Source organism: Streptococcus australis (assembly GCF_901543175.1).
Classification (GTDB): Bacteria; Bacillota; Bacilli; order Lactobacillales; family Streptococcaceae; genus Streptococcus; species Streptococcus australis_A.
This window is the reverse complement of sequence record NZ_LR594040.1, coordinates 1378318-1493660: the sequence shown is the minus strand read 5'-3', so window position 1 is coordinate 1493660 and position 115343 is coordinate 1378318. Positions and strand designations below refer to the sequence as shown.

The window sequence follows — 115343 nt, the reverse complement described above, 5'->3', positions numbered from 1 at the left end:
ATTTCCTCGGTATAGACGGTGATGCTGGAGAGGGGAGGATAGACTTGCTTGGTCAGGCTAGTGTCGTTAAAGGAAATGAGGCTGACGCGGTCTGGCAGGCTAATTCCAGCTTCTTGAAGGGCACGGAGGACACCGATGGCTAAACTATCACTGGCTGCGAAAAATGCTGGAGGGAGTTGATCCCCCAACTTGTGAATAGCCTCCTTCATCAAGTCATATCCAGACTGGGCAGTAAAGCTTCCTTGAAAGACCAGTTCTTCACGATAGATTCCCTTTTCTTGACTGTAGTTCTTAAAATTTTCTAGACGTTTATCCTGGATGATTTCTTCTTGGTCGGTTGTTTCTTCAAGGCCAGTGAGAATCCCGATACGATCAAGCCCTTGGCTGAGGAAGTGATCGACAACTTGCTTTACAGCAGTGTAAAAATCCGTGATAATACAGGTATGTCCCAATGAAAGTGTATCGCTGTCTAAAAAGACCAGGGGTTTTTGGTATTCTTCAAAGGCAGTGATCTGTGATCGGCTGAACTTTCCAATACAGAGTATCCCGATTACTTCTTCGCTCAGAGTAAAAGGATGGTCGTTAAAATAGCGCAAGATATCATAGTCCAACTCTTGGGCTCTTTTTTCTATGCCTAGGCGAATCTGGTAGTAGTAGAGATCGTCTAGCTCCCCTTGTTCGCTGACCCATTGGATAATGGCAATCTTTTGCTTGGGTTTGTGGGACTCGCCTGTCTTGAGGTGCTTGGTATAGCCCAGCTCTTCAGCGACAGTTAAAATACGGTGTCTGGTTTCTTCTGTAACAGATAGACTCTGGTCGCGATTGAGGACACGGGATACGGTCGCGATAGAGACAGAGGCTAGCTGTGCAATGTCTTTTAATGTAGCCATAAATCCTCCTTCTTTTAGGTTAGTATATCATATTTTTCTGCTTTTTACTGATAGTTTAGTAAAATTTTAGTAAAAAGGATTGACCTTGGAAAATCCCTTGGATACAATAGAAGAAAACGATTACACGTTAATACTCTTCGAAAATCAAATTCAAACCACGTCAACGTCGCCTTGCCGTACTCAAGTACAGCCTGCGGCTAGTTTCCTAGTTTGCTCTTTGATTTTCATTGAGTATAAGGTGGATTAACGAACAGTCAAAGGAGAATTCATATGACACAACATCTTACTGCTGAAGTCCTTCGCAAAGACTTTCTTGCCGTTTTTGGTCAAGAAGCAGACCAAACCTTCTTTTCACCAGGCCGTATCAATTTGATTGGTGAACACACAGACTACAACGGTGGGCACGTTTTTCCTGTTGCTATTTCCTTGGGGACCTATGGGGCGGCTCGCAAGCGTGACGACCAAGTTTTGCGTTTCTACTCAGCCAACTTTGAGGACAAGGGCATTATCGAAGTGCCTCTTGCTGACCTCAAGTTTGAAAAAGAGCACAGCTGGACCAACTATCCAAAAGGGGTTCTCCATTTCTTGCAAGAAGCTGGTCATGTCATTGACAAAGGTTTTGATTTCTATGTCTTTGGGAATATCCCAAATGGTGCTGGCTTGTCTTCTTCTGCATCCTTGGAACTCTTGACAGGGGTCGTGGCAGAGCATCTCTTTGATTTAAAACTAGACCGTTTGGATTTGGTTAAAATCGGAAAACAAACTGAGAATAACTTTATCGGAGTAAACTCTGGTATCATGGACCAGTTTGCCATCGGTATGGGTGCTGACCAACGCGCTATTTACCTAGATACCAACACTTTAGAGTACGAGTTGGTGCCACTTGATTTGAAGGACAATGTCGTTGTTATTATGAATACCAATAAACGCCGTGAACTAGCGGACTCTAAATACAACGAACGTCGTGCCGAGTGTGAAAAAGCCGTGGAAGAATTGCAAGTTGCCTTGGACATTCAGACCTTGGGTGAATTGGATGAGTGGGCCTTTGACCAATACAGCTATCTGATTAAAGACGAAAATCGTTTGAAACGTGTTCGCCATGCTGTGCTTGAAAACCAACGCACCCTTAAAGCTCAAGCAGCTCTTCAAGCAGGAGATTTGGAAACATTTGGTCGCTTGATGAATGCTTCTCACGTTTCCCTAGAACATGACTATGAAGTAACTGGCTTGGAATTGGATACTCTTGTTCACACAGCTTGGGCTCAAGAAGGTGTTCTCGGTGCTCGTATGACAGGAGCAGGTTTTGGTGGCTGTGCCATTGCCTTGGTGCCAAAAGATGCTGTTGAGGCCTTTAAAGTAGCTGTTGGCAAGCACTATGAGGAAGTAGTTGGATACGCTCCAAGCTTCTATATCGCTGAAGTTGCAGGTGGCACTCGCGTCCTTGACTAGTCAAAAGGAGGCTCTATAGTGACCTTAGTAGATAAATTTGTAACACATGTCATTTCTGAAAGTTCATTTGAGGAAATGGATCGAATCTACCTGACCAATCGTGTCTTAGCACGAGTGGGAGACGGTGTTTTGGAAGTTAAGACCAATCTAGATACATTGATTGACCTCAAGGACCAGCTGATTGAGGAAGCGGTTCGATTAGAGACGATTGAGGATAGTCAGACTGCGCGTGAAATCCTCGGTGCTGAACTGATGGATTTGGTGACCCCTTGTCCAAGTCAGGTCAATCGGGACTTTTGGACAACCTATGCCCACTCTCCTGAGCAGGCAATTGCGGACTTCTACCAACTTAGCCAGAAAAATGACTACATCAAACTCAAGGCCATTGCTAAAAATATTGCTTATCGTGTATCATCTGATTACGGAGAACTTGAGATCACCATCAACCTCTCTAAGCCGGAAAAGGATCCTAAGGAGATTGCGGCAGCCAAGTTGGTGCAAGCTAGCAATTATCCTCAGTGTCAGCTTTGTCTAGAGAATGAGGGCTATCATGGTCGGATCAATCATCCAGCCCGTAGCAATCACCGCATTATCCGTTTTGAAATGGCGGGTCAGGAGTGGGGATTCCAGTATTCTCCCTATGCTTACTTTAATGAGCACTGTATTTTCTTAGATGGTCAGCATCGTCCCATGGCCATTGGTCGGCAGAGCTTTGAGCGGCTGTTAGCTATCGTAGAGCAGTTTCCAGGTTATTTTGCGGGCTCAAATGCCGACCTACCGATTGTGGGAGGCTCTATTTTAACTCATGATCACTATCAGGGAGGCCGTCACGTATTTCCTATGGAATTGGCTCCCTTGCAAAAGACCTTCCGTTTTACTGGTTTTGAGCAGGTCAAGGCTGGGATTGTCAAGTGGCCCATGTCTGTCCTACGTTTGACTTCGAATTCCAAGGAGAATTTGATCAACTTGGCTGACAAGATTTTGCAGGAATGGCGCCAGTATTCAGATCCTAGTGTGCAGATTTTAGCGGAGACAGACGGGACACCGCACCATACTATCACACCGATTGCGCGTAAGCGTGATGGACAGTTTGAGTTGGACTTGGTCTTGCGGGACAATCAGACATCGCCAGAACATCCTGATGGCATTTATCATCCCCACAAGGATGTTCAACATATCAAGAAGGAAAATATCGGCTTGATTGAGGTCATGGGCTTGGCAATCTTGCCACCACGTTTGAAAGCAGAAGTGGAGCAAGTAGCCGCCTACCTTGTTGGAGAAGCTGATACAGTTGCCGACTATCATCAGGAATGGGCAGACCAACTTAAAGACCAATATCCAGACCTAGCGGATAAAGAAAAAGCCCTTGAAATCGTCAAGGACTCTGTGGGTGCTATCTTTGCGCGTGTACTTGAGGATGCAGGGGTTTACAAGCAGACGGAGCATGGACAGGTAGCCTTTATGCGCTTTGTAGAACAGGTCGGTATTTTGCCAGACTAGGAGCTTTCTCCTTGCACAGTCCTATAAAAAGTAGTATGATAGTGTCGTTTGAAATATCAGGAGGAAACGATGAAAGATTTTCATTTTGACGCTATATCTGCCTTTGAAAATTACGAAATTGAACAAATGAGAGATGGTCACGTTGTGGTGACGACCAAAGTAGTGGACTCGTCGCTCAACTACTATGGCAATGCCCATGGTGGCTATCTCTTTACCCTTTGCGACCAGATTAGTGGTTTGGTGGTCATATCTCTGGGGCTAGATGGAGTGACACTCCAGTCCTCTATCAACTACCTCAAGGCAGGAAAACTTGACGATGTGCTGACCATTAAAGGAGAATGTGTCCATCAAGGTCGCACAACCTGTGTAGTGGATGTCGATATCACCAATCAAGAGGGTAGAAATGTCTGCAAAGCAACCTTTACTATGTTTGTCACAGGCCAGAGGTCAGATGAGAGACAGGTGAGGATATAGAAAAAAGAGGCTCGCACCTCTTTTTCTTATTTCTTTTTTCGATTTAATACGACATTGAGGACAATGGCAAGTAGGCTGGCTACGACGATTCCGTTTGAGAAGAACATTTGGAAGGCTGTTGGCATGCTGACAAAGAGATTGCTATTGTTGAGTCCAACACCTGCAGCGATTGAAACAGCTGCGATAAGGAAGTTGTGTTCATTGTTAGCAAAGTCAGCGCGGGCGAGGATTTGCATACCTTGAAGGGAAACAAAGCCAAACATCACCAGCATGGCACCTCCAAGAACAGGGCTCGGAATGATTTGGGCGAGGGCACCAAACTTAGGAAGGAGTCCAAGGAGGACTAGGAAACCAGCTGCGTAGTAGATTGGCAGACGGGTTTTGATACCTGACAATTTAACCAAACCAACGTTTTGTGAAAATCCTGTGTAAGGGAAGGTGTTAAAGATTCCTCCGAGAAGTACGGCCAGACCTTCTGCTCGGTAACCGTTGCGAAGGCGCTTGCTGTCGATTGGATCTTTTGTGATATCAGACAAGGCTAGGTAAACACCTGTGGACTCAACCATAGAAACCGTTGCGATGATACACATCATGACAATAGAGGAGATTTCAAAGGTTGGCATCCCAAAGTAGAGGGGAGTTGGGACATGGACTAGTGGTGCTGCCGCAACAGGGGAGAAATCAACCAAGCCCATGGTAGCAGCAATGGCGGTTCCGACAACCAGACCAATCAAAATGGAGATAGACTTGATAAATCCTTTAGTAAAGATGTTAATCAAGAGGATGATCAGAACAGTGATGGCTGCAAGCAAGAGACTTTGACCAGTTGGCTCTGGAACATTATTTCCCATATTTCCAATAGCGACAGGAATCAGGGTTAATCCAATCGTGGTAATAACAGATCCGGTTACGATAGATGGGAAGAGATTGGCCACTTTTGAGAAAATACCTGAAATCAGAACTACATAAATCCCTGAAACGATAAGGGCGCCAAACATAGCTCCGCTACCGTGACTCTGACCAATCATAATCAAGGGAGCGACTGACTGGAAAGCAACTCCGAGTACAACAGGGAGGCCAACACCAAAATGTTTATTCAACTGGAGTTGAAGGAAGGTAGCTACCCCACACATGAAGATATCTGTGGAGATTAGGTAGGTCAACTGTTCAGCTGAATAACCAAGAGCTGTAGCAATCATAATAGGAACTAGGATAGAGCCTGAGTACATTGCGAGAAGGTGCTGAAGCCCTAGAACCGCGGCTTGCGAGTGTTTTTCTTGTTGTTGCATTAGAGATCTGCCTCCTTAAATACGACCTGATCGTTTTCGAAACGATCCAAGCGAGCGAGCGATAGTACAGGGTAGCCTGCTTTTTCAAGTAAATCACGACCATCTTGGAAGGATTTTTCAATTACGATACCAATCGCTTCGACTGTTGCTCCGGCCTGTTCGATGATTTGAATCAAGCCTTTGGCAGCTTGTCCATTTGCTAGGAAATCATCGATAATCAAGACCTTGTCCTCTGGTGAGAGGAATTTCCCAGCGATGGAAACCGTGCTGATCACCTGCTTGGTAAAGGAGTAAACCTCAGCAGTTAAGATGCCTTCGTTCATAGTGATGTTTTTAGCTTTCTTTGCGAAAATCATAGGAACATCTAAGGCTTCAGCTGTAAAAACGGCTGGGGCAATCCCTGAAGCTTCAATCGTTACAACCTTGGTAATGCCAGCAGTTGCGAATTTTTCTGCAAAAACTTTACCAATTTCCCGCATCAAACGATAGTCAACTTGATGGGTTAAAAAGGAATCTACCTTAAGGATGTTGTCACCCAAGATATGCCCATCCTGAAGGATGCGCTCTTCTAATAATTTCATAAGACCTCCTAAAGTCTAAAAGATGCTTCATTTGCTTGTCTAGAATTTCTAGTATGTAATAGAAAAAGGACCTACTTAATCCCCTAAGTAAGTCCCCAAAATAGGCATGGCCAACACCATACCTTCAGCTGACATACTCATTGTTAGGTGTTCCGGCACCTTGTAGAAACGTCGTGCCAATTCACGACATAAACAAGTAAAATGGTACTATAATAGAACGTCAAAGCGTTAATGTCATTATTTTACACTAAATAGCTTTAGAAATCAAATATTTTGTTGGTGTTTAGATAAAAAAAGCGAACAAACAGAAACCTACAACACGACACAGTATTGTAGGGTTCTATTATTCTATTCACTAAATCTTAAAAAATAACCATCAGGATCCAAGACTGCAAACTCATGAGGATAAATAAAGCTATTTCCTACGCGAAATTCTCTTTTTGTCAGGGGACGATGGATAGGATAGTCAGCTTCCAGCAGTTTTTGGTGGAGCTGAGGAACATCCGCAATGCCAAAGGAAATATTGACACCGCGCCCGAAAGGATAGGTTAGTTGGGCTAATTCTTCTGTGCTGCCTTCTTCTAGCATAAGTTGGCAGTCTTCAAGCGAGAGGAAGAGAAATTTCTCCTCTGGACGCTCGTATTCGACAGAAAATCCCAGCAAGTCGCAGTAGAAGTGGCGTGATTTTTCGATGTCAGATACTACAAATTCAGGAATGACAGCTTGATAGTCCATTCGTTTTCTCCTTAGAGTTCAATCTCCATGACAATGGGTGTGTGGTCTTGGCGCGTACCGGAGTCAATCATATCAGACTTGGTCACCTTGTCAGCCACGCGGTTGCTTGTCAGCCAGTAGTCGATTCTCCAGCCTGTATTGTTGATTTTAGAAGTCTTGCTGCGTTGCGCCCACCAAGTGTAACGTTCTGGGACATCGCCGTGAATGTGGCGGAAGGTGTCGGTAAATCCAGTTGCCAAGAGGTTGGTAAATCCAGCACGTTCTTCGTCTGTAAATCCAGGTGAACGGCGGTTGCTGGCAGGATTTGCAAGGTCGATTTCCTTGTGGGCCACGTTGTAGTCACCAGTCGCAAGGACTGGTTTTTCTTTGTCTAACTCAGCTAGATACTCAGCATATTTGGCATCCCAGACTTGGCGTTCTTCCAAGCGTTTGAGACCATCTCCAGCGTTTGGTGTGTAAACTTGGGTCACGAAAAATGCATCAAATTCTAGGGTGATGATACGGCCTTCCAAGTCCATAGTAGAAGGGGCGCCAATCTCTGGAAAACTAACAGTGGGCGTGAGTTCTTTCTTATAGAGGAACATGGTTCCAGCATAACCTTTGCGAGCAGGTTCTTGGGAAGACCGCCAAGTATTTTCATATCCTGGAAAGAGTTCTTCGAGAACTTCCAGATGTTTTTTTGTAGGGCCCTTGGCAGAAAGTTTGGTTTCTTGGATAGCGATAATATCGGCATTTTCAGCTACCAAGGTTTGTAGGACTTCTTGGGACAATTTGGCACGAGCTGAATCACTAGTTAGGGCAGCATTGAGGGAATCAATATTCCATGAGATGAGTTTCATAAAGTTACCTTTTTCATTGAGATTATAGATTTTATTATACCAAAAAAAGGTCTATTTCCCCAACGTATGGTTTGAAAAATCACTCTCTTTCGTTTATAATGAAGAATGATTTTATGAAAGGGAGTGAAAATAGATGAAATTCTACTCTTATGACTATGTGCTTAGCCAAATCAGTCAGCAAAATGGAATCATGATTGGCTTTGGGATTGTTCTCCTAGCCATCACAGGATTTTTTGCTTTTAAGGCTTACCATGATAAAAAGGGGACCAAATTTCGTGAGTTGGTCATGATTTCAGCTTTGACCTTATTAGCTCTCCTTTTGGTGACAATTTCAAAATATCAGACCAATCAAGCTTCTAACAATCAATTTCAAACTTCCCTTCATTTCATAGAGGTCATTTCCAAAGACTTGGGAGTGGATAAATCAGAAGTTTACGTTAATACTTCTGCAGCAACAGATGGAGCGCTAATTAAGGTGGGTCCAAATTTCTACCGTGCCCTGAACGGCAGTGAGCCAGACAAGCACCTGCTAGAGAAAGTGGAATTGTATAAAACAGATGCAATTGAACTTGTGGAGGAGAACAAATGACACTCAATTATATCGAAATTTTAATCAAACTAGCCTTGGGTCTCTTTTCTCTGGTTTTTGTAATCAATGTGACAGGAAAGGGCAACCTAGCGCCTAACTCAGCAATAGATCAAATTCAGAACTATGTACTCGGGGGTATCATCGGTGGGGTGATTTACAATAGCGCTATCAGTATCCTTCAGTATGCAGTCATCCTGATTATGTGGACCATTCTGGTCTTGACTCTCAAATGGCTTAACAACAATGTTCACTTTGTGAAACGTTTGATTGATGGGAAGCCAACCCTGCTCATCAAAAATGGGAAGATTGATCCAGAAGCCTGTCGTTCTGTTGGATTATCTGCAGCGGATGTAGCACTTAAGCTCCGTAGCCAGGGAATTTTCCAAATGAAACAAGTCAAACGCGCTATGCAGGAGCAGAACGGTCAACTCATCGTAGTCCAAATGGGAGATGAGAATCCCAAGTATCCTGTTGTCACAGACGGTGTTATCCAAGTCGAAATTTTGGAGACTATTGGTCGGAGCGAAGAATGGCTGCTTGATAACCTCAGCAAACAAGGGTATGATAATGTAGCCAATATCTTTATCGCTGAGTATGACAAGGGTGTCGTCTCAGTCGTAACCTATGAATAAGAAAAACCTGAGGTCTCTGCCTCAGGTTTCCATTTGCAATCAGAAAGGGAGTTTATGTCCATTATTCAAAAACTCTGGTGGTTTTTCAAACTCGAAAAGCGCCGTTATCTCGTAGGAATCTTAGCGCTGATTTTAGTCGCTATTCTTAACCTCATTCCCCCCATGGTCATGGGACGGGTGATTGATGCCATAACTGGAGGACAATTAACCCAGCAGGACCTCCTTCTTAATCTATTTTATTTACTGCTGGCAGCCTTTGGGATGTACTATCTGCGCTATGTTTGGCGCATGTATATCCTCGGAACTTCCTATCGTCTGGGGCAGATCATGCGGTCTCGCTTGTTTGAACATTTTACTAAGATGTCGCCAGCCTTTTATCAGACCTATCGGACGGGGGACCTGATGGCACACGCCACCAATGATATCAACGCCTTAACTCGTTTAGCAGGTGGCGGTGTTATGTCTGCGGTGGATGCCTCTATCACGGCTCTGGTGACTCTGCTGACCATGCTTTTTAGCATTTCATGGCAAATGACCTTGGTTGCCATTCTTCCCTTGCCTTTCATGGCTTATGCGACTAGTCGTCTAGGGAGAAAGACCCATAAGGCTTTCGGGGAATCCCAAGCTGCCTTTTCTGAACTCAATAACAAGGTACAGGAGTCTGTATCGGGTATCAAAGTGACCAAATCTTTCGGTTATCAGGCTGATGAGCTTGAGTCTTTTCAGGCAGTCAATGAATTAACCTTCCAAAAGAATCTCCAAACCATGAAATACGATAGTCTCTTTGACCCCATGGTTCTCTTGTTTGTTGGTTCGTCCTATGTTTTGACCCTTTTGGTCGGTTCCTTGATGATTCAGGAGGGGCAGATCACGGTTGGAAATCTAGTCACTTTTATCAGTTATTTGGATATGTTGGTCTGGCCTCTTATGGCCATTGGCTTCCTCTTTAATATTACCCAGCGAGGGAAGGTTTCTTACCAACGGATTGAGGAGCTTTTATCTCAGGAATCACCTGTTCAAGACCCTGAGTTTCCTTTAGATGGTATAGAAAATGGACGTTTGGAATATGCCATTGACAGCTTTGCCTTTGAAAATGAGGAGACACTGACGGATGTTCACTTTAGTCTGGAAAAAGGACAAACCCTAGGCTTGGTCGGGCAGACAGGCTCTGGAAAAACGTCCTTGATCAAGCTCCTCTTGCGTGAATATGATGTGGATAAGGGTGATATTTACCTAAATGGTCATGATATTCGGAATTATCGTCTGACAGATCTTCGTAGCCTTATGGGCTATGTTCCGCAGGACCAGTTCCTCTTTGCGGCTTCAATCTTAGACAATATCCGCTTTGGCAATCCTAACTTGCCCCTTTCGGCGGTCGAGGAAGCGACTAAACTAGCGCAAGTTTACCAAGATATTGTGGACATGCCTCAGGGATTTGATACGCTAATCGGTGAAAAAGGAGTCAGTCTTTCTGGTGGTCAAAAGCAGCGTCTGGCCATGAGTCGGGCTATGATTTTAGACCCTGATATCTTGATTTTGGATGATTCCTTGTCAGCCGTGGATGCCAAGACGGAGTATGCGATTATCGACAACCTCAAGGAGACGCGGAAGAATAAGACAACTATCATCACAGCACATCGTCTCAGTGCAGTCGTCCATGCAGATTTGATTTTAGTCCTGCAAAATGGCCAAATCATCGAACGCGGTACACACGAAGACCTGCTAGCTTTAGATGGCTGGTATGCCCAAACTTACCAGTCTCAGCAGCTGGAAATGAAAGGAGAAGAAGATGCAGAATAAGAAAGAACAATGGGCTGTATTGAAGCGCTTGATGTCTTATCTCAAGCCCTATGGCCTCCTGCCCTTTTTGGCACTCAGTTTTCTCCTCGCGACGACGGTCATTAAAAGTGTCATTCCCCTTGTAGCTTCCCACTTTATCGACCAGTACCTCAGCAACCTAAACCATCTTGCTATTACAGTTTTATTAGCCTACTATGGCCTCTATATCCTGCAAACTCTGGTCCAGTATGTCGGCAATCTTCTCTTTGCGCGGGTGTCCTACAGTATTGTTAGGGATATTCGTCACGATGCCTTTGCCAATATGGAAAAACTGGGCATGTCTTATTTTGACAAGACGCCAGCAGGTTCCATCGTCTCTCGTTTGACAAATGATACCGAGACCATCAGTGATATGTTTTCAGGGATTTTGTCCAGTTTTATCTCAGCAGTATTTATCTTTCTGACAACCCTTTATACCATGTTGGTTTTAGACTATCGTTTGACAGCTTTGGTCTTGCTCTTTCTTCCTTTGATTGTCCTTTTGGTCAATCTCTATCGGAAAAAGTCAGTCAAGATTATTGAGAAAACCAGAAGTCTCTTATCGGATATTAACAGCAAGCTAGCAGAAAGTATCGAAGGAATCAGGATTATCCAAGCCTTTAATCAGGAGAAGCGCCTGCAGGCAGAATTTGATGAAATCAACCAAGAACACTTGGTCTACGCCAACCGATCTGTAGCCTTGGATGCCCTCTTTTTGAGACCTGCCATGAGTTTGCTGAAACTCTTAGGCTATGCAGTTTTAATGGCCTATTTTGGCTATCGTGGACTTTATCTGGGAATAACAGCAGGAACCATGTACGCCTTTATCCAGTATATCAATCGCCTCTTTGACCCCTTGATTGAGGTGACGCAAAACTTTTCAACCCTTCAAACTTCTCTGGTTTCTGCAGGCCGTGTTTTTGCCTTGATTGATGAGAGGACCTATGAGCCTCTTCAAGAAGACGGGCAGGCTAAAGTCAAAGAAGGCAATATTCGTTTTGAACATGTGTGCTTTTCTTATGATGGCAAACATCCGATTCTGGATGATATTTCCTTTTCGGTTAAGAAGGGTGAAACCATTGCCTTTGTGGGTCATACAGGTTCGGGGAAATCATCTATTATCAATGTCCTCATGCGCTTTTATGAATTTCAGTCAGGGCGAGTACTCTTGGATGATGTAGATATCAGGAACTACAGTCAGCAAGAGTTGAGAAAAACTATCGGTCTAGTCTTGCAGGATCCCTTCCTCTATCATGGGACCATTAAGTCCAACATCGCCATGTACCAAGAGATCAGTGATGAGCAAGTAAAGGACGCAGCTAGCTTTGTCGATGCGGATTCCTTTATTCAGAACCTTCCGCTGGGCTATGATGCTCCTGTTTCCGAGCGTGGTTCGAGCTTTTCTACTGGACAGCGCCAACTTCTTGCTTTTGCCAGAACAGTCGCCAGTCAACCTAAAATCCTGATTTTGGATGAAGCGACAGCCAATATTGACTCGGAGACAGAAAGTCTGGTTCAAGCTTCTCTGGCTAAAATGAGACAGGGACGGACAACCATTGCCATCGCTCATCGCCTTTCAACTATCCAAGATGCCAACTGTATCTACGTCTTGGACAAGGGGCGCATCATCGAGAGTGGAACTCATGAGGAACTCTTGGCCCTGGGAGGAACCTATCACAAGATGTATAGCTTGCAGGCTGGAGCCATGTCCTAATACTCTTTGAAAATCTCTTCAAACCACGTCAGCTTTATCTGCAACCTCAAAGTCGTACTTTGAGCAGCCTGCGGCTAGCCTCCTAGTTTGATCTTCGATTTTCATTGAGTATAAGAAGGAAATTCTTCAAATCACAGCTTTCTTGCACCGCCTTTTCCATTTTGTGGTATAATGAAAAATGTTGACAAATAGTATAATGAAAACAAAGGAGAAACAGCATGCTGAAATGGGAAGACTTGCCCGTGGAAATGCAATCAAGCGAGGTTGAGTCTTATTACCAGCTTGTCTCTAAAAGGAAGGGTTCGCTGATTTTCAAGCGTTGCCTGGATTGGGTTCTGGCCCTGTTTTTGCTACTTTTGACTTCTCCCGTCTTTCTTATCTTGAGCATTTGGATCAAGTTGGATAGCAAGGGACCTGTTATTTACAAGCAAGAGCGCGTGACTCAGTACAACCGTCTGTTCAAGATTTGGAAGTTCCGTACCATGGTAACGGATGCGGATAAAAAAGGAAGTCTGGTAACTTCAGCTAACGATAGTCGCATTACCAAAGTGGGAAATTTCATTCGTCGTGTGCGCTTGGACGAACTACCTCAGCTGGTCAATGTCCTTAAAGGCGAGATGTCCTTTGTAGGCACAAGACCTGAGGTGCCACGTTACACCGAGCAGTATAGCCCTGAAATGATGGCGACCTTGCTCTTGCCAGCAGGGATTACCTCTCCAGCTAGTATCAACTACAAGGATGAGGATACGATCATCAGTCAAATGACGGAGAAAGGTCTATCAGTTGACCAGGCCTATGTCGAACATGTCCTTCCTGAGAAGATGCGCTATAACCTCGCCTATCTCCGAGAGTTTAGTTTCCTTGGAGACATCAAAATCATGTTTCAAACCGTGTTTGAGGTACTAAAATAAAGTAGTCATGAGAAAATGAGTACAGATAAAAGGAGCAAATCAATGCCAAATTACAATATTCCATTTTCACCACCCGATATTACAGAAGCTGAAATTGCTGAAGTAGCGGATACCCTACGTTCTGGTTGGATCACAACGGGTCCTAAGACAAAAGAACTGGAGCGTCGCTTGTCCCAATACACACAGACACCTAAGACTGTCTGCCTCAACTCTGCGACTGCCGCTCTTGAGTTGATTTTGCGTGTTCTTGAAGTGGGGCCTGGTGATGAAGTCATCGTTCCAGCTATGACTTATACGGCTTCATGTAGCGTCATCACTCACGTAGGAGCAACACCTGTCATGGTGGATATCCAAGCAGATACTTTTGAGATGGACTATGACTTGCTTGAGAAAGCCATTACTGAAAAGACTAAGGTCATCATCCCAGTAGAGCTTGCCGGGATTGTTTGTGACTATGACCGTTTGTTCCAAGTTGTTGAGAAAAAACGTAATCTCTTTACAGCTGCTAGCAAGTGGCAAAAGGCCCTTAACCGTATTGTGATTGTCTCTGATAGTGCCCATGCTTTGGGATCTACTTATAAAGGGCAACCAGCTGGTTCTATTGCTGACTTTACTTCCTTCTCATTCCATGCTGTTAAGAACTTTACAACAGCTGAGGGTGGAAGTGCTACTTGGAAAGCCAATCCAGCGATTGACGACGAAGAAATGTACAAGGAATTCCAAATCCTTTCCCTTCACGGGCAAACTAAAGATGCCCTTGCCAAGATGCAACTAGGCTCATGGGAATACGATATCGTAACGCCGGCCTACAAGTGCAACATGACGGATATCATGGCTTCGATTGGTTTGGTACAATTGGATCGTTACCCTAACTTACTTCAACGTCGTAAGGATATCGTGGACCGCTATGATCGTGGGTTTGCGGGTACTCGTATTCACCCATTGGCACACAAGACTGATACTGTCGAATCTTCACGCCACCTCTACATCACTCATGTAGAAGGAGCAAGTTTAGAAGAACGTAATCTTATCATCCAAGAATTGGCCAAAGCAGGAATTGCAAGTAATGTACACTACAAACCGCTTCCTCTTTTGACAGCCTATAAGAATCTTGGTTTTGATATGGCAGATTATCCAAGAGCCTATGCCTTCTTTGAAAATGAAATTACGCTTCCTCTTCATACAAAATTAACTGATGAAGAAGTAGACTATATCGTTCATACTTTGGTGAGAATTTCCGAAGAAATCCTTGGTTCTGGAAAAAAATCATAAAAAAATCTTGACAAAGATAGAACAATAACTTATAATATTCTCAATAAATCAGAAAAGTAACTATTTTTGATCTTCAGGGAGCCTGTGGTGATTGTGAACAGGTGGTTGGAAGTAGTGAAAGTGGGCTGATTTAAAAAATGAATTTGAAACAATGAAAATTCGGTGCGCACACCTTACAGTGCAACTTGTTGTTAGACAAGGCAGAGATGTAAAGGGGAATAGTCCCTTTACAATTGAGGTGGCACCGCGTTACCAACGCCCTCACACGGAAGTGAATTCCGTGTGTGGGCTTTTTTCTTTCGGTCATTTTGTTTATCTTTTATTAGGGCCTTAAGTCGCTTTGATGAACTTATACTCAATGAAAATCAAAGAGCAAACTAGGAAACTAGCCGCAGGCTGTACTTGAGTACGGCAAGGCGACGTTGACGTGGTTTGAATTTGATTTTCGAAGAGTATTGAGTTCTATCTGCAGCTCCTTGCCTACTACTAAAAGCAAACAAAAAGCCGAATTCATACAGAAAGAGGAAAATTTTATGACAACTAAAGGTTATTTTGGACAATTTGGTGGTAGTTTTGTACCGGAGCCGATTCAGGCTTTGTTGGATGAGTTGGAAGTGACTTTTGATAAGTACAAGGATGATCCAGAGTTTTTGGCAGAATTTCGCCATTACTTGAAGGATTATTCAGGTCGCGAAACACCGCTTTATTTTGCGGAAAGTTTAACAGACCATCTAGGTGGCGCTAAGATTTATCTCAAGCGCGAAGACCTTAACCACCTTGGTTCTCATAAGCTCAACAACGTTTTAGGACAAATTCTTCTTGCCAAACGTATGGGCAAAAAACGAGTGATCGCAGAAACAGGGGCTGGTCAGCACGGTGTTGCGACTGCAGCTGCTGCAGCTAAGTTTGGTATGGCCTGTGATGTCTACATGGGAGCAGAAGATGTGGAACGTCAACGTCTCAATGTTTTCCGTATGGAGATGATGGGAGCAACTGTGCACGCAGTTGAAACGGGGACACGAACTCTCAAGGATGCAGTTGATGCAGCCTTTGGAGCATGGATGAATGACCTTGAAGCCTTCTACGTTTTGGGATCTGCTGTAGGTCCTCATCCTTATCCTACCATTGTTCATGAATTCCAAAAGGTCATCAGTGAAGAATCTCGTCGTCAAATCTTAGAAAAAGAAGGTCGTTTACCAGACTACGTTATTGCCTGTGTAGGTGGTGGTTCCAATGCCATCGGTGCTTTTTCACAGTATGTAGCTGATGAAGAAGTCAAATTGGTTGGGGTAGAAGCTGCTGGGCATGGACTTGATACAGACAAGCACGCAGCCACTATGACAAAAGGTAGTGTCGGAATTGTTGACGGAATGAAGACCTATGCAGTCTTTAAGGAAGATGGAGAGCTGGCGCCAGTTTACTCTATCTCAGCTGGTTTGGACTATCCAGGCGTTGGCCCAGAACACGCCTACTTCAAAGACTCAGGTCGCGTGGAATATGTAGCAGCGACAGATGAAGAAGCTGTTCAAGCCTTGCTCCTCCTCAGCAAGACAGAAGGGATTATCCCAGCGATTGAAAGTTCGCACGCTATCGCAGAAGCAGTTAAACGTGCACCGAAACTAAGTAAAGATGAGATTATCATCATCAATGTTTCAGGTCGTGGAGACAAGGATGTAGCTGCGATTGCAGACTACCTAGATGCTAAAAACTAACAGATGGGAAAATTACAGTCATTTCTCTCACAGAGAGCTTGTGGTTGCTGGAAACAAGCAGAGAAAGCTGTAAGGTTGGGTCCATCTGAAATGAGAGAAGAAAACATAATTCTCAAGGGAGTGCCCTTTATCGCACAGCCTGTTACAGGAGGTATCTGATACTCTTCGAAAATCAAATTCAAACCACGTCAGCTTCGCCTTGCCGTACTCAAGTAAAGCCTGCGGCTAGCTTCCTAGTTTGCTCTTTGATTTTCATTGAGTATGAGACAGGAATGAGAGATAGGAACAATCCTATAATTGAGGTGGCACCGCGAATTTCGTCCTCACGCAAGTTATTTTGCGTGGGGATTTTTTATACAGTCGCCACGAACTAGAATTAGAATCGAAAGGGAAATTACAATGGAACGAATCATTCATGGAGATGTTTTATCGCCAATCTTGGCTTATATGCGCCTAAAGGGGCAACACAAGGTTATTTTAGAAAGTATTCCGAGAGACAAGGAAACAGCTCGTTTTTCTATCCTAGCCTATAATCCTGTTTTTGAGATTCAGTTTGAAAATGGAGTTCTTTATCAAAATGGGCAAGTGATTGATCGTGATCCCTTGGATTTCCTTTATGAAGTGACTCATAAGAGCCAGCACCATTCAGACCTACCTTTTGGTGGAGGAGCTATTGGTTTTGTTGGTTACGATATGATTTCGCTTTATGAAGAAATTGGTCAAATCCCTGAGGATGCAATTGGGACTCCAGACATGCATTTCTTCGTCTATGAGAGCTACATGGTCTTTGACCACAAGAAGGAAAAAATCCATGTCATCGAGGATGCTCTCTATAGTGAGCGCGGTCAAGAAGACTTGGAAAAAGCCTTGAATCAAGTGCTTGAGGAATTACGCATCCCTGCTCCAAATGAATTTGAAGATTTGGATTTATCTCCGCTGGACTTCAAACCGCACATTGCTCCTCAGAAGTTTGAGGAAATGGTGGAAACCGCTCGTGACTTGATTCGTAATGGTGATATGTTCCAATGCGTGCTCAGTCAACGTTTCTCAGCAGAGATTACTGGAAATCCATTTGACTTCTACAGAAATCTCCGCGTGACCAATCCATCTAATTACCTCTATTTCTATGATTTTGGGGATTATCAAATCATCGGTGCCAGTCCAGAAAGTTTGGTTTCTGTCAAAAATGGCATCGTGACAACCAATCCGATTGCAGGGACGCGACCAAGAGGGGCCACGGATGAAGAAGACAAGGTTATGGCGACAGACCTCCTCTCAGATGAGAAGGAAACGGCAGAACATCGGATGTTGGTAGACTTGGGACGTAACGATATTGGCCGCATCTCTGAAACGGCAAGTGTCCAAGTCACCAAGTATATGGAAGTGGAGTTCTTCCGCTATGTCATGCATTTGACCAGCGTGGTCAAAGGGCGTTTGCTTCCAGAACTTACTGCCATGGATGCCTTGAAATCAACACTTCCTGCTGGAACCGTTTCTGGAGCACCAAAGATTCGGGCTATGAGACGCATCTATGAACTGGAAACGGAAAAACGGGGCGTGTACGCAGGAGCAATCGGCTACTTGTCTGCGACGGGTGATATGGATTTGGCTATTGCCATCCGAACCATGATTCTTAAAAATCAAAGAGCCTATGTACAGGCTGGGGCAGGGATTGTCTACGACTCCATCGCCCAAAACGAATACCAAGAAACCATTAACAAAGCAAAATCTATGACTAGAATTGGAGAACTAAGACCATGATTTTATTGATTGACAACTATGATTCTTTTACCTATAACTTGGCCCAATACATTGGGAATTTCGCAGAAGTTCAGGTCTTGAGAAATGACGATCCCAAGTTGTATGAAGAAGCTGAAAAAGCAGATGGTCTGGTCTTTTCTCCTGGTCCCGGTTGGCCAGTTGATGCTGGTAAGATGGAGGACATGATTCGTGACTTTGCTGGCAAGAAGCCAATTCTTGGGATTTGTTTGGGTCATCAAGCTATCGCAGAAGTTTTTGGCGGTAAACTAGGTTTGGCTCCCAAAGTCATGCATGGGAAACAGAGCCATATCAACTTTGAAGCGCCATCTGTTCTGTATCAAGGAATCGAGGATGGTCATCCGGTCATGCGTTACCACAGTATCTTGATTGAAGAAATGCCTGAAGACTTTGAAGTGACAGCTCGTTCGACTGATGACCAAGCCATCATGGGTATTCAACACAAAAACCTACCAATTTATGGTTTCCAGTACCATCCAGAGAGTATAGGAACGCCAGATGGCTTGTCTTCTATTCGGAATTTTATCGATAGGGTTGTAAAGTGAGGTTGTCTATATGAAAGAGATTATTGAAAAATTAGCAAAATTTGAAAATTTATCAGGTGTGGAAATGACGGATGTCATCGAACGTATCGTAACTGGACGTGTAACAGAAGCGCAGATTGCTTCTCTCCTCTTGGCCCTTAAGATGAAGGGAGAAACACCTGAAGAACGTACAGCTATTGCCCAAGTCATGAGAGGACATGCCCAACACATTCCAACTGAAATTCATGATGCTATGGACAACTGTGGTACAGGTGGAGATAAGTCTTTCAGTTTTAACATTTCCACAACTGCAGCCTTTGTCTTGGCTGGTGGTGGTATTCACATGGCCAAACACGGTAACCGCTCGATATCTTCTAAATCTGGTTCGGCAGACGTCCTTCAAACCTTGGGAATCAACCTAGACCTCAAACCAGCTGAACTAGGTAAGGTCTTTGATAAAACTGGAATCGTCTTTCTCTTTGCCAAAAATATGCACCCAGCCATGAAATACATCATGCCAGCTCGTTTGGAATTAGGAATTCCAACTATCATGAACTTGACTGGTCCCCTGATTCATCCAATGGCCTTGGAAACACAGCTTCTTGGGATTAGTCGTCCAGAACTTCTAGAAAGTACAGCTCAGGTTTTGAAAAATATGGGTCGCAAACGTGCCATTGTGGTTGCTGGACCAGAAGGACTGGATGAAGCTGGTTTGAATGGAACAACCAATATTGCTCTTCTTGAAAATGGCGAAATCACCTTGTCAAGCTTCACTCCAGAGGATTTGGGAATGGAACGCATTGCAATTGAGGACATTCGAGGAGGAAACGCTCAGGAAAATGCAGAAATTTTGCTCAGCGTTCTGAAAAACGAACCAAGCCCATTCTTGGAAACTACAGTTTTAAATGCTGGTCTTGGTTTCTATGCTAATGGTAAGGTAGCTAGTATCAAGGAAGGAGTTGCCTTGGCCCGTCAAGTGATTGTCAGTGGCAAGGCCCTTGAAAAACTTAGACTGTTACAGGAGTACCAAAAATGAGTCAGGAATTTTTAGCACGAATCTTGGAGCAGAAGGCGCGTGAGGTCGAGCAGATGGAGCTGGAGCAAATCCAACCCTTGCGCCAGACCTATCGATTAGCAACATTTTTGAAGAATCATCAGGAACGCTTGCAGGTGATTGCAGAAGTCAAGAAAGCTAGCCCTAGTCTGGGAGATATCAATCTCGATGTAGATATTGTGCAACAGGCCCAGACTTATGAAGCAAACGGCGCAGTGATGATTTCGATTTTGACAGATGAGGTTTTCTTTAAAGGGCATTTGGATTATCTGCGGGAGATTTCCAGTCAGGTAAACATTCCGACGCTCAACAAGGACTTTATCATCGATGAAAAGCAAATCGTCCGTGCTCGCAATGCTGGTGCGACAGTTATCTTGCTCATCGTGGCTGCCTTGTCAGAAAAACGTCTCAAGGAACTTTATGACTATGCGACAGAGCTTGGTCTGGAAGTCTTGGTGGAAACTCATAATCTTGCTGAACTGGAAGTTGCTCACCGCCTTGGAGCTCAAATTATCGGTGTTAACAATCGCAATTTGACAACCTTTGAAGTCGACTTGCAGACCAGTGTAGACTTGGCACAATACTTCAAGGATGATTGCTTGTACATTTCTGAATCTGCTATTTTCACAGGGCAGGATGCGGAACGAGTAGCACCATACTTTAACGGAATTTTAGTTGGGACAGCTCTCATGCAGGCAGAAGATATAGCCCAGAGAATCAAGGAGTTACAGATTGACAAAGGTTAAAATTTGCGGATTATCAACCAAAGAAGCGGTGGAAACAGCTGTGTCAGCAGGAGCAGACTACATCGGTTTTGTCTTCGCACCTAGTAAGAGACAGGTGACCTTAGAACAGGCTGCTGAGCTGGCAAAGACTACTCCTGCTACTGTTAAAAAGGTTGGTGTATTTGTTTCACCAAGTCGAGCTCAACTGCTAGAAGCGATTGAAAAAGTTGGCTTGGACTTGATTCAAGTTCATGGTCAGGTAGGGAATGATTTGTTTGAGGATTTACCTTGTGCCAGCATTCAGGCTGTGCAAGTGGATGGAAATGGTCATGTGCCTAATTCTCAGGCAGACTATCTACTCTTTGATGCCCCTGTTGCTGGGAGTGGTCAGACCTTTGACTGGGGTCAACTGGATACGACTGGATTAACTCAGCCCTTCTTTATCGCAGGCGGCCTTAAGGAAGACAATGTAGCAAAAGCAATTCGACACTTTACTCCCTATGCAGTAGATGTATCGAGCGGAGTGGAGACAGATGGACAAAAAGATCAGGAAAAGATTAGAAGATTTATAGAGAGGGTAAAGAATGGCATATCAAGAACCAAATAAAGATGGATTTTACGGAAAATTCGGTGGACGTTTTGTCCCAGAAACATTGATGACAGCAGTTTTGGAGTTGGAGAAGGCTTACCGTGAAAGTCAGGCAGACCCAAGTTTCCAAGAGGAATTAAACCAGCTCTTACGCCAGTATGTAGGACGTGAAACTCCCCTTTACTACGCAAAAAACTTGACCCAGCATATCGGTGGAGCTAAGATTTATCTCAAGCGTGAAGACCTCAACCATACAGGGGCCCACAAGATTAACAATGCCTTGGGACAAGTTCTTCTGGCTAAACGCATGGGCAAAAAGAAAATTATCGCTGAAACAGGTGCTGGTCAGCACGGTGTAGCAACTGCAACAGCTGCGGCCCTCTTTAACATGGAATGTACCATCTACATGGGTGAGGAAGATGTCAAACGCCAAGCCCTTAATGTCTTTCGTATGGAGCTTTTGGGAGCTAAGGTTGAGGCCGTGACAGATGGTTCGCGCGTGCTCAAGGATGCGGTCAATGCAGCCCTTCGTTCATGGGTGGCAAATATCGATGATACCCACTATATCCTTGGTTCTGCCTTGGGGCCTCATCCTTTCCCAGAAATCGTTCGTGACTTCCAAAGTGTCATCGGTCGAGAGGCTAAACAACAGTACCGTGACTTGACAGGTAAAGATTTGCCAGATGTCCTAGTAGCTTGTGTTGGTGGTGGTTCTAATGCTATCGGTCTCTTCCATCCATTTGTAGAAGATGAGTCTGTAGCTATGTATGGGGCTGAGGCAGCAGGACTTGGTGTGGATACAGAGCATCACGCAGCGACCTTGACCAAGGGACGTCCAGGTGTCCTCCATGGTTCTCTCATGGATGTGCTTCAAGATGCTCATGGTCAAATTCTTGAAGCTTTCTCTATCTCAGCAGGTTTGGACTATCCTGGTATCGGTCCAGAACATTCTCACTACCACGATATCAAACGTGCCAGCTATGTCCCCGTGACAGATGAGGAAGCCTTGGAAGGATTCCAGCTCTTGTCTCGTGTGGAAGGGATTATCCCAGCCTTGGAATCTAGCCACGCTATCGCCTTTGCAGTGAAATTGGCCAAAGAACTTGGTCCAGACAAGTCAATGATTGTCTGCCTATCCGGTCGTGGGGACAAGGATGTAGTTCAAGTCAAAGACCGCTTGGAAGCAGATGCAGCAAAGAAGGGAGAAGCCCATGCCTAAGACACTAACAGAAAAATTGAACGCTATCAAAGCAGCTGGAAAAGGAATTTTCGTTCCCTATATCATGGCTGGAGACCATGAGAAAGGTCTGGATGGTCTCGCTGAAACTATCCACTTTTTAGAAGATTTGGGTGTCTCAGCTATTGAAGTGGGTATTCCCTTTTCAGACCCTGTTGCAGATGGACCTGTGATCGAAGAAGCAGGCTTGCGCAGTCTAGCTCATGGGACTTCTACCCAGGCTTTGGTTGAAACCTTGAAAACCATTCAAACAGAGGTTCCGCTGGTCATCATGACCTACTTCAACCCCCTCTTTCAGTACGGTGTGGAGAAATTTGTCAAAGATCTAGCTGATACAGCGGTCAAGGGCTTGATTATCCCAGACCTGCCTCATGAACATGCCAACTTTGTAGAGCCCTTTTTGGTAGACACAGATATTGCCTTGATTCCTTTAGTGAGCTTGACCACAGGACTTGAACGTCAGAAAGAGTTGATCAAGGGAGCGGAAGGCTTTGTCTATGCCGTTGCTATCAATGGGGTGACAGGGAAGTCAGGAAATTACCGTGCAGACTTGGACAAGCACTTGGCACAATTGCATCAAGTAGCGGACATCCCAGTCTTGACAGGTTTTGGTGTATCTAGTCAAGCCGATGTCGAACGCTTCAATGCGGTGTCAGATGGAGTTATCGTCGGTTCAAAAATTGTAAAAGCTCTCCACCAAGGAGAGCCGATTGAGGACTTTATCAAACAAGCAGTAGCTTACCAAAAATAATCAAACAAGCAGCAAGTAAGAGGAAAGGCACGAAAGGGAGTCTTTCCTTTTTCTTTTGGAGGAGAAAGGTAAGAATCCCCGTCGCAGAAGCAAACTGAATCAAAATCAGCAACTCTGTCACACTAAAGACGAGTGCACAAGATGATAGAAAAAGAAAATCACCTGCTCCTATACGGATATCGATAAAATGAGCAAAAATTCCAAGGATAAGGAAGAAAATCATGACCAGATTCCAACCACAGAAAGCCATGAGGATTAGGTGGAACGTTAGCCAGACTAGTAAGGGATATTCCTGATGGCGCAAGTCATAGATGCCCAAGGTCAAGCCAGTAGTTATCAGGATGACTTGTCCCGAGGAAAGAAATCCCCAAGCCCAAGCCAGAAAGAGGAATCCCAAGCCCAGTTCAAAGAGGGCATACCAGAAAGGATAAGGAGCCTTACAGTAGCGACAGCGAAAGCGATGAAAGACCTGAGAGAGGATAGGAATCAAATCTAGCGGACGCAAGCGAGTCTGACAGGAATCGCAGTGACTAGCCGGTCGGATAATGGATTGCTCAGGGAAACGGTCAATGACCAAACCTAGAAAAGAAGCGAGAATGCTCCCGACAAGAAAAAAATAAAGATCAATCATACTTATCTATTCGTAAAAAATAGGAGAAGTAGTATAATAAAGAAACATAGATAAGATGGTGAGGAAAATATGACAATTCGTTTTGAAGAAAATGTGAGCGTAGAAAATGCTCAGCTCGTATGCAAATGGTCCAACTCCCTTGGCAAATCCTTTCAAGAACAATGGATGGGAACAATGATTCCTTTTCCCTTAACAATTCAAATCTTGCAAGATTTGGAAGGAATCTTTTCAATCTTTGATGGACAAGAGTTTGTGGGGCTTATCCAGAAAATCAGGCTAGAAGACAGGAATCTTCATATCGGGAGATTCTTTATCAATCCCCAGAAACAGGGGCAGGGCTTAGGTAGCCAGGCTTTAAGGGAATTTGTTAGTTTGGCCTTTGAAAATGAAGACATAGATACTATTTCTTTAAATGTCTACGAGGCAAATCAAACAGCTTACAATCTTTACCAAAAAGAAGGATTTGAAATCGTTCAAATGGTTGAAACACCTATACGAAAATACATCATGAAAAAGGGTAGATAGAAAGTAAAAAAGCCTTGGAACTCAAGGCTTTTCCTGTGGTATGTAGATGTCTATACTTGAATATTGAAGGGGGGTCGAAAGCCAATTGGAGTGATTTTATCCATGATGGGAAAAATGATCTTACCAATAATAATTGAGAAATAGTTGCTAAAAAAACGGTTGCATGTTACTATAGAGTGCAAGGAGGTGAGAATATGGTAGAGCAAAAAAAATCCATTACCATGAAAGATGTTGCTCTAGAAGCGGGAGTTAGCGTTGGGACCGTTTCACGTGTGATCAACAAAGAAAATGGCATCAAAGAAGTGACTTTAAGGAAAGTTCAAAGGGCTATAAAAACATTGGACTATATCCCTGATAATTATGCTCGAGGTATGAAAAAGAATAGAACAGAAACTATCGCTTTGATTATTCCGAGCATATGGCATCCATTTTTCTCGGAGTTTGCCTATCATGTTGAGAAAGAGTTATTAAAATATAATTATAAATTATTTATTTGTAACGCTGATAGCGATTCACAAAATGAAATCGAATATATCGAAATGTTGAAACAAAATAAAGTGGATGGAATTATTGGTATTACATATTCTGATATTGACAAATATATTTTATCTGATTTACCGTTTGTAAGTATAGATAGACATTTTTCGGAAAATGTATGCTATGTTACTTCAGCAAATTACAAAGGAGGACAAACTGCAGCAGAGGAACTGGTTAGAAGGGATAATAAGCACCTTGCTTTTATTGGTTCAATTAATATGTATGAGAATGAGACTATACTCAGAAGTAAAGGATTCAGAGAAAAAGCTAAGGAATTAGGAGTAGATGTCTATCATTTTGAAATGAAAGAACCTTTAATAAATCCTGAAGATCAGATAAGAATTTTTTTGCAATCTCATAAAGAAATTGATGGCATATTTACAATAAATGATATGATGGCTCTGAGAGTTATTAGTATTATGAAAGAACTGGGGAAAATAGCACCTGATGATTACCAGATAATTGGGTTTGATGGTTTAAAAACTTCTGTCGATCAATCTTATCTAGTGTCTACAATAGTTCAAGATATTGGTATGATGGCAAAAGAATCTGTTACAATGATACTGAAAATGATTAAGCAAGAAGAAATTCTAGAAAAACGAATCGTAATTCCCACATATTTTTGGGGAGATAAAACAACAAAAAAAATTCAAACAGTGCTTGACAAATAATGAAAGCGCTGTTATAATATAAATTATAAATGAAACGTTTCAAAAAACAAGCTGAAAACTTGTTTAAAAAATAAATAAAAAATGAAACGTTTCAAAAAGGAGGAAAATGATGCGTAAAGGTACAATGTTATCTGTTGTTGCGGGGCTATCGTTAGCTATACTTGCAGGTTGTAGTGGAGGAACTAACTCAAAACAAGCGAGTTCTTCAAATGATATTAAAGTCTGGGTACAATTCTCTGACGAAACAAATGAAGGAAAAGCTTGGCAAAAAGTTGTTGATAACTTTAATCAATCAGGAAAAAGTAAGTACAAGGTTGTAACTGAGTATATTCCTCGTAGTGGTAGTGGTGGAGGATATGAAGATAAGGTTAATGCTGCTATCACGACTAATAGTCTTCCAGATGTTATTACCCTTGATGGACCAAATACGGCAGCTTATGCAAAATCTAAAGTAATTACTCCGCTAGATGATTATCTAAAAGATAATAATATGGATGATGTTTTGGACAGTATTAAACAACAGGGAACTTATAATGGGAAATTCTATGCATTTGGATTTTCTGAATCGAATGTTGGTGTTTATTACAATAAAAAAATGTTCAAAGAGGCCGGAATTGTGGAATCAGAGCTTCCAACACTAGAAAAGCCATGGACATGGGACGAATTTAATACGATTGCTAAAAAATTGAAAGATCATTATAACAAACCGGCAATTGATTTTCGTATTAATTCAAACGATGAAATGTTGCCATATGCTTATATGCCGTTGATTTGGTCAAATAATGGTTCTGTCGTAAACGAAGATGGAACAAAGGCAGAAGGATACTTCAACTCCAAAGAGAGTGTAGAAGCAGTTCAATTCATTCAGAATCTTGTAAAAGAAGGCTATACAACTGTTAGTCCAGTCGAAAAAGGTTTTGAAACAGGAGAGTATCCAATGCTTTTGAGTGGTTCTTGGACGATTGCTGACATGAATACAAACTACAAAGATATTGATTTTGGTATCCTTCCTTACCCAGTATCTAGTAAGACGAAAAAATTAGTATCCCCTTCAGGTAGTTGGCAATTAGCTGTGACGACAAAATCTGATAAAAAAGAAGCCGCATCTGAATTTGTTAAATTTGCTACAAATACAGAATCAAGTGAAATTATTAGCTTGGGGAATTCGGTCCTTCCAATTCGTAAATCTACAATTGAAAATATCAAAGATAAAGTATCCGAACCAATGCGTTTCTTGATGGAACAAAATTCAAAAACAGCTCATGCTCGCCCAGTTGTCGTAGCATATCCTCAGGTTTCTCGAGCTTTTCAACAAGCAATGCAAGATATTAGCTATTATGAAGAAAATCCAAATGTGCAAAAAGTCTTGGATACTCGTACAAAAGAAATGCAAACCGCTATTGATCAGTCACTCAAATAATCTGTAAAAAGGAAGGAGGAAGGAAAATGTTTGGAACTACCTTCCCCTTTCTTGTTAGTAGACTAGTTTGATATATATATGACTAAAGGAGATGGATATGAGTAAAGAAACTGTTGTGGATACAAAAAGACGTGAAAAAATAAAAGATAACATACTAGGTTATAGTTTTTTAGCTCCAGCTTTAATTTTATTAGGTATCTTTTTGGTAATTCCAGTTGGAATGGTCATTTATTACGCTTTTACAGATTATTATTTGTTGACACCAGATGAAAGAAAATTTGTTGGATTTGAGAATTTTATTCAATTAATAAAGGATCCGATTTTCTTAAAGAGCTTCTTGAATACTTTGAAATTTGTTGTTTGGATTATTCCAGTTCAATTGGGAGCAGCCTTAGGAATGGCTTTGATTGTTAATAAAAAGCGCAAAGGGAATATGTTTTTTAAAGTGGCTTTTTTTGCTCCAGTTGTCATGTCCTTGGTAGTTATTTCTATTCTTTGGCTTTATCTTTTAAATCCAAATAGTGGCTTATTAAATGCTATTTTAAATAAGGTAGGTCTTGCTTCTCAACCTTTCTTGACTAGTCCCAAACAAGCTATGTATGCAATTGTTTTTGTTTCTGCTTGGCAGGGTGCAGGTTATCAGATGCTTTTATTTTTAGGAGGAATGCAGAATATTCCACAAGATGTCTATGAAGCTGCTGAATTAGATGGATTCTCAAAATGGGCTCAGTTTCGTTATATCACGATGCCCCTACTAAAACCAACAGCCCTGTTTGTATTGTTAACAACTTTAATTTCTGCTTTTAAGCTGATTGTACAACCAATGGTTATGACGCAAGGTGGTCCATTAAACTCAACAATTACTATGGTGTACTATATTTATCAACAAGGTTTTACTGATCGTCTTGTAGGATATTCTAGCTCAATCGCTTTAGTATTTACAACGTTAATTGGTATGATTAGCTTAGTACAACGTCGCGTTCTGAAGGAGGATGACTAAGATGAAACGATTTAAACCAACAACAATCTTAGAATATATTCTGTTAACCCTATTGGCAGGACTCTTCCTTTTTCCTATGGTTTGGATGGTAGTTTCAGCTATGAAACCAGAAGCGGATGTTTATAAAAATTTGACTAGTTGGCAAGCCTTCTTACCAAGTTTAAATCCCTCTGATTGGTTTAAACCTTATCAGGAAGTATTTGAGCGCTTTAGCATTTTTACATATCTAGGGAACAGCATTTTTTATGCTGGAACGTTTGCTATTGGTTCTATTATTATCAATGCACTGGCCGGTTTCGCTTTTGCAAAAGTCAATTTTTCAGGTAAGAAAATTTTATTTGGATTCTTACTTGCTTTACTTATTATTCCAGTAGAAACTGTGTTAATTCCACAATTTACCATTATCAATTCCTTAGGTTTGGTCAATAATCGTCTTGCAGTTATTATTCCAGGATTGGCGAGTGTATTTAATATTTACTTATTTAGGAATTTCTTTATTGCAATTCCAGAAGAGATTCTTGAGTCTGCAAAGATGGACGGAGCAAGTATCGTTAGAATTTTCTTTAGAATTATGCTTCCAATGTCTAAACCTGCAGTTGCTACAGTTGGTGTTTTATCATTTATTTCAAGCTGGAATGATTATATTTGGCCATTGATGGTTTTGACAGATTCTTCTAAATTTTCAATGCAGGTTGCAATTACAACTATTAATACAACTCAACCAGTTTATATCAATCAGGTAATGGCTGTATTAACTATTTCAACGATTCCGTTGATTTTGGTCTATGTAGTCGCTCAGAAATATATTGTTCAAGGTCTGGGTGGTTCCGGAACTGGAATAAAATAGGATATACTTATGATAAATAAAACATTTACAGTAGAAAAAGCCAATCGTTTTATAGCAGAACATAAACATCTCGTCAATACTCAATATAAACCAGAAGAACATTTTTCAGCTGAGATTGGCTGGATCAATGATCCAAATGGATTTGTCTATTTTCGTGGTGAATACCATCTCTTCTATCAATTCTATCCTTATGATAGTGTTTGGGGGCCAATGCACTGGGGTCATGCTAAAAGTAAGGACTTGGTGACTTGGGAGCACTTGCCAGTTGCACTGGCTCCAGATCAAGATTATGACCGAAATGGTTGCTTCTCAGGTTCTGCCATTGTCAAGGATGATCGCCTCTGGCTCATGTATACTGGTCATATTGAAGAAGAAACCGGTGTCCGTCAAGTGCAAAATATGGCATTTTCAGACGACGGCATTCACTTTGAAAAGATTTCCCAAAATCCAGTTGCAACAGGAGCAGACTTGCCAGACGAGTTGATTGCTGCTGATTTCCGTGATCCAAAAATATTTGAGAAAGAGGGGCGCTACTATTCTGTAGTTGCTGCCAAGCACAAAGATAATGTGGGCTGTGTCGTTCTACTAGGGTCCGATAACCTAGTAGAATGGCAGTTCGAATCCATCTTTTTAAAAGGGGTTGAACACCAAGGCTTTATGTGGGAATGTCCAGACTACTTTGAGTTAGATGGAAAAGACTGCATCATCATGTCACCAATGCGTTATCAACGTGAGGGAGATTCTTACCACAATATCAATTCTTCTGTTTTGGTTACAGGTAAGGTAGACTGGGAAGCTAAACAGTTCGTTCCTGAAACAGTAGAAGAAATCGACCATGGTCAGGACTTCTATGCGCCTCAAACATTGTTGGATGACCAAAATCGTCGTATTATGATTGCTTGGATGCAGATGTGGGGGCGTACACTTCCAACTCATGATCAGGGTCACAAGTGGGCTGGTGTCATGACTGTGCCTAGAATTCTCCGATTGGAAGATGGCAAACTAAGACAATTCCCTATTAAAAAAGGCCAATATCAAATCCAAATAGATAAAGATTGCCGTTACCGCTTAGGAAATGATACAGATTATCTTGAATTTGGTTATGATAGTAAGGCGCAGCAAGTTTACATTGATCGTAGCCATCTTGCTCAAGAGATTCGTGGGGAAGAAGAACAGGATACAAGCCGACGATATGTAGATATTGAAGCTAAGGAATTGGAAGTTATTCTAGATAAAAATTCCATTGAAATCTTTGTCAATCAAGGTGAAGCAAGCTTGACTGCAACTTATTACTTAACAGTGCCAGCTGAGCTATCACTTCTAGATTAAAAAATAAGTTATTTCTCCTAAAGAAAAAGTTCTCTTTCTAAAGTAGTGGAAAGAGAACTTTTTCGATTTTTTTCTAATTAAGCAAAGCATATTTTTGTTTGAACAACTCAATTTTATTATCACAATAATTGATTAAATGCTGAGCTTTTTCGAGATTATATCCTTTTTTAGATACAGACTTTACTTTCTTCTCATCAAAATAGTAGCCAGTCAAACCAGTGATTTCTTCTGATAAGGTAAGGCAGTAGCCTGTTTCAATCCCCTCATCTAAATCTTTAGAAAATGACTTCATCAAGCGCCCAAAGAGAGACTTTTTCGTCTTTTCGTCACTGGAATCATTCCCTAAGTTGGTTGAAATCAAGCCCGGATGATAGGCATTAACAGTAATATTTGAACCTTTTAGAAAGAAGTCCCTTGCTAGATAGCGTGTCATCCAAATAGTGTAGAGCTTCGAATTATTATAGGCCAATCCTGGATTATAGTCATTCTCAAATCCAAAGTCCAAATCCTTGACCTTAGCAAAATGATGCATATAGGAAGAAGTATTGATAACACGACCGTCAGTCGCATTTTCTAACAAGGGACTTAGCTCAGTTGTTAACATATAGGGAACCAGAACAGATAACATAAAAGTCAATTCGACATTTTCAGCACTCGCTTTTCGTTCTTTCCCAGCATAAAGGCCTGCATTGTTAAACAAGACATCGATACTTTGAAAGTCTCGCTTGATTACCTCCGCAAATCGATAAACATCGTCTAATTTTGAAAAATCTGCAAGGTAGCTAGAAACTCTGCCTCTCAAGGAAACCGCCCGAACCTCTTGAAGCGCCAGCTCAAGTTTTTGAGGATTTCGACCATGGAGGATGACATGATGGCCTTCACTGGCCAATTTCTTTGCCAAATGTTTACCGATACCGTCAGTAGCACCTGTAATCAGAATCGTTTTGACCATATTAGTCCTCCAAGAAAGCCAGTAGTTCTTTTGAAAATTCGTCTGCATATTGGAAAATCGAACCGTGGCCAGCATTTGGATAGATAATCAGCTTACTATTTTCGATTTTCTCATGCATGTCATAGGAATTTTCCGTTGGAACTTGCATATCCTTGTCCCCGTTGACGATTAAGGTTGGTTGGGTGATAAATTTTAGGTCGTCTTGAGAATCTTTCCCCCAACGTTTAATAGCTTTGAGTTGAGTTAGGAATCCTGATAGGTTCATGTCTTTATCCGCAAATTCCTTTGTTCTCATCCCCATTCGTCCTAGGACTTTCAAGGCTTCGATTTTCCCTTGTTCATCATGATTATAGAAGATATAGCGTTTAGGATCGATACGTTCGAGTCCGGCTTTAAACATATAGTTAAAGGTTTTTCCTGTTACCTTATCGACCTCTTTTCCACCTCGAGGTCCTGTTCCTGCCAAGATGAGACGGTTGACCAAATCAGGCTTACTTCTGACCATTTCTTGGGCAATCATGCCCCCCATGGAAAGTCCGAGGAGATTGATTTTATCGTAACCAAGCGCTTTTACAAAGTCAATTGTCTGCTCAGCCATTCCAGGAATGGTTTGCGCCACTTTTCCCTGACTAGCACCGACACCAGGAAGATTGACAACAATTACATGGTGCTTTTCAGCAATCAAGTCTAATAGTTTTGGATCCCAGTTATCGAGAGTTGCTGCCAAATGTACCAGCATCAGAAGAGGTAGTTTTGATTTGCCTTTACTAAGTTCGCGATAGGCAATTTGATTTCCTTGGACAGTGATGTATTGATTTTTTGTAGTAAGATATGACATTGTGTTTCCCTTTTTATTTCTTAAAGCTGAGGACTGTTTTTCCACGTGAGCGACCATTAGCGACTTTGTCTAATGCGCTATTTACCTCTTCAAATGGATAAACTGTATCGATAGAGGGTTTGATTTCTAATTTACTAAAGAGGTCAGCTACTTCTTGTAATTGAGCGCCGTTGCTTTCTACAAAGATAAAATGGTATTGGACACCGTATTTTCCCGCCATCTTATCAAATTTGCGACCTGCTAAGCCAAGAATAATCTGTTTCCATTTTGGTAGATTCATGCGTTTGGCAAAGGCTCCATTTGGCATAGACCGAAGGGAAACAAGATGACCACCTTTTTTAATGATAGACATTTGTTTCTCAGTTTCAGTTCCACCAAGTGTATCAAGGACATAATCAACCTGGCTAACAGTTTTTGTATAATCCTCTGTTTTGTAATCAATAAATCTATCTGCTCCGAGGTTCAATACACGCTCAGCACTATCTCCAGCTCCATTGGTGATGACTTTCAATCCTTTGGCTTTGGCAATCGGAATGGCCATTCCACCAACTCCTCCAGTACCACCAGAAATAAAGATCGTTTTCCCAGCTTGAGCGCCCATGAGGTCAAGAGCCTGCATGATAGTCAAGGCAGTAAGCGGAACAGCAGCAGCTTCTTCGTCTGATAGATAGTCTGGAACCTTGGCTAAGGCTTGGCTATCGACAGCTAGGTATTCTGCAAAGGCGCCGATATGATCAAGTGGTAAACGGCCAAAGACACGGTCTCCTACTTGAAGGTTTTCAACCTTTTTACCAATGCTTTCAACGATACCAACGACCTCATTCCCTGCAGTTTGAGGAAGTTTGTAAGGAACAATCATCTTGACCTCGCCACGAGAGATCATGTTATCAAGAGGATTAACCCCAGCTGCGGTGACTTTCACCAAGACTTGTTTGTCTGTAATACTTGGTTTAGCGACTTCTGTGATGTTGAGTGTGATATTGTTTTTGTTATAAGTAGTGTGTTGTGCGACTTTCATGTGTTTTCTCTTTTCTTATTTAATTCGACTTTATATACCTGTATCTAATACAAGTATACGTTGCTTCTGGTAAAAACTGACTTGCTATCAAATCAGTTTCGGACTTGTTTGGCTTGTTTATATAGATTGTCAATGACATCTTCTAAAGTTTGATTTGCTAATTCCTTCTCTAATTGAGATTCGGCACTAGCGAAAAGCGGTGAAACTGCTCCTTGGATATGTTTTCCAACGGGGCAATCAGGGTTGCTATTTTGGTGAACAGGAAATAAGCTAATATGATTGATTTCTTGAGTTGCATAATAGATCTCAAGTAAAGTCATTTCTTTTGGAGATTTATTGAGTTGATAGCCCGTTTTTCCTTGCTGGGAACTAATCAAGCCTGCATTTTTCAATAAGGCGATTACCTTTCGAATGTAACTAGCATTGGTCCCAACGCTAGTTGCTAGTGCTTGAGAACTTAGGGTTTCCTTGCTCTCGCTAATCATTGTTAGGATATGCAAAGCAACTGAGAATTTTGTATCCATATAAACTCCTTTGGTTAACCTGTATCTAATGCAAGAACAAGTATATCATAAATAAAATGAAAAGCAAGACTTTTGTTTTAAATTTTTTGAAGAATTTAATCAAATCAGAGGTGTTTGGAAAGATTGATCATAAAAAAAGTGGGACAAATCTACTTTAGAACAACAAAAAAGCCTTAATTTTAAGGCTTTTTCCTGTTGATTTAGATGCCCCCTGCAGGGCTCGAACCTGCGACCCATAGATTAAGAGTCTACTGCTCTACCAACTGAGCTAAGGAGGCAAAGAAAAAGCTGTATTGGTGCCGAAACTTCACGGTTTGTATTGAACCCGCGCAATTAAGCAGGTGGGCAACTCGCTCTAACTGAAGCTGTTTCCGTGTGAGACGGCCTACATGCTGTTAGAAGACTTTTGTTTCCCTAATAATACAAAAAATAGTCGGTCAACACTTAAGTGTGAAGTCGTACACCACAGCGTTTCTATGTTTATATGATACCACTTTTTCAAAAAAAATCAAGAGGAAAATGCAATTATTTGAAAAGGATTTCACAAGTCCCTTAATTTATCAATGGTTTCCTTACGTTGCGCCAAGGCTCGTTCGTATTTGCCGGTATCTTTTGGAGTAAAATAGTGGTGATTTTGGATTTTTTCTGGCAGATAGTCTTGCTTGACCCAGTTTCCAGGATAGTTATGTGGATAAAGATAGTTTTGGGCGTTCCCTAGTTCCTTGCTCCCACTGTAGTGACCATCACGCAGGTGCCGTGGAATGGGTAAATGCCCTGATGTTTTGAGATCAGCAAGAGCCTTGTCCATGGCCACATAGGCTGAGTTGGACTTGGGCGATAGCGCCAAATCAATGACAATATTGGCAATAAGGATGCGAGCTTCTGGGAAACCAATCTTTTGAGCAGCATCTAGAGCAGTTACGGTATGGATCTGGGCTTCAGGATTGGCCAAACCAATATCCTCATAGGCAATCACAGTCAAACGACGAGCGAGGCTAGGCAAATCCCCAGCCTCAATCAAGCGGGCTGCGTAGTGGAGGCTGGCATCAACATCTGAGCCACGGATGGATTTTTGTAGAGCAGAGAGGACATCGTAGTGCCCGTCGCCATCCTTATCCATAGTAATATAGCTCCGCTGCAGGCTATTTTCCATGATGTCAAGCGTTATATGGTGAATGCCTTTATCATTTGCTGGAGTAGAGAGAACAGCCAAATCAAGCGAATTAAAGGCAGAACGCAGATCACCGTTTGTAGATGTTGCGATGAAATCAAGGGCGTCCTCATCTAGTTCTACTGGAAAATCAAAGCCACGTTCAGGGTCAGATAGAGCTATCTGAATCGCTTCTTTGACATCTTGATTGGACAAGGGTTCCAATTCAAAAATCTGAACACGGCTACGAATGGCTGGAGTGACAGAAAAGAAAGGATTTTCAGTCGTCGCCCCAATCATGATAACCAGACCACTTTCCAAGAGGGGAAGTAGAAAGTCTTGCTTGGTCTTGTCTAGACGGTGAATCTCGTCCAGTAGCAGAACCAATCCACCAGAGAATTTAGCTTCTTCTGCGATTTCTTGGAGTCGCTTTTTACTATCAACAGTCGCATTGAAGGTCCGAAAGGCATACTTGGTCGTTCCAGCGATGGCTGAGGCGATACTGGTTTTGCCGATTCCTGGAGGTCCGTAGAGAATCATGGAGGACAGACGATTGGCCTCCACCATGCGACGGATGATTTTTCCTGGTCCGACTAGATGTTCCTGACCGATGACCTGGTCAATGGTTTTTGGGCGCATGCGAAGCGCGAGATTGTCAGGCATAGCAGTCCTTTCTAACATGGATTTTCTGATGTATATGTGGTAAGATGGTAGTATCTATTTTAGCATATTTCCGAGCAATCGGGGCGATTTAAGAATCGCATAGAAAGAGGACAAAATGGCAACATACGGATTTTTAGATGTTTTAGAGGAAGAATTGGACAAGAACTTTCCTTTTGACTTTGAGATTAGTTGGGACAAGCGTAATCATGCGGTTGAAGTGAGTTTTCTGCTAGAAGCACAAAATGCTGCAGGTGTGGAGATGGTGGATGAGGATGGAGAGGTGTCATCAGAAGATATTCTCTTTGAAGAAGCAGTCCTTTTTTACAATCCTGCCAAGTCAACGGTTAATGAAGAAGACTATTTGACTGTTATCCCTTATCTCCCTAAAAAAGGTTTTTCTCGTGAATTTTTAGCTTATTTTGCACTATTCCTCAAAGATACTGCTGAGGTGGGGCTGGATGCCCTCATGGACTTTTTGGAAGACCCAGAAGCAGAAGAGTTCGTCATGGAATGGAACCAAGAGGTCTTTGAAGAAGGAAAAGTCGGCTTGGAAGAAGGGGAGTTTTATCCTTATCCGAGATACTAGGAGTTGGTTAGAGATTTTATGAAAAAAATTGGGACTTATTTGATCTATGTGCTAGCTTTTATCTTTATTATGCTAGCTTTTGCTTGTGGAACTATCGCATTTGCAGAGTTGGGGTATTCCGCAGTTTTAGCCTTTACTTTTGGTTATTCCTTTGCTCTTCTAAGCATGTATTTAATCTTTATCCTTCATGAGCTGGGACATGCATTTTGCGGTTACCTGACAGGCTATCGTCTGGTGGCTTTTGGATTAGGAAACTTTCTTTTGACCAAAAAGTCAGGCAAGTTTCATCTTAGCCGAACAGCCGTTCTGAAAAATATTGGTGCTCAGTATATTGGATTGAAAGAAGATGAAAGTGATCAAAGAATTATCCTAATGCTTGCAGGCGGCTTGATAGTTCATCTTAGTTTGATTTTATTAGCGATATTGTATGGATTTTTGACAAGAAGCTGGTATTTTGCTGGTACTTGGATTTTTCTGAATTTATCCTTCTTTCTAAACAACGCTTTGCCAGTCGATATCACCGATGGAGCAAAAATCTGGGAATTGCTACAACACCCTGAAAATACGAAATACGCCTACATGGTGTTGAGGCATTCTGCCCAGACCTTGTTAGCTCCTCAAGAATATGACTTGAAAGACTTTATCATGCCTGTTCCTGAACAGGCGAGAGGGAGCTTTGCAGAAAGTATCCAAACTCTTCAGGGAGTGGTTTTTATATTGGATAGTCATTTAGAGACAGCTAAAAAGCTATTTCAATCTTTACTAGAGAGAACAGAACACTCGCTGTCTGAAACTTTTTGCCAACTATACCTTCTTCAAATCGCCTTGCTGGAAGGGGATAATGAGAAAGCGGAAGAATATGCAAGTATCCGAGGAGTCAAATCCTTTTTATCTCTAAAAATGGCAGATGTGCAGATGATTCAAGCCTGGTATCAATTTAAGGTAAAGAAAGATATAGCTCAAACTCGCAAGGCTATAAAAATTGCTAGACAGAAAATGAATAGCAGCCGAATGCTACGGGATGAGCGATGTTACTATGAAAACTGGCTAGCAGAGCTGGAAAAGGCATTAACAGAAGGAGTCTAATATGGAAATAGAACTTTCTGATTTCACAGGTTGCAAAATTGCCCTCTTTTGTGACGATAGGATTTTAACTATCTTGCGTGATGACAAGGAAAATATCCCGTGGCCCAATATGTGGGAACTGCCAGGTGGCGGCCGTGAAGGGGACGAAAGTCCTTTCGGGTGCGCTCAGAGAGAGGTCTTTGAAGAGATAGGAGTTCGCCTAACTAAAGATTGCCTGCTTTGGAGAAAGGTTTACCCAAGTATGCTTTTTGAGGGGAAGCAGTCGGTCTTTCTGGTTGGTAAGTTAAGGCAGGAACAGTTTGACAGTATCGTCTTTGGTGATGAAGGGCAGGGCTACAAACTGATGAGCATTGAAGAGTTTCTTGGCTCAGATAAGGTTGTACCCCAGTTGCAGGATAGAGTGAGGGAATATTTGGAGGAAGTAAAATGATTTTTGCGATTGCAACAACGACGTTGAATAAAGAAGTTAAACGCAAACTAAAAACTGGACAATACTCTAGGGAAGAAGCTACATTCATCTATATGGAATATTTAAAGCTAAAAAAACAAAGGGAAAGTGGTACTAAAGTAGCTGGGATTTCTACGGCTGTTATTTGGGTATTAATGCTTGTTATACCCTTGCTGAGCGATAGAGGTCTCGTACTGCCCCTTTCAGTATATTTTTTACTTTTGATACTGTTTGCAGGAATTGTTCTATTTGTTTATTATCTTATGTTTGGTATTTTTAAACAGCAGATTCATAACGCAATGAAAGAAAACTACACGGATGTGATTGAAGAATTTGAGGGTCAGTAAAGCAGCGTGTGGAAGAGCATAGAAAGCGAGTTGAGAGAGTGAATTTGGAGGTATTAGTATGATTCAGATTATCCGAGCAGGAGCAGAGGATTTAGAAACCGTAATTGCAATTCAAAGGGCTAGCTTTAAGGCTGTCTATGAAAAATACCAAGATGAGTATGATCCTTATCTCGAGGACCGCGAACGAATCAAGTGGAAATTGGTTGAGCGCCCCAATAGCTATTACTACTTTGTGAAAGAAAAGGAAGAAAATATCGGATTTTTACGAGTTCAGACCAATGAAGAGTTGACGGAGGCTTGGTTGGGAACGGCAGCGATTTTACCCCAGTATCAAGGAAAAGGTTATGGTTCTGAGGGGCTAAGATTACTGGAAAAGGAATTTCCAACGATTAAACAGTGGGATTTGTGTACGGTATTACAGGATGCGGGCATGGTCGCTTTTTATGAGAAAAATGGCTACCGCCAAACCCATATTGAACCTGAAAAAGAAGGTATGGATATGGTCTACATGAAAAAATTGATTGACAAATAGAAAGGATGGTTCGGTTACATTTCTAAACTGAACCCGCCCTAAACACTGTGCCAAAAAGATAAACTTCTCTTAGACCCAAGCGTCTTCAGAGAATTTCCTATTTTGGCTTTGTGTTTTACGGGCTTGGTATCTTAATTATGGAAACATGGCAAGAGCTAAAAGTTACAGTGAAGCGCGAGGGAGAGGAGCTGGTCTCTAATCTCTTGATTGAGCTGGGGGCGCAGGGTGTTGCGATCGAAGATAGTATGGACTATGTGGGGAATGTCGACCGTTTTGGTGAGATTTTCCCAGAAGTCGAGCAGCAGGAAGAAATCGTGGTGACAGCCTACTATCCGGAAACGGTTGATGTAGCAGTGGTTGAGGCGGATTTGCAGGCTCGTCTAGCAGAATTGACAGACTTTATGGATTTGGGTGAGGTCAAGATGGGGACGACTGCCTTGGCTGAGGAAGACTGGGCAGACAACTGGAAGAAATACTATGAACCAGCTCGCATTACTCACGATTTGACCATCGTGCCTTCGTGGACAGACTATGAGCCGACTGCGGGAGAAAAGATTATCAAGCTGGACCCTGGGATGGCTTTTGGTACTGGGACCCATCCAACCACTAAGATGAGCCTCTTTGCCTTGGAACAGGTTCTTCGTGGCGGTGAAACAGTGCTAGATGTGGGTACTGGATCAGGCGTCCTTTCTATTGCTAGCTCACTTCTGGGTGCTAAGGAAATTTTCGCCTATGACCTTGATGATGTGGCGGTTCGAGTCGCTCAGGAAAATATTGAGCTCAATCCAGGCATGGAAAACATCCATGTAGAACCAGGCGATTTGCTTAAAGGCGTGGAGATTGAGGCAGATGTCATCGTGGCCAATATCTTGGCGGACATCCTCATTCATCTGACGGATGATGCTTATCGTTTGGTCAAGGATGAAGGCTACCTCATCATGAGTGGCATTATCAAGGACAAGTGGGACATGGTGCGCGAGTCGGCTGAGTCAGCTGGATTTTTCCTTGAAACCCATATGATTCAAGGAGAATGGAATGCCTGTGTCTTTAAGAAGACCAAGGATATTTCAGGTGTGATTGGAGGCTAGCATGCAGCAGTATTTTGTTAAAGGCGGTCCTACATCACCTGTGACCATTGAGGACAAGGAAACCAGCAAGCACATGTTTCAGGTCATGCGCTTGAAAGAAGGTGATGAGGTTGTCTTGGTCTTTGATGATGGGATTAAGCATTTGGCGCGCGTGTTGGATGTGGAAGCTCGTCAGTTTGAGTTAGTCCAAGAGTTAGCTGACAATGTGGAACTGCCAGTTCAAGTGACCATCGCATCTGGCTTTCCCAAGGGAGATAAGCTGGAATTCATCACTCAAAAAGTGACAGAACTGGGTGCTAGCCAAATCTGGGCCTTTCCTGCCGATTGGTCGGTCGCCAAGTGGGACGGAAAGAAATTGGGTAAAAAGGTTGAAAAACTAGAAAAAATCGCCCTTGGAGCAGCTGAGCAAAGCAAACGAAATCTGGTCCCAAGTATCCAACTTTTCGAGAAAAAAGCAGAATTTCTAGCACAACTGGACCAGTTTGACTCTATCGTAGTGGCCTACGAAGAGTCGGCTAAAGAAGGAGAATCAGCTGCTCTTTTACAAGCAGTTAGTTGCCTTGAAAAAGGAGCCAAGCTGCTCTTTATCTTTGGCCCAGAAGGCGGTCTCTCACCAGCAGAAATTGAGAGTTTTGAAGCTAAAGGAGCCGTCTTGGCAGGCCTTGGACCTCGCATTTTGCGAGCAGAAACAGCGCCACTTTACGCCTTATCAGCCCTTAGTGTTTTAGTAGAATTAGAGAAATAAGAGGAAGAATATGGAACAAAAACACCGTTCAGAATTCCCAGAGAAGGAACTTTGGGATTTAACCGCCCTATACCAAGATCGTGAGGATTTCTTGCGAGCAATCGAAAAGACTCGAGAAGACATCAACCAATTTAGCCGTGACTACAAGGGTAATCTTCACACTTTTGAGGATTTCGAGAAGGCCTTTGCGGAATTGGAACAAATCTATATCCAGATGAGTCATATCGGCAATTATGCCTTTATGCCTCAGACGACGGACTATAGCAATGAGGATTTTGCTAATATCGCCCAAGCTGGGATGGAATTTGAAACAGATGCCAGCGTAGCCTTGACTTTCTTTGACGATGCCTTAGTGGAAGCTGATGAGGAAGTCTTGGATCGTTTGAGTGAACTGCCACATTTGACAGCTGCCATTCGTCAGGCAAAAATCAAAAAAGCCCACTATCTTGGGGCAGATGTGGAAAAGGCCTTGACCAATCTGGGCGAAGTTTTCTACAGTCCACAGGATATTTACACCAAGATGCGAGCTGGGGACTTTGAAATGGCTGACTTTGAAGCCCATGGCAAGACCTACAAAAACAGCTTTGTGACCTATGAAAACTTCTACCAAAACCACGAGGACGCTGAGGTTCGTGAAAAATCCTTCCGTTCCTTCTCAGAAGGACTCCGTAAGCACCAAAATACAGCAGCCGCAGCCTATCTAGCTCAGGTTAAGTCTGAAAAACTATTAGCAGATATGAAGGGCTACGACTCAGTTTTTGACTATCTTCTGGCTGAGCAAGAAGTGGACCGTGCCATGTTTGACCGCCAGATTGACCTCATCATGAAGGATTTTGCGCCAGTTGCTCAGAGATATCTCAAGCATGTTGCCAAGGTAAATGGTCTTGAAAAGATGACCTTTGCAGACTGGAAATTGGACTTGGACAGCGCTCTGAATCCTGAAGTGACTATTGACGACGCCTATGATTTGGTCATGAAGTCGGTAGAACCTTTGGGGCAGGAATATTGTCAGGAAGTTGCTCGCTATCAAGAAGAGCGCTGGGTGGACTTCGCTGCCAATAGTGGCAAGGATTCTGGCGGTTATGCGGCGGATCCATATCGCGTGCACCCTTATGTCCTCATGAGCTGGACAGGTCGTTTGAGTGATGTCTATACCTTGATTCATGAGATCGGGCATTCTGGTCAATTTATCTTTTCTGACAATCACCAAAGTTACTTCAATGCCCATATGTCGACCTACTATGTTGAAGCGCCATCAACCTTTAATGAGTTACTCCTCAGTGATTATTTGGAACACCAGTCTGATGACCCACGTCAAAAACGTTTTGCCCTTGCCCATCGTTTGACAGACACCTACTTCCATAATTTTATTACCCACCTCTTGGAAGCAGCCTTCCAGCGTAAGGTGTATACACTGATTGAAGAAGGAGAAACCTTCGGAGCAAGCAAACTCAACAGCATTATGAAGGAAGTTTTGACGGATTTCTGGGGAGATGCCATTGAGATTGATGACGATGCAGCTTTGACTTGGATGCGCCAAGCTCACTATTACATGGGCTTGTATAGTTACACTTACTCTGCAGGACTAGTCATCTCGACAGCAGGTTATCTCCATCTGAAAAACTCTGAGAATGGAGCTAGAGACTGGCTCAATCTTCTCAAATCAGGTGGCAGTAAGACACCGCTTGAGTCAGCCATGATTATCGGAGCGGATATTTCAACAGACAAACCACTCCGTGATACCATCCAATTCTTGTCTGATACAGTTGACCAGATTATTGCTTATAGTGCTGAGTTGGGAGAGTAAATTAAAAGAGTCTGGGACAAAAGTCTAACCTTAAATATAAAAAGCGAACAAAACGAGTTATCTGACACTCAGAATACTGTCTTGTTCGCTTTTTTTCTAATCTATCAATTTTAAAAATTTATAATAAAGAATTCCTAAAATCAAATTTTTTTGTCCCGGCCTCTTAAATTATCCCCAAAAGCTATCTTCTTCAGCTTGATCTGAAGAGAAGAGCCAAACTTCTTTGATTTTTCCGTCTTCAATACGGAAGAGGTCAATCCCGTTCATATTGAGTTCAGTACCGTCAGCCCGTGTTCCAAGAAAAGTAACATTGGCTGCGATTAAATCCTTATTATCAGAAACCCAATTTGTTATCACCTTAAAGGTTCCATTAGTTTTCTCAGCAAATGTAGCCAGGTGAGTTCCTAGCTTGTCCTTACCAACAACTGTACCAGATATACTATGAGTACCAGGTTGATGCCAGACAATATCGTCTGCCATAGTTTCAAAGACACCAGGAAAGTCACCAGCAATTAAAGCTTGGTTATAAGCATTGAAAATTTCTAAGTTTGTTGACATATATATTCTCCATTTCTTTTTTATGATATAATTGTAACAGTTACAATCTAAAAAACAAGTAGACACTTTTTCGATAGCTAGTATCAAAACTAGTACTATTGTTGATACTAAAAGATAAATTTTTTAAAAAAAATAGAAAGAAGATATTTTATGACAAATAAAGTGAGTGAGTATGGTATTTGTCCATTTGCGACAACGCAGAGGGTTTTAACGGGGAAATGGGCACTGGTAATCATTTATCAGTTGAGTACGGGTACCAAACGATTTAAAGAATTGCAGAGATTATTGCCTGGGATTACTCAAACTATTTTGACACGTCATCTCCGTCAATTAGAAAAGGATAAGATTGTTCAAAGAAAGGTCTATGCCGAAGTTCCACCACGAGTTGAGTACAGCTTAACCGAAATGGGACAGGAATTCAGAGTTGTTTTAGATGCTGTCGAGAAATGGGGTCTGGATTATATTAAATTACTAGAAATGTAGAGGTATTGACCATGTATCAAGAATTACAAAGAAAAGTGATAGAAGAAAAACCAAGCTATAGCCGAGAAGAAATTCAGTGGTTGCTTGAGCACTTGGGAGATGCCTCTCCAAAAATTCGAGACGAACTTGTTTTTACGAGTTTGGCTAGAGGGATTCAAGAAGAGTTGTTTTCCCTTGAGCAGTTTCAGTTTATCTCAGAAGAGGTCTCCTCTGATGAAGGTCTATACAAAGAGATTGATAGTAGAGGAGTTTCAGCTCTTAAACGTTCTTTTAGGGCACTTATTTATGCCAATCTACTGTCCTGCGATGGTGCTAAGAAATCACTTTATTACCAGCAGTTGCCTTCTCCTATCAGGGCTACCATGCTAAATCAAGGCTTATACTATCTTACAAAGGAAAAAGAGACGACGGGCTACTCTCATCAGTATGGTTGGATCCACGCATTTGCGCATGGGGGTGATCTCTTGACGGAAGTTATATGTCATCCTAGCTTTCCAAAGTCAGATATAGTCGAAGCATTTGAAATCATTGGGAAAATCTTTAAACGTATTGAGATTCGTTTTACAAATGATGAAGATTGGCGGTTAGCCAGAGCGTTTTATGAACCAATCTTACGAGGGAAAATCGAACCCTCTCTCCTCACTGCTTGGCTGCAAACAGTCGAATTTCCCCTGAAAGAAGCAAATGATTTCCATAAATTTTCCAACTTCAGATCCTGTCTGTTGGAAGTCTATGTTAAACTTGATCAGAAAAACTTTTTACAAGATGAGTTGAAAGAAGCTATTCAATCTTTTCAATACTAGGAATTAGCCGGTCATTTTATGATTTTCAAAAAACTTTCCAATCAATTTTCTTGAAACCCTTTCCTTCTTTTGATAGACTAATACATAGTTTGAAAAAAAGGAGACTTATCATGAAAAAATTTGTTGCTGAATTAATCGGTACATTTATGCTTGTGTTCATCGGAACAGGAGCTGTTGTTTTTGGAAATGGTGTTGAAGGTCTTGGACACCTTGGAATTGCTTTTGCCTTTGGTTTGGCAATCGTAGTCGCAGCTTTCTCAATCGGAACTGTTTCAGGTGCTCACTTGAACCCAGCTGTTTCGATCGCTATGTTTGTAAACAAACGCTTGTCATCTTCTGAGCTTGTAAACTACATCCTTGGACAAGTAGTTGGAGCTTTCCTTGCGTCAGCTGCGGTATTCTTCCTCTTGTCTAACTCAGGCATGTCAACTGCTAGTCTTGGTGAAAATGCCTTGGCAAACGGTGTCACTGTCTTTGGTGGATTCTTGTTTGAAGTCATCGCAACTTTCTTGTTTGTCTTGGTTATCATGACTGTAACATCAGCAAGCAAAGGCAATGGTGCGATTGCTGGTTTGGTGATTGGTTTGTCCTTGATGGCAATGATCCTTGTGGGATTGAACATCACTGGACTTTCAGTTAACCCAGCTCGTAGCTTGGCACCAGCTGTCTTTGTAGGTGGCGCAGCTCTTCAACAAGTTTGGATTTTCATCCTTGCCCCAATCGTTGGTGGTGTTCTTGCAGCTCTTGTTGCGAAAAACTTTCTTGGAACAGAAGAATAATTGAAACTCAAAAAGCCTTGCTCCTCATCTTGAGGAACAGGGCTTTTTCGTATGATACTTTTCGAAAATCTCTTCAAACCACGTCAGCTTCACCTTGCCGTATGTATGGTTACTGACTTCGTCAGTTCTATCCACAACCTCAAAACAGTGTTTTGAGCTGACTTCGTCAGTCTTATCTATAACCTCAAAGCAGTGCTTTGAGCAACCTGAGGCTAGCTTCCTAGTTTGCTCTTTGATTTTCATTGAGTATGAGTTTAGCGGTTGTCAATTTTCTCTGGATAAAGGTCGTGTTGGAAGAGACGTTGTTCTGCTAAGCCTTCATACTTGGTTCCAGGTCTACCGTAGTTGTAGTAGGGGTCGATTGAAATGCCCCCGCGTGGAGTGAATTTTCCCCATACTTCTAAATAGCGAGGGTCTAGCAAGTTGACCAAGTCTTTCCCGATAGTGTTGATACAGTTTTCGTGAAAATCCCCATGATTTCGATAGCTAAAGAGATAGAGTTTGAGGGATTTTGACTCGACGCAGAGCTTGTCAGGAATGTAGGAAATATAAATGGTCGCAAAGTCTGGTTGAGCCGTAATAGGACAAAGCGAGGTAAATTCAGGACAGTTGAATTTGATGAAATAGTCATTTTCCACATGACGATTGTCAAAGGATTCGAGGACTTCTGGTTGATAGTCAAAAATGTAGTTGGTTTCTTTGTTGCCCAGTAGGCTTAGGTTTTTCATTTCTTCTTGTTGTGACATGATTTTTTCTTTCTAATTTAAACACCACGTTGGTTATCGTAGAGGAGAGTATGCAGTTGAGGGAGGACGCGGACATTGCCCCAGCTATCATCAGTGGCGATGCGTTCCCAAAGTTCTTTGAGACGGTCCAGTTGGTCTTGGACAATATTACCCGTAGCCTTGGGCTCAGGGTTTCCTGCTGATAAGAAGAGAACATCTGGTTGGTAGCGTTCTTGAATGTCTTTGGCAAAGGCCAAATCGGCATCATCAAAGACAGGGATTTTAAAGGTGACTTTGTCTCGGTCCAATTGGGAAACGATGAAGTCTAAGGTCTCGAAGTTGACTTCCATCTTGGAGGAAGGAGGTTTGGGGCTGAGAGTGACCTGGTCAATGTCTTTTAACCAATTTTGCCAGCGGGAGCCTTGGGTCTCAACAGCTAGAGTGACTCCACGTTCTTTGAGCTTAGTGACCAGTTCAGCCATGTTGGCTGCTAGGATAGCAGGATTTCCGCCAGATAGGGTAACGTAGTCGTAGCTTCCTAGTTTATCCAGCTCAGTAATGACTTCGTCGGCCGTCATGCGAGTTGGTTTTTCAGAACCATCCCAAGTAAAGGCAGAGTCGCACCAGTCGCAATGGTAGTCGCAACCAGCAGTGCGGACAAACATGGTTTTCTGCCCAATAGCACGACCTTCACCTTGAAAGGTTGGGCCGAAAATTTCCAGAACAGGTAGTTTGAGGACACGTTCCCTAGTCATCTAACCACTCCCGTCTAAACTCTGCAAAGGCAGTCGGAGTCTCATAGAGACGAACGTATTCCAAACGGAGACCGCGCTCGTCTGGCAACTCTTGACTCATGGTTTGGAAAATCCAGTAAACCATGTTTTCAGCAGTCGTGTTCATATAGGGTAGAGTTTCGTTGAGATAGCGATGATCCAAGTGGGGCTCTAAGTAGTCCTTGTAGATAGCTTTGATGTCTCCAAAGTCATAGGTCATGCCCCGTTCATCTAAAAATCCACTGACAGTGATTTGCAGATGGTAAGTGTGGCCGTGCAGGGATTTGCATTTTCCCTCATAGTGAAAGAGGTGGTGGGCAGCATCGAAGGTGAACTCTTTTGATACCAAGGTTCTGTGAGGATTGTAGACAAGAGACTCCCCAGTTTCCTGTTTGATTTCTTTGGGTGCAAAAAACATTAGCCCTCTCCTTTCTGTGAGAGATAAACATCTAAACCATGCTGACGTAGATGGCAGGCTGGACAATCCCCACACCCACTTCCGATAATCCCATTGTAGCAGGTCAAGGTCTTTTCACGAACATAGTCAAAGGCACCGAGTTGGTCGGCTAACTTCCAAGTTTCAGCCTTGTCTAGCCACATGAGAGGTGTTTGGATAACAAAGTTGTAATCCATGGCAAGGTTGAGCGTAACATTGAGAGATTTGACAAAGACATCCCGGCAGTCAGGGTAGCCTGAAAAATCTGTCTCGCAGACACCTGTCACTATGTCTTTAATGCCTCGTTGCTTGGCAAGAACTGCCGCAAAGGAAAGAAAGAGGTGGTTGCGACCATCAACGAAGGTATTGGGAACCTCTCCCTCTTTTTGCTCAATCTCCAAATCAGAGGTCAAGGCATTTTCAGTGATTTGTCCCAGAAGAGACATATCTAAGATGTGATGACGAATGCCTTGTTCCTTAGCGATTTCTCTAGCAACTTGAATTTCGAGATGATGGCGTTGGCCATAGGCAAAGGTGACAGCTTCGACTGTTTCATAGTGTTCTTTAGCCCAAAAGAGGCAGGTTGTGGAATCTTGACCGCCGCTAAAGACGACCAAGGCTGATTGACGTTTCATAGTACTCCTTCTAAAATGGGAAATGTTCAGAGCACGCAAAAAGCTCCCTTGAGGGGAGCTAAAAAATACCAAGTAGAGGTTTTTTTTAGCGATGGCATGTCCCAAACATCGTAATATTCTACCTACAGTCTAGCATATTTTTTGAAAAATGGCAAAGGGCAAGAAAAAAGAGACCAAATGAATGCATTTGGTCTCTCCTTTGATTAGCTTAATTCAGCAACGATAGCTTTGATTTGTTCTGCAGTGTGTACTCCAGCAACTTGTTTCACCACTTGGCCGTCTTTTTTGAAGAGAAGGGTTGGGATAGACATGATCCCAAATGCACGAGCTGTGTTTGGATTTTCATCTACGTCCATTTTAACGATTTTCAAGACATCTTCTGAAAGTTCTTCAGATAATTTATCCAAGATTGGACCTTGCATACGACATGGACCACACCAAGTTGCCCAGAAGTCTACCAAGACCAAACCGTCTTTTGTTTCTTGTTCAAATGTTGCATCTGTAATTGCTTTTGCCATTGTATTTCTCCTTTTTAATTATATTGGCTTAAATCTTGTTTCATGAGATAGAAGAAGACATCTCCATAAGTCCCATGGTAGTCCAAATCATGACCATTGTAAGTTAATTTTTGGACAGTGTAGTAGTCTGCGACGCCGATAAGACAAGTTTGTTGAGAACGTTCAAAGTCTTCATAAGACTCGAAAGTCATGGTTCTCTCTTGCTTGCTGGCATCTAGATAGGTAATTTCGATCATATAAAACTCCTTTATTCGATCTTGACTTTATTTTACTCCTTGGAAAGAGGAATGTCAAGAAAAATGATTGCGCACGCAACTTTTTTTAAAAATCTGATTATGAAATGAAATCAAGACTTGTTTCCAATCTTTCTTCGACGGCTTTTTGTAGATAAGCCAGGGTTGTTTGCCCCTCGTCAGTCAGGCAGATAAAACTAGCCCGTCTATCCTGATCGCAACATCGGCGACTAAGCAAACCGCAGTTTTTCTCTTCCAAGCGAGCGACCATTCGAGAAACAGCGCTTGGGCTGAGATGGAGTTTATCTGGCAGGTCAATCTGTCGTAAAGATTTTTCATCAGCTAGGTCCAGATAGTAGAGCAGGTAAAACTCTTTCAAGGTCAACCTTTGTTCACTCTGCTGGGCGATAGTTTCTTCTAACAAGGCTTCCATTTCCTTTTGACGGCGGTTGTAGTCAAACCACTTTTCCAAATAGGTCATTGCTTTCTCCTTTCTTTTGAAGTATAGAGTAGAAAAGTCATTACTGACTGTCTTTGCAACACAAGATGATTGCGCATGCAATGATTATACTACTTTTAGCTAATCCTTGCAAGAAAGAAAAATTTCGGTATTTCCTTGAAATTTCCTGAAAAAAGAGTAAACTGGTATGCAAGAATTCTATTTCAAGGAGTTTGAGATGAAGTTATATGTTCAATTAATGATTCTCTTTGTGATTTCTCTAATCGGTGAGGGAATCTCCAGTTTCTTTCATCTGCCTATCCCAGGCAGTATTATCGGTTTGATTATTCTCTTTCTAGCCCTGCAGTTCAAGTGGCTGAGGACCAGACATGTCAATATGGTGGGGAATTTCTTGCTGGCCAATATGACCATTCTCTTTTTGCCGCCAGCAGTGGGTATCATGGAAAAGTTTGACGTGATTGCCCCCTATCTCTTGCCCATCGTCTTAATTGTCTTTTTTGCGGCTGTCATCAATATTATCCTCATCGCCCTAGTGGTTCAGTTCATCAAGAGACGATTTGAGGGAGATTATGAGAAAGGAGAAGCCAAATGAGTGAATTTGTATCCAATCCTCTGTTTGGGATTGCATTATCTATCCTAGCTTATCTAGTAGGAATGTTGATTTATAGGCGTTTCCCCCATCCATTGACAACGCCTTTGCTTTTGTCGGCAATTTTCATTATCATCCTTCTTAAGGCGACGGGTATTTCTTACCAAGATTACTACCAAGGTGGGGTTTATCTGAATAACTTGATTGTCCCATCGACCGTGGCTCTAGGGATTCCGCTTTACAAGAGTTTTCATTTGATGAAGCACCATGCTCGGAGTATTCTCTTTGGTAGTCTGCTAGCAGTAGTTGTCAACACTAGCTTCACTGCCATAGTGGCGAAAATCTTTGGCATGGACTTTTTCCTAGCCATTTCTCTCTTTCCCAAGTCAGTGACAACCGCCATGGCAGTGGGAATCACAGAAAAATTGCAAGGCTTGACGACAGTAACCTTGGTCGTCGTAGTGGCGACAGGGATCTTGACTAGTGTTATCGGACCAACACTTTTGAAGTGGTTGAAGATTGACGATCCAGTGGCTGTAGGTCTTTCCCTTGGAGGGACAGGTCATGCTGTCGGAACGGGTACGGCTTTTCGATACGGCTCTGTAGCAGGCGCCATGGGTGGCTTGGCTATCGGTGTCACTGGTATTCTCTATGTTTTTGTTAGTCCCATTATAGCCAGTTTGATATTGAGTTAAAGCAAAACCCAGCTTTTGTAAGCTGGGCGTTTTTTATTGCAAGTTAACCTTATTTTTCAAGATATAGTAGGTTCCGAGGTAATAGATAGTCGCTAGAATAGCGTCTTTAATAATATCAACTGTTATTAGTAAATTGAAGTTGTCATCAACTCGGAAGAAGATAGAAATATAACCAATCACGATGTTAAGCACGATATAGGCTAAAATTCCCATAGCGGTACGATACTCGTTAAATAGTTGACCAATTGAGATGCAAAGGTAAATGGATAAAATCCAGGTAATTGAACCCACCAGAAGAGATAGGGTATACAGCCAACCGTAACCGAGATAAGGAGAGATAAATCGATAGAGGAGAGGCAAATCTTTCACTACAGGGGTGAGTGAGAAGATAATAATGATACTCAAGATAAATACAATATAGCTTATGATTGACCAAATGAGAGCACCTAGTAATTTAGCGGTGATGATCTGGTGTTCAGAGACGGGCAGAGTCAATGTCAGATAGCCCTGACGATCGTAGACACTGCCCTTGAAGCGTCGAATGATTAAAAAGATTGTTGCAATCCAAAGAGTAACGCTGAGCCCACCAAAAACTAAGATCAGAAAGCCTAACAGATAGTAGGGATTATTGCCATAGCTGGTGTAGGTCTGACTAATACCAGAAATGGATGCACCAATCAAAACCGAAATTGCAAGCACAGCACCGTAGAGAGCTAGATACCATTTGTTAACATTTTTAAATTCATAACGAACTAAATTCCAAAACATAATAATCTCCTTTGTCTAAGCCTTGAACTCCTGGCGGAAGAGCTGGTCAATCGACTCACCTGACTCGTAACGAATATCATCTACATTTCCTTGGCGGACGACTTTTCCGTTATTGAGGAAGATGATTTCATCCAGGATTGGCTCGATATCTGAAATCAAGTGGGTAGAAATCAAAACAGTTGAAGTTGGTGAGTAGTTGTTGATGATGGTGTTCAAGATATAGTCACGGGCAGCCGGGTCCACACCACCAATTGGTTCGTCGAGCACGTAGAGACGAGCTTCACGGCTCATAACCAGGATTAATTGAACCTTTTCCTTGTTTCCTTTTGACAATTTCTTGAGGCGACTGTTTTCATCAATGCCAAGATCTGCTAAAAGGTGCTGAGCCCGCTCAAGATTGAAATCTTGGTAGAAAGTTTTAAAGTAGGTCAGTGCTTCTTTGATTTTCATCTGTTCATTCAGATAAGTCGTGTCTGGTAGATAAGAGACAATGGCCTTGGTAGCAGGACTTGGGTCCATGTTGTTAATGAGGACACGACCTTGGTCTGGTTGGAGAAGTCCGTTGATCAGCTTGATCAAGGTTGTTTTTCCAGATCCGTTTGGGCCGAGAAGCCCGACGATTTTTCCAGCGGGAATCTCAAGGGAAACATTGTTAAGGGCTGCTGTAGCCCCATAGGATTTGGATACATTTTCAAATGCTAGTAATGTCATAATTTTACACTCCTTTGATGTATTCGCTAACCACACCTGGCAGTTCTTCTTTTTGATAGCCAAATTGAAGCATGCCCGTTACAAAGTTTTTCAGTTGCTCCTCAGAAAGCTGTTTGCGGGACTGAACGATGAGATCTAAGTCCTCAGTGACAAAACGACCAGTTGTTCGCTTGCTATAAACGAAGCCCTCGCGCTCAAGATCAGACAAGGCACGCTGAATTGTGTTGGGATTGACCCCAGCCTCGCTCGCTAGTTCCCTTACGGTTGGGAGCTGTTGGTTGGGTTCTAGTTCATGGGAAACAATCTGTAATTTGATTTTTTCCATAATCTGCAAATAAATGGGTTTTGTATTATCAAATGACCAGGACATCATAGTCTCCTTTCTTTTTCTTTATTGTTCTAATTAAATAATACAATAAAACAAAAAACTTGTCAAGTAAAAATAAGAATTGTTTTGGGAATTGCTTAAAAAATGGTATAATGAAAAGAAAACGACAAGGAGGGAAATGCATGCGTTGTCCAAAATGTGGGGCTACCAAGTCTAGTGTTGTTGATAGTCGACAAGCCGAAGAAGGAAATACCATCCGTCGAAGACGTGAATGCGATGAGTGTCAGCATCGTTTTACAACCTATGAACGAGTAGAAGAAAGAACGCTGGTTGTCGTCAAAAAAGACGGTACGCGAGAACAATTTTCAAGAGATAAAATCTTTAATGGGATTATCCGCTCAGCCCAGAAGCGTCCTGTGTCAAGTGATGAAATCAACATGGTGGTCAATCGTATTGAGCAAAAACTCCGTAGTCGCAGTGAGAATGAGATCCAAAGTGAATATATTGGGTCTTTAGTCATGGAAGAATTGGCGGAGCTGGATGAGATTACCTATGTTCGTTTTGCCAGTGTTTATCGTAGCTTTAAGGATGTGAGTGAGTTGGAGAGTCTGCTCCAGCAGATCACCCAGTCCTCTAAAAAGAAAAAGGAAAAGTAAATGAAGCCAAATGACCGTTTTTCTTTTCTAAAGAATAATCGGGTGTCGCAAGATACCTCTTCTCTGGTGCAGTGCTACCTCCCGATTATCGGTCAGGAGGCGCTAAGCCTCTATCTATATGCCATTACCTTTTGGGATGGTGGGCAAAAAGAACACCTTTTTGCCAACATTCTTAATCATTTGAACTTCGGGATGAATACGCTCCTCCAGTCTTTTAAAATCTTATCTGCTGTGGATTTGTTGACCCTTTATCAGAAGGGGGAAGTCTATGAATTGCAGCTTCATTCTCCCCTTTCCAGTCAGGATTTTCTAAGTCATTCAGTCTATAGCAGACTATTGGAGAAAAAGATTGGGGATACGGCTGTTTCTGCTATGAAGCAGGCTCCAAGTGAGGGAGAAGCTCTCTCTGTTTCTTTGAGCCAAGTCTTTCCAACCCTGACCGAAGAAGTGACTCCAATTGAGTCTAAAATCAAGATGAAAAATGATTTTGACTTGGAACATTTTCAGCGCCTGATGGCTCGAGATGGTTTGCGTTTTGAAAATGAGCAGGCAGATGTTTTGGAATTGTTTGCCATTGCAAATGAAAAAAAATGGACTTGGTTTGAAACCTATCAATTAGCCAAGGCGACAGCGGTGGCTCAGGTCATCTCAGTCAAACGCATGCGTGAAAAGATAGCACAAAAGCAGGTGTCTTCGGACTTTAGCTCCAAAGAAATGACCATTATCAGGGAAGCCAAAAATAAAACTCCCCTGCACTTTTTAGCGGAAATCAAGCAAACGCGTAAGGGAAACATCACCCAAAGTGAAAGAGAACTCCTTCACCAGATGGCATCTTTAGGTTTGTTGGACGAAGTCATCAATATCGTCTTACTTTTAACCTTTAACAAGGTTGATTCGGCCAATGTCAATGAAAAATATGCCATGAAAGTTGCCAACGACTATGCCTATCGTAAGATTCGGACAGCAGAGGAAGCCGTGCTTCGGATTCGAGAGCGTCAGCAAAAAGGTCAGGAAGACCAAAAATCGAAAACTAGCTCGACTAAGACCAATGTTCCCAAGTGGAGCAATCCAGAATATAAAAATCAAACCAGTGAGGAAACTCGTCTGGAACTAGAACGTAAAAAACAAGAAATGTTAGCCCGATTAGAAGAAGGAGGAGACTAGATGGAAAGTGTTGGTGATGTAATCAAACGTCAGACAAGTCGTTTTCAGTATCAAGACTTGGTCCAGCAGATTATGAAGGACCCCGATGTAGCGACTTTTATCCAGAAAGAATCCCTCAGCCAAGAGGAGTTAAATCGTAGCATCTCCAAGTTCAACCAATATATCACAGAACGGGATAAGTTTCTTCGTGGGGATGCTGACTATATAGCTCGTGGCTACAAGCCTATCTTGGTAATGAATCACGGATATGCGGATGTGTCTTATGAAGAAACACCAGAGCTAATCGCGGCTGAAAAAGAGGTTGCAATTAAGAATCGCCTTAAGTTGATCAATCTACCAGCAAGTCTCAAGAAAGCGAAGTTGGCTCAGATTGACCTGGATGATCTAGGACGCTTGCCGATTTTTGAGAGACTCTATTCCTTTGTTGACCTTTACCCAAGCATCCGAAAAGGCCTCTATCTTTACGGGGATTTTGGTGTCGGTAAGAGTTTCATGATGGCGGCCCTTGCCCATGACTTATCTGAAAAACGTGGCGCTTCAACAACCATTCTCCACTATCCAAGTTTTGTCATTGATGTGAAAAATGCCATCGGTGAAGGATCTGTGAAGACCTTGGTGGATGACATCAAGCTATCAGAGGTTCTAATCTTGGATGATATTGGTGCAGAGCAGTCGACCCCTTGGGTGCGTGATGAGATTCTCCAAGTTATTCTCCAGTATCGCATGCAGGAAGATTTGCCGACCTTCTTTACTTCCAACTTTAATTTCCAAGATTTGGAAAAACATTTTGCCAAAGGAAAGAATGGAAATGATGAGACTTGGGAAGCTAGACGGGTTATGGAACGAATCCGTTATTTGGCTGAGGAAACGAGACTAGAAGGAGAAAATCGCCGATGACAGGAACCATTAAACTGATGAAAGCTCATACTTCAGTTCGTCGCTTTAAGGAGCAAGAGATTCCTCAAGCAGACTTGGACGAGATTTTGACTGCTGGACAAATGGCATCTTCTTGGAAAAATTTCCAATCTTATTCTGTGATTCTTGTACGCAGCCAAGAGAAGAAAGATGCCTTATATGAATTGGTTCCTCAGGAAGCCATTCGCCAGTCAGCTGCCTTTTTGCTCTTTGTCGGTGACTTGAACCGAGCTGAAAAGGGAGCAAGTCTTCATACGGATAATTTCCAACCTCAAGGGGTAGAAGGTCTCCTTATCACGTCTGTGGATGCTGCGCTTGCTGGTCAAAACACCTTGCTTGCAGCAGAGAGTCTGGGATATGGAGGTGTTATCATCGGTCTGGTCCGTTATAAGTCAGAAGAAGTTGCAGAGCTTTTTAACTTGCCTGACTATACCTACCCTGTTTTTGGGATTGCCCTTGGCGTGCCAAATCAACAACACGATGTCAAACCAAGACTGCCTTTGAGCCAAGTGGTATTTGAGGAAGAATACCAAGAACAGCCAGTTGAAGCGATTTTGGACTATGACCAAGTACAGGCAGACTATGCTGGTGCGCGTGCGACGACCTCTTGGAGTCAGCGTTTGGCAGAGCAGTTTGGTCAAGCCGAACCTAGTTCAACTCGGAAGAATCTAGAACAGAAAAAGTTATTTTAGAAAGTGAGAAAACATGGCCTTACCAACTGTTGCCATTGTAGGACGTCCCAATGTTGGGAAATCAACCCTATTTAACCGAATCGCTGGTGAGCGAATCTCAATCGTAGAAGATGTCGAGGGTGTGACACGTGACCGTATCTATGCAACGGGTGAGTGGCTCAACCGTTCTTTCAGTATGATTGATACTGGAGGGATTGACGACGTCGATGCTCCCTTCATGGAGCAAATCAAACACCAGGCAGAAATTGCCATGGAAGAAGCAGATGTCATCGTCTTTGTCGTTTCTGGTAAAGAAGGGATTACAGATGCGGACGAGTACGTAGCTCGCAAACTCTATAAAACCCATAAGCCTGTTATCCTAGCAGTTAACAAGGTTGACAATCCTGAGATGCGAAATGATATCTTTGATTTCTATGCGCTAGGCTTGGGTGAACCGCTACCCATCTCATCTGTCCATGGAATCGGGACAGGGGATGTTCTGGATGCCATCGTGGAAAATCTACCACATGAAGTCGAAGAAGAAAATCCAGATGTCATTAAATTCAGCTTAATTGGCCGTCCAAACGTTGGGAAATCAAGCTTGATCAACGCTATTTTGGGAGAAGATCGCGTGATTGCCAGTCCAGTAGCTGGAACAACGCGTGATGCCATTGATACCCATTTTACAGATGCGGATGGACAAGAGTTTACCATGATTGATACGGCTGGTATGCGTAAGTCTGGTAAAGTCTACGAAAATACGGAGAAATACTCTGTCATGCGTGCTATGCGTGCCATTGACCGTTCAGACGTAGTCTTGATGGTCCTCAATGCAGAAGAAGGTATTCGTGAGTACGACAAGCGTATCGCAGGTTTCGCCCACGAAGCAGGTAAAGGGATGATCATCGTGGTCAATAAGTGGGATACCCTTGAGAAAGACAACCACACCATGAAGAAATGGGAAGAAGATATCCGTGAGCAGTTCCAATACCTGCCTTACGCACCGATTGTCTTTGTTTCAGCTTTGACCAAGCAACGTCTCCACAAACTACCTGAGATGATCAAGCAAATCAGTGAAAGTCAAAACACACGTATTCCATCAGCTGTCTTGAACGATGTCATCATGGATGCCATTGCTATCAATCCAACACCGACAGACAAAGGAAAACGCCTCAAGATTTTCTACGCAACCCAAGTGGCAACCAAGCCACCAACCTTTGTCATCTTTGTTAACGAAGAAGAACTCATGCATTTCTCTTACCTGCGTTTCTTGGAAAATCAAATCCGCAAGGCCTTTGTCTTTGAAGGAACCCCGATTCATTTGATTGCAAGAAAGAGGAAATAAACAAGCAAGATCTGGGAAGACATTTCCAGATCTTTTTGATAGAATGAAATCAAAGAAACGTTATCAAAAAGAGGTGTGTGATGGAGAAATTTTTTATATTATTGCTTTTGTCACCCTACTTTTATTTTTTTCATTGGATTGAGAAAGCGGACAAAGATAGTAAATATTTCACGTTTTTCTATTACTTTTACTGGATTTACCTCCCTCTGTGGGCTTTGTTCAGTATCGCTTTTACAGTTTTTTCATTCTTGATTTTCAATTTTGTCTTGAAAAATCCGATGGATTTAACAAGGTGGGGGATATGGTTCCTTTTAGTTTTTTTGTCTCTTGTGAATGACTGGAAAATATATGCCTGTTTAAAGAGAATGTTCAAGCTGAAACAAGAGAACAAAACGAGGACATCCATCAATAGCTAAAGTTTAGAGGAGGTTCCGATGTTCAAAATAAAGCAGTTCATTCATCAATACTACAAAACCTATATTCTTGCGATTTGCTTACTCTGGTTGCTAGTATTTTTTCTTCCTTGGGGATTTCAAATAGGAGGAGTTTCAGTTTATTTTTTCATCATGAAAAAACTCTTTGTCGTTTTTGGTGTATTGGCAATCTTTTTCTCAGTACTGACTAAAAAGATGAGTCTCTTCCTTTTTGGAGTGCTATTTTGCATGGCCTTCTGGATCAATCTCTTTTTGTACTTTGGCTTATTACCAGTATTTTTGGGGAATTAAACATTAAAAATTGTTGGACTAGATTTGCTTCTAGTCCTTTTTACTTTCTTGTTAAAATAGTTGGAGATGTAAAAATGATTTTGTTGACAGGCTATCTGTATGATATAATAAGTCCCGTAAACAGAAGATTAAGGGATTTGAAAATGGCGAAAAAAGTAAAGGATTATTATGATTTGGCTTATGCTAGGGATTTGAGTCGACGGTTGCAAGAAGCGTCCGATGCCTTTGATGGACAAAAATTTAGCTTGTTGCTGGAAAAAGACTTGGAAGAGTTGGAGTTTAGTCAGCGGCAAGAACTCTTGGCTCAAAGTATCAAAGACTGCCTTCCCCTATCTTATCAGGACTCTCTCAAGGTTTTTGAGAAAATTTTAGGTCCTGAGTTAGAAGGTGGTTTAGGCATGTTTTCGGAAGGATATTGGCTTTGGCCAATCGGTAAATATGTAGAGCTATACGGGGACCAAGAATTTGAATTGAGTGCTGCCTTTAGTAAGGAACTCACCAAGCGATTTACTGGAGAATTTTGCATGAGGCCCTTACTGGCTCGCTATCCTAAGGATACAATGGCTTTGCTGTTAGAATGGAGTCAGGATGAAAATTTGCGTGTTCGTAGACTTGCCAGCGAATGTATGCGTATCCGTCTGCCTTGGGCCAAAAGACAAACCGTGGTATTAGATTATTTTGAGGATTTTATCACTATTTTGACCAATCTAAAGGATGATAGAGACAAGTCCATTCAAAAAAGTGTAGCCAATAATCTAAATGATTTGTACAAGGAAGACCCTGATAAGTTTGAAAGGATTCTTCAAACTTGGCAGAAGGAGGAGCTAAGTCCAAGTTGTGCTTGGATCATCAATCATGCATCACGAACAAAAAATAAAAAAATGCTGACAGAAGATTGAAAAAAGTGGATTTTAGAGATGTCTTTTCCCTTTTGAAGCGCGGATTCTTTCTTGAAAATTAAGAGCAAATGTGCTAGAATTAAAAGAACATTCTAAAATATTGAGAATCTAAAGTAAGGAAAATAATGGCTAATATTTTAAAAACGATTATTGAAAATGATAAAGGAGAACTTCGGCGTCTGGAAAAGATGGCAGACAAGGTTCTCAAATATGAAGATCAGATGGCAGCCTTGACGGATGACCAGCTGAAAGCAAAAACAGATGAATTTAAGGAACGTTACAATAAGGGTGAATCGCTGGATTCATTGCTCTATGAGGCTTTTGCGGTAGTACGTGAAGCTGCCAAGCGTGTTCTTGGACTTTTCCCATATAAAGTTCAGGTCATGGGTGGGATTGTCCTCCACCATGGAGATGTGCCAGAAATGCGTACTGGTGAAGGAAAAACCTTGACAGCGACCATGCCGGTATACCTCAACGCTCTAGCAGGTGAAGGGGTTCACGTAGTAACGGTCAACGAGTATCTAACAGAACGTGATGCGACTGAGATGGGTGAATTGTATTCATGGCTTGGTTTGTCAGTAGGGATTAATTTGGCTGCTAAGTCACCAATGGAGAAGAAAGAAGCCTATCTCTGTGATATTACCTATTCGACTAACTCAGAGATTGGTTTCGACTACCTTCGTGACAACATGGTTGTTCGGGCAGAAAACATGGTACAGCGTCCGCTCAACTATGCTTTGGTCGATGAGGTTGACTCGATCTTGATTGATGAGGCTCGTACTCCTTTGATCGTTTCAGGTGCCAATGCAGTTGAGACTAGCCAACTCTACCACATGGCGGATCACTTTGTCAAATCTTTGGACAAAGATGACTATATCATCGACATTCAGTCTAAGACTATTGGTTTGTCTGATTCAGGGATTGACAAGGCTGAGAGCTATTTCAAACTGGAAAATCTCTACGATATTGAAAATGTAGCTCTTACTCACTTTATCGATAATGCCCTTCGTGCCAACTACATCATGATTCTCGATATTGACTATGTGGTCAGCGAAGAGCAGGAAATCCTGATTGTCGATCAATTTACAGGTCGTACCATGGAAGGTCGTCGTTACTCTGATGGTTTGCACCAAGCGATTGAAGCAAAAGAAGGTGTACCAATCCAAGACGAGACCAAGACTTCAGCTTCTATCACCTACCAAAACCTCTTCCGTATGTATAAGAAATTGGCAGGTATGACAGGTACTGGTAAAACAGAAGAAGAAGAATTCCGTGAAATCTACAACATCCGTGTCATCCCAATCCCAACCAACCGTCCAATCCAACGTATCGACCACTCAGATCTTCTCTATGCAAGTCTTGATGCAAAATTCAAGGCTGTAGTGGAAGATGTGAAGGCACGTTATCAAAAAGGTCAGCCAGTCTTGGTAGGTACGGTTGCCGTTGAAACCAGTGATTTTCTTTCTAAGAAATTGGTCGAAGCTAGTGTTCCTCACGAAGTCTTGAATGCGAAAAACCACTACAGAGAAGCTCAAATAATCATGAATGCTGGTCAGCGTGGTGCGGTTACCATCGCAACCAACATGGCCGGTCGTGGTACCGACATTAAGCTCGGTGAAGGAGTTCGTGAGTTAGGTGGACTTTGCGTCATTGGTACAGAACGCCACGAAAGTCGCCGTATTGATAATCAACTTCGTGGACGTTCAGGGCGTCAAGGAGACCCAGGTGAGTCACAATTCTACTTGTCTCTTGAAGATGATTTGATGAAACGTTTCGGTTCAGAACGCTTGAAAGGTATCTTTGAACGTCTCAACATGTCTGATGAAGCCATCGAATCTCGCATGCTAACGCGTCAAGTGGAAGCAGCTCAGAAACGCGTTGAGGGGAATAACTACGATACACGTAAACAGGTCCTTCAATACGATGATGTCATGCGTGAACAACGTGAGATCATCTATGCACAACGTTATGATGTCATTACTGCCGACCGTGATTTGGCACCTGAGATTCATGCTATGATCCGCCGTACAATTGGACGAATCGTAGATGCACATTCTCGTTCGAAAGAAGATGAAAAATTGGAAGCAATCTTGAACTTCGCTAAGTATAACTTGCTTCCAGAAGATTCAATTAGCCGTTCAGATCTTGCAGGTCTGTCAGATCAAGCCATCAAAGATGAGCTGTATCAACGTGCATTGAAGGTTTATGATAGTCAAGTTGCCAAACTTCGTGATGAAGAGGCGGTTAAAGAATTCCAAAAAGTCTTGATTCTACGTGTTGTAGACAACAAGTGGACAGACCATATCGATGCTCTTGACCAGTTGCGAAATGCTGTTGGTCTTCGTGGATATGCCCAAAACAACCCTGTTGTAGAATATCAAGCAGAAGGTTTCCGCATGTTTAACGACATGATCGGATCGATTGAGTTCGATGTGACCCGCTTGATGATGAAAGCACAAATCCACGAACAAGAACGTCCTCAAACGGAACACAATATCAGTACAACTGCGACTCGTAATATCGCAGCACAGCAGACTCATCTTCCAGCAGATGTGGACTTGAGCCAAATCGGACGAAATGACCAATGCCCATGTGGATCAGGTAAGAAATTCAAGAACTGTCATGGTAAGAGACAATAATATGAGATAAGATACAGGCGGATACCTGGTGAAAATACATTTTTGCTTGGTGTCCGTTTGCTTTATAAGGAGATGAATCATGGTATTTACAGCTAAAAGTCCTAAAATTAACATTGAAGAAGTTCGCGCCTTGTCTAAATTAGAGGGAGCAGCTCTTGCGAGAAAAAATCAACGTGATCAGGAATTGGAAGCCATCATCCGTGGGGAAGACCAGCGTATTCTCTTGGTGATTGGACCATGTTCATCTGATAACGAAGAGGCGGTTCTCGAGTATGCCAAGCGCTTGTCTGCTTTGCAAGAAGAGGTCAAAGACCGTATTTTTATGGTCATGCGTGTCTATACGGCTAAACCTCGTACCAATGGAGATGGCTATAAGGGCTTGATTCATCAACCAAATGCGACAGAAACTCCTAGCTTGATCAATGGGATCAAGGCTGTTCGCCAACTGCACTACCGTGTGATTACCGAGACGGGAATGACAACAGCTGATGAGATGCTTTATCCTGAAAATCTTCCGCTGGTGGATGATTTGATTTCTTATATGGCTGTTGGAGCTCGTTCTGTAGAGGATCAACAGCACCGTTTTGTAGCGAGTGGAGCAGACTTTTCAACAGGATTTAAAAATCCAACATCTGGAAATCTCAATGTTATGTTTAACGGGATTTACGCAGCGCAAAATAAACAGAGTTTCCTTTTCCTCGGTAAAGAGGTGGAAACAACAGGGAATCCATTGTCCCACGCCATTCTTCGTGGTGCCTTGAATGAATATGGGAAAAATATTCCTAATTACTACTATGACAATTTGATGGATACCATTGCCCAGTATGAAAAGATGGGCTTGGAAAATCCCTTTATCATCATCGATACCAATCATGACAATTCAGGCAAGCAGTACATGGATCAAATCCGTATCGTTCGTCAGACCTTGATCAACCGTGACTGGAATGAGAAGATCAAAAAATATGTTCGTGGTTTTATGATTGAGTCCTATCTGGAAGATGGACGTCAAAATGAGCCAGAAGTTTTTGGTAAGTCCATTACAGATCCGTGTCTCGGATGGGACAACACAGAAGCACTTGTTCGCGAAATTTACCAAACGCTAGGAGAGTAAGATGGCATTTATCGAAAAAGGTCAAGAAATTGATATTGAAGCAATCAAGGCTGCGACTCAGTTGTCAGGTGAAGCCTTGCGAAAAAAAGAAGCCCGTGACAGAGAGTTGGCAGCCATCATTTCGGGTGAGGATGACCGAATCCTTTTGGTGATAGGGCCGTGCTCTTCAGACAATGAAGAAGCTGTGCTTGAATATGCTCATCGCTTAGCAGACTTGCAGAAAAAAGTCGCGGATAAAATCTTTATCGTGATGCGTGTTTATACGGCTAAACCTCGTACTAATGGAGATGGCTATAAAGGCATGATTCATCAACCAAATACCAGCGAAGCGCCTAGTCTCATCAATGGTTTGCAGGCTGTTCGTCAGTTGCACTACCGAGTGATTACCGAAACTGGATTGACGACAGCTGATGAGATGCTTTATCCGTCAAATCTCGTTTTGGTTGATGACCTGGTCAGCTACCATGCTGTAGGGGCTCGTTCAGTGGAAGACCAGGAACACCGCTTTGTAGCTTCTGGAATTGATGCTCCGGTTGGGATGAAAAATCCAACATCTGGGAACCTTGGAGTCATGTTTAATGCCATCTATGCGGCTCAAAACAAGCAAACCTTCCTTTACCACGGTCAAGAAGTGGAAACTTCAGGAAATCCCTTGGCCCACGTTATCCTTCGTGGTGCCATGAACGAATATGGTAAAAATGAACCCAATTTCTACTATGAAACACTCTTAAATGCCATCAATCGTTATGAGACCATGGGGCTTGAAAATCCCTTCATTATCATCGATACCAATCATGACAATTCAGGCAAGCAGTATATGGAACAAATTCGCATTGTTCGTCAAGCCTTGCTGAATCGTGATTGGAATGAAAAGATTAAAAAGACGGTTCGAGGCTTTATGATCGAATCTTACCTAGCAGATGGTCGCCAAAATCAACCAGAGGTCTTTGGTTGCTCTATAACTGACCCTTGTCTAGGTTGGGAAAATACAGTAGCTTTGGTAGAAGAAATTTATACTACCTTAACAAAATAAGTGAAAAGGATGGAGTTGGGGGAATCTCAGCTCCTTTTATGAGTATGATAGTTGGACACGGAATTGATATCGAAGAATTGGCTTCGATAGAAAACGCAGTTACACGACGTGAGGACTTTGCTAAGCGCGTGCTGACAACTAAGGAAATGGAGCGATTTACCAGTCTCAAAGGGCGCAGACAGATCGAATATTTGGCTGGTCGCTGGTCGGCTAAGGAAGCCTTTTCCAAGGCTATGGGAACTGGTATTGGCAAGCTGACCTTTCAGGATTTGGAAGTTTTGAACAATGAACGCGGGGCTCCCTATTTTAATCAGGCTCCATTTTCAGGGAAGATTTGGCTGTCTATCAGCCATACAGATCAGTTTGTGACAGCCAGTGTCATTTTGGAGGAAAATCATGAAAGCTAGTCCACATAGACCAACCAAGGCTCTGATTCATCTGGGAGCCATTCGACAAAATATTCAGCAAATGGAGGCTCATATCCCTGAAGGAACGCTCAAGTGGGCAGTGGTCAAGGCCAATGCCTATGGTCATGGGGCTGTTGCCGTTGCAACGGCGATTCAAGATGATGTTGATGGATTTTGCGTTTCCAATATCGATGAAGCTATCGAGTTGCGTCAAGCAGGTATAAACAAGAAAATCCTCATCTTAGGAGTTTCTGAGCTAGAAGCTGTTTCCCTAGCTAAAGAATACGACATCACCTTGACAGTGGCAGGGTTGGAGTGGATTCAAACACTCTTATCTAGGGAGGCAGACCTAGCAGGCTTATCGGTTCACCTCAAGATTGACTCAGGGATGGGACGGATTGGTTTTAGAGAGGCCAGTGAGGCTGAGCAGGCTCATGACTTGCTCAAGCAAAAGGGTGCTCGCGTTGAGGGAGTCTTTACTCACTTTGCGACTGCAGATGAAGCATCAGATACTTACTTTAATGCCCAGTTGGAACGATTTAAAACCATTCTGTCAAGTATGAAGGAAGTGCCAGAGCTGATCCATGCCAGCAATTCTGCCACGACTCTTTGGCATGCAGAGACTATTTTCAATGCAGTCCGTATGGGAGATGCTATGTATGGTCTCAACCCAAGCGGAGAGGTCTTGGACTTGCCTTATGACTTGACACCAGCCTTGACCTTGCAATCTGCCCTTGTTCATGTCAAAACAGTTCCAGCTGGAGCTTGCATGGGCTATGGAGCAACCTATCAGGCGGATAGTGAGCAAGTCATTGCGACGGTACCAATCGGCTATGCGGATGGTTGGACACGAGACATGCAGAATTTCTCCGTCTTGGTAGATGGACAAGCTTGCCCAATCGTCGGCAGGGTTTCGATGGACCAAATCACCATTCGTCTACCTAAGGTTTACCCACTTGGAACCAAGGTAACCTTGATTGGCTCTGACGGAGATAAGGAAATCACGGCAACTCAGGTAGCAGTCTACCGTGGCACCATTAACTATGAGGTGGTTTGTCTCCTTAGCGATCGCATTCCGAGAGAGTATTACTAATACTCAATGAAAATCAAAGAGCAAACTAGGAAGCTAGCCGCAGGCTGTACTTGAGTACGGTAAGGCGACGCTGACGTAGTTTGAATTTGATTTTCGAAGAGTATAAAAAGAAAGGAGTGGAGCATGAATTTACACCAACCCTTGCATGTCTTGCCTGGTGTGGGACCAAAGTCAGCAGAGAAGTACGCCAAACTAGGAATTGAAAACTTGCAAGATCTCTTGCTCTACTTTCCTTTCCGTTATGAAGATTTCAAGACCAAGCAGGTATTGGAACTAGAAGATGGTGAAAAGGCTGTTCTGTCTGGTCAGGTAGTGACTCCTGCCAGTATCCAGTATTATGGTTTTAAGCGTAATCGCTTGCGCTTTAGTCTCAAACAGGGAGAAGTTGTTTTTGCGGTAAATTTCTTTAACCAGCCTTATCTAGCAGATAAGATAGAATTGGGAGCAACTCTTGCCGTTTTTGGAAAATGGGATCGGGCTAAGGCCAGTCTGACTGGGATGAAGGTTCTGGCTCAGGTGGAAGATGACCTCCAGCCTGTCTATCGACTGGCTCAAGGAATCAGTCAGGCAGGGCTGGTCAAGGTTATCAAGACAGCCTTTGATCAAGGGTTGGACCTCTTGGTAGAGGAAAATCTTCCCCAGTCTTTGCTGGACAAATACAAACTCATGTCCCGTTGTCAGGCAGTTCGTGCCATGCATTTTCCTAAGGATCTGGCAGAATATAAGCAGGCCCTTCGTCGTATCAAGTTTGAGGAACTCTTTTACTTCCAAATGCAGTTACAGACGCTCAAGTCTGAAAATAGAGTTCAAGGAAGCGGTCTAGTTCTGAATTGGTCTCAGGAAAAGGTGACAGCTGCTAAAGAAAATCTTCCTTTTGCCCTGACCCCAGCTCAAGAAAAGAGTTTGCAGGAAATTTTGGCCGACATGAAGTCTGACCACCATATGAATCGTCTCCTGCAAGGAGATGTGGGGAGCGGAAAAACGGTGGTCGCAGGTTTAGCCATGTTTGCGGCAGTGACAGCTGGGTACCAGGCTGCTCTCATGGTACCGACAGAAATCCTAGCAGAGCAACACTTTGAAAGTCTACAGGGTCTCTTTCCAGACTCGAAACTCGCTCTCTTGACAGGATCCTTGAAAGCTGCAGAAAAAAGAGAAGTCTTGGAGACCATAGCAAAAGGTGAGGCCGATTTGATTATCGGGACCCATGCACTGATTCAGGATGGGGTGCAGTATGCCCGTCTTGGTTTGATTATCATCGATGAGCAGCACCGTTTTGGTGTGGGGCAAAGGCGTGTTCTACGTGAAAAAGGGGACAATCCAGATGCCCTCATGATGACGGCGACTCCCATTCCACGGACTTTGGCCATCACAGCCTTTGGTGATATGGATGTTTCCATTATCGACCAGATGCCCGCAGGTCGGAAACCCATTGTGACACGTTGGATCAAGCATGAACAACTACCTCAGGTGTTGACTTGGTTAGAGGGAGAAATTCAGAAAGGTTCTCAAGCCTACGTCATCTCTCCCTTGATTGAAGAATCAGAAGCTTTGGATCTCAAAAATGCCATTGCCTTATCAGAGGAGTTAACAGCTCATTTTGCAGGTAAGGCCGAAGTGGCTCTTCTACATGGTAAGATGAAGAGTGACGAAAAAGACCAGATTATGCAGGATTTCAAAGAGAGAAAAACAGATATTCTAGTATCTACAACTGTTATCGAGGTTGGAGTCAATGTCCCCAATGCAACAGTCATGATCATAATGGATGCCGATCGGTTCGGTCTCAGCCAGCTTCACCAGCTCAGAGGTCGTGTTGGTCGGGGGGACAAGCAGTCCTATGCTGTTCTTGTTGCCAATCCTAAGACTGAGTCTGGGAAAGACCGCATGCGCATCATGACAGAAACCACAAACGGATTTGTCCTTGCTGAGGAAGATTTGAAAATGCGCGGTTCTGGTGAGATTTTTGGAACTAGACAGTCAGGTCTCCCAGAGTTCCAAGTGGCTGATATTATCGAAGACTTTCCGATTTTAGAAGAAGCTAGAAAAATAGCCACCTATATCAGTTCACTACCAAACTGGCAAGAGGATCCAGAATGGCGCATGATTGCTCTCCACCTAGAAAAGAGAGAATATCTGGATTAAGCCTTTTCTAAGAAATCTATAAGCTAGCTTTTAGGTTTGGGTCTTATACTAGAGTCATCAAAAAGAAACGAGGACTCTCAGATGACTATTAAAGTGACCTACCAAAAGAAGTTTCAAACCGTCAAACAAGAGAAAGGAGCTAGCACTTATTGATACACAAAGAGCGGAAACGCTCTTTTTATTTTTAAAACTACTTTCAGACGATCAGTTTGAGGGAGGAGAATCTAAAATCACTTTCTGTTTATACTCAATGAAAATCAAAGAGCAAACTAGGAAACTGGCCGCAGGCTGTGCTTGAGTACGGCAAGGCGACGTTGACGTGGTTTGAATATGATTTTCGAAGGGTATTACCCTTCTTTCTTGCATTGCTTTCTTAGATATGCTACAGTTATGATAGCGATTACAGATCAAAAGGAGCATGCTATGAAAAATCCAGCTTTGCTAGAAGAAATCAAGATTTATAAAGGAAGGGATGAGGTCCCAGAAGACTTTGATGTTTTCTGGGATGAGGAAGTCAAAAAAGTTTCAGTTCTTCCTGCCTACCAGTTGGAGGAAAAGGATTTCCATATTCCTCAAGTAAAGTGCTATGAGCTAATCTTTGAGGGAACTAATGAAGGAAAGGTCTATGCACGCGTCGTCCTTCCAAAGACTGAGGAGAAGGTTCCGCTAATCTTCCATTTCCATGGCTACATGGGGCGTGGTTGGGATTGGGCTGACATGCTGGCCTATACTGTGGCTGGTTACGGTGTTGTTTCTATGGACGTTCGAGGCCAGTCGGGCTATTCACAAGACGGCTTGCGCTCACCACTAGGAAATACGGTCAAGGGGCACATTATCCGTGGTGCCGTTGAAGGACGAGACCAGCTCTTTTATAAGGATGTCTATCTGGATATTTACCAGTTGATCGAAATTGTTGCTAGTCTGCCACAGGTAGATGAGGAAAGACTTTCTAGCTATGGTGCCTCACAGGGAGGAGCTTTAGCCCTGGTTGCAGCAGCGCTTAATCCTCGGATTCAGCGAACAGTTGCCATCTATCCCTTCTTGTCTGACTTTAGACGAGTGCTTGAGATTGGCAATACCAGTGAAGCCTATGATGAACTCTTCCGTTATTTCAAGTTCCACGATCCCTTCCATGAAACAGAGGAGGAAATCATGGCGACCCTTGCCTATATCGATGTGAAGAATCTTGCCCATCGGATCAAAGGAGAGGTCAAGATGATCACGGGCTTGGATGACGATGTTTGCTATCCTATTACCCAGTTTGCGATTTATAATCGTCTAACTTGCGATAAGGCCTATCGTATCATGTCTGAGTATGCCCACGAAGCCATGAATGTTTTTGTCAATGACCAAGTCTACAATTGGCTCTGTGGTAGTGAGATTTCTTTTTCTTATGTAAAAAAATAACTTTGAGAGGGCACTCGCTCTCTTTTTTGTCACAAAGCTCTGAAAGTACTTTTAGAAAATTTAAAATATTAAAATAGTCTTAAAAGTAAAATCTATTCTATATCAATTTAGCTATAAAGTTCAAAGTTTATTGTATAATAAGGGAAAGGTATTATGCGAAAGGAGGAAACTTTCCGCTGTTTGATCAGAGAATAAGAACAGTGGACGTTTGAAGAATGGGAGGTCTCATTCAGTCGGTTACTTTCTTTTTACTTGTTTAGTTGGAGGAACTAAAAATTTTAAGAAGAAAAGAAAGCGCTTTATTTTTATGAAAAATGGAAGGACAAACATGAATTACAACTCTTTACATCGAAAACAACGATACGGAATTCGAAAATTTGCAGTTGGGGCGGCATCGGTAGTGATTGGTACAGTTGTATTTGGAGTTTCGCCAGTTTTAGCTCAAGAGCAAGCTGGAGCCAATACAGAAACTGTCAAATCTGGTCAAGGGCAAGGATTATCAGAGTTACCAAAAGAAGTGTCTTCTGGAGATCTTGAACATTTGGATAAGAACTTGGCTGGTAAATTGGCAGCAGCTCAGGACAACGGAGTTGAAGTGGATCAAGATCATTTAAAAAAGAATGAGAATACGGAGTCAGAAGCTTCTCCATCTAGCGATACCCCTGACCAAGGAAGCGAGCATGAAGAAGAAACAGAAGACCAGGGAGCGCTTCCTCGTGATTATTATTCAAGGGATCTACAAAATGCCAATCCTGTCCTAGAAAAAGAAGATGTTGAAACCAATGCGGCAAATGGTCAGAGAGTTGATTTATCAAGTGAATTAGAGAAGCTAAAGAAACTTGAAAACGCAACTGTTCATATGGAGTTTAAGCCAGATGCCAAAGCTCCACGCTTTTACAATCTCTTCTCTGTATCCAGTGACACTAAGGAAAATGAGTACTTTACTATGTCGGTCCTTGATAATACAGCTCTTATTGAAGGACGCGGGGCTAAAGGGGAGCAGTTCTATGATAAATATACGGATGCCCCTTTGCAAGTACGTCCTGGCCAGTGGAACTCAGTGACCTTTACAGTTGAAAAACCGACAGCAGAGTTACCTCATGGTCGAGTGCGTCTCTATGTGAACGGAGTATTATCTCGAACAAGTCTAAAATCTGGTAACTTCATCAAAGATATGCCAGATGTTAATCAAGCTCAACTTGGAGCAACCAAACGGGGCAATAAAACAGTTTGGGCATCAAATCTACAAGTTCGAAACCTAACCGTTTATGATCGTGCCTTAAGTCCAGAAGAAGTTCAGACTAGAAGTCAACTATTTGAAAGAGGTGATTTGGAGAAGAAACTTCCAGAAGGTGCGAAAATCTCAGAGAAAGAAGACGTCTTTGAAGGGGGAATGAACAACAAACCAAATAAAGATGGAATCAAGAGTTATCGTATTCCAGCTCTTCTCAAGACAGATAAAGGAACTCTGATTGCAGGTGCGGATGAACGCCGTCTCCATTCGAGTGACTGGGGTGATATCGGTATGGTCATCAGACGTAGTGAAGACAATGGTAAAACTTGGGGAGACCGAGTAACCATTACCAACTTACGTGACAATCCAAAAGCTTCTGACCCATCGATCGGTTCACCAGTGAACATCGACATGACCTTGACTCAAGATCCTGAGACCAAACGCATCTTTGCCATTTATGACATGTTCCCAGAAGGAAAAGGAATCTTTGGGATGTCTTCGCAAAAAGAAGAGGCCTACAAAGAAATCAATGGTAAAATCTATCAAATCCTCTATCGTGAAGGAGAAAAGGAAGCTTATACCATTCGAGAAAATGGTACTGTCTACACACCAGATGGCAAGGCGACGGACTACCGCGTTGTTGTAGATCCTGTCAAACCAGCCTATAGCGACAAGGGTGATTTATACAAGGGTGACCAGCTATTAGGCAATATCTATTTCACAACAAACAAAACTTCCCCATTTAGAATTGCTAAGGATAGTTACCTATGGATGTCCTACAGTGATGATGACGGGAAGACCTGGTCAGCACCTCAAGATATCACTCCGATGGTCAAAGCCGATTGGATGAAATTCTTAGGTGTAGGTCCTGGAGTGGGGATTACCCTTCGTACTGGGCCACATAAAGGTCGGATTGTCGTTCCTGTCTATACGACTAATCGTACCAACCACCTCAATGGTTCCCAATCATCTCGAATCATCTACTCAGACGATCATGGTAAAACATGGCATATGGGTGGTGGTGTCAATGACAATCGTAAACTTTATGATGGTACCGTGGTGGATTCAAGCACCATGAACAATTATTATGCTCAAAATACCGAGGCTTCAGTTGTTCAGTTAAACAATGGGGATCTCAAACTATTTATGCGTGGTTTGACAGGTGATCTACAGGTTGCAACTAGTCATGACGGTGGTCTAACTTGGGACAATCACGTTGATCGCTACGATGTACCAGATGTTTATGTTCAAATGGCTGCGACTCATACGGTTCAAAATGGTAAAGAGTATATTCTCTTGGCAAATGCGAATGGTCCAGGTCGTAAAAATGGCTATATTCGAGTGGCTCGTGTAGAAAAAGATGGCCAGTTAACTTGGTTGCACCACCATTTGATTCAAGAAGGCGAGTATGCTTATAACTCACTTCAACAAATTGGGCCAGATGAATTTGGACTTTTATATGAGCACCATGCGCCTGGAGGTGTTCCATATACACTTTCCTTCAAGAAATTCAACTGGGATTTCTTGACCAAGGATTGGATTTCTCCTAAAGAAGCAAAAGTGAAATACGCGATTGAAAAATGGCCAGGTATTCTTGCGATGGAGTTTGATTCGGAAGTATTGGTCAACAAGGCTCCAACCCTTCAATTGGCAAATGGTAAAACAGCACGTTTCATGACCCAGTATGATACGAAAACCCTCCTATTTACAGTGGATTCAGAGGATATGGGTCAAAAAGTTACAGGTCTGGCAGAAGGTGCAATTGAAAGTATGCATAATTTACCAGTCTCTGTGGCTGGGGCTAAGCTTTCGAATGGAATGAACGGAAGTGAAGCTGCTGTTCATGAAGTGCCAGAATACACAGGCCCATTAGGTACAGCGGGCGAAGAGCCAGCTCCAACAGTCGAGAAGCCAGAATACACAGGCCCACTAGGTACAGCAGGCGAAGAGCCAGCTCCAACGGTTGATAAGCCTGAATTCACAGGAGGTGTTAATGCAGAAGAAGCGGCTGTGACAGAAGTTCCAGAGTACACAGGTCCGTTAGCAACAGTAGGCGAAGAAGCAGCTCCAACGGTTGATAAACCTGAATTTACAGGCGGTGTCAACGCTGTTGAGGCGGCAGTCCATAAACTTCCAGAATATACAGGTTCATTAGGCACAGCGGGCGACGAGGTAGCTCCAACAGTCGAGAAGCCAGAATATACAGGCGGTGTGAATGCTGTTGAAGCAGCAGTCCATGAACTTCCAGAGTACACAGGCCCACTAGGGACAGCTGGCGAAGAGCCAGCCCCAACAGTCGAGAAGCCTGGATTTACAGGAGGAGTTAATGCTGTTGAGGCTGCAGTCCATGAAGTGCCGGAGTACACAGGTCCTTTGGCAACAGTAGGCGAAGAAGCAGCACCAAAAGTAGCTAAGCCTGAATTTTCAGGCGGAGTTAATGCTGTTGAGGCCGCAGTCCATGAAGTGCTGGAGTACACAGGTCCTTTGGCAACAGTAGGCGAAGAAGCAGCACCAAAAGTAGATAAGCCTGAATTTACAGGCGGAGTTAATGCTGTTGAGGCCGCAGTTCATGAACTGCCAGAGTACACAGGCCCACTAGGGACATCCGGCGAAGAGCCAGCTCCGACAGTCGAGAAGTCAGAATACACAGGCGGAGTTAATGCTGTTGAGGCGGCAGTCCATGAACTTCCAGAGTTTAAAGGTGGGGTTAATGTAGCCGATGCAGCTGTACATGAAATTGCAGAATATAAGGGTGCTAATTCGCTTGTAACTCTTGCTGCAGAAGATTATACTTACAAAGCTCCTCTTGCTCAGCAGAAACTTCCTGATACAGGGAATAAGGAGAGTGGACTCCTTGCCTCACTAGGACTAACAGCTTTCTTCCTTGGCTTGTTTGCAATGGGGAAAAAGAGAGAAAAGTAAGAGAATAATTTTAATCATTTGGCTTTGTAAAATTAGAAGGAGATAGTAGGTTTTTCAGCCTGCTATCTTTTTCTTTCGGTTCAAGGTGTGCTAATAAGAAATTCTAAGATGTCTGAAACTACTTTCAGGATAGTCTGTTCTATAAAATAGTTTTGAAACTGAAATCTATTCCACTACAAACTATTGAAAGCGCTTAACAAATGATATATAATAAGCCCATAAGAACAAGAAAGGGAGGAAAGAGGATGCCACAGATCAGCAAAGAAGCCTTGATTGAACAAATCAAAGATGGAATCATTGTCTCTTGCCAGGCACTTCCTCACGAACCGCTTTATACAGAAGCGGGAGGGGTCATCCCCTTGCTAGTCAAAGCGGCTGAGCAAGGTGGAGCAGTCGGTATCCGAGCAAACAGTGTTCGTGATATCAAGGAGATCAAGGAGGTTACGAAACTCCCGATTATCGGGATTATCAAGCGTGACTATCCGCCGCAGGAGCCATTCATTACAGCTACTATGAAAGAAGTTGATGAACTGGCTGAACTAGACATAGAGGTCATTGCTCTGGATTGTACCAAACGTGAACGTTACGACGGTTTGGAAATCCAGGATTTTATCCGACAAGTCAAAGAAAAATATCCTCATCAACTCTTAATGGCTGATACCAGTACTTTTGAAGAAGGGCTAGCAGCAGTCGAAGCAGGAATTGATTTTGTTGGAACAACCCTATCAGGTTATACTTCTTACAGTCCAAAAGTAGATGGTCCAGACTTTGAACTGATTAAAAAACTCTGCGATGCCGGTGTGGATGTCATCGCTGAAGGGAAAATTCATACACCAGAACAAGCCAAACAAATCCTTGAATATGGGGTGCGAGGCATCGTTGTCGGTGGAGCTATTACTAGACCGAAAGAGATTACGGAACGCTTTGTTGCCGGTCTTAAATAACACAATCTCAAAACAGAGGAGAGTGGTCGATGCGTCGGATGAAATGAAAACGTATACAAATAGAAGCTTACTCACTATCCAATATGGACACGCTTATTAATTAGGAGAATACAAATGAAATTTAGAAAACTAGCTTGTACAGTACTTGCAGGTGCTGCGATTCTTGGCCTTGCGGCTTGTGGGAATTCTGGTGGAAGTAAAGATGCTGGAAAATCTGGTAGCGATAGCGGAAAAACAGAAATCACTTGGTGGGCATTCCCAGTCTTCACACAAGAAAAAACTGGTGATGGTGTTGGAACTTATGAAAAATCAATCATCGAAGCTTTTGAAAAAGCAAATCCAGATGTAAAAGTGAAATTGGAAACCATCGACTTCAAGTCAGGTCCAGAAAAGATCACAACAGCTATCGAAGCAGGAACAGCGCCAGATGTACTCTTTGACGCACCAGGACGTATCATCCAATACGGTAAAAATGGTAAATTGGCTGAGTTGAATGACCTCTTCACAGACGAATTCGTCAAAGATGTTAACAATGAAAACATCGTACAAGCAAGTAAGGCTGGAGACAAAGCTTACATGTATCCAATCAGTTCAGCACCATTCTACATGGCCATGAACAAGAAGATGTTGGAAGATGCTGGTGTTCTAAACCTTGTAAAAGAAGGTTGGACAACTGATGACTTTGAAAAAGTTTTGAAAGCGCTTAAAGATAAAGGATATACACCAGGTTCATTGTTCAGTTCTGGTCAAGGGGGAGACCAAGGAACACGTGCCTTCATCGCAAACCTTTATGGCGGTTCTGTAACAGACAAAGACGTAACCAAATATACAACAGACGATCCAAAATTCGTCAAAGGTCTTGAAAAAGCTGCTAGCTGGATTAAAGACGGTCTATTGAACAACGGTTCACAATTTGACGGTGGAGCAGACATCCAAAACTTTGCGAACGGTCAAACTTCATACACAATCCTTTGGGCACCAGCTCAAAACGGTATCCAAGCTAAACTCTTGGAAGCAAGTAAGGTAGACGTGGTAGAAGTACCATTCCCATCAGACTCTGGTAAACCATCTCTTGAATACCTTGTAAACGGATTTGCAGTATTTAACAACAAAGACGACAAGAAAGTCGCAGCTGCTAAGAAATTCGTTCAATTCATCGCAGATGACAAAGAATGGGGTCCTAAAGACGTTGTTCGTACAGGTGCCTTCCCAGTTCGTACATCATTTGGCAAACTTTATGATGACAAACGTATGGAAACAATCAGCAGCTGGACTAAATACTACTCACCATACTACAACACAATCAACGGATTTGCTGAAATGAGAACACTTTGGTTCCCAATGTTGCAATCTGTATCAAATGGTGACGAAAAACCAGCGGATGCTTTGAAAGCCTTCACTGAAAAAGCTAACGAAACAATCAAAAAAGCTACAAAACAATAAGCACTAAGTCAGATTGATTCCCCCTTTTCCCTGTGCACTAAGGTGTAAGAAAAGGGGGACTTTTGTTTGAAATGTAAGGAACTGTCACGAAATTAAAATGAAGTTCTTACATAAGCGAATCTTAAAAAATTTCATTTTGATTTTAAAACAGTTCAAGAAAATCAAAAAATATTCTATTCGAAAGAGAGGTGCCGACTGTGAAAGTCAATAAAATTCGCATGCGGGAAACAGTGATTTCCTATGCTTTCTTAGCACCAGTATTGTTCTTCTTTGTGATCTTCGTCTTGGCTCCTATGATTATGGGATTCATTACAAGCTTCTTTAACTACTCCATGACCAGCTTTGAGTTTGTGGGCTTAGACAACTACGTTCGCATGTTTAAAGATCCTGTCTTTACCAAGTCTTTGATCAATACCGTTATTCTGGTTATTGGATCAGTTCCGATTGTGGTTCTCTTCTCGCTCTTTGTAGCATCTCAAACCTATCATCAAAATGCGATTGCTAGATCCTTCTATCGTTTCGTATTCTTCCTTCCTGTAGTTACAGGTAGCGTTGCCGTAACGGTTGTATGGAAATGGATTTACGATCCCCTATCAGGGATTCTGAACTTTGTCCTTAAGTCAAGTCATATCATCAGCCAAAACATTTCTTGGCTGGGTGATAAAAACTGGGCCTTGCTAGCGATTATGATTATCCTTTTGACAACATCTGTTGGTCAACCGATTATCCTTTATATCGCTGCCATGGGAAATATTGATAATTCACTTGTTGAAGCAGCGCGTGTTGACGGTGCGACTGAGTTCCAAGTCTTCTGGAAGATCAAATGGCCTAGCCTTCTTCCAACAACTCTTTACATCGCGATCATTACGACTATCAACTCTTTCCAATGTTTCGCCTTGATTCAATTGTTGACATCTGGTGGTCCAAACTACTCAACAAGTACACTCATGTACTACCTTTACGAAAAAGCCTTCCAATTGACAGAATACGGCTATGCAAATACCATCGGTGTCTTCTTGGCAGTGATGATTGCCATTGTCAGCTTTGCTCAATTCAAGATCCTCGGAAACGACGTAGAATACTAAAGAAAGGAGACAGTTATGCAACCCACACAAAAGAAACCTTTAACAGCTTTCACTGTTATTTCAACGATTATCTTGCTCTTGTTGACCGTACTGTTCATCTTTCCATTCTACTGGATCTTGACAGGGGCCTTCAAATCACAACCTGATACCATCATGATTCCACCACAGTGGTTCCCTAAAATGCCAACCATGGAGAACTTCCAACAACTCATGGTGCAAAACCCTGCTATGCAGTGGATGTGGAACTCTGTATTTATCTCACTGGTAACCATGTTCTTAGTCTGTGCAACCTCTTCTCTAGCAGGTTATGTCTTGGCTAAAAAACGTTTCTATGGTCAGCGCATCCTCTTTGCAGTCTTTATCGCTGCCATGGCTCTTCCAAAACAAGTTGTCCTTGTACCATTGGTGCGTATCGTCAACTTCATGGGAATTCACGATACACTTTGGGCAGTTATCCTGCCTTTGATTGGATGGCCATTCGGGGTCTTCCTCATGAAACAATTCAGTGAAAATATCCCTACAGAATTGCTTGAATCAGCTAAAATCGACGGTTGTGGTGAAATTCGTACCTTCTGGAGCGTAGCCTTCCCTATTGTGAAGCCAGGATTTGCAGCCCTTGCAATCTTTACCTTCATCAATACTTGGAACGACTACTTCATGCAGTTGGTTATGTTGACTTCACGTCAAAACTTGACTATCTCACTCGGGGTTGCAACCATGCAGGCTGAAATGGCAACCAACTATGGTTTGATCATGGCTGGTGCAGCTCTTGCAGCCGTGCCAATCGTAACCGTCTTCCTTGTCTTCCAAAAATCCTTCACTCAGGGTATTACTATGGGAGCTGTTAAGGGATAAGAAAAGTAAACTAGTATATCAAGGTTGCGGAAGTGGTCTTGACATACTATGGAAATATAGAGTTATAAGTGTCTACAAAATGGAGAGAATGCAGTTACTTCGTGAAGTTTTGTCAGACACTTATAAACTTAATTTATGATTCTGGTTAACTATCAGAAACGAAGGAAAAAGTATGATTTTTGACGATTTGAAAAACATCACCTTTTACAAAGGGATTCATCCCAATCTAGATAAGGCTATCGACTATCTCTATCAGCACCGTAAGGGTTCTTTCGAACTAGGTAAGTATGAGATTGACGGGGACAAGGTCTTTCTAGTTGTTCAGGAAAATGTCCTCAATCAAGCTGAAAATGATCAATTTGAGCACCATAAGAATTATGCAGATTTGCATTTGCTGGTAGAAGGACATGAATATTCGAGCTACGGTTCACGTATCAAAGACGAGGCGGTAGCATTCGATGAAGCGAGTGACATTGGTTTTGTCCATTGTCATGAACACTACCCACTCTTGTTGGGTTATCACAATTTTGCGATTTTCTTCCCAGGAGAACCTCACCAGCCAAATGGCTATGCAGGTATGGAAGAGAAGATTCGCAAATATCTCTTTAAAATTTTGATTGATTAAAAAAATCAGGAGGAGCAAACATGGCACAAAAAGGAGTAAGCCTTATCAAGGCAGCATTTGATACAGATAACTTTCTCATGCGATTCAGTGAAAAGGTCTTGGATATCGTGACAGCCAATCTTCTTTTTGTCGTCTCTTGTTTGCCCATCGTGACGATTGGAGTGGCTAAAATCAGCCTCTATGAAACCATGTTTGAGATTAAGAGAAGCAGACGAGTACCTGTTTTCAGAACCTATCTGAGAGCTTTCAAGCAAAATTTGAAACTGGGTTTCCAGTTAGGTTTGCTAGAGTTGGGCATAGTTTTGTTGAGTCTTTTAGACCTCTATCTCTTCTGGGGACAGACAGCTTTGCCTTTCCAGCTTGTGAAAGCTATTTGTTTGGGGATTCTCATCTTCCTCACTCTGGTGATGCTGGCTAGTTATCCCATCGCTGCTCGCTATGATTTGTCTTGGAAAGAAGTGCTGCAAAAAGGGCTTATCTTGGCAAGTTTTAACTTTCCGTGGTTCTTCCTCATGTTAGCCATTCTCTTTCTCATAGTGATGGTCCTTTATCTATCTGCCTTCACTCTCCTTTTGGGTGGGTCAGCCTTTATCCTCTTTGGTTTTGGTTTGCTAGTCTTTCTCCAAGCAGGTTTGATGGAGAAAATCTTCGCCAAATACCAGTAGAATGAGGTGTTTCTGAAACTACTTTCAATCGTTACAGTTTCTAAAACACAAGTAGAAACTAAAATCTAAGTGTATACAAGATATTGAAAGCGATTTTCACAAGGTGTATACTAAACTTGTAAAAAATAGAACTGCTCTCAGCAGAAAAAAAGAAATCTTAGGAGAAAATCTATGTCAGATTTGAAAAAATACGAAGGTGTCATTCCAGCCTTCTACGCATGTTATGATGATCAAGGAGAAGTCAGTCCAGAGCGTACGCGTGCCTTGGTTCAATACTTCATTGATAAGGGAGTTCAAGGCCTCTATGTCAACGGTTCTTCTGGTGAATGTATCTACCAAAGCGTTGAAGACCGCAAGTTGATTTTGGAAGAAGTCATGGCAGTTGCCAAAGGTAAATTGACTATCATTGCTCACGTTGCTTGCAACAACACAAAGGATAGTATGGAACTTGCTCGCCATGCGGAAAGTTTGGGAGTAGATGCTATCGCAACAATCCCACCAATTTACTTCCGTTTGCCTGAGTACTCAGTTGCTAAATACTGGAATGATATCAGTGCTGCAGCGCCAAACACAGACTATGTGATCTACAACATTCCTCAATTAGCAGGTGTTGCTTTGACTCCAAGTCTCTACACTGAAATGTTGAAGAATCCTCGTGTTATCGGTGTTAAGAACTCTTCTATGCCAGTTCAAGATATCCAAACCTTTGTCAGCCTTGGGGGAGAAGACCACATCGTATTCAATGGTCCAGATGAACAGTTCCTAGGTGGCCGTCTCATGGGTGCAAAAGCTGGTATCGGTGGTACTTATGGTGCTATGCCAGAACTCTTCTTGAAACTTAATGAGTTGATTGCTGACAAAGACTTGGAAACAGCGCGTGAATTGCAGTATGCTATCAACGCAATCATTGGTAAATTGACTGCTGCACATGGAAATATGTACTGTGTCATCAAAGAAGTTTTGAAACTCAATGAAGGATTGAATATTGGTTCAGTTCGTTCGCCATTGACACCAGTGACTGAAGAAGATCGCCCAGTTGTAGAAGCAGCTGCTCAATTGATTCGTGAAACCAAGGAGCGCTTCCTCTAAATCCATAAGGAGGTATTTATGACACACTACGTTGTAATTGATATTGGTGGAACCAACATCAAATATGGTTTGATTGACCAAGAAGGCCAACTGGTTGAATCGCATGAAATGTCAACTGAGGCGCATAAGGGTGGACCCCATATCTTACAAAAGACAAAAGATATCGTTTCCAGCTATTTAGAAAAAGGCCCAGTAGCAGGTGCTGCCATTTCTTCTGCAGGAATGGTGGATCCTGATAAGGGTGAGATTTTCTATGCTGGCCCACAAATTCCGAATTATGCAGGGATCCAGTTCAAAAAGGAAATCGAGACGAACTTTTCGATTCCTTGTGAAATTGAAAATGATGTCAACTGTGCAGGTCTAGCTGAGGCAGTATCTGGTTCAGGTAAGGGAGCGAGTGTGACACTTTGCTTGACTATTGGAACAGGTATCGGTGGTTGCTTGATTATGGATGGGAAAGTTTTCCATGGATTTAGCAATTCAGCCTGTGAAGTCGGTTATATGCATATGCAGGATGGAGCTTTCCAAGATTTGGCTTCTACGACAGCCTTGGTAGAATATGTGGCAGCAGCTCATGGTGATCCAGTTGATCAGTGGAATGGGCGACGCATTTTCAAGGAGGCCACAGAAGGAAACAAGGTCTGTATGGCTGGCATTGACCGCATGGTAGATTACCTTGGAAAAGGTCTGGCAAATATTTGTTACGTTGCCAATCCAGAAGTGGTCATTCTCGGTGGCGGTATCATGGGACAAGAGGCTATTCTTAAACCAAAGATCCGCACAGCCTTGAAGGCGGCCTTGGTACCAAGTCTGGCTGAAAAAACACGATTAGAATTTGCCCATCACCAAAATACAGCAGGTATGTTGGGAGCTTATTATCATTTCAAAACAAAACAATCCTAGTTTGGAACTATAGAATTAAGAAGAACACTTAATCACTACTTGAGTGAAAAATGTTTTGCTTAATTCTTTTTTTATTGAAAAATTTGAGCGAAAGGAGGTAATCGTGAGAAACTAGGAGAAAATAATCGCCTTTTATGAAAGGTTAAGGCGAGAGCAATTCTATCATCAATTTAATTGATATTTAGCTTGAGTAAATGAGAAAATGTGGAAAAATGATATAATGAGATAGGCGAAAATTGACAAATTAGAATTTGTATAGGTGAGAAAAATGCAATGGCAACCTATTCACCTTAAATCGAAATAGTATCAAATTACGAGGAGATTATCAGATGAACGATTATATAAAATGTAATCAAGATAGATGGAATAATGTCAAAAATGACTATACTGAGCCATTGACACATGAAGAATTAGAAGAAGCTAGAAAACATCCAATTTCTGTTGCCTTAACTGTTGGGAAAAAAGTTCCGAAAGAATGGTTTGAAAAAGCCAAGGGAAAAAAGATATTAGGTCTAGCTTGTGGTGGTGGACAGCAGGGTCCAGTTTTTGCTCTAAAAGGTTATGATGTCACCATCATGGATTTTTCTAAATCACAATTAGAAAGAGATGAGTTGGTTGCTAAAAGAGAAGGATTAAAAATCACTACCGTTCAAGGCGATATGACAAAACCATTTCCATTTGAAGATGAAACCTTTGATATTATTTTTAATCCAGTTTCAAATGTATATATAGAGGATTTAGAAAACATGTATAAAGAAGCCTCTCGCGTATTGAAAAAGGGCGGTTTGTTAATGGTCGGATTTATGAATCCTTGGATATACATGTATGATGCCGACATTGTATGGGACAAGCCCGATAAGGAATTGCTGTTAAAGTTTTCACTACCTTTTAATTCAAAAGAGCTTGAGGCGGAAGGCAAAATAACCATAGACCCAGAGTATGGCTATGAATTTAGCCATACCTTAGAAACGCAAATCAGAGGACAACTTAAAAATGGTCTCGCTATGATTGATTTTTATGAATCATGTGACAAAAGACATCGATTGTCACGTTATGGAAATGACTACATCGCTACACTCTGCATTAAACTATAATCTTATAGAACGTACTTCTGAAGAATAGCTCATTTTATTTTCCTGAAGGGTTAAAATCTAAATCCCAGTTTGTCGAAGTAAAACAATTAAATAAAATTAGAGAAAGGAAGTAAAAGCAGATAGTTGATACTTCCTTTTTTGTTGACAAACATTCAAAAACGGAAAGGAGGATTGGGAAGACCACCTATGAGCCAATTACCATTTCAAAACAAAACAATCCTAGTTTGGTTCAACCAAACTAGGATTTTCTAACGCGTTTTTGTCTACGATAGCCGTTGAGTTTTTTATTTTCCCAATAACTATTAAAAATTTTTTCCTTGCTATCGCGATTGATTTCCAAAAAGTAGGCATAAATCAAATCTATTAAAATGAGCATAGGAAGTTGAGCGGAAATACGCTGGATGTATGAAGATTGGCTATGACTTGCGACGAGGACTGTTTCGGTGTAGGCCTGACTATTTTTGTTTGGTGCGCTGGTAAAGAGGATGGTCTTGGCGCCCATTTCCATGGCATCCAACAAACTATCGAGGACGGATTGGGTAGTGCCTGATAGGGAAAAACCAAGTACCAAACAGTTTTCATCCATTATGCTAGTCGTCCATGCAAAGCCATCCTGATCGGTCAAAGCTTCACAGACAACACCTAGTCGCATAAAACGCAGTTTCATCTCACGGGCAATCAGACCAGAACTTCCCGTCCCAAAAAAGTAAACTCGTTCAGCATCCTCAATTAACTGAGCTACACGTTCAAGCTGCGCTTCATCGATCAAATCCTGTGTTTGTTCCCGTAGGTTGCTGTAGCTTCGAAGTACACGTTTGGTCAAAGGACTATGTTTGTGAGAATGGGTGTCCTGTTTATTGGCCTGGTGCTGGTATTGAAAAACAAATTCTCGATAGCCAGTAAAGCCACATTTTTTTGCAAAACGGGTAAGGGCAGCTTGGGAAACATGCAGTTTTTGAGTAACCTGTTGTGATGATAGATCATCCACAATCGTATCTACCTGCAAGAAATAACGAGCTATTTCCTGCTCTAACTCTGTTAATTCTTCAAAATGAAGATCAATAATAGTTGCGATATCCTGCTTTTTCATGGAGCTCCTTTTCATGAGTCAAACTCTTAAAAGTTGACGATTGCCTGCTTATTAACATCATTATATCATAGAAGATAGGATAACTAAATAAAAAGGCATTTTCAGTTAAAAGTTAAAAAATGCTTCGACTTTTCCAAGAGTTTCTCCGTAAAATATGGTACAATGAAAAGTACTGAGCTTCACCCGTTTGCTCTATTATTTTAGCTGAAAATGAAGGTGAAAATCGGAAATTTTTCTAGAAAAGAGTCTTAGTTGTATGAGAAAATTTAATAGCCATTCGATTCCGATTCGGCTTAATTTACTGTTTGCCATTGTTATCCTGCTGTTTATGACCATTATCGGTCGATTGTTATACATGCAGGTGCTAAATAAAGATTTCTATGAAACAAAATTGGCTTCAGCCAGCCAAACAAGGGTAACAACCAGTTCAGCTCGTGGGCAGATTTATGATGCAACAGGGAAACCCTTGGTAGAAAACACACTTAAGCAAGTTGTTTCTTTCACACGAAACAATAAGATGACGGCGGCAGAGTTAAAGGAGACGGCTAAAAAACTGCTGACTTATGTAAATGTAACTTCCCCTAATCTGACAGACCGTCAGATTGCAGACTACTACTTAGCGGACCAGGACGTTTACAAAAAAACAGTCGAATCCTTGCCAAGTGATAAACGCCTAGATTCAGATGGAAATCGCTTATCTGAAGCGACTCTCTACAATAATGCGGTTGAAAGTATTGACGTGAGTCAACTCAATTATACAGATGACCAGAAAAAGGAAATCTATCTCTTTAGTCAGCTCAATGCTGTTGAAAATTTTGCTACAGGAACCATTTCTACGGATGCCTTGGATGATACTCAGGTCGCTCTCGTCGCATCAGCATCCAAGGAATTACCAGGGATCAGCATTTCAACTTCATGGGACCGAAAAGTACTAGACACTTCTCTATCGTCTATCGTCGGTAGTGTTTCAAATGAGAAGTCCGGTCTTCCAGCTGAGGAAGTTGACGCTTATCTCAAGAAAGGCTACTCTCTCAATGACCGAGTGGGAACTTCTTATCTTGAAAAGCAATATGAAGATGTCCTCCAAGGCAAACGCTCCGTCAAGGAAATCCACCTCGACAAACATGGAAATATGGAAAGTGTGGAGAATGTCGAGGAAGGAAGCAAAGGAAACAATATCAAACTAACGATTGACCTAGCTTTCCAGAATGGTGTGGATGACCTACTCAAGAGCTACTTTAACTCCGAGTTGAGTAATGGTGGCGCCAAATATTCGGAAGGAGTCTACGCAGTCGCTCTCAATCCTAAAACAGGTGCAGTTCTAGCCATGTCTGGTATCAAACATGATGTTGAATCAGGCAAACTGAGCTCAGACTCTCTAGGCACAGTCACTAACGTCTTTGTGCCAGGTTCTGTTGTTAAGGCGGCGACTATTAGTTCTGGCTGGGAAAACGGCGTCTTGTCAGGAAATCAAACCTTGACAGACCAGCCGATTGTTTTCCAAGGTTCAGCTCCTATCAATTCATGGTATACCTTGTCCTACGGTTCTTTTCCTATCACAGCGGTTGAAGCCTTAGAATACTCATCCAATACCTACATGGTGCAAACAGCTTTGGGAATTATGGGACAGACCTATAAACCCAATATGATGGTAGCAACGAGTCAATTAGATACAGCTATGGGCAAATTACGATCAACCTTTGGGGAATATGGACTCGGAGCTTCAACAGGGATTGATCTTCCAGATGAATCAACAGGATTTATACCAAAAGAATTTGATTTGGCCAACTATCTAAATAATGCTTTTGGTCAGTTTGACAACTACACACCTATGCAGTTAGCCCAGTATGTCGCGACCATTGCAAACAACGGCGTACGATTGGCTCCCCACATCGTTGAAGGGGTTTATGGAAACAATGACCAAGGTGGCTTAGGTAGTCTAGTTCAAGAAACAGCTACCAAGGAAATGAACAAGGTTAATATCTCAGAAGCAGATATGGCTATCTTGCAACAAGGTTTCTATCAAGTTTCTCATGGAACGAGCGCTCTGACAACTGGTCGTGCCTTTTCAAATGGCGCAGCCGTTTCCATCAGTGGAAAGACAGGTACTGCCGAAAGTTATGTTAATGGCGGTCAAAAAGCCAACAATACCAACGCAGTCGCCTATGCACCAACCGAAAATCCTCAAATCGCAGTCGCAGTCGTCTTTCCTCATAACACCAACCTTACAAACGGTGTCGGACCTTCGATTGCACGCGACATTATCAATCTTTATAACCAACACCATCCAATGAATTAGAAAGGAACATATGCTGTATCCAACACCTATTGCCAAGCTGATTGATAGCTATTCAAAGTTACCAGGTATCGGGATTAAAACGGCTACCCGCCTAGCCTTCTATACCATTGGAATGTCTGATGACGATGTCAATGAATTTGCGAAAAACCTACTGTCTGCTAAGCGGGAATTGACCTATTGTTCCATCTGTGGTCGCTTGACGGATGATGACCCTTGCTCGATCTGTACAGATCCGACTCGTGACCAGACAACCATCTTGGTGCTAGAGGATAGTCGCGATGTTGCTGCTATGGAAAACATCCAAGAATACAACGGACTCTATCATGTCTTGCATGGACTCATTTCTCCTATGAATGGCATCAGTCCAGACGATATCAATCTCAAGAGTCTTATGACCCGTCTCATGGATAGTGAGGTTTCAGAGGTGATTGTGGCAACCAATGCGACAGCAGATGGGGAAGCGACCTCCATGTACCTATCTCGTCTCCTCAAACCAGCTGGTATCAAGGTCACTCGTCTAGCACGAGGCCTGGCCGTGGGAGCAGATATCGAGTATGCGGATGAAGTCACACTCTTACGAGCTATTGAAAATCGGACAGAGTTGTAGGAGTAAATAAATTTACGAACTCAATTCATTTATACAAGAACGGGGAGACCGAGTTTGTCGTTATCGGTCTCTTTTTATATTTCTTTACTACCAGTACCATGTTCAAGTTTCAAAAAAGAAGCAAATATGATATACTAAGATGCGAGTATTCTATTAGAAAATAGGACAGTAATATGAAACAAACAATTATTCTTTTATACGGTGGGCGGAGTGCAGAGCGTGAAGTCTCTGTCCTTTCAGCTGAAAGTGTTATGCGTGCGGTCAACTACGACCGTTTCACAGTCAAGACTTTCTTTATCAGTCAGTCAGGTGACTTTATCAAAACGCAGGAATTTAGTCAGACTCCAGGTCAAGAGGATCGTCTCATGACCAATGCGACCATTGACTGGGACAAGAAAATCGCGCCAAGTGCCATATACGAAGAAGGTGCAGTAGTCTTTCCAGTTCTTCATGGCCCGATGGGAGAAGATGGCTCTGTTCAAGGATTCTTGGAAGTCTTGAAAATGCCTTATGTAGGTTGCAACATCTTGTCATCCAGTCTTGCCATGGATAAAATCACGACTAAGCGTGTTTTAGAATCAGTAGGAATTGCTCAAGTTCCTTATGTGGCCATCGTTGAAGGCGATGATGTGACCTCTAAAATCGCTGAAGTTGAGGAAAAGTTGACTTATCCAGTCTTTACTAAGCCATCAAACATGGGTTCTAGTGTCGGTATTTCTAAGTCTGAAAATCAAGAGGAACTCCGTCAAGCATTGAAACTTGCCTTCCAATATGACAGCCGTGTCTTGGTTGAGCAAGGAGTAAATGCCCGTGAAATCGAGATTGGTCTCTTGGGCAACTACGATGCCAAAAGCACTTTGCCAGGTGAAGTGGTCAAGGATGTTGCCTTTTATGACTATGATGCCAAATATATCGATAACAAGATTACCATGGACATCCCAGCCGAGATTAGTGATGATGTGGTAGCTGTCATGCGTCAAAATGCAGAAACTGCCTTCCGTGCGATTGGTGGACTAGGTCTATCTCGTTGTGATTTCTTCTATACAGATAAGGGCGAGATTTTCCTAAACGAGCTCAATACCATGCCAGGTTTTACCCAGTGGTCTATGTATCCACTGTTATGGGAGAATATGGGAATCAGCTACCCAGAACTAATCGAGCGTTTGGTTGACCTTGCTAAGGAAAGCTTTGACAAGCGCGAAGCGCATTTGCTATAAAAATGAAAGAGAGGGGTAGGAGCCAGAACTGTCACTGCTAGGTGAGTAGAGTTCGTGGACTTCAACCCTTTTTAAAGGAGTAGAAATGAAATTAACAATCCATGAAGTGGCACAAGCTGTTGGAGCTAAAAATGATGTGACAGTTTATCCAGATAGTCCGCTAGTTAAGGCAGAGTTCGATAGTCGTTTAATCGCGACGGGAGATTTGTTTGTGCCCCTCAAGGGAGCACGTGACGGTCATGACTTTATCGAAACAGCTTTTGAAAATGGTGCAGTCGTAACCTTGTCTGAGAAAGAGGTTGCAAGTCATCCCTACATTCTAGTAGACGACGTCTTGACTGCCTTTCAAACTCTCGCAGCCTACTATCTTGAAAAAACAGCGGTTGATGTCTTTGCTGTTACAGGTTCAAATGGCAAGACAACGACCAAGGATATGCTGGCGCATTTACTATCAACAACCTACAAGACCTACAAAACACAAGGAAACTACAATAACGAGATTGGCCTTCCCTACACGGTTCTTCACATGCCTGAGGGGACAGAAAAGTTGGTCTTGGAGATGGGACAGGATCACCTAGGAGATATCCATCTCTTGTCTGAATTAGCTCACCCCAAGACAGCCATCGTGACCTTGGTTGGAGAAGCTCATTTGGCCTTTTTCAAAGACCGTTCGGAGATTGCTAAAGGAAAAATGCAAATTGCAGATGGAATGGCTTCAGGTTCCTTGCTTTTAGCACCAGCTGACCCTATCGTAGAGGACTACTTGCCAACTGATAAAAAGGTAGTTCGTTTTGGTCAAGGAGCAGAGCTGGAAATTACAGACTTGGTTGAGCGTAAGGATAGTCTGACCTTCAAGGCCAATTTCTTGGAGCAAGCCCTTGATTTGCCAGTAACTGGTAAGTACAATGCTACCAATGCTATGATAGCCGCTTACGTGGCTCTCCAAGAAGGAGTCTCAGAAGAGCAGATTCGTCAGGCCTTCCAAGATCTTGAATTGACTCGAAACCGTACCGAGTGGAAGAAAGCTACTAATGGCGCGGATATCTTGTCAGATGTGTACAATGCCAATCCAACAGCAATGAAGTTGATTTTGGAGACTTTTTCGGCTATTCCAGCCAACGAAGGTGGTAAGAAAATTGCTGTTCTAGCAGATATGAAGGAACTCGGTGACCAGTCTGTTCAACTCCATAATCAGATGATTTTGAGCCTTTCCCCAGATGTGTTGGATACAGTTATTTTCTACGGAGAAGACATTGCTGAATTAGCCCAATTGGCCAGTCAAATGTTCCCAATCGGTCATGTTTTCTACTTTAAGAAAACAGCTGACAAGGATCAATTTGAAGATCTAGTCAAGCAGGTCACTGAAAGTCTGGGTGCAAATGACCAAATCCTGCTCAAAGGTTCGAACTCAATGAATCTAGCCAAGTTGGTAGAAAGTTTAATCTAGTTTTAGAACCAAAAGTTTTAAACCGTGGTTTTTAATAGGTGCATTTCTGCGACACAAATGATATAATAGGTTGCGAATTTAAGTCGCAAGTATTCTATGCTTAGTATAGAATCAAGCTTTTTCAAAAAAATTAAAAAGGTCGAGCAGTGACTTTTCTACTGCTCCGACTAGATGAACGAGGAATAGAATATGAATTTGTGGGAACAATTATTTACCACACAGATATCAGAACCGCCCCAGTTTGAACTCCACTGGTATATTGGTTTGTTATGTTTATTGGCTCTTACTTTCTATGCTTCTTATCGCTTTCGCGACAAGGTGGCTTACCAGCGCTTTATTCAGATCCTTCAGTCTCTTCAATTGATTGTTCTGTATAGCTGGTATTGGGGGAATCAAATGCCCTTATCAGAAAGTTTGCCCTTCTATCATTGCCGTATCGCCATGTTTGTCATGCTCTTGATTCCAGGTACTTCCAAGTACAAGCAATACTTTGCCCTTCTAGGAACCTTTGGAGCAACTGCAGCTCTGGCTTATCCACTCTTTGACCCTTATCCGTTTCCGCACGTGACCATCCTGTCCTTTATCATCGGGCACGTGGCACTTTTGGGGAATGCGCTCCTATACTTGTTTAAGAATTATGAAGCTTCCCTGCTTAATTTGAAAAATGTGACAGTGATTACATTTTCTCTAAATGCCTTGATCGGAATTGTCAACTTGGTTGTAGGTGGAGATTATGGATTTTTAAATAAACCACCACTAGTGGGAAATCACGGACTATTGGCTAACTACCTCATCGTGTCCAGTGTGTTGGTAGCAGCTATCAGCTTGACTGCAAAAGTAGTAGAGGTCTTTTTGCAACAAAGAGCAGAAAAAATGATTCAAGAGAAAGCTTAAGAAGGCCTTCTCTTTTTTTGATTAAATATACAAAATATAGCCATAAGGATATAAAAATAATGATTGCTCCTGAGAAAAATCGTTTAAAAGACTTTTACAAAAAAACTAGAGGAAATTTATGAAAAACTAAGCACGATTGGATTTTTTGTGTTATAATATTCTGTGAATAGCTATGCCCAAACATAGTTATTGAAAATAGAAGTGAGAAACTTGGAAGACAGAGAGGACGCAATGTAATGACTAGAGATGGTTTTTTTACAGGCTTAGATATCGGAACTAGCTCCATCAAAGTGCTAGTTGCCGAACATAGAGATGGTGAAGTAAATGTAATTGGCGTTAGCAATGCCAAGAGTAAAGGTGTCAAAGACGGGATTATCGTTGATATTGAGGCTGCTGCTTCAGCAATTAAATCCGCAATTTCCCAGGCAGAAGAGAAGGCAGGAATTTCAATCAAGTCTGTCAATGTTGGTTTACCAGCAAATCTCTTGCAGGTTGAACCAACTCAAGGAATGATTCCTGTAACATCAGATACAAAAGAAATTACAGATCAAGACGTAGAGAATGTTGTCAAATCAGCTTTGACAAAGAGCATGACGCCTGATCGTGAAGTGATTACTTTCATTCCAGAAGAATTTATCGTAGATGGCTTCCAAGGTATTCGTGACCCTCGTGGCATGATGGGGGTGCGTTTGGAAATGCGTGGTTTACTTTACACAGGACCTCGTACCATTCTTCATAACCTTCGTAAAACCGTGGAGCGCGTGGGAATCCATGTTGACAACGTCATCATCTCACCATTAGCGATTGTAAATTCAGTTCTCAATGAGGGAGAACGTGAGTTTGGCGCGACAGTGATTGATATGGGTGGTGGACAGACTACAGTTGCAACCATTCGCAATCAAGAATTGCAATTTACAAATATCTACCAAGAAGGTGGAGAATATGTCACTAAAGACATTTCCAAAGTCTTAAAAACTTCCCAAAAAATCGCAGAGAGTTTGAAACTCAACTATGGTGAAGCTTATGTTCCACTAGCAAGTAACGAGACTTTCCAAGTTGAAGTCATTGGTGAAGTAGAGCCCGTTGAAGTGACAGAAAGTTACTTGGCAGAAATTATCTCAGCACGTATCAAACATATTTTTGATCAAATTAAACAGGAGTTAGACAGAAGACACTTGTTAGATTTGCCAGGAGGTATCGTCCTTATCGGTGGAAATGCAATTTTACCAGGAGTTGTCGAATTGGCGCAAGAAGTGTTTGGTGTTCGAGTGAAACTCTATGTGCCAAATCAAGTGGGAATTCGCAACCCTGCTTTTGCACATGTAATCAGCTTGTCTGAGTTTGCAGGTAAATTGACAGAAGTGAATCTTCTGGCTCAAAAAGCAGTCAGAGGAGATGAATTCCTTCGCCAAAAACCAATTAATTTTGGTGTTTCAAATCAGAGTGTGACACCAATTATACAATCAACTCCAGTGCAACCAGCTACTGCAGCAACTGAAATCACACCTGACAGTGGCCTTGCTCCAAGAGACGAATTCCAAGCAAGTTCTCAAGATAAACCGAAATTAACAGACCGTTTCCGTAGCTTGATCGGAAGCATGTTTGATGAATAAAAGAGGAAAAGAAATTATGACATTTTCATTTGATACAGCAGCTGCTCAAGGTGCAGTTATTAAAGTAATTGGTGTCGGTGGAGGCGGTGGTAATGCTATTAACCGCATGATCGACGAAGGTGTTTCAGGCGTAGAATTCATTGCAGCGAACACAGACGTACAAGCCTTAAGCAGTACAAAAGCTGAAACAGTTATCCAACTCGGACCAAAGTTGACTCGTGGTTTGGGTGCTGGTGGTCGTCCAGAAGTTGGACGTAAAGCTGCAGAAGAAAGCGAAGAAGCATTGACAGCAGCAATTAGCGGGGCAGACATGGTTTTCATCACTGCTGGTATGGGTGGAGGATCTGGAACAGGTGCTGCCCCAGTTATTGCCCGCATTGCAAAAGATCTTGGAGCTCTTACAGTTGGTGTTGTGACACGTCCTTTCGGATTTGAAGGAAGCAAACGTGGTCAGTACGCTGTAGAAGGAATCAACGAACTTCGCGAGCATGTTGATACACTATTGATTATTTCAAACAACAACTTGCTAGAGATTGTTGACAAGAAAACACCACTTCTTGAAGCTCTTAGCGAGGCAGATAACGTCCTTCGCCAAGGTGTTCAAGGGATTACAGACTTGATTACCAACCCAGGTTTGATCAACCTTGACTTTGCCGATGTGAAAACTGTCATGGCAAACAAAGGGAATGCCCTCATGGGTATCGGTATTGGCAGTGGAGAAGAGCGTGTCGTTGAAGCGGCTCGTAAAGCGATTTACTCACCACTTCTTGAAACAACTATTGACGGTGCTGAAGATGTCATTGTCAACGTTACTGGTGGTCTTGATTTGACCTTGATTGAAGCGGAAGAAGCTTCAGAAATCGTCAACCAAGCAGCTGGTCAAGGAGTGAATATCTGGCTTGGAACATCAATCGACGAAAGCATGAAAGATGAAATCCGTGTAACAGTTGTAGCTACGGGTGTTCGTCAAGAACGTGTAGAAAAAGTTGTTGGTTCTCCAGTAAAACAAGCGGCTCGTCGTGAAGCCTCAAGACAACCGCACCCTCAAAATTTTGATCGTCATTTTGACCTAGAAGATACAGCAGAATTACCAAAACAAAGCCAACGACGCTTTGAAACAAGTCAATCTTCTGCTTTTGGTGATTGGGACTTGCGTCGTGAATCAATCGTTCGTCAAACTGATTCAGTCGTATCACCTGTAGAACGTTTCGAAGCACCGACTTATCAGGACGAAGATGAGTTGGACACACCTCCATTCTTCAAGAATCGTTAATCAATGGATTTGAAAAAAAATACAGAGTTCGTTTTTCAGCAGGTCGCTGAAGCTAGCCGAGAAGCCAATCGTGATCCAGCTTCTGTTTCAATTATTGCAGTGACAAAATATGTGGACGTAAAAACAGCGGAAGCCCTGCTTCCCTTGGGTGTTCATCATATTGGTGAAAATCGTGTTGATAAATTTTTAGAAAAATATCAGACGTTAAAAGAATTCCCTGTCACTTGGCATTTGATTGGAACGCTACAAAGACGGAAGGTTAAAGAAGTAATCCCTTTTGTGGATTACTTTCATGCTTTAGATTCCCTTAAATTGGCACAGGAGATTCAAAAGAGGACAGATCATGTTATCAAGTGTTTCCTACAGGTCAATATTTCAGGAGAAGAAAGCAAGCACGGTTTTTCAAAAGAAGAATTACTAGAACTTTTGCCGAACTTGGCTCAGCTAGATCAGATTGAGTATGTTGGTTTGATGACCATGGCTCCTTTTGAGGCAGATTCTGATGAATTGAAACAAATTTTCAAGAAAACTCAGGAACTGCAAGCAGAAATTAGGGAAAAACAAATTCCTAATATGCCGATGACAGAGTTGAGCATGGGGATGAGTCGTGACTATAAGGAAGCGATTCAATTTGGTTCGACCTTTGTTCGAATTGGCACAGCATTTTTTAAATAGGAGAGATCTATGTCTTTAAAAGATAGATTTGATAAATTTATAGATTATTTTACAGAAGATGGGGAAGAAACAACTGCGACTTATCAACCTCAGGATGAGCAGATGATTGCTTCATCGAGTTCAGCTTCTAAAGAACTGCCAGCGCAGTTTCAATCAACCACTTCAAAAGATGCCAACATCACTCGCTTACATGCTCGTCAACAAGAATTGGCTATGCAAAGTCATCGTACAGATGAAAAAGTAACGATTGATGTTCGTTATCCTAGAAAATATGAGGATGCAACAGAGATTGTGGATTTATTGGCTGGAAATGAAAGTATCTTGATTGACTTCCAGTACATGACAGAGGTTCAGGCTCGTCGTTGTCTAGACTATCTGGACGGTGCCCGTCATGTTTTGGCAGGTAATCTGAAAAAAGTTGCGAGTACAATGTATTTGTTGACACCAGTCAATGTGGTTGTGAATATTGAAGATATCAAGTTGCCTGATGATTCTCAAAGTGCAGAATTTGGTTTTGATATTAAACGAAGTAGAGCGAAATAATGATTTTTCTAATTCGTCTGATCCAAAATGCAGTGAATATCTATTCCCTGCTTTTGTTAATCTATGCACTCCTCTCTTGGTTTCCAAATTCTTACGGTAGTTCACTAGAACATTTACTGGAAAAGCTGATTAGACCGATTGTTGATCCACTTCGCCGTTTACCTTTACAATTTGGAGGTTTGGATTTATCCATTTGGCTGGCAATCCTAATCGTCCGTTTTTTGGGTGACAGCTTGATTCGTTTCTTGTTGATACTATGATGACAAATAAAGCAATTTACCAGCACTTTTCCCTTGATGATGCTCCCTTTATTGATAAGGGATTAGAGTGGATCAAGCGGGTGGAAGATACTTATACTCCTGTCCTCACTGCTTTTGTCAACCCGCATCAGGAACATATATTGAGGGTTTTGGCTGGGACATATGGACTGGGCTGTGTGAGTAGCGGAGAATATATCCAGACGGAATTTGTCCGTGTCCTTCTGTATCCGGATTATTTCAGTCCGACACTGTCAGATTTTGAAATGGCATTGCTAGAGATCCGTTATCCAAGTAGATTTGAACAGCTAACACATGCAAAGATTTTGGGGACAATCATCAATCAACTAGGAATTGATCGTAAGCTCTTTGGTGATATCTTGGTAGATGAAAAGAGAGCACAGATTTATGTCAATCGTGATTTTATCCCTCTGTTTCAGGATGGGATACAAAAGATTGCCAGATTACCTGTGTCGCTGGAGGAATGTCCTTTCACCGATAAAATCATATCTGAGATCAATTATCAAGAACAAGAGATTTTGATTTCCAGTTTTCGCTTGGATGCCCTCTTATCAAGTGCCTTGAAATTATCCAGAAAGCAGGCTAGTCAACTCATAGAGAAAAAATCTGTTCAGGTAAACTACCACCCCATTGAAAAATGTGATTATCTAGTAGCTGTAGGGGATTTGATTAGCGTGAGAAAGTTTGGTCGTCTGAAGATTGTCAAAGAAAATGGGCAAACTAAAAGGGATAAGATAAAACTGACCATCCAATTATTATTAAGTAAGTGAGGAAAAGTATGCCAATTACATCATTAGAAATTAAAGATAAAACCTTTTCTACGAAATTCAGAGGGTTTGATCCAGAAGAAGTAGATGAATTTCTTGATATTGTTGTTCGTGATTACGAGGACTTGGTTCGCAATAATCACGAAATGGAAAGGCACATTAGAAGTTTAGAAGAGCGCTTATCTTACTTTGATGAGATGAAAGATTCTTTGAGCCAGTCTGTTTTGATTGCTCAAGATACGGCTGAACGTGTAAAGCAAGCTGCTCAAGATCGCTCAAACAATATTATTCAACAGGCTGAGCAAGATGCCCAGCGCCTCCTTGAAGAGGCAAAATACAAGGCTAATGAAATCCTACGTCAGGCCACAGATAATGCTAAGAAAGTAGCTGTTGAGACAGAAGAGTTGAAGAACAAGAGTCGTGTATTTCATCAACGTCTCAAATCTACGATTGAAAGTCAGTTGGCCATTGTTGAATCTTCAGATTGGGAAGATATTCTTCGTCCGACTGCGACTTATCTCCAAACAAGTGATGAAGCCTTCAAGGAAGTTGTAGGTGAGGTCTTGGGAGAAGCTGTTCCTTCGCAACCAGAAGAAGAGCCGATTGATGTAACTCGCCAATTTTCACCTGAGGAAATGGCGGAGTTACAAGCACGGATTGAGGCGGGCAACAAAGAATTGGCTGAGTTTGAAGCCCAGCAAGTTAACAATCAAGTGGAAAATCATGGCCTAGACATCGATACGCTTGTAGAAGAGATACGGTCTCATTCAGTTGAGCCACAACATGAGGATTCAGAAATCGTGAAAGAGTATTTCTCAGTATCGCCATCAGCAACTGGAACTGCTTCTTCAACTACTGGACATGAAGCACAACAAGAATCCGTTACAATATTATAAGAAATAAATGTGAGAACAAGATCTGACCAACTATATTTCCAGCGAGTAGGAGACGGTGTGAGTCCTGCAATCCCTAGTGGTGAGATTATCCTCTCAAGTAATCCAGTCTGAAATCAGTAAGATTGGACGTTTCCCACGTTACGGGACAAGAGGAAAAGAGACTTAGTCTTTTTTCGAACAAAGGTGGTACCACGATTTTCGTCCTTTTTAGCGAGTCGTGGTTTTTGTATTTTAGTATATAATTAAAGGAGATAATATGAAACTTAAAGATACCCTCAATCTTGGAAAAACAGACTTTCCAATGCGTGCTGGACTTCCTACTAAAGAACCACTATGGCAAAAAGAGTGGGACGAAGCGAAACTTTACCAACGTCGTCAAGAATTGAACCAAGGAAAACCGCATTTCACCTTACATGATGGTCCTCCGTATGCAAACGGAAATATCCACGTTGGACACGCTATGAACAAGATCTCTAAAGATATTATTGTTCGTTCTAAGTCTATGTCAGGTTTTTATGCGCCTTATATTCCTGGTTGGGATACTCATGGTCTGCCAATCGAGCAAGTCTTGGCAAAACAAGGCGTGAAACGTAAAGAAATGGACTTGGTTGAGTACTTGAAACTTTGCCGTGAGTACGCTCTTTCTCAAGTTGATAAACAACGCGAAGACTTTAAACGTTTGGGTGTTTCTGGTGACTGGGAAAACCCCTATGTGACCTTGACTCCAGACTATGAGGCAGCGCAAATCCGTGTCTTTGGTGAAATGGCCAACAAAGGCTATATCTACCGTGGTGCCAAGCCAGTTTACTGGTCATGGTCATCTGAATCAGCTCTTGCAGAGGCAGAAATTGAATATCATGACTTGCTTTCAACTTCCCTTTACTATGCTAACCGCGTCAAAGACGGAAAAGGTGTCCTAGATACAGACACTTACATCGTAGTTTGGACAACTACTCCATTTACCATCACAGCTTCTCGTGGTCTGACAGTTGGAGCGGATATTGACTACCTTGTGGTTCAACCTGCTGGTGAAGCTCGTAAGTTTGTGGTTGCTTCAGAATTGTTGACTAGTTTGTCTGAAAAGTTTGGTTGGACTGATGTCCAAGTCTTAGCGACTTATCGTGGTCAAGAACTCAATCACATCGTGACAGCTCACCCATGGGATACGGCTGTAGATGAATTGGTTATTCTTGGTGACCACGTTACGACTGACTCTGGTACAGGTATCGTCCATACAGCCCCTGGTTTTGGTGAGGACGACTACAATGTCGGTGTTGCAAACGGTCTTGAAGTTGCAGTAACGGTTAATGAACGCGGTATCATGATGAAGAATGCTGGTCCTGAGTTTGAGGGTCAATTCTACGACAAGGTTGTACCAACCGTTATCGAGAAACTTGGTAATCTTCTCCTTGCCCAAGAAGAAATCTCTCACTCCTATCCATTTGACTGGCGTACCAAGAAACCAATCATCTGGCGTGCGGTTCCTCAGTGGTTTGCCTCTGTATCAAAATTCCGCCAAGAAATCTTGGATGAGATTGAAAAAGTGAAGTTCCATTCAGAGTGGGGTAAAGTTCGTCTTTACAACATGATTCGTGACCGTGGCGACTGGGTTATCTCTCGTCAACGTGCTTGGGGAGTTCCCCTTCCAATCTTCTACGCTGAAGATGGTACACCAATCATGACAGCTGAAACCATCGAGCATGTGGCTCAACTCTTTGAGGAACATGGATCTATCATCTGGTGGGAACGTGATGCCAAAGACCTCTTGCCAGAAGGATTTACCCATCCAGGTTCACCAAATGGTGAGTTCAAGAAAGAAACAGACATCATGGACGTTTGGTTTGACTCAGGTTCATCATGGAATGGAGTTGTGGTAAACCGTCCAGAGTTGACTTACCCAGCAGATCTTTACCTAGAAGGTTCTGACCAGTACCGTGGTTGGTTCAACTCATCACTGATCACATCTGTTGCCAACCATGGCGTGGCCCCATACAAACAAATCTTGTCACAAGGATTTGCCCTTGACGGTAAAGGTGAGAAGATGTCTAAATCTCTTGGAAATACCATTGCTCCAAGCGATGTTGAAAAACAATTTGGTGCGGAAATCTTGCGTCTCTGGGTAACAAGTGTAGACTCAAGCAACGACGTGCGTATCTCTATGGATATCTTGAGCCAAGTCTCTGAAACTTACCGTAAGATTCGTAACACTCTTCGTTTCTTGATTGCCAACACTTCTGACTTTAACCCATCGCAGGACGCAGTAGCTTATGAAGAACTTCGTTCTGTTGATAAGTACATGACTATTCGCTTTAACCAACTTGTGAAAACGATTCGTGATGCTTATGCTGATTTCGAATTCTTGACTATCTACAAGGCCTTGGTTAACTTTATCAACGTTGACTTGTCAGCCTTCTACCTTGATTTTGCCAAAGATGTTGTCTACATCGAAGGTGCCAAATCACTTGAACGTCGTCAAATGCAGACTGTCTTCTATGATATCCTTGTGAAAATCACAAAACTCTTGACACCAATCCTTCCTCACACTGCGGAAGAAATCTGGTCATATCTTGAATTTGAAGCAGAAGACTTCGTTCAATTGTCAGAACTACCAGAAGCTCAAACCTTTGCCAACCAAGAAGAAATCTTGGATACATGGTCAGCTTTCATGGACTTCCGTGGACAAGCTCAAAAAGCCTTGGAAGAAGCACGTAATGCAAAAGTAATCGGTAAATCACTCGAAGCCCATTTGACAGTTTATCCAAATGAAGTTGTGAAAACTCTACTCGAAGCAGTAAACAGCAATGTAGCTCAACTTTTGATCGTGTCAGAATTGACCATCGCAGAAGGACCAGCTCCAAAAGGCGCAGTTAGCTTTGAAGACGTAGCCTTTACTGTTGAACACGCTGCAGGTCAAGTATGTGACCGTTGCCGTCGTATCGATCCAACTACTGCAGATCGTAGCTACCATGCAGTCATCTGTGACCACTGTGCAAGCATTGTAGAAGAAAACTTTGCAGACGCAGTCGCAGAAGGATTTGAAGCGAAATAAGCTATAGGTTGTTTAAAAAATACAGGAAACTTTCCTGTATTTTTAGTCTTGCTTCAAGTATCGTATTGCGTTTAGTATCTATATGTCATAGGGAATTGTTGTAGCAATAGGAGACGAAGATATGATAGTTGGAGTACTAAAGGACTTTCCTATTATCTTGCCATTTCTTAAAGTCGCTATTCTAACTTCAAAATTTATCTGATTAGGAGGAATCCTAGCAGTGATTGGTAGATTCCAATTTTTAGAAGTCTCAAAAAGTTTAAAGTTAAAGGGTCAATGAATTTCTGACAGAAGGGAACTGAAATGTTTGCTTTTTTGTCGGCTAATGAATTGCTATATATTTTGAAGATTTAAAAAGCTCATGAACCTGTTGAAAAAACGGTTTCATGAGCTTTTTATCTGTTGAAGTTCTAGATGGATGTTTCAATCAAGTGCTTAAGGTTGTCTAGGAGGCTATCCAAGGCTAGGACTGCTTCCTGCTGATTGTCTGGCTGGTAGAGATGTTGGAAGTAGTCTTGGATATTGGCTTCAAAATCTTGAGGCAGGCGGGAGCAATTTTCTTTGGCATACTGGAGCATGCGTTTTTCTCCTGGATGGAGCTGTTCATTGAAGGCAAAGAGCAAATCGAAATAAGAAGCGAAAAACTCGCTACTGCGGTGATTGATGCTAAGCAAATCTTGGCGCTTGAGAGCTTTTTTGATCTGTCTTGAAAAAGCTGGCATGGCTTGGTCGAGGAGCAGGAGCTGCTTGCTGATGATATTCTTTTTTAGTTCAGCTGGATAGGGTAGGCTGTACTTGCTCTGGAGGGCAGCGTAGCGGCCGTCTCGATCGTAGAGAATCTTGCTGTGGAGCAGATTGTACCACATACAGGTGGTGTAAGAATTCTGGGCTTGGTGCTCTAAAATGACGGTCCGCAGGTCTTGGTCAAAGTCGTCTAGCGAGCGGTAAATGAGTTCAATTTCAATACCATTATTGAGGACACAGTCGTCTTCCAGTTCCCAAAATTGATTGCCAATTTCCATATAGGAGCAGTATTTACTGAGAATTTCTTTTCGTATGTCTGGCGAGAGAGGAGCACTGAGGTAGACATATACATCATAGTCAGAGTCTTTGTCAAAATCTTGTCCAGCTCGTGATCCTCCTAGAGCTAGAGCCTCTACTTGCTCCAGTTGAGCCAATTCTTTAAAGAGATGTTGTGGCATAATGCTAACCTTCTTTATTTTTTGATATCATTCTAACAAAAAGTAAGGAGACTAGCAAGAGTGAAATGGGAATTTCTTTCTACATATTTGCTTAATTTTATTTCATATTATGCAAGTTTTTATTTTATAAAATTTTATAAGATTGTTTAATTTTTAGATGAATTATGATAGAATAATACCTATAAAAATTTTAAGGAGATTATTATGAAAACAAATACACTTGCTCGTGTTAACGCTATTTTTGGTCTTATTTCAGGAATTGTATTGCTTTTAGCTCCAGTCATCATGTTTATCATGGCTATTGGAGCTGCTGCAGCAACTGAAGACGCAGATGTAACAGTTGGGACATTGACAGGGCTCTCAATTATTTTGTCATTGGTTAAAATTGCTGTTTTAGTATTGGGAATTGTGGCCATTGTGTATTATAAAGATGATGAACGTGTTACGAATGCACCTTCTGTCTTGCTCATTGTAGGTGGTGCGGTCGGCTTGATTCCAATTTTGGGATGGGTAGGTGGAATTCTAACCATTATTGGTGGTTCACTTTACTTTGGAACATTGAAAAAATTTGTAATTGAAGAGTAGTAGTTTTCCAATTATTTGGACGGGACTATTTCATCGTCTATCGAGAACAATTATGATAGTGTGATAAAGAGAAGACTGATAAGCTCTTCTCTTTTTAGTTGATTTTGACTAGCTTTTTTGTGAAAAATTGTGTAAAATAGAATAGATAAACGAGGGAAACCTCGAAAAATAAAAGGAGAATCCATCTAATGGTAAAATTGGTTTTTGCTCGCCACGGTGAGTCTGAATGGAACAAAGCTAACCTTTTCACTGGTTGGGCTGATGTTGATTTGTCTGAAAAAGGAACACAACAAGCGATTGACGCTGGTAAATTGATCAAAGAAGCTGGTATCGAATTTGACCAAGCTTACACTTCAGTATTGAAACGTGCGATCAAAACTACAAACTTGGCTCTTGAAGCTGCTGACCAATTGTGGGTTCCAGTTGAAAAATCATGGCGCTTGAACGAACGTCACTACGGTGGTTTGACTGGTAAAAACAAGGCTGAAGCTGCTGAACAATTTGGTGATGAGCAAGTTCACATCTGGCGTCGTTCATACGATGTATTGCCTCCTGCAATGCCTCGTGATGACGAATACTCAGCTCACACTGACCGTCGTTACGCTTCACTTGACGACTCAGTTATCCCAGATGCTGAAAACTTGAAAGTGACTTTGGAACGTGCCCTTCCATTCTGGGAAGACAAAATCGCTCCAGCACTTAAAGATGGTAAAAACGTATTTGTAGGAGCTCACGGTAACTCAATCCGTGCCCTTGTAAAACACATCAAACGCTTGTCAGATGACGAAATCATGGACGTGGAAATCCCTAACTTCCCACCATTGGTATTCGAATTTGACGAAAAATTGAACGTAGTTTCTGAATACTACCTTGGAAAATAATCTATAAACAGAAAGCCTAGGATTCCTAGGCTTTTTTGTGTTTGCTTCTAGTTTTCAACTAGTTAAAAAAGCGTTATAATGATAGTAAAGAGTGACTTGATTGTAAGAAAGAGGGAGGGACGATGGCCTATATTGAAATGAAACACAGCTACAAGCGTTACCAGGTTGGGGATACGGAGATTGTAGCTAATCGTGATGTGAATTTTGAAATTGAAAAGGGGGAGCTGGTTATCATTCTAGGTGCTTCAGGTGCTGGAAAGTCAACGGTTCTCAATCTTTTAGGAGGTATGGATACCAATGATGAGGGGGAGATTTGGATTGATGGTGCCAATATTGCTGACTACAATTCCCACCAACGAACAGACTATCGTCGAGATGATGTGGGCTTTGTTTTTCAGTTTTACAATCTAGTCTCCAATCTGACAGCTAAGGAAAACGTAGAGTTGGCCTCAGAAATTGTAGCTGATGCCTTGGATCCTGAGCAGGTCTTGACAGATGTAGGTCTGGCTCATCGCCTCAATAACTTTCCAGCCCAGCTTTCTGGAGGGGAGCAACAACGAGTTTCCATCGCACGCGCAGTAGCCAAGAACCCCAAAATCCTTCTTTGTGATGAACCGACAGGTGCCTTGGATTACCAGACAGGGAAGCAAGTCTTGAAAATTCTCCAAGACATGTCTCGTCAAAAAGGAGCAACGGTGATTATCGTTACCCACAATAGCGCGCTAGCTCCTATTGCAGATCGCGTGATTCATATGCGTGATGCCACGGTTAAGAGCGTAACAATCAATGAGCGTCCACAGGATATCGAAACATTGGAGTACTAGCATGAAAAAAACATACCGAAAAAACTTGCTCCAGTCGGTGACTGCTTCCAAGGGACGCTTTGCTTCTATCCTGACCTTGATGATGCTGGGTTCTTTAGCTCTAGTAGGGCTCAAAGTGACTAGTCCCAACATGGAACGAACGGCTGAGGATTATCTCCGTAAAGCCAATACCCTAGATCTGGCAGTGATAGCTGATTATGGCTTGGAAAAAGAGGATCAAGACGAACTAAAGACACTTCAAGGAGCAAGTGTTGAATTTGGCTATATGGCAGACCTAACAGTTGAAAAAAGTGAAGAGGCAGTTCGACTTTATTCCAAGCCAGAGGGCATTTCAACCTTCCAAGTGACAGAAGGTCGACTTCCAGAGGCTGATGGGGAAATTGCCTTAGCTGATTTCTGGAAAGACCGCTATCAGATTGGGCAGACCATTACCTTTACTAAGAAAGAAGAAAAGTCCGTCGTAAAATCCCAAACTTTCACAATTACTGGATTTGTTCAGTCGGGTGAGATGCTTTCTCGAGAAGACTTAGGGAGTGCTAGTAGTGGAAATGGAAGCTTGGCTGGCTATGGGGTGATTTTACCTAGTCAATTTGATTCAGATTTCTATAGTATTGCGCGTGTGCGCTATGATGATTTAAAAAATCTGGATGCTTTTTCATCAGACTATAGGATGAAACGAGATCAACATCAGGAAGCCTTGCAAGACTTGCTGGCTGATAATGGTCAAAAACGATTGGCCAGTATCAAAACAAATGGGCAAAAGAACTTGGAAGATGGAAAAGAACAGATCCAAACAGCTGAAAGTAACCTTCAAAAAGGCAAGAGTCAGTTAGAGCAGGCTGAAAGTCGATTGAAAACTCAAGAAGAACAAGTGACCGCTTTACCTGAGCCTCAAAAGAGTCAAGCCAAGGAGCAATTGACAAAAGCTAAGGAAGAATTGGCTACAGAAAAAGAAAAACTGGATCAGACAGAGAGTGCTCTAACTAAGGAAAAAGAGAAGCTTGAACAGCGCCAGAAAGAGCTTGATGAACTGGTAGAGCCGACTTACCATGTATCCAACCGCCAAACCATGCCAGGTGGTCAAGGCTATCTCATGTATAGTAACGCTTCAGCAAGTATTCGTTCTGTCGGGAATATCTTCCCCGTGGTGCTTTATATGGTTGCTACAATGGTGACCTTTACAACTATGACTCGCTTTGTAGATGAAGAGCGTATCAATGCTGGTATTTTCAAGGCTCTAGGTTACCGGAATCAAGATATTATTGCCAAGTTTGTCCTCTATGGTTTTCTTGCAGGAACTGTGGGAACCATTTTAGGAACTCTTCTTGGACATTATCTCCTTGCAGGCGTGATTTCGGATGTTATAACAGCTGGAATGGTTGTTGGGAAAAGCCAGGAGTATTTTTACTGGTCTTATAGTCTTCTTGCCCTGGCCTTGAGTTGGGTATCCAGTGTCTTGCCGGCTTATCTGGTGGCGCGGAGTGAATTGCACGATGAAGCAGCCCAACTTTTGCTGCCCAAACCTCCCGTTAAGGGATCAAAGATTTTGCTGGAACGCCTGAGCTTTATTTGGAGTCGTATGAGCTTTACTCATAAGGTTACTGCGCGAAATATCTTTCGTTATAAGCAACGGATGTTGATGACCATTTTTGGAGTTGCAGGTTCAGTTGCTCTCTTATTTGCTGGTCTTGGTATTCAGTCATCTGTGGGAGGAGTTTCCGAACGCCAATTTGAACAAATCCAGCAATATCAGATGATTGTAGCAGAAAAGAGCAGTGCGAGTGAGCAAGAAAAAGCAGATCTAGAAAGTGCCTTGCAAGCTGAATCGATCCACACTTATCAAAAGATTTACTCAAAATCCATTGAAAAAGATTTCAAAGGAAAAGCAGGACTTCAAACCATCACCATGATGGTCACAAACAGAGAAGACTTCAAACCCTTTATCGCATTAGAGGAAAATGGGCAAGAGGTGCAGGTCACTGATGGAGCAGTCGTGAGTCAAAAATTAGCCCAACTAGCAGGTGTTACGGTTGGGGATGAGCTGGAGCTTGATGGGAAGGAAATCAAGGTCGTGGCTATTTCTGAAAACTATGTTGGACACTTTGTTTATCTCAACCGAGCGACTTATGAACAAGTCTACGGCATCAGTCCAAAAGACAATACCTACCTAGTAAAATTAAAAGAGCCAACACCCTCCAATACGGAGAAAGAAGCAGCTATCTTTATGGAAAAAGCAGCTGTTTCTGGGGTGGTTCAAAATGCAACCGCCATCCATCTCTTTGAATCCGTGGCCAATTCTCTCAATAAAACCATGGCAATCCTTGTCCTTGTTTCCGTCTTGCTAGCCATTGTCATTCTCTACAATCTCACTAATATCAATGTCGCGGAGCGTATCCGTGAACTTTCGACTATCAAGGTTCTCGGTTTCCATAATAAAGAAGTAACCCTCTATATCTACCGTGAGACCATGGTGCTGTCCCTTGTGGGGATTGCTCTTGGTTTGGTAGCTGGCTACTATTTACATCAATTTTTGATTCAAATGATTTCACCTGCCACCATACTTTTTTATCCACGAGTCAGCTGGGAAGTCTATGCTCTTCCAATCGTCGCGGTGACTCTAATCTTAGCCTTACTGGGCCTCTTTGTCAATCACCACTTGAGAAAAGTGGATATGCTCGAAGCCCTGAAATCAGTGGAGTAATTCAAGGTTTTAAACAGTAAATCAGTTGACAAAGTCTCTGCTTCTTGGTAGAATAGGAAATGTCGTAAAGACAAATAACTTCTTCTTGGTTGCAGGCATGCCAACCTGTCACTCGGATGAAGCCAAATAAAAAGGAGAAACATCATGGCAATCTCAAAAGAGAAAAAAAATGAAATCATCGCACAATATGCACGTCACGAAGGTGATACAGGTTCAGTAGAGGTTCAAGTTGCTGTCCTTACTTGGGAAATCAACCACCTTAACGAACACATCAAACAACACAAAAAAGACCACGCTACTTACCGTGGATTGATGAAGAAAATCGGTCGCCGTCGTAACTTGCTTGCATACTTGCGTAAAAACGACGTTAACCGTTACCGTGAGTTAATCAACTCTCTAGGACTTCGTCGTTAATCTTGCGTCTAAAACGTTTCTATACTTCGTTGCCTTCGCCTCGATGTACCATCAGTACAATCTTCGGCTTGTCGCCTAGTCTATAAACGTTTTATCCAGCAAGAATAAAGCTCTCTGATTTCAGAGGGCTTTTTATGTTGTTACCTTACTTCAATATACTCAGGTATAATCTTCGCTTACGGTTCCTAGCACTGTAGGGTAAAATAAACCAGATCTTCTCCCTTCGGGGAGATTTTTTGTTTCACTAACATTTTCGTACAATCTTCGGCTTGTCACCTAGTCTATAAACGTTTTATCCAGCAAGAATTACGATGCTAAGGGCGCCAAAAATCCGTATGAAAATAGGGAAAGGACACAGTGTTCGATGAATACAAGGAGTTTCATCTTTTTCACTAGGATTTTAGCCCGAGCTCAAATCAGCTCTCTGACTTCAGAGGGCTTTTTATATTGTCGTCTTATCTCAATATACTCAAGTATGATCTTCAGTTATGGTTCCCAGCACTGTAAGGTATAATAAACCAGATTTTCTCCCTTCGGGGAGATTTTATCTTTTTTGCCAAGTGTTAGGCCGTGTTCAATTAAGCATATCTTGATAATGAAGCTACTCCATTTGGTAGCTTTTTCGCTATGAGATTATTCTATTATCTAAATATAGTATAAATTAGGGCTTGTATTCAAAACATGGTATAATAGGTCTATATAGCTAAATGAAGTAAACCTATCACTAGGGATTTAGAAAAAGGATAAAACAGTCATGTCAACAGTAAAAAGTGATCTAAATATTGCTCAAATGTATGCGAGTCAGCTGAAAAATGCTTGTCAATCTTTAACAGCTATCGCTGTGGCTAGTCAAGATGACCTCACAACCCTTCGAGGGAATAACAAGGCCCATCAATGTCTGACAAAGTCTCAAAATCTAGCTAGTCAGGTTTCGGCTGCTGTTACCCTGACTTCAGAACGACTGCACTCTGTAGCAAGTGATTTTGAGGCCCTAGATGAAGCGGGTGCCAATAGTTTTAGGAGTAATGTATGAACAAGTTGGATGAGTTGAAGAAAAGAGAGCGAGAACTCTTGTACCAGCTAGAAGACAATGGAAAAGAGAAGTATCGCACCAAAGAACTGATAGAAATCTTTGAAGGCTATGATAGAGCTAGTCACCGTTATCAAAATGATTTGTGGGAGGCGACCTATCAGAGCCAATATGCAGGACAGTTGGAAGAAACGCTCCTGCAAAGAAACCAACTTAAAAACCAAATCCTTGAGGGCCTCAGCTACCACATGGATGATTTGAAAAAAGAAAAGTTCCGGTTAGAGGGAGACTTGGATGAGGTCTACTATGAAAGACGCAAGGAACTAGAAAGAGAGGAGGAGAAACGACATGGGCATTGATATGTACTTGGAACAATCACAACTACAAAGTTCGAGTGTAGCGACCATGTGCCAATCTCAGGTGGAGGCTTATCAGGACTTGCAATCAGCCATTCAAAAATTTTCAGGGGATACGGAGAGTCTAAAAGGTAATGCTTATGATTCGGCTAGAAGTTTTTTTGCAAGTGTCTTATTGCCCTTGAGTAAAGGGGGACAACTCTATGCAGAAACCTTCTCTCAGGCTATCAAGAAATTACCAGAAGACTACCAAACGATGGTCGACAGCAAGAGTTGGCGCGAGGATGATCTGCTTGATAAGATCCGCCAGGAAGAGCAAATGATTGCCTATCTAGATGAAGTCAACCAATCCCTTTCTAGCTTGACCATGGATAGTGAAGAAAAGGGGAGATTGAGACGCAGTAATGCTGAACTCATGCGAGGACACCATGCCAATAAACGCGTCTATGAAACGATTTTGAGAGACCTGCGCGCCTATGATAGCTACTCAGGTGGACTTTTTGATGAACTTGACAATATCGATGTGCAACTGAGTCGCGGACTGGCTCAGATCGAAACGAGTTGGGATGCAAAGACAGGGGTCTTTAAAGTCCCATCTGACCTGACTTGGGCCAACTACCTGTCTGCCTATTCTGATACAACGGATATGAAACTCAGCCGTCAAGAGAAGGCCTTTGTTCAGACCATGATGGCAGAATACGGCTTTGATGCCGAGACAGCCCAACAACTCTTGACCATCAAGCAAGGGATAGACAAGAAGTTCCCGAACTCTAGTCAAGAGTTCCGTGATTATATCTTTTTGCGAGTCGTCGGTGCGGCCAACTATGATGACTTTAAGTGGAACGAAACGGCAGGTGGATTGTGGCAATATTTTTATTACGAATTTGTGAGTGATCCGAATACAGGCCAAAAATTGAGAACTTTGAAACCAGTTCTTGAAATCTTTCAAGAACTGGGGTTGAAAGAAGAAAAGGCCAAAGAACTGTATTATAATCTTAGACTGCAACACGAGATGGCGGGTGGGGAATCTGATAACATAGAAAAAATTAAGGATGATGATCAAAAAAATGGAACTAACCATTATGATTCCTATAAAAGTACTTATGAAGGGATTTATGGTGATAAGGGTAACTTTGACCAATTTTGGGACAGCAAACTAAAGTCATACTCTAACAATGGAGCGGGCCATGCAGACTTTACCCACCAGTCCATTACTATGGCGACTCATCTTAATCCTAACCAAGCTCAGTTAGCCGATATCTATGGTGGTAGAGAGCGTGTCAAGGATCTTTCGGGATGGGAGGGAGACACGACCTTTAACGCGAATGATATGAAGCCAAGCATCGGCGAAGATGACTACAAGGCAGACCTAGACTCGGTCAACCTTATCGGTCGGATGCAGAAGGGGCAATCCTATGACCAAGCTATATCTTCTTACTATGCTGATCTTCAAAAAGACTCCTCTCAGAGAGAAAGAGAATTCCTAAAAAATAAGGATTGGGATACAGTCAGAGATACTATTTATGATAGTTTGCGACCAACGGATATTAAGCTAGATGGGGAGGATGCTCTTAAAGCGTATATTGAAAGAAAATATCCAGGAGTGTTCAAGTTTTTAAACCGCTTGGAAGCCGTGGCGGACTAGGAGGAAGTCTATGAAGAAAATACTAGGTGTTTTAACAATAATTGTATTACTTGTATCAGTTTGTTTTTACTTTTTTCCTAAACAACCTAAAAATATTTTTGATGAAATTTACCAAGAAACGGAGAAAACCTATCGGTCAAATAATATTTTAAGAAACATAGATGGGTTTAAAATCAGACCCGATTGGCCTAACGATGGAGAATATTTTGCATACACCCCTTCAGGGAAGTATCAAACTTATCCTGAAGGTTATAAAGACATAAGTATTAGCTTTAATTTTGGAGAAGGTATTAAAGGGATGACGATACGTTTTGAAAAAAGGATTAATTCGGATATTACCCTATGGTATTCAGCACACTATAATATGCAAAAGAAAGTGCTCAAAAAAGGGCTTGCGATTTTTGAAGAGCCAAGGCAACCAGGTCAATATCTTAATGATGAAGAAAAAGTAAGAAACTATTTAAAAAAATATAACATAACCAAAGAAGAATTAGAGAAGGACTACGACGAAATCGTCAATCAAAAAGTTTTAAAAGATTGGTGTACCATTTATGACAGTAAGTACTCGCCAAGCAACTATGGTGAGGTGAAGGTTGAAACCCAGTGGGAGAATTGGTGATAGGCCACGCAGACTTTACCCACCAGTCCATCACTATGGCCACTCATCTTAATCCTAATCAAGTTCAGTTAGCCGATCTCTATTTCGGTAGAGAGCATGTTAAGGACTTATCAGGCTGGGAGGGAGACACGACCTTTAATGCAAACGATATGAAGCCAAGTATTGGTGAAGATGACTACAAGGCAGACCTAGACTCAGTCAATCTTATTGGTCGCATGCAAAAGGGGCAATCCTATGACCAAGCTATATCATCTTACTATGCTGACCTTCAAAAGGATTCTTCTCTGAGAGAAAGAGAATTCTTGAAAAATAAAGATTGGAAACAGGTCAAAGGTACAATCTACGCAGGGGTAGCGCCTGCGGATATACTGAGAAAGGGTGAGGCATCTATTAAAGAATATATTGAGAAAAAATATCCAGATGTATCTACATTTTTAAATCGTTTAGAGGCTGTGGCGGACTAGGAGGAAAGTTATGAAGAAACTACTTGGTATAATAGCGTTAATGTCGTTAATCATATTCATCTGTTTTTATTTTTTTCCTAAACAACCTAAAAACATTTTTGATGAGATCTACCAGGAGACAGAGAAAACCTATCGTACAAATAATATTTTAAGAAACATAGATGGGTTTAAAATCAGGGCCGGTTGGCCAAGTGATGACCCAAATATATCCTATACTCCTTTTGGAAAGTATAAAACTCTACCCAAAGGCTATAGTGATATAACCATTGACCTTAATTTTGGAAAAGGTATAAAGGGGGTGTCGATTCGTTTTGAAAGGAAGACTAATTCGAATATTACCCTATGGTATTCGGCACACTATAATACGCAAAAGAAAGTACTCAAAAAGAAACTTGCCATCATTGAAGAGCCAAGGAAACCAGGTCAATTTATTGATGATGAAGAAAAAGTAAGAGAATATTTAAGAAAAAATAATATTTCCAAAGAAGATTTAGAGAAGGACTACGACGAAATCGTCAACCAGAAAGTCTTGAAAGACTGGTGCTCAATTTATGACAGCAAGTACTCGCCAAGCAACTATGGCGATGTCAAGATTGAAACCCAGTGGGAGAATTGGTGACAACATGAAGAAAATCCTAGGCCTAGTAGCCTTATTCGTGATAATTATATCATCCTGTTTTTACTTTTTTGTGCGTCAACCTAAAAACATTTTTGATGAAGTCTACCAGGAGACAGAGAAAACATATCTTGGAAATAATATTTTTAACCAGTTGAAAGATGTTGAAGTACATAAGTATGAAATATATGATAAAGATATGCAGGGAACAGGAAAGTATACTCCCAAGGTAATTTACATTGATAATTATCTTCCTGCTAATTATTCCGAGACTGAAATAGAGTTTAATTTCGATAGTATAAATAAAGGAATGTTTATTTGGTTTGAATGGAAAGTAAATTCAAAGTTTTCTTTGTGGTATTTAAGTTTTTACAATATTAAGAGTAAGACTCTAGAGAAAGAACTTGCAATTTTAGAGGAGCCAAGAAAGGCTGGAGAGTATCTTAAAGATGAAGAAAAAGTAAGAGAATATTTAAAAAGATATAACATATCCAAAGAAGATTTAGACAAACATTACGACGAAATCGTCAACCAGAAAGTCTTGAAAGACTGGTGTTCGATTTATGACAGCAAGTATTCACCAAGCAACTATGGCGATGTCAAGGTTGAAACCCAGTGGGAGAATTGGTGATATAAAGATTCTCGCTGATTATATAAACAGGTGGCTCTCTGACTTCAGAGGGCTTTTTCTATATATGTTTCTGTCCTTGTTCATCTAATAGAAATATGGTATACTTTTTATGAGAATTTTCTAAATTTTTAAGATTCTATCAAAGGAGGTTTGCATGCTTTCCAAATTTTCTGGAAGCCGACGGGACCTGCAATTTGTGTTACTTTTAGGTGTTTTGTTAGCTGTTTTAGGGATTTCGCTCTTTCTAGCTGTTTCTATGGGGTCTGTTGCGATTGATCTAGGAGATACCTATCGGATCATTTTGAGCAGATTGGGATTTCCTCTTGAGATAGGAGAGGTTTCTAAGTCAACTCTTGCCATTGTATGGAATATGAGGTTCCCCCGAGTATTGTTAGGCCTGATAGTAGGGGCTGGTCTTTCCATGTGTGGTAGCGTGATGCAGTCCACGGTAAACAACCCTATCGCTGAGCCCTATGTCTTAGGCATCTCTGCGGGTGCAACTCTAGGGGCAACTTTGAGCATCATTCTTGGTTTAAAATTGGTGATTAGCCTTGGAGCTTTCCTTGGAGCTATTTTGGCAACAATCGCTGTCCTCATCATTGCCTCTATGCAGGGAAGGATGACGACTTCTAGTCTGATCTTATCAGGAACGGTGGTCAATGCTCTCTTTCTGGCATTTTCCAACTTTATTATCTCAGTCGGCGCTAATGCGGACAGTGTGATGACCATTAAGTTTTGGACCATGGGCTCGCTTGCCGGGACTACCTGGTCTGACTTAGTCCTGCCAACTATAGTAGTAGGAATGGCCTTTCTATTTTTCTCTACTCAGTATCGTGTTTTCAATGCAATGATGATGGGAGATGAGGCTGCTTTAACGTTGGGGATTCCCTTAAGCTTCTATTGGTATCTTTATGTGACCATGGTGGCTGTGCTGACAGCAGTCTTAGTGGCAACCTGTGGGATTATTGGATTTGTTGGTCTCATTACTCCTCACTTAGCTCGAGGCTTAGTAGGAACGAATTACAGGAGACTTTTTCCTGTTGCGACCATACTGGGTGCCCTCTTTGTGGTCTGGGCAGATGTACTCTCTCGTGTCATCATTCCAAATGCTGAGCTGCCTATTGGTATTTTCACAGCCTTAGTAGGTGCTCCCTTCTTTATCTACATTGTTGGAGGTAGGCGAAGGGAGGTGAGGGCCTGATATGGACTTGATTTGTCAGGATGTCCACTTTGGATTAGGAGAGAAAAAAATCCTCAAAGGAGTTTCTCTTAAGGTTGAGGGGCATCAATTTCACACGATACTAGGGCCAAATGGAAGTGGAAAAACCAGCTTGCTTAAACTCCTCTATCGTCAGGAAAAGGCAGACAAAGGCTTGATAAGCTTAGATGGAAAGCCACTGGAGCATTGGTCACTCAAAGAAACAGCCAAGCAAATGGCAGTTGTAACCCAGTTTAATCAATTGCAGTTTGATTGTACAGTTGAGGAAATTGTCTTGCTGGGAAGAACCCCCCACCTTTCTTTTTTAGAGAAGGAAAGGGAAAGGGATTTTACGCTCGTTCAAGATGCCCTCGATAAGGTGGATATGCTCGAGAAGAAAACTCGTCTCTATTCGTCCCTGTCAGGGGGGGAGAAACAACGAGTCTTATTAGCCCGCGCCTTGGCGCAAGAACCGACTCTCTTGCTCCTGGATGAACCTACCAATCACCTGGATATCAAGTACCAGTTAGACTTGTTGGCCATTGTAAAGAATCTCAAAGTCAATGTTCTAGCTGTCCTGCATGATATTCAACTTGCTTGTCGCTATTCGGATTATCTCTATCTGATGAAAGAGGGGGAAATCCTTTACCAAGGGACTCCAAAGGAGACCATCACCCCAGAGTCATTGCAAACTGTATATGGAGTTCAAAGTCAGGTTACTTGGACCGAGGATCAGCAAGCTATGATTCACTATTTATAAAAATGAAAAGGAAAATAAGATGAAAAAAACACTAAGCATTTTACTCGTAACAGTGGCTACCCTAACCATGGCAGCTTGTGGTAATACTACTACAGAAAAAGCTACTACACAGTCTAGCACAGAAACAAGTCAAAAGGCCAGCACAGAGACGACTTATCCGCTAACGGTCAAGACCTATGATGCTAAGGGAAATGAAGTCGAACAAGTCTTTGACAAGGCACCTGAAAAAGTTATCACCAACAATCTTTCAACTACTGAAATCTTGTTAGAGTTAGGCTTGAAGGATAAAATTGCTGGCATGCTCAACCCTGACAATGCTGTAACAGGTAAATACAAAGACGCGATTGCGACGATTCCTCAAATTGGGGATAAAAAAACAGTCTCTCAAGAGACAGTCCTTTCTTATGAGCCAGATGCGGTGATGGGTCGAAACATGATGTTTTCTGAAAAATCCTTGGGAACAGTTAGCGCTTGGAATGAAAATAAAATCCCAGTCTATACGCAAAAAGCTTCTCTCTCAACGATTCAGCAAGATTTGGGAAATATCGTAGAAGATGTCAAAAATCTTGGAATGATTTTCAATGTTCAGGACAAGGCTAATGAATACGCAGCCCAATTACAAGCTAAAATTGACGCTGTTAAGAAAGCAAACCCAACAAGCCAAGGTGAAAAGAAAAAGGCTTTGATTATGGTTGCTTATAATGACGAAACCTTTGGTGCCTACAAGTCTGCTTTGCAAGAAAGCTTGTTGAACCAACTTGGTTATACTAACGTTGCAACGGGAACATCAGGCTTGACCTTGGAAAATCTCGTGTCAATGGATCCTGAGTTGATTATCTATGTAACTAGCGACCGTAATAAAAAATTGGATGCCAACGCAGTAGAGTTGATGAAGAAAAATACTGTTTTGGAAAACGTTCCTGCAATTAAGAATCAAAAAATCATGACTATCTCTTACGATGAGTTGATGGATTATGGTCCAGCAGTGATTGATTCCCTTGAGAAAATCAATGACTTTATCAATAAATAATGAGTTTGATTGGGAAGGGATCCAAGTCAAGATCAGCCTTCCTTCGACCTATGATCCCAACCAAACCTATCCAGCGATTCTCTTGAATGATGGAAACTTGGATTTCCTATCATCCCTTTCAGAATTTGTGATTTTAGTGGGCTTGACCTCTAAAAATCGCCTAGACGACTACACTCCATGGAAGGCATCTGCTCTGAGAGATGGAGCTCAAGATTTTGGCGGTCAGGCAAATGCCTATCATGGTCATTTATTTGGTAGTCTTTTAGAAAAGTTGCAGGCACTTTATCGCCTGGACAAAAATCGCCTTGCCTATGGAGGTTACTCACTAGGCGGTTTGGCGGCTGTATACAGTCTTTTCAGCTTTGACAAGATCTCCTGTATCTTTTCTATCTGCGGTTCCTTTTGGTATCCTGATTTTACGACTTATTGCAGGGATGAAAAGGTGAAAAATTTGGACTGTTTACTGTATTTACAGAATGGTCAAACAGAAGGAGCCCATCATACCAATCGCTTGGCTCAAGCACCAGTCTATGCTGAGCAGATCCATACTAGTCTTCAGAAACGCTATCCGACCGGTCAGTTTGTCTTTGATTCTTACGGGCATCATGAGCAAGTAGCTGAGCGATTTCTAGCCTTTTCCAGCTGGTTGGCCCAAAAATGGAAAATTGCATAAAAGAAATATCCCTTGGTAAAAGCCAAGGGATAATTGTATTTTTTAGCCAAGAGACTCTCTCTTCTTATCTGGATTCCAGATAAAGCTTGCGATGAAGGTAAAGATAATCGTTAGGATACCAACAAGCACTGCAAGGATGAGGGCAGGGATGCGGACAAACCACCAGAGTGGATTTGGTTTTTGATCGTTGTGCCACTGCTTGGTTTCTTCGTCCAAACGTTGGAATTCTGCTTGGATACGGTCTGCAACCATTTCGATTCCTTCATCATTCATTTTCTTGATGTCTGAGATATCGATAGGATTTCCAAAGTTCATATCAACGCGCTCACGGCTAACCAAGCCTTTCAAGGTCATGGGACCTGTGTAGGTAACAGGCATGATACGGACCTTGGCCATTTTGGCAATCAAGGCTACTCCCCCCTTGACATCGTTTGAGTGACGGCTCCCACTTGGAAACATGATGAGAGAGCGATCGCTTTTTTTGAGGACATTGATAGGGTACTTGATGGCAGAGGCGCTGGGATTTTCCCGATCGATAGGAAAGGCGCCACACATACGGATCCACCAGCCAAAGATGCGGTTGTTAAAAAGCTCTTTTTTTGCCATAAAGATGAACTGTTTTGGCTTGGTCGCAAAGGCCATGTAAACAGGATCCCACCAGGTACGATGAGGAGCGACGAGGATATAGTTTTCGTCTCGGCTAGGGATTTTATTAGTATTGTGATAGTGGGCATTGCCATTGATGGACCACAAGATCAGCATGACTAGTCCACGCAAATAAGTATAAAACATGAGATCTCCTTCGATTGTCTTGCTTTTATTATTATACCCTATCAAAAGACTACTGGCAAACTTTTTCAGTTATCAGTGGACAGTTTTTGGATAGGATTAGAAATCTGCTAGAAAAAATGATATGATAGAATTTATGGATAAAAATAAGATTATGGGATTAACCCAAAGAGAAGTCAAGGATAGGCAGGCTCAAGGTTTGGTCAATGACTTTACCGCTTCAGCCAGTACCAGTACTTGGCAAATCTTTAAACGAAATGTTTTTACACTTTTTAACGCATTAAACTTTGTTATTGCCCTAGCGCTGGCCTTTGTGCAAGCTTGGAGCAATCTGGTCTTCTTTGCCGTTATTTGCTTTAATGCTTTTTCTGGAATTGTGACAGAGCTACGGGCCAAACACATGGTGGACAGGCTCAATCTCATGACCAAGGAAAAGGTCAAAACCATCCGTGAGGGTCAAGAAGTTGCTCTCGATCCAGAAGAGTTGGTCCTAGGAGATGTCATTCGTTTGTCTGCGGGAGAGCAAATCCCTAGTGATGCTCTGGTTCTGGAAGGCTTCGCAGAAGTCAATGAAGCCATGTTGACGGGGGAGAGTGATTTGGTGCAAAAGGAAGTGGATGCTCTGCTTTTATCAGGGAGTTTCCTAGCCAGTGGCGCAGTTTTGGCTCAAGTCCACCATGTCGGAGCAGACAACTATGCTTCCAAACTCATGCTGGAAGCTAAGACAGTGAAACCGATTAACTCCCGTATCATGAAATCGCTGGACAAACTAGCTGGTTTTACTGGGAAGATTATCATTCCCTTTGGTTTAGCTCTCTTGTTAGAAGCCTTGATGTTAAAAGGTTTGCCCCTCAAGTCATCCGTTGTAAATTCATCGACAGCCCTTTTGGGAATGTTGCCCAAGGGAATTGCCCTTTTGACCATTACTTCGCTTTTGACAGCGGTGATCAAGCTGGGCTTGAAAAAGGTTTTAGTGCAGGAGATGTACTCTGTTGAGACCTTGGCGCGCGTGGATATGCTCTGTCTGGACAAGACGGGCACCATCACCCAAGGAAAGATGCAGGTGGAGGCTGTTCTTCCACTGACGGAAACTTATGGTGATGAGGCTATTGCCAGCATTCTGACCAGCTACATAGCTCATAGTGAGGATAAAAATCCAACAGCTCAAGCCATTCGCCAGCGTTTCCAAGGACAGGTAGCTTATCCCATGCTTTCCAATCTTCCTTTCTCTAGCGACCGCAAGTGGGGGGCTATGGAATTGGAAGGTCTAGGAACGGTTTTCTTAGGGGCGCCTGAGATGTTGTTGGACTCTGAAGTCCCTGAAGCCAGAGAGGCCTTGGAGAGAGGGTCACGAGTCTTGGTCTTAGCCCTCAGTCAGGAAAAACTAGACCATCACAAACCACAGAAACCATCTGATATTCAGGCTCTGGCCTTGCTGGAGATTTTGGACCCCATTCGAGAAGGAGCAGCTGAGACGCTAGACTATCTCCGTTCTCAGGAAGTGGGGCTCAAGATTATCTCTGGTGATAATCCAGTTACGGTTTCCAGCATTGCCCAGAAGGCAGGCTTTGCAGACTATCGCAGCTATGTAGATTGTTCAAAAATCACGGATGAGGAATTGATTACCATGACTGAAGAGACAGCTATTTTCGGACGTGTTTCCCCTCATCAAAAGAAACTCATCATCCAAACGCTGAAAAAAGCAGGGCATACAACGGCTATGACAGGGGACGGAGTCAATGATATCCTGGCCCTTCGTGAGGCGGATTGTTCTATCGTAATGGCGGAGGGAGATCCGGCGACTCGTCAAATTGCCAATCTAGTTCTCTTGAACTCAGACTTTAATGATGTTCCTGAGATTCTCTTTGAAGGTCGTCGCGTGGTTAATAACATCGCCCATATCGCACCGATT

General features: G+C 42.2%; 116 protein-coding genes, 1 tRNA gene, 1 riboswitch and 1 other annotated feature (2 of these 119 only partly in view). Of the genes, 91 read left to right on the top strand and 26 right to left on the bottom strand.

Annotated elements, in window-relative coordinates:
- Positions 1-890, bottom strand: partial view of a DNA-binding transcriptional regulator GalR gene (galR, locus tag FGK98_RS07620; RefSeq protein WP_138100706.1) — the 5' portion only. The gene continues 115 nt to the left of window position 1, outside the view; 890 of the gene's 1005 nt are visible here — the first part of the coding sequence; it begins with the start codon at positions 888-890; its stop codon lies beyond the left edge, outside the window.
- A 270-nt stretch (positions 891-1160) separates the two neighbouring features.
- On the opposite strand from galR, the gene FGK98_RS07610 reads away from it, so the two are divergent.
- From FGK98_RS07610 to FGK98_RS07600, 3 genes are all read left to right on the top strand, one after another.
- The gene (locus FGK98_RS07610) at positions 1161-2339 is read left to right on the top strand and encodes a galactokinase (protein ID WP_138100705.1); all 1179 of its coding nucleotides are present in this window, start codon (positions 1161-1163) and stop codon (positions 2337-2339) included.
- A gap of 18 nt (positions 2340-2357) precedes the next feature.
- Positions 2358-3839 (top strand): UDP-glucose--hexose-1-phosphate uridylyltransferase, encoded by a 1482-nt coding sequence (locus tag FGK98_RS07605; protein WP_138100704.1) that lies wholly within the window; start codon positions 2358-2360, stop codon positions 3837-3839.
- Positions 3840-3908: 69 nt separating this feature from the next.
- Positions 3909-4313: a PaaI family thioesterase gene (locus FGK98_RS07600; RefSeq protein ID WP_000651222.1), complete on the top strand. Its 405-nt coding sequence runs from the start codon at positions 3909-3911 to the stop codon at positions 4311-4313.
- 26 nt (positions 4314-4339) lie between these two features.
- On the opposite strand, the gene FGK98_RS07595 is transcribed toward FGK98_RS07600, so the two are convergent.
- The 4 genes from FGK98_RS07595 to FGK98_RS07580 all read right to left on the bottom strand — a co-directional run bounded on the left by FGK98_RS07595 (position 4340) and on the right by FGK98_RS07580 (position 7757).
- Positions 4340-5602 (bottom strand): nucleobase:cation symporter-2 family protein, encoded by a 1263-nt coding sequence (locus tag FGK98_RS07595; RefSeq protein WP_138100703.1) that lies wholly within the window; start codon positions 5600-5602, stop codon positions 4340-4342.
- Complete coding sequence (locus FGK98_RS07590) at positions 5602-6183, bottom strand: xanthine phosphoribosyltransferase (RefSeq protein ID WP_138100702.1); 582 nt, start codon at positions 6181-6183, stop codon at positions 5602-5604. Before FGK98_RS07590 ends, FGK98_RS07595 begins: the two co-directional genes overlap by 1 nt.
- Positions 6184-6303: 120 nt before the next feature.
- Positions 6304-6399: riboswitch (purine riboswitch) on the bottom strand.
- A 132-nt stretch (positions 6400-6531) separates the two neighbouring features.
- A complete protein-coding gene (locus FGK98_RS07585; RefSeq protein ID WP_138100701.1) occupies positions 6532-6918 on the bottom strand; it encodes a bleomycin resistance protein in 387 nt (128 codons plus the stop codon).
- An 11-nt stretch (positions 6919-6929) separates the two neighbouring features.
- Complete coding sequence (locus FGK98_RS07580; RefSeq protein WP_138100700.1) at positions 6930-7757, bottom strand: exodeoxyribonuclease III; 828 nt, start codon at positions 7755-7757, stop codon at positions 6930-6932.
- A gap of 133 nt (positions 7758-7890) precedes the next feature.
- Here FGK98_RS07580 and FGK98_RS07575 point away from each other — a divergent pair, with 133 nt between their 5' ends.
- The 14 genes from FGK98_RS07575 (at position 7891) to trpA (ending at position 23064) form a co-directional block, all read left to right on the top strand.
- Positions 7891-8346, top strand: a complete 456-nt coding sequence (locus FGK98_RS07575; protein ID WP_138100699.1) for a DUF3290 family protein — start codon at positions 7891-7893, stop codon at positions 8344-8346.
- Positions 8343-8978: a DUF421 domain-containing protein gene (locus FGK98_RS07570; RefSeq protein ID WP_000174434.1), complete on the top strand. Its 636-nt coding sequence runs from the start codon at positions 8343-8345 to the stop codon at positions 8976-8978. Before FGK98_RS07575 ends, FGK98_RS07570 begins: the two co-directional genes overlap by 4 nt.
- Before the next feature lie 54 nt (positions 8979-9032).
- Positions 9033-10778: an ABC transporter ATP-binding protein gene (locus tag FGK98_RS07565; RefSeq protein WP_138100698.1), complete on the top strand. Its 1746-nt coding sequence runs from the start codon at positions 9033-9035 to the stop codon at positions 10776-10778.
- Positions 10768-12510 (top strand): ABC transporter ATP-binding protein, encoded by a 1743-nt coding sequence (locus tag FGK98_RS07560; protein WP_138100697.1) that lies wholly within the window; start codon positions 10768-10770, stop codon positions 12508-12510. Before FGK98_RS07565 ends, FGK98_RS07560 begins: the two co-directional genes overlap by 11 nt.
- 218 nt (positions 12511-12728) lie before the next feature.
- Positions 12729-13421: a sugar transferase gene (locus tag FGK98_RS07550; protein WP_138100696.1), complete on the top strand. Its 693-nt coding sequence runs from the start codon at positions 12729-12731 to the stop codon at positions 13419-13421.
- A 42-nt stretch (positions 13422-13463) separates the two neighbouring features.
- Positions 13464-14693, top strand: a complete 1230-nt coding sequence (locus FGK98_RS07545) for a DegT/DnrJ/EryC1/StrS family aminotransferase (protein WP_171011133.1) — start codon at positions 13464-13466, stop codon at positions 14691-14693.
- 34 nt (positions 14694-14727) lie between these two features.
- Positions 14728-14959, top strand: a binding site (T-box leader).
- A 267-nt stretch (positions 14960-15226) separates the two neighbouring features.
- On the top strand, positions 15227-16405 hold the full coding sequence (trpB, locus tag FGK98_RS07530) for a tryptophan synthase subunit beta (RefSeq protein WP_138100693.1): 1179 nt from the start codon (positions 15227-15229) through the stop codon (positions 16403-16405).
- A 399-nt stretch (positions 16406-16804) separates the two neighbouring features.
- On the top strand, positions 16805-18166 hold the full coding sequence (gene trpE / locus FGK98_RS07525; protein ID WP_138100692.1) for an anthranilate synthase component I: 1362 nt from the start codon (positions 16805-16807) through the stop codon (positions 18164-18166).
- Positions 18163-18729 carry an aminodeoxychorismate/anthranilate synthase component II gene (locus FGK98_RS07520; RefSeq protein ID WP_138100691.1) on the top strand — a complete coding sequence of 189 codons (567 nt, stop codon included), beginning with the start codon at positions 18163-18165 and terminating at the stop codon, positions 18727-18729. Before trpE ends, FGK98_RS07520 begins: the two co-directional genes overlap by 4 nt.
- A 10-nt stretch (positions 18730-18739) precedes the next feature.
- Entirely contained in the window at positions 18740-19744 is a 1005-nt protein-coding gene (trpD, locus tag FGK98_RS07515; RefSeq protein WP_138100690.1) for an anthranilate phosphoribosyltransferase, read from the top strand.
- On the top strand, positions 19741-20508 hold the full coding sequence (trpC, locus tag FGK98_RS07510; protein WP_138100689.1) for an indole-3-glycerol phosphate synthase TrpC: 768 nt from the start codon (positions 19741-19743) through the stop codon (positions 20506-20508). Before trpD ends, trpC begins: the two co-directional genes overlap by 4 nt.
- On the top strand, positions 20495-21094 hold the full coding sequence (locus FGK98_RS07505; RefSeq protein ID WP_138100688.1) for a phosphoribosylanthranilate isomerase: 600 nt from the start codon (positions 20495-20497) through the stop codon (positions 21092-21094). Before trpC ends, FGK98_RS07505 begins: the two co-directional genes overlap by 14 nt.
- A complete protein-coding gene (trpB, locus tag FGK98_RS07500) occupies positions 21072-22295 on the top strand; it encodes a tryptophan synthase subunit beta (protein ID WP_138100687.1) in 1224 nt (407 codons plus the stop codon). Before FGK98_RS07505 ends, trpB (FGK98_RS07500) begins: the two co-directional genes overlap by 23 nt.
- A complete protein-coding gene (trpA, locus tag FGK98_RS07495; RefSeq protein WP_138100686.1) occupies positions 22288-23064 on the top strand; it encodes a tryptophan synthase subunit alpha in 777 nt (258 codons plus the stop codon). Before trpB (FGK98_RS07500) ends, trpA begins: the two co-directional genes overlap by 8 nt.
- On the opposite strand, the gene FGK98_RS07490 is transcribed toward trpA, so the two are convergent.
- Positions 23036-23695 carry a prepilin peptidase gene (locus FGK98_RS07490; RefSeq protein ID WP_138100685.1) on the bottom strand — a complete coding sequence of 220 codons (660 nt, stop codon included), beginning with the start codon at positions 23693-23695 and terminating at the stop codon, positions 23036-23038. The two genes, trpA and FGK98_RS07490, sit on opposite strands and share 29 nt — an antisense overlap.
- Positions 23696-23764: 69 nt before the next feature.
- Here FGK98_RS07490 and FGK98_RS07485 point away from each other — a divergent pair, with 69 nt between their 5' ends.
- The 6 genes from FGK98_RS07485 to FGK98_RS07460 all read left to right on the top strand — a co-directional run bounded on the left by FGK98_RS07485 (position 23765) and on the right by FGK98_RS07460 (position 30024).
- Positions 23765-24220, top strand: a complete 456-nt coding sequence (locus FGK98_RS07485; protein ID WP_138100684.1) for a GNAT family N-acetyltransferase — start codon at positions 23765-23767, stop codon at positions 24218-24220.
- 194 nt (positions 24221-24414) lie between these two features.
- Positions 24415-25428 (top strand): LacI family DNA-binding transcriptional regulator, encoded by a 1014-nt coding sequence (locus FGK98_RS07480; protein ID WP_171011132.1) that lies wholly within the window; start codon positions 24415-24417, stop codon positions 25426-25428.
- A gap of 109 nt (positions 25429-25537) precedes the next feature.
- The gene (locus FGK98_RS07475) at positions 25538-26848 is read left to right on the top strand and encodes an ABC transporter substrate-binding protein (protein ID WP_171011131.1); all 1311 of its coding nucleotides are present in this window, start codon (positions 25538-25540) and stop codon (positions 26846-26848) included.
- 97 nt (positions 26849-26945) lie between these two features.
- Positions 26946-27848, top strand: a complete 903-nt coding sequence (locus FGK98_RS07470; RefSeq protein WP_171011130.1) for a carbohydrate ABC transporter permease — start codon at positions 26946-26948, stop codon at positions 27846-27848.
- Position 27849: 1 nt separating this feature from the next.
- Positions 27850-28695, top strand: a complete 846-nt coding sequence (locus FGK98_RS07465) for a carbohydrate ABC transporter permease (RefSeq protein WP_171011129.1) — start codon at positions 27850-27852, stop codon at positions 28693-28695.
- A 9-nt stretch (positions 28696-28704) separates the two neighbouring features.
- The gene (locus FGK98_RS07460; RefSeq protein WP_138100679.1) at positions 28705-30024 is read left to right on the top strand and encodes a glycoside hydrolase family 32 protein; all 1320 of its coding nucleotides are present in this window, start codon (positions 28705-28707) and stop codon (positions 30022-30024) included.
- A 73-nt stretch (positions 30025-30097) separates the two neighbouring features.
- Here the strand turns inward: FGK98_RS07460 and FGK98_RS07455 are convergent, their stop codons facing one another.
- From FGK98_RS07455 to FGK98_RS07430, 6 genes are all read right to left on the bottom strand, one after another.
- Entirely contained in the window at positions 30098-30976 is an 879-nt protein-coding gene (locus FGK98_RS07455) for an SDR family NAD(P)-dependent oxidoreductase (RefSeq protein WP_138100678.1), read from the bottom strand.
- A 1-nt stretch (position 30977) separates the two neighbouring features.
- A complete protein-coding gene (locus FGK98_RS07450) occupies positions 30978-31814 on the bottom strand; it encodes an alpha/beta fold hydrolase (RefSeq protein WP_138100677.1) in 837 nt (278 codons plus the stop codon).
- A 13-nt stretch (positions 31815-31827) separates the two neighbouring features.
- A complete protein-coding gene (locus FGK98_RS07445) occupies positions 31828-32832 on the bottom strand; it encodes an NADP-dependent oxidoreductase (RefSeq protein WP_138100676.1) in 1005 nt (334 codons plus the stop codon).
- A gap of 92 nt (positions 32833-32924) precedes the next feature.
- Positions 32925-33356 carry an Rrf2 family transcriptional regulator gene (locus FGK98_RS07440; protein ID WP_138100675.1) on the bottom strand — a complete coding sequence of 144 codons (432 nt, stop codon included), beginning with the start codon at positions 33354-33356 and terminating at the stop codon, positions 32925-32927.
- Between the two features lie 205 nt (positions 33357-33561).
- Positions 33562-33634, bottom strand: a tRNA-Lys gene (locus tag FGK98_RS07435).
- 263 nt (positions 33635-33897) lie between these two features.
- The gene (locus FGK98_RS07430) at positions 33898-35169 is read right to left on the bottom strand and encodes a replication-associated recombination protein A (protein WP_138100674.1); all 1272 of its coding nucleotides are present in this window, start codon (positions 35167-35169) and stop codon (positions 33898-33900) included.
- A gap of 115 nt (positions 35170-35284) precedes the next feature.
- Between FGK98_RS07430 and FGK98_RS07425 the strand changes: the two genes are divergently transcribed.
- The 8 genes from FGK98_RS07425 (at position 35285) to pepF (ending at position 41808) form a co-directional block, all read left to right on the top strand.
- Positions 35285-35755: a DUF3013 family protein gene (locus tag FGK98_RS07425; protein ID WP_138100673.1), complete on the top strand. Its 471-nt coding sequence runs from the start codon at positions 35285-35287 to the stop codon at positions 35753-35755.
- An 18-nt stretch (positions 35756-35773) separates the two neighbouring features.
- Positions 35774-36841 (top strand): site-2 protease family protein, encoded by a 1068-nt coding sequence (locus FGK98_RS07420; protein ID WP_171011128.1) that lies wholly within the window; start codon positions 35774-35776, stop codon positions 36839-36841.
- 1 nt (position 36842) lies between these two features.
- Positions 36843-37271 carry an NUDIX hydrolase gene (locus tag FGK98_RS07415; protein ID WP_138100671.1) on the top strand — a complete coding sequence of 143 codons (429 nt, stop codon included), beginning with the start codon at positions 36843-36845 and terminating at the stop codon, positions 37269-37271.
- On the top strand, positions 37268-37636 hold the full coding sequence (locus tag FGK98_RS07410; RefSeq protein ID WP_138100670.1) for a hypothetical protein: 369 nt from the start codon (positions 37268-37270) through the stop codon (positions 37634-37636). The genes FGK98_RS07415 and FGK98_RS07410 overlap by 4 nt, the downstream gene beginning before the upstream one ends.
- Before the next feature lie 58 nt (positions 37637-37694).
- On the top strand, positions 37695-38168 hold the full coding sequence (locus tag FGK98_RS07405; protein ID WP_138100669.1) for a GNAT family N-acetyltransferase: 474 nt from the start codon (positions 37695-37697) through the stop codon (positions 38166-38168).
- A gap of 137 nt (positions 38169-38305) precedes the next feature.
- Complete coding sequence (gene prmA, locus FGK98_RS07400) at positions 38306-39256, top strand: 50S ribosomal protein L11 methyltransferase (RefSeq protein ID WP_138100668.1); 951 nt, start codon at positions 38306-38308, stop codon at positions 39254-39256.
- Position 39257: 1 nt separating this feature from the next.
- The gene (locus FGK98_RS07395) at positions 39258-40001 is read left to right on the top strand and encodes a 16S rRNA (uracil(1498)-N(3))-methyltransferase (RefSeq protein WP_138100667.1); all 744 of its coding nucleotides are present in this window, start codon (positions 39258-39260) and stop codon (positions 39999-40001) included.
- 10 nt (positions 40002-40011) lie between these two features.
- Positions 40012-41808: an oligoendopeptidase F gene (gene pepF / locus FGK98_RS07390; RefSeq protein ID WP_138100666.1), complete on the top strand. Its 1797-nt coding sequence runs from the start codon at positions 40012-40014 to the stop codon at positions 41806-41808.
- Positions 41809-41976: 168 nt separating this feature from the next.
- Here the strand turns inward: pepF and FGK98_RS07385 are convergent, their stop codons facing one another.
- Positions 41977-42366, bottom strand: a complete 390-nt coding sequence (locus FGK98_RS07385; RefSeq protein WP_049530023.1) for a nuclear transport factor 2 family protein — start codon at positions 42364-42366, stop codon at positions 41977-41979.
- 150 nt (positions 42367-42516) lie between these two features.
- Between FGK98_RS07385 and FGK98_RS07380 the strand changes: the two genes are divergently transcribed.
- The 3 genes from FGK98_RS07380 to FGK98_RS07370 all read left to right on the top strand — a co-directional run bounded on the left by FGK98_RS07380 (position 42517) and on the right by FGK98_RS07370 (position 44431).
- Positions 42517-42849, top strand: a complete 333-nt coding sequence (locus FGK98_RS07380; protein WP_000182730.1) for a winged helix-turn-helix transcriptional regulator — start codon at positions 42517-42519, stop codon at positions 42847-42849.
- An 11-nt stretch (positions 42850-42860) separates the two neighbouring features.
- Positions 42861-43652, top strand: a complete 792-nt coding sequence (locus tag FGK98_RS07375; RefSeq protein ID WP_138100665.1) for a DUF2785 domain-containing protein — start codon at positions 42861-42863, stop codon at positions 43650-43652.
- Between the two features lie 110 nt (positions 43653-43762).
- A complete protein-coding gene (locus FGK98_RS07370) occupies positions 43763-44431 on the top strand; it encodes an MIP/aquaporin family protein (RefSeq protein ID WP_138100664.1) in 669 nt (222 codons plus the stop codon).
- 254 nt (positions 44432-44685) lie between these two features.
- Here FGK98_RS07370 and queF read toward each other — a convergent pair whose 3' ends face one another.
- The 7 genes from queF to FGK98_RS07330 form a co-directional block, all read right to left on the bottom strand.
- On the bottom strand, positions 44686-45177 hold the full coding sequence (gene queF, locus FGK98_RS07360; RefSeq protein ID WP_000082582.1) for a preQ(1) synthase: 492 nt from the start codon (positions 45175-45177) through the stop codon (positions 44686-44688).
- A 17-nt stretch (positions 45178-45194) separates the two neighbouring features.
- Positions 45195-45911 (bottom strand): 7-carboxy-7-deazaguanine synthase QueE, encoded by a 717-nt coding sequence (queE, locus tag FGK98_RS07355; protein WP_138100663.1) that lies wholly within the window; start codon positions 45909-45911, stop codon positions 45195-45197.
- On the bottom strand, positions 45904-46347 hold the full coding sequence (queD, locus tag FGK98_RS07350) for a 6-carboxytetrahydropterin synthase QueD (RefSeq protein ID WP_061852594.1): 444 nt from the start codon (positions 46345-46347) through the stop codon (positions 45904-45906). The genes queE and queD overlap by 8 nt, the downstream gene beginning before the upstream one ends.
- Positions 46347-47000 (bottom strand): 7-cyano-7-deazaguanine synthase QueC, encoded by a 654-nt coding sequence (gene queC, locus FGK98_RS07345; protein WP_138100662.1) that lies wholly within the window; start codon positions 46998-47000, stop codon positions 46347-46349. Before queC ends, queD begins: the two co-directional genes overlap by 1 nt.
- Before the next feature lie 203 nt (positions 47001-47203).
- The gene (gene trxA, locus FGK98_RS07340) at positions 47204-47518 is read right to left on the bottom strand and encodes a thioredoxin (protein ID WP_001029581.1); all 315 of its coding nucleotides are present in this window, start codon (positions 47516-47518) and stop codon (positions 47204-47206) included.
- 14 nt (positions 47519-47532) lie between these two features.
- Positions 47533-47754 (bottom strand): DUF4649 family protein, encoded by a 222-nt coding sequence (locus tag FGK98_RS07335; protein ID WP_084975834.1) that lies wholly within the window; start codon positions 47752-47754, stop codon positions 47533-47535.
- 97 nt (positions 47755-47851) lie between these two features.
- The gene (locus FGK98_RS07330; RefSeq protein ID WP_042768552.1) at positions 47852-48232 is read right to left on the bottom strand and encodes a MarR family winged helix-turn-helix transcriptional regulator; all 381 of its coding nucleotides are present in this window, start codon (positions 48230-48232) and stop codon (positions 47852-47854) included.
- A 196-nt stretch (positions 48233-48428) separates the two neighbouring features.
- Between FGK98_RS07330 and FGK98_RS07325 the strand changes: the two genes are divergently transcribed.
- Positions 48429-48803, top strand: coding sequence for a CidA/LrgA family protein (locus FGK98_RS07325; protein ID WP_061452895.1), 375 nt, complete (start codon positions 48429-48431; stop codon positions 48801-48803).
- Positions 48800-49495: an LrgB family protein gene (locus tag FGK98_RS07320; protein WP_084946300.1), complete on the top strand. Its 696-nt coding sequence runs from the start codon at positions 48800-48802 to the stop codon at positions 49493-49495. Before FGK98_RS07325 ends, FGK98_RS07320 begins: the two co-directional genes overlap by 4 nt.
- 33 nt (positions 49496-49528) lie before the next feature.
- On the opposite strand, the gene FGK98_RS07315 is transcribed toward FGK98_RS07320, so the two are convergent.
- The 3 genes from FGK98_RS07315 to FGK98_RS07305 are packed head-to-tail and all read right to left on the bottom strand — an operon-like array spanning position 49529 to position 51344.
- Positions 49529-50263, bottom strand: coding sequence for a hypothetical protein (locus FGK98_RS07315; protein ID WP_138100661.1), 735 nt, complete (start codon positions 50261-50263; stop codon positions 49529-49531).
- A 15-nt stretch (positions 50264-50278) separates the two neighbouring features.
- Entirely contained in the window at positions 50279-50974 is a 696-nt protein-coding gene (locus FGK98_RS07310) for an ABC transporter ATP-binding protein (RefSeq protein ID WP_084946298.1), read from the bottom strand.
- Between the two features lie 4 nt (positions 50975-50978).
- Positions 50979-51344, bottom strand: a complete 366-nt coding sequence (locus tag FGK98_RS07305) for a GntR family transcriptional regulator (protein ID WP_138100660.1) — start codon at positions 51342-51344, stop codon at positions 50979-50981.
- A 140-nt stretch (positions 51345-51484) separates the two neighbouring features.
- On the opposite strand from FGK98_RS07305, the gene nrdR reads away from it, so the two are divergent.
- The 25 genes from nrdR (at position 51485) to FGK98_RS07165 (ending at position 80365) form a co-directional block, all read left to right on the top strand.
- A complete protein-coding gene (gene nrdR, locus FGK98_RS07300) occupies positions 51485-51958 on the top strand; it encodes a transcriptional regulator NrdR (RefSeq protein WP_001203678.1) in 474 nt (157 codons plus the stop codon).
- Positions 51959-53122, top strand: coding sequence for a DnaD domain protein (locus FGK98_RS07295; protein ID WP_138100659.1), 1164 nt, complete (start codon positions 51959-51961; stop codon positions 53120-53122).
- Positions 53123-54019, top strand: a complete 897-nt coding sequence (gene dnaI / locus FGK98_RS07290; protein WP_138100658.1) for a primosomal protein DnaI — start codon at positions 53123-53125, stop codon at positions 54017-54019. It abuts the gene before it with no gap.
- A complete protein-coding gene (locus FGK98_RS07285) occupies positions 54016-54729 on the top strand; it encodes an NADPH-dependent oxidoreductase (RefSeq protein ID WP_138100657.1) in 714 nt (237 codons plus the stop codon). Before dnaI ends, FGK98_RS07285 begins: the two co-directional genes overlap by 4 nt.
- 13 nt (positions 54730-54742) lie before the next feature.
- Positions 54743-56053: a ribosome biogenesis GTPase Der gene (der, locus tag FGK98_RS07280; protein ID WP_061417210.1), complete on the top strand. Its 1311-nt coding sequence runs from the start codon at positions 54743-54745 to the stop codon at positions 56051-56053.
- A gap of 80 nt (positions 56054-56133) precedes the next feature.
- The gene (locus FGK98_RS10135) at positions 56134-56469 is read left to right on the top strand and encodes a hypothetical protein (protein ID WP_241993347.1); all 336 of its coding nucleotides are present in this window, start codon (positions 56134-56136) and stop codon (positions 56467-56469) included.
- An 18-nt stretch (positions 56470-56487) separates the two neighbouring features.
- Positions 56488-56778, top strand: a complete 291-nt coding sequence (locus FGK98_RS10130) for a hypothetical protein (protein ID WP_138100655.1) — start codon at positions 56488-56490, stop codon at positions 56776-56778.
- 143 nt (positions 56779-56921) lie between these two features.
- Positions 56922-57677 carry a DNA alkylation repair protein gene (locus FGK98_RS07265; RefSeq protein ID WP_138100654.1) on the top strand — a complete coding sequence of 252 codons (756 nt, stop codon included), beginning with the start codon at positions 56922-56924 and terminating at the stop codon, positions 57675-57677.
- 125 nt (positions 57678-57802) lie between these two features.
- A complete protein-coding gene (secA, locus tag FGK98_RS07260; protein ID WP_138100653.1) occupies positions 57803-60316 on the top strand; it encodes a preprotein translocase subunit SecA in 2514 nt (837 codons plus the stop codon).
- A gap of 79 nt (positions 60317-60395) precedes the next feature.
- Entirely contained in the window at positions 60396-61427 is a 1032-nt protein-coding gene (locus FGK98_RS07255) for a 3-deoxy-7-phosphoheptulonate synthase (RefSeq protein ID WP_138100652.1), read from the top strand.
- A gap of 1 nt (position 61428) precedes the next feature.
- Positions 61429-62460, top strand: coding sequence for a 3-deoxy-7-phosphoheptulonate synthase (locus FGK98_RS07250; protein ID WP_138100651.1), 1032 nt, complete (start codon positions 61429-61431; stop codon positions 62458-62460).
- 44 nt (positions 62461-62504) lie between these two features.
- A complete protein-coding gene (gene acpS, locus FGK98_RS07245; protein ID WP_138101054.1) occupies positions 62505-62867 on the top strand; it encodes a holo-ACP synthase in 363 nt (120 codons plus the stop codon).
- Positions 62857-63960 carry an alanine racemase gene (gene alr / locus FGK98_RS07240; RefSeq protein ID WP_138100650.1) on the top strand — a complete coding sequence of 368 codons (1104 nt, stop codon included), beginning with the start codon at positions 62857-62859 and terminating at the stop codon, positions 63958-63960. The genes acpS and alr overlap by 11 nt, the downstream gene beginning before the upstream one ends.
- Positions 63961-64083: 123 nt before the next feature.
- Positions 64084-66099, top strand: coding sequence for an ATP-dependent DNA helicase RecG (gene recG / locus FGK98_RS07230; protein WP_138100649.1), 2016 nt, complete (start codon positions 64084-64086; stop codon positions 66097-66099).
- A 423-nt stretch (positions 66100-66522) separates the two neighbouring features.
- Positions 66523-67506 carry an acetylxylan esterase gene (locus FGK98_RS07220; protein WP_138101053.1) on the top strand — a complete coding sequence of 328 codons (984 nt, stop codon included), beginning with the start codon at positions 66523-66525 and terminating at the stop codon, positions 67504-67506.
- A 328-nt stretch (positions 67507-67834) separates the two neighbouring features.
- Positions 67835-71662, top strand: coding sequence for an SIALI-17 repeat-containing surface protein (locus tag FGK98_RS07215; protein ID WP_138100647.1), 3828 nt, complete (start codon positions 67835-67837; stop codon positions 71660-71662).
- A gap of 245 nt (positions 71663-71907) precedes the next feature.
- Entirely contained in the window at positions 71908-72606 is a 699-nt protein-coding gene (locus FGK98_RS07210; protein ID WP_125399236.1) for an N-acetylmannosamine-6-phosphate 2-epimerase, read from the top strand.
- A gap of 114 nt (positions 72607-72720) precedes the next feature.
- Positions 72721-74049: an ABC transporter substrate-binding protein gene (locus tag FGK98_RS07205; RefSeq protein WP_138100646.1), complete on the top strand. Its 1329-nt coding sequence runs from the start codon at positions 72721-72723 to the stop codon at positions 74047-74049.
- Positions 74050-74267: 218 nt separating this feature from the next.
- Positions 74268-75134, top strand: a complete 867-nt coding sequence (locus tag FGK98_RS07200; protein WP_171011152.1) for a carbohydrate ABC transporter permease — start codon at positions 74268-74270, stop codon at positions 75132-75134.
- 15 nt (positions 75135-75149) lie between these two features.
- Positions 75150-75989: a carbohydrate ABC transporter permease gene (locus FGK98_RS07195; RefSeq protein ID WP_001183243.1), complete on the top strand. Its 840-nt coding sequence runs from the start codon at positions 75150-75152 to the stop codon at positions 75987-75989.
- A 172-nt stretch (positions 75990-76161) separates the two neighbouring features.
- Positions 76162-76614: a YhcH/YjgK/YiaL family protein gene (locus FGK98_RS07185; protein ID WP_138100643.1), complete on the top strand. Its 453-nt coding sequence runs from the start codon at positions 76162-76164 to the stop codon at positions 76612-76614.
- A 20-nt stretch (positions 76615-76634) separates the two neighbouring features.
- Positions 76635-77279 (top strand): YesL family protein, encoded by a 645-nt coding sequence (locus tag FGK98_RS07180; protein WP_138100642.1) that lies wholly within the window; start codon positions 76635-76637, stop codon positions 77277-77279.
- 171 nt (positions 77280-77450) lie between these two features.
- Positions 77451-78368 carry a dihydrodipicolinate synthase family protein gene (locus FGK98_RS07175; RefSeq protein WP_138100641.1) on the top strand — a complete coding sequence of 306 codons (918 nt, stop codon included), beginning with the start codon at positions 77451-77453 and terminating at the stop codon, positions 78366-78368.
- Positions 78369-78386: 18 nt separating this feature from the next.
- On the top strand, positions 78387-79271 hold the full coding sequence (locus FGK98_RS07170; protein WP_138100640.1) for an ROK family protein: 885 nt from the start codon (positions 78387-78389) through the stop codon (positions 79269-79271).
- A 329-nt stretch (positions 79272-79600) separates the two neighbouring features.
- A complete protein-coding gene (locus FGK98_RS07165; protein WP_138100639.1) occupies positions 79601-80365 on the top strand; it encodes a class I SAM-dependent methyltransferase in 765 nt (254 codons plus the stop codon).
- 238 nt (positions 80366-80603) lie between these two features.
- Here FGK98_RS07165 and FGK98_RS07160 read toward each other — a convergent pair whose 3' ends face one another.
- Positions 80604-81455 (bottom strand): MurR/RpiR family transcriptional regulator, encoded by an 852-nt coding sequence (locus FGK98_RS07160; RefSeq protein ID WP_138100638.1) that lies wholly within the window; start codon positions 81453-81455, stop codon positions 80604-80606.
- A gap of 256 nt (positions 81456-81711) precedes the next feature.
- On the opposite strand from FGK98_RS07160, the gene pbp2b reads away from it, so the two are divergent.
- From pbp2b to ileS, 13 genes are all read left to right on the top strand, one after another.
- Positions 81712-83754, top strand: coding sequence for a penicillin-binding protein PBP2B (gene pbp2b, locus FGK98_RS07155; RefSeq protein WP_138100637.1), 2043 nt, complete (start codon positions 81712-81714; stop codon positions 83752-83754).
- A gap of 10 nt (positions 83755-83764) precedes the next feature.
- Positions 83765-84361 (top strand): recombination mediator RecR, encoded by a 597-nt coding sequence (gene recR, locus FGK98_RS07150; protein ID WP_138100636.1) that lies wholly within the window; start codon positions 83765-83767, stop codon positions 84359-84361.
- A 173-nt stretch (positions 84362-84534) separates the two neighbouring features.
- On the top strand, positions 84535-85578 hold the full coding sequence (locus tag FGK98_RS07145) for a D-alanine--D-alanine ligase (protein ID WP_138100635.1): 1044 nt from the start codon (positions 84535-84537) through the stop codon (positions 85576-85578).
- Positions 85579-85663: 85 nt separating this feature from the next.
- Positions 85664-87025, top strand: coding sequence for a UDP-N-acetylmuramoyl-tripeptide--D-alanyl-D-alanine ligase (locus FGK98_RS07140; RefSeq protein ID WP_138100634.1), 1362 nt, complete (start codon positions 85664-85666; stop codon positions 87023-87025).
- A gap of 189 nt (positions 87026-87214) precedes the next feature.
- A complete protein-coding gene (locus FGK98_RS07135; protein WP_138100633.1) occupies positions 87215-87919 on the top strand; it encodes a YwaF family protein in 705 nt (234 codons plus the stop codon).
- Positions 87920-88155: 236 nt separating this feature from the next.
- Positions 88156-89532, top strand: a complete 1377-nt coding sequence (gene ftsA / locus FGK98_RS07130) for a cell division protein FtsA (protein WP_000196334.1) — start codon at positions 88156-88158, stop codon at positions 89530-89532.
- A gap of 16 nt (positions 89533-89548) precedes the next feature.
- Positions 89549-90805, top strand: a complete 1257-nt coding sequence (ftsZ, locus tag FGK98_RS07125) for a cell division protein FtsZ (protein WP_004243484.1) — start codon at positions 89549-89551, stop codon at positions 90803-90805.
- 3 nt (positions 90806-90808) lie between these two features.
- A complete protein-coding gene (locus FGK98_RS07120; RefSeq protein ID WP_138100632.1) occupies positions 90809-91480 on the top strand; it encodes a YggS family pyridoxal phosphate-dependent enzyme in 672 nt (223 codons plus the stop codon).
- Between the two features lie 9 nt (positions 91481-91489).
- Positions 91490-92023 (top strand): cell division protein SepF, encoded by a 534-nt coding sequence (locus FGK98_RS07115; protein ID WP_000053360.1) that lies wholly within the window; start codon positions 91490-91492, stop codon positions 92021-92023.
- Positions 92023-92283 carry a YggT family protein gene (locus FGK98_RS07110; protein ID WP_138100631.1) on the top strand — a complete coding sequence of 87 codons (261 nt, stop codon included), beginning with the start codon at positions 92023-92025 and terminating at the stop codon, positions 92281-92283. Before FGK98_RS07115 ends, FGK98_RS07110 begins: the two co-directional genes overlap by 1 nt.
- Complete coding sequence (locus FGK98_RS07105) at positions 92280-93071, top strand: YlmH family RNA-binding protein (protein WP_138100630.1); 792 nt, start codon at positions 92280-92282, stop codon at positions 93069-93071. Before FGK98_RS07110 ends, FGK98_RS07105 begins: the two co-directional genes overlap by 4 nt.
- A gap of 8 nt (positions 93072-93079) precedes the next feature.
- On the top strand, positions 93080-93964 hold the full coding sequence (locus tag FGK98_RS07100; RefSeq protein ID WP_241993346.1) for a DivIVA domain-containing protein: 885 nt from the start codon (positions 93080-93082) through the stop codon (positions 93962-93964).
- A gap of 256 nt (positions 93965-94220) precedes the next feature.
- A complete protein-coding gene (ileS, locus tag FGK98_RS07095; RefSeq protein WP_138100629.1) occupies positions 94221-97013 on the top strand; it encodes an isoleucine--tRNA ligase in 2793 nt (930 codons plus the stop codon).
- A gap of 410 nt (positions 97014-97423) precedes the next feature.
- Here ileS and FGK98_RS07090 read toward each other — a convergent pair whose 3' ends face one another.
- Positions 97424-98215, bottom strand: a complete 792-nt coding sequence (locus FGK98_RS07090) for a nucleotidyltransferase domain-containing protein (RefSeq protein ID WP_138100628.1) — start codon at positions 98213-98215, stop codon at positions 97424-97426.
- Between the two features lie 204 nt (positions 98216-98419).
- Between FGK98_RS07090 and FGK98_RS07085 the strand changes: the two genes are divergently transcribed.
- The 16 genes from FGK98_RS07085 (at position 98420) to FGK98_RS07010 (ending at position 112642) form a co-directional block, all read left to right on the top strand.
- The gene (locus FGK98_RS07085; RefSeq protein ID WP_138100627.1) at positions 98420-98800 is read left to right on the top strand and encodes a hypothetical protein; all 381 of its coding nucleotides are present in this window, start codon (positions 98420-98422) and stop codon (positions 98798-98800) included.
- Positions 98801-98988: 188 nt separating this feature from the next.
- Positions 98989-99681 (top strand): phosphoglycerate mutase, encoded by a 693-nt coding sequence (locus FGK98_RS07080; protein WP_000240125.1) that lies wholly within the window; start codon positions 98989-98991, stop codon positions 99679-99681.
- A 122-nt stretch (positions 99682-99803) separates the two neighbouring features.
- On the top strand, positions 99804-100505 hold the full coding sequence (locus tag FGK98_RS07075) for an ABC transporter ATP-binding protein (RefSeq protein WP_138100626.1): 702 nt from the start codon (positions 99804-99806) through the stop codon (positions 100503-100505).
- Between the two features lies 1 nt (position 100506).
- Entirely contained in the window at positions 100507-103206 is a 2700-nt protein-coding gene (locus tag FGK98_RS07070; protein ID WP_138100625.1) for an FtsX-like permease family protein, read from the top strand.
- A 144-nt stretch (positions 103207-103350) separates the two neighbouring features.
- On the top strand, positions 103351-103620 hold the full coding sequence (rpsO, locus tag FGK98_RS07065; RefSeq protein WP_001018251.1) for a 30S ribosomal protein S15: 270 nt from the start codon (positions 103351-103353) through the stop codon (positions 103618-103620).
- Positions 103621-104374: 754 nt separating this feature from the next.
- Positions 104375-104653 carry a TIGR04197 family type VII secretion effector gene (locus FGK98_RS07060; protein WP_138100624.1) on the top strand — a complete coding sequence of 93 codons (279 nt, stop codon included), beginning with the start codon at positions 104375-104377 and terminating at the stop codon, positions 104651-104653.
- Positions 104650-105009 carry a DUF3958 family protein gene (locus tag FGK98_RS07055; RefSeq protein ID WP_138100623.1) on the top strand — a complete coding sequence of 120 codons (360 nt, stop codon included), beginning with the start codon at positions 104650-104652 and terminating at the stop codon, positions 105007-105009. Before FGK98_RS07060 ends, FGK98_RS07055 begins: the two co-directional genes overlap by 4 nt.
- A complete protein-coding gene (locus FGK98_RS07050; RefSeq protein WP_138100622.1) occupies positions 104999-106651 on the top strand; it encodes a T7SS effector LXG polymorphic toxin in 1653 nt (550 codons plus the stop codon). The genes FGK98_RS07055 and FGK98_RS07050 overlap by 11 nt, the downstream gene beginning before the upstream one ends.
- 10 nt (positions 106652-106661) lie before the next feature.
- Positions 106662-107270, top strand: a complete 609-nt coding sequence (locus FGK98_RS07045; RefSeq protein WP_138100621.1) for a TipC family immunity protein — start codon at positions 106662-106664, stop codon at positions 107268-107270.
- The gene (locus tag FGK98_RS07040) at positions 107267-107734 is read left to right on the top strand and encodes a hypothetical protein (RefSeq protein WP_138100620.1); all 468 of its coding nucleotides are present in this window, start codon (positions 107267-107269) and stop codon (positions 107732-107734) included. Before FGK98_RS07045 ends, FGK98_RS07040 begins: the two co-directional genes overlap by 4 nt.
- 10 nt (positions 107735-107744) lie before the next feature.
- The gene (locus tag FGK98_RS07035; protein ID WP_138100619.1) at positions 107745-108353 is read left to right on the top strand and encodes a TipC family immunity protein; all 609 of its coding nucleotides are present in this window, start codon (positions 107745-107747) and stop codon (positions 108351-108353) included.
- Between the two features lie 4 nt (positions 108354-108357).
- Entirely contained in the window at positions 108358-108981 is a 624-nt protein-coding gene (locus FGK98_RS07030) for a TipC family immunity protein (protein WP_138100618.1), read from the top strand.
- A gap of 154 nt (positions 108982-109135) precedes the next feature.
- Entirely contained in the window at positions 109136-110182 is a 1047-nt protein-coding gene (locus tag FGK98_RS07025) for a FecCD family ABC transporter permease (protein WP_138100617.1), read from the top strand.
- Position 110183: 1 nt separating this feature from the next.
- Entirely contained in the window at positions 110184-110939 is a 756-nt protein-coding gene (locus tag FGK98_RS07020; protein ID WP_138100616.1) for an ABC transporter ATP-binding protein, read from the top strand.
- A gap of 19 nt (positions 110940-110958) precedes the next feature.
- Positions 110959-111969, top strand: coding sequence for an ABC transporter substrate-binding protein (locus tag FGK98_RS07015; RefSeq protein WP_138100615.1), 1011 nt, complete (start codon positions 110959-110961; stop codon positions 111967-111969).
- Entirely contained in the window at positions 111950-112642 is a 693-nt protein-coding gene (locus FGK98_RS07010) for an alpha/beta hydrolase-fold protein (protein ID WP_138100614.1), read from the top strand. The genes FGK98_RS07015 and FGK98_RS07010 overlap by 20 nt, the downstream gene beginning before the upstream one ends.
- Positions 112643-112684: 42 nt before the next feature.
- On the opposite strand, the gene FGK98_RS07005 is transcribed toward FGK98_RS07010, so the two are convergent.
- Positions 112685-113434 (bottom strand): lysophospholipid acyltransferase family protein, encoded by a 750-nt coding sequence (locus FGK98_RS07005; protein ID WP_138100613.1) that lies wholly within the window; start codon positions 113432-113434, stop codon positions 112685-112687.
- Between the two features lie 133 nt (positions 113435-113567).
- Here FGK98_RS07005 and FGK98_RS07000 point away from each other — a divergent pair, with 133 nt between their 5' ends.
- Positions 113568-115343, top strand: partial view of a cation-translocating P-type ATPase gene (locus tag FGK98_RS07000; RefSeq protein WP_138101052.1) — the 5' portion only. 561 nt of this gene lie beyond the right edge of the window; the window shows 1776 of its 2337 coding nt (coding positions 1-1776); the start codon lies at positions 113568-113570; the stop codon falls past the right edge of the window.

Excerpts from the sequence above, each read along its gene's own strand:
- FGK98_RS07610 (WP_138100705.1), top strand. The coding sequence starts at position 1,161 with ATGACACAACATCTTACTGCTGAAGTCCTTCGCAAAGACTTTCTTGCC.
- FGK98_RS07600 (WP_000651222.1), top strand. The coding sequence starts at position 3,909 with ATGAAAGATTTTCATTTTGACGCTATATCTGCCTTTGAAAATTACGAA.
- FGK98_RS07595 (WP_138100703.1), bottom strand. The coding sequence starts at position 5,602 with ATGCAACAACAAGAAAAACACTCGCAAGCCGCGGTTCTAGGGCTTCAG.
- FGK98_RS07590 (WP_138100702.1), bottom strand. The coding sequence starts at position 6,183 with ATGAAATTATTAGAAGAGCGCATCCTTCAGGATGGGCATATCTTGGGT.
- FGK98_RS07585 (WP_138100701.1), bottom strand. The coding sequence starts at position 6,918 with ATGGACTATCAAGCTGTCATTCCTGAATTTGTAGTATCTGACATCGAA.
- FGK98_RS07580 (WP_138100700.1), bottom strand. The coding sequence starts at position 7,757 with ATGAAACTCATCTCATGGAATATTGATTCCCTCAATGCTGCCCTAACT.
- FGK98_RS07575 (WP_138100699.1), top strand. The coding sequence starts at position 7,891 with ATGAAATTCTACTCTTATGACTATGTGCTTAGCCAAATCAGTCAGCAA.
- FGK98_RS07570 (WP_000174434.1), top strand. The coding sequence starts at position 8,343 with ATGACACTCAATTATATCGAAATTTTAATCAAACTAGCCTTGGGTCTC.
- FGK98_RS07565 (WP_138100698.1), top strand. The coding sequence starts at position 9,033 with ATGTCCATTATTCAAAAACTCTGGTGGTTTTTCAAACTCGAAAAGCGC.
- FGK98_RS07560 (WP_138100697.1), top strand. The coding sequence starts at position 10,768 with ATGCAGAATAAGAAAGAACAATGGGCTGTATTGAAGCGCTTGATGTCT.
- FGK98_RS07550 (WP_138100696.1), top strand. The coding sequence starts at position 12,729 with ATGCTGAAATGGGAAGACTTGCCCGTGGAAATGCAATCAAGCGAGGTT.
- FGK98_RS07545 (WP_171011133.1), top strand. The coding sequence starts at position 13,464 with ATGCCAAATTACAATATTCCATTTTCACCACCCGATATTACAGAAGCT.
- trpB (WP_138100693.1), top strand. The coding sequence starts at position 15,227 with ATGACAACTAAAGGTTATTTTGGACAATTTGGTGGTAGTTTTGTACCG.
- trpE (WP_138100692.1), top strand. The coding sequence starts at position 16,805 with ATGGAACGAATCATTCATGGAGATGTTTTATCGCCAATCTTGGCTTAT.
- FGK98_RS07520 (WP_138100691.1), top strand. The coding sequence starts at position 18,163 with ATGATTTTATTGATTGACAACTATGATTCTTTTACCTATAACTTGGCC.
- trpD (WP_138100690.1), top strand. The coding sequence starts at position 18,740 with ATGAAAGAGATTATTGAAAAATTAGCAAAATTTGAAAATTTATCAGGT.
- trpC (WP_138100689.1), top strand. The coding sequence starts at position 19,741 with ATGAGTCAGGAATTTTTAGCACGAATCTTGGAGCAGAAGGCGCGTGAG.
- trpB (WP_138100687.1), top strand. The coding sequence starts at position 21,072 with ATGGCATATCAAGAACCAAATAAAGATGGATTTTACGGAAAATTCGGT.
- trpA (WP_138100686.1), top strand. The coding sequence starts at position 22,288 with ATGCCTAAGACACTAACAGAAAAATTGAACGCTATCAAAGCAGCTGGA.
- FGK98_RS07490 (WP_138100685.1), bottom strand. The coding sequence starts at position 23,695 with ATGATTGATCTTTATTTTTTTCTTGTCGGGAGCATTCTCGCTTCTTTT.
- FGK98_RS07485 (WP_138100684.1), top strand. The coding sequence starts at position 23,765 with ATGACAATTCGTTTTGAAGAAAATGTGAGCGTAGAAAATGCTCAGCTC.
- FGK98_RS07480 (WP_171011132.1), top strand. The coding sequence starts at position 24,415 with ATGGTAGAGCAAAAAAAATCCATTACCATGAAAGATGTTGCTCTAGAA.
- FGK98_RS07475 (WP_171011131.1), top strand. The coding sequence starts at position 25,538 with ATGCGTAAAGGTACAATGTTATCTGTTGTTGCGGGGCTATCGTTAGCT.
- FGK98_RS07470 (WP_171011130.1), top strand. The coding sequence starts at position 26,946 with ATGAGTAAAGAAACTGTTGTGGATACAAAAAGACGTGAAAAAATAAAA.
- FGK98_RS07465 (WP_171011129.1), top strand. The coding sequence starts at position 27,850 with ATGAAACGATTTAAACCAACAACAATCTTAGAATATATTCTGTTAACC.
- FGK98_RS07460 (WP_138100679.1), top strand. The coding sequence starts at position 28,705 with ATGATAAATAAAACATTTACAGTAGAAAAAGCCAATCGTTTTATAGCA.
- FGK98_RS07455 (WP_138100678.1), bottom strand. The coding sequence starts at position 30,976 with ATGGTCAAAACGATTCTGATTACAGGTGCTACTGACGGTATCGGTAAA.
- FGK98_RS07450 (WP_138100677.1), bottom strand. The coding sequence starts at position 31,814 with ATGTCATATCTTACTACAAAAAATCAATACATCACTGTCCAAGGAAAT.
- FGK98_RS07445 (WP_138100676.1), bottom strand. The coding sequence starts at position 32,832 with ATGAAAGTCGCACAACACACTACTTATAACAAAAACAATATCACACTC.
- FGK98_RS07440 (WP_138100675.1), bottom strand. The coding sequence starts at position 33,356 with ATGGATACAAAATTCTCAGTTGCTTTGCATATCCTAACAATGATTAGC.
- FGK98_RS07430 (WP_138100674.1), bottom strand. The coding sequence starts at position 35,169 with ATGCCTGACAATCTCGCGCTTCGCATGCGCCCAAAAACCATTGACCAG.
- FGK98_RS07425 (WP_138100673.1), top strand. The coding sequence starts at position 35,285 with ATGGCAACATACGGATTTTTAGATGTTTTAGAGGAAGAATTGGACAAG.
- FGK98_RS07420 (WP_171011128.1), top strand. The coding sequence starts at position 35,774 with ATGAAAAAAATTGGGACTTATTTGATCTATGTGCTAGCTTTTATCTTT.
- FGK98_RS07415 (WP_138100671.1), top strand. The coding sequence starts at position 36,843 with ATGGAAATAGAACTTTCTGATTTCACAGGTTGCAAAATTGCCCTCTTT.
- FGK98_RS07410 (WP_138100670.1), top strand. The coding sequence starts at position 37,268 with ATGATTTTTGCGATTGCAACAACGACGTTGAATAAAGAAGTTAAACGC.
- FGK98_RS07405 (WP_138100669.1), top strand. The coding sequence starts at position 37,695 with ATGATTCAGATTATCCGAGCAGGAGCAGAGGATTTAGAAACCGTAATT.
- prmA (WP_138100668.1), top strand. The coding sequence starts at position 38,306 with ATGGAAACATGGCAAGAGCTAAAAGTTACAGTGAAGCGCGAGGGAGAG.
- FGK98_RS07395 (WP_138100667.1), top strand. The coding sequence starts at position 39,258 with ATGCAGCAGTATTTTGTTAAAGGCGGTCCTACATCACCTGTGACCATT.
- pepF (WP_138100666.1), top strand. The coding sequence starts at position 40,012 with ATGGAACAAAAACACCGTTCAGAATTCCCAGAGAAGGAACTTTGGGAT.
- FGK98_RS07385 (WP_049530023.1), bottom strand. The coding sequence starts at position 42,366 with ATGTCAACAAACTTAGAAATTTTCAATGCTTATAACCAAGCTTTAATT.
- FGK98_RS07380 (WP_000182730.1), top strand. The coding sequence starts at position 42,517 with ATGACAAATAAAGTGAGTGAGTATGGTATTTGTCCATTTGCGACAACG.
- FGK98_RS07375 (WP_138100665.1), top strand. The coding sequence starts at position 42,861 with ATGTATCAAGAATTACAAAGAAAAGTGATAGAAGAAAAACCAAGCTAT.
- FGK98_RS07370 (WP_138100664.1), top strand. The coding sequence starts at position 43,763 with ATGAAAAAATTTGTTGCTGAATTAATCGGTACATTTATGCTTGTGTTC.
- queF (WP_000082582.1), bottom strand. The coding sequence starts at position 45,177 with ATGTCACAACAAGAAGAAATGAAAAACCTAAGCCTACTGGGCAACAAA.
- queE (WP_138100663.1), bottom strand. The coding sequence starts at position 45,911 with ATGACTAGGGAACGTGTCCTCAAACTACCTGTTCTGGAAATTTTCGGC.
- queD (WP_061852594.1), bottom strand. The coding sequence starts at position 46,347 with ATGTTTTTTGCACCCAAAGAAATCAAACAGGAAACTGGGGAGTCTCTT.
- queC (WP_138100662.1), bottom strand. The coding sequence starts at position 47,000 with ATGAAACGTCAATCAGCCTTGGTCGTCTTTAGCGGCGGTCAAGATTCC.
- trxA (WP_001029581.1), bottom strand. The coding sequence starts at position 47,518 with ATGGCAAAAGCAATTACAGATGCAACATTTGAACAAGAAACAAAAGAC.
- FGK98_RS07335 (WP_084975834.1), bottom strand. The coding sequence starts at position 47,754 with ATGATCGAAATTACCTATCTAGATGCCAGCAAGCAAGAGAGAACCATG.
- FGK98_RS07330 (WP_042768552.1), bottom strand. The coding sequence starts at position 48,232 with ATGACCTATTTGGAAAAGTGGTTTGACTACAACCGCCGTCAAAAGGAA.
- FGK98_RS07325 (WP_061452895.1), top strand. The coding sequence starts at position 48,429 with ATGAAGTTATATGTTCAATTAATGATTCTCTTTGTGATTTCTCTAATC.
- FGK98_RS07320 (WP_084946300.1), top strand. The coding sequence starts at position 48,800 with ATGAGTGAATTTGTATCCAATCCTCTGTTTGGGATTGCATTATCTATC.
- FGK98_RS07315 (WP_138100661.1), bottom strand. The coding sequence starts at position 50,263 with ATGTTTTGGAATTTAGTTCGTTATGAATTTAAAAATGTTAACAAATGG.
- FGK98_RS07310 (WP_084946298.1), bottom strand. The coding sequence starts at position 50,974 with ATGACATTACTAGCATTTGAAAATGTATCCAAATCCTATGGGGCTACA.
- FGK98_RS07305 (WP_138100660.1), bottom strand. The coding sequence starts at position 51,344 with ATGTCCTGGTCATTTGATAATACAAAACCCATTTATTTGCAGATTATG.
- nrdR (WP_001203678.1), top strand. The coding sequence starts at position 51,485 with ATGCGTTGTCCAAAATGTGGGGCTACCAAGTCTAGTGTTGTTGATAGT.
- FGK98_RS07295 (WP_138100659.1), top strand. The coding sequence starts at position 51,959 with ATGAAGCCAAATGACCGTTTTTCTTTTCTAAAGAATAATCGGGTGTCG.
- dnaI (WP_138100658.1), top strand. The coding sequence starts at position 53,123 with ATGGAAAGTGTTGGTGATGTAATCAAACGTCAGACAAGTCGTTTTCAG.
- FGK98_RS07285 (WP_138100657.1), top strand. The coding sequence starts at position 54,016 with ATGACAGGAACCATTAAACTGATGAAAGCTCATACTTCAGTTCGTCGC.
- der (WP_061417210.1), top strand. The coding sequence starts at position 54,743 with ATGGCCTTACCAACTGTTGCCATTGTAGGACGTCCCAATGTTGGGAAA.
- FGK98_RS10135 (WP_241993347.1), top strand. The coding sequence starts at position 56,134 with ATGGAGAAATTTTTTATATTATTGCTTTTGTCACCCTACTTTTATTTT.
- FGK98_RS10130 (WP_138100655.1), top strand. The coding sequence starts at position 56,488 with ATGTTCAAAATAAAGCAGTTCATTCATCAATACTACAAAACCTATATT.
- FGK98_RS07265 (WP_138100654.1), top strand. The coding sequence starts at position 56,922 with ATGGCGAAAAAAGTAAAGGATTATTATGATTTGGCTTATGCTAGGGAT.
- secA (WP_138100653.1), top strand. The coding sequence starts at position 57,803 with ATGGCTAATATTTTAAAAACGATTATTGAAAATGATAAAGGAGAACTT.
- FGK98_RS07255 (WP_138100652.1), top strand. The coding sequence starts at position 60,396 with ATGGTATTTACAGCTAAAAGTCCTAAAATTAACATTGAAGAAGTTCGC.
- FGK98_RS07250 (WP_138100651.1), top strand. The coding sequence starts at position 61,429 with ATGGCATTTATCGAAAAAGGTCAAGAAATTGATATTGAAGCAATCAAG.
- acpS (WP_138101054.1), top strand. The coding sequence starts at position 62,505 with ATGATAGTTGGACACGGAATTGATATCGAAGAATTGGCTTCGATAGAA.
- alr (WP_138100650.1), top strand. The coding sequence starts at position 62,857 with ATGAAAGCTAGTCCACATAGACCAACCAAGGCTCTGATTCATCTGGGA.
- recG (WP_138100649.1), top strand. The coding sequence starts at position 64,084 with ATGAATTTACACCAACCCTTGCATGTCTTGCCTGGTGTGGGACCAAAG.
- FGK98_RS07220 (WP_138101053.1), top strand. The coding sequence starts at position 66,523 with ATGAAAAATCCAGCTTTGCTAGAAGAAATCAAGATTTATAAAGGAAGG.
- FGK98_RS07215 (WP_138100647.1), top strand. The coding sequence starts at position 67,835 with ATGAATTACAACTCTTTACATCGAAAACAACGATACGGAATTCGAAAA.
- FGK98_RS07210 (WP_125399236.1), top strand. The coding sequence starts at position 71,908 with ATGCCACAGATCAGCAAAGAAGCCTTGATTGAACAAATCAAAGATGGA.
- FGK98_RS07205 (WP_138100646.1), top strand. The coding sequence starts at position 72,721 with ATGAAATTTAGAAAACTAGCTTGTACAGTACTTGCAGGTGCTGCGATT.
- FGK98_RS07200 (WP_171011152.1), top strand. The coding sequence starts at position 74,268 with ATGCGGGAAACAGTGATTTCCTATGCTTTCTTAGCACCAGTATTGTTC.
- FGK98_RS07195 (WP_001183243.1), top strand. The coding sequence starts at position 75,150 with ATGCAACCCACACAAAAGAAACCTTTAACAGCTTTCACTGTTATTTCA.
- FGK98_RS07185 (WP_138100643.1), top strand. The coding sequence starts at position 76,162 with ATGATTTTTGACGATTTGAAAAACATCACCTTTTACAAAGGGATTCAT.
- FGK98_RS07180 (WP_138100642.1), top strand. The coding sequence starts at position 76,635 with ATGGCACAAAAAGGAGTAAGCCTTATCAAGGCAGCATTTGATACAGAT.
- FGK98_RS07175 (WP_138100641.1), top strand. The coding sequence starts at position 77,451 with ATGTCAGATTTGAAAAAATACGAAGGTGTCATTCCAGCCTTCTACGCA.
- FGK98_RS07170 (WP_138100640.1), top strand. The coding sequence starts at position 78,387 with ATGACACACTACGTTGTAATTGATATTGGTGGAACCAACATCAAATAT.
- FGK98_RS07165 (WP_138100639.1), top strand. The coding sequence starts at position 79,601 with ATGAACGATTATATAAAATGTAATCAAGATAGATGGAATAATGTCAAA.
- FGK98_RS07160 (WP_138100638.1), bottom strand. The coding sequence starts at position 81,455 with ATGAAAAAGCAGGATATCGCAACTATTATTGATCTTCATTTTGAAGAA.
- pbp2b (WP_138100637.1), top strand. The coding sequence starts at position 81,712 with ATGAGAAAATTTAATAGCCATTCGATTCCGATTCGGCTTAATTTACTG.
- recR (WP_138100636.1), top strand. The coding sequence starts at position 83,765 with ATGCTGTATCCAACACCTATTGCCAAGCTGATTGATAGCTATTCAAAG.
- FGK98_RS07145 (WP_138100635.1), top strand. The coding sequence starts at position 84,535 with ATGAAACAAACAATTATTCTTTTATACGGTGGGCGGAGTGCAGAGCGT.
- FGK98_RS07140 (WP_138100634.1), top strand. The coding sequence starts at position 85,664 with ATGAAATTAACAATCCATGAAGTGGCACAAGCTGTTGGAGCTAAAAAT.
- FGK98_RS07135 (WP_138100633.1), top strand. The coding sequence starts at position 87,215 with ATGAATTTGTGGGAACAATTATTTACCACACAGATATCAGAACCGCCC.
- ftsA (WP_000196334.1), top strand. The coding sequence starts at position 88,156 with ATGACTAGAGATGGTTTTTTTACAGGCTTAGATATCGGAACTAGCTCC.
- ftsZ (WP_004243484.1), top strand. The coding sequence starts at position 89,549 with ATGACATTTTCATTTGATACAGCAGCTGCTCAAGGTGCAGTTATTAAA.
- FGK98_RS07120 (WP_138100632.1), top strand. The coding sequence starts at position 90,809 with ATGGATTTGAAAAAAAATACAGAGTTCGTTTTTCAGCAGGTCGCTGAA.
- FGK98_RS07115 (WP_000053360.1), top strand. The coding sequence starts at position 91,490 with ATGTCTTTAAAAGATAGATTTGATAAATTTATAGATTATTTTACAGAA.
- FGK98_RS07110 (WP_138100631.1), top strand. The coding sequence starts at position 92,023 with ATGATTTTTCTAATTCGTCTGATCCAAAATGCAGTGAATATCTATTCC.
- FGK98_RS07105 (WP_138100630.1), top strand. The coding sequence starts at position 92,280 with ATGATGACAAATAAAGCAATTTACCAGCACTTTTCCCTTGATGATGCT.
- FGK98_RS07100 (WP_241993346.1), top strand. The coding sequence starts at position 93,080 with ATGCCAATTACATCATTAGAAATTAAAGATAAAACCTTTTCTACGAAA.
- ileS (WP_138100629.1), top strand. The coding sequence starts at position 94,221 with ATGAAACTTAAAGATACCCTCAATCTTGGAAAAACAGACTTTCCAATG.
- FGK98_RS07090 (WP_138100628.1), bottom strand. The coding sequence starts at position 98,215 with ATGCCACAACATCTCTTTAAAGAATTGGCTCAACTGGAGCAAGTAGAG.
- FGK98_RS07085 (WP_138100627.1), top strand. The coding sequence starts at position 98,420 with ATGAAAACAAATACACTTGCTCGTGTTAACGCTATTTTTGGTCTTATT.
- FGK98_RS07080 (WP_000240125.1), top strand. The coding sequence starts at position 98,989 with ATGGTAAAATTGGTTTTTGCTCGCCACGGTGAGTCTGAATGGAACAAA.
- FGK98_RS07075 (WP_138100626.1), top strand. The coding sequence starts at position 99,804 with ATGGCCTATATTGAAATGAAACACAGCTACAAGCGTTACCAGGTTGGG.
- FGK98_RS07070 (WP_138100625.1), top strand. The coding sequence starts at position 100,507 with ATGAAAAAAACATACCGAAAAAACTTGCTCCAGTCGGTGACTGCTTCC.
- rpsO (WP_001018251.1), top strand. The coding sequence starts at position 103,351 with ATGGCAATCTCAAAAGAGAAAAAAAATGAAATCATCGCACAATATGCA.
- FGK98_RS07060 (WP_138100624.1), top strand. The coding sequence starts at position 104,375 with ATGTCAACAGTAAAAAGTGATCTAAATATTGCTCAAATGTATGCGAGT.
- FGK98_RS07055 (WP_138100623.1), top strand. The coding sequence starts at position 104,650 with ATGAACAAGTTGGATGAGTTGAAGAAAAGAGAGCGAGAACTCTTGTAC.
- FGK98_RS07050 (WP_138100622.1), top strand. The coding sequence starts at position 104,999 with ATGGGCATTGATATGTACTTGGAACAATCACAACTACAAAGTTCGAGT.
- FGK98_RS07045 (WP_138100621.1), top strand. The coding sequence starts at position 106,662 with ATGAAGAAAATACTAGGTGTTTTAACAATAATTGTATTACTTGTATCA.
- FGK98_RS07035 (WP_138100619.1), top strand. The coding sequence starts at position 107,745 with ATGAAGAAACTACTTGGTATAATAGCGTTAATGTCGTTAATCATATTC.
- FGK98_RS07030 (WP_138100618.1), top strand. The coding sequence starts at position 108,358 with ATGAAGAAAATCCTAGGCCTAGTAGCCTTATTCGTGATAATTATATCA.
- FGK98_RS07025 (WP_138100617.1), top strand. The coding sequence starts at position 109,136 with ATGCTTTCCAAATTTTCTGGAAGCCGACGGGACCTGCAATTTGTGTTA.
- FGK98_RS07020 (WP_138100616.1), top strand. The coding sequence starts at position 110,184 with ATGGACTTGATTTGTCAGGATGTCCACTTTGGATTAGGAGAGAAAAAA.
- FGK98_RS07015 (WP_138100615.1), top strand. The coding sequence starts at position 110,959 with ATGAAAAAAACACTAAGCATTTTACTCGTAACAGTGGCTACCCTAACC.
- FGK98_RS07010 (WP_138100614.1), top strand. The coding sequence starts at position 111,950 with ATGACTTTATCAATAAATAATGAGTTTGATTGGGAAGGGATCCAAGTC.
- FGK98_RS07005 (WP_138100613.1), bottom strand. The coding sequence starts at position 113,434 with ATGTTTTATACTTATTTGCGTGGACTAGTCATGCTGATCTTGTGGTCC.